The sequence below is a fragment of the Vibrio sp. 10N.286.48.F5 genome (assembly GCF_041469785.1).
GTDB lineage: Bacteria > Pseudomonadota > Gammaproteobacteria > Enterobacterales > Vibrionaceae > Vibrio > Vibrio crassostreae_C.
Genome location: NZ_JBFRLG010000014.1, coordinates 57,672 through 157,913, shown reverse-complemented (window position 1 = coordinate 157,913; position 100,242 = coordinate 57,672). Strand labels below are relative to the sequence as shown.

The window sequence follows — 100,242 nt, the reverse complement described above, 5'->3', positions numbered from 1 at the left end:
CAATTAGGAAACAAAGCCATATCCATGCCATCGGTATCTGGCAGCATTAAATCAAGCAGCATCATATCAACATGGTGAGTTCTGATATGGTTGATGACGTTTGAACCACTCGCGAGATGTGTTGCTTCAAAGCCACTGTTTTGGCAATACGCCACCAGAACTTCTGCGATATGAGCTTCATCCTCGACAATCAAAACTTGAGGTTTCGTCATAGGTTTACTTCCTTAAACAGTGGTAATCGGATGGTCACTTTTAGGCCGCCAAGTGGGGAATTACTAGCAATAACAATGCCTTGATGCGCTTCGGTAATTTGTTTACACAGAGCCAAGCCTAGCCCTGAACCGCCATGTTCGCGGTTTCGAGAGGACTCGACTCTGAAGAAACGATCAAACAATTTGTTGTGCATCTCAACAGGTACGCTTGGCGCCGAGTCTTGTAAGACTAATGTGAGGTCTTGATCTTCAATCTGAGCAATTAGGTTCACTTGCCCTTTAGCATGCGTATATCGGTAGCTGTTTTCCAATAAATTAGTAAATAGCTGCTTCAGGCGGTCACTATCGCCAAGTATCTGACAACGTTCATTGTTTAGCAGGGGGGTTAACGTCGAACAGTTAACAGAAAGTGGCTTTTGATCGAGTTTTGCTTCAAATCCGCTCAACACTTCCAGTAACAATTGTACTGGCTGCACCACCTCTTTTTTATAGGAGAGTCCACCGACATCGGTGATAGAGAGTTGGTACAGGTCGTTAACGATGCGGCTTAATGAATCCACCTGATCCACCATTAGTTGAATGCGCTTTTCATCGGCTTGGAAAACCCCATCTTGAATGGCCATCAGTTGTCCACGCATCACGGTTAATGGTGTCTTAAGCTCGTGCGAAACATCCGACATCCATACCGATCGGTTATTTTGGTTTTGCTCTAAGGTTTGCGCCAGAATATTCACGTTTTCCGCCAGATGAGCAATTTCATCTTTGCTCTGTTTCTCAACGCGAACTTGATAATCGCCTCGAATCATTCGATAGGTACCAGATATAAGGCGACTGATGGGTGAGACAAGATGTCGCGAGAAAACCCATGCAGTAACAAATGACAGAATAACCACAGCAAGTGCGATGGTGTAGTAATTTCTGGTTTGTTTGGCCAGAAACTCATTCTCTGCACTGTAGCTATTAATTTGAGCGGGTATGAATGAGAGGTAGCCCACTAAGTTACCATTATGCAGAATGCGCTGGTTGCGCGCATCGGGGTGAAACTCTTTACGCCCGATCACCACCTCTTTATTGGCATCAAAAAGACTCACTCGTCTCGGTACGTGAAGTAAGCGACCCAAGCTATATTCGCTCTCCGCCTCTTGTGTTGATTGGTCTGCTTTTCGATGAAAGTTAGCAATACTTTTCCACAATGCGTCATCTTGTTTTAACGACTCCCAGCTCTTTTCTTGGTCGTAAAAAAGAGTCAATTGCTCTTGTAGCGCGGCAACATGCTTTAATTCCTCAGCTTCCACGTAATCATTGAAACCCGTAGATAAGTTATGCGTGACCAGCAGCAACATTAATCCCACCGATGTAAAGCTAGTCACACAGAAAGTGAAGAAGAATTTGTAGAGTAGTTTCAATGTTCTGTCCTAGTAAAGGTTCGCCACACACACCATAAGGAATGGGGCGTTTTTGGTTTAATCTCGCGCTAGTGCTTCTACTGGATCGAGTTTGGCGGCATTGCTCGCGGGTAGAAATCCAAAGACAACGCCAATTAAAGTCGAGCAACTGAATGCTGCGATGATAGAACTTGTTGAATAAATCATTCGAATGTCACTACCCATATACCCTAATGCAAAGCCAACAAAGTAAGCCAAGCCTATTCCCATCAAGCCACCTAAAACACAGACTAACACAGCTTCAATCAGAAATTGGCGCAGGATGTCGGTTTGTCTGGCTCCGACGGCCATACGAATGCCTATCTCCCTCGTGCGCTCGGTAACGGACACCAACATAATATTCATTACCCCAATTCCGCCAACAACCAGCGAGATAAAGGCGATGGCTGAGATGAGCATGGTCATGGTTGATGAGGTTTTCTCAATGTTTTGGCGAATAGCGTCTGTATTGACTGTAAAGAAATCCTCGGCACCATGACGCGCTTTGATGAGCGTGATAATCGCCTGTTCAGCCGCTGAACTTGATACCTCGTCATTGAGTCTTACCGTAATGTCGTTAACATAGCTTTGGTTCAGTAATCGGCCCGATACTGTCGAGTAGGGGAGCCAAACATTCAACGTATCGCTGCTGGTAAGGCTATCATCTTGCTCTGCGGTGACACCGATGACGCGCACAGGCAATTGACCAAGAAAGATGACCTTACCAATCGGGTCCTCCCCCTGAAATACATCGGTTACGACATTGGCGTCAATGATCGCCACTTGCTCGAGCGAATCGATACTCTCTTGACTGAAAAACTGCCCTTTATCGAGCTCAAGCCCCTTAACTCGAAAGTAGTCTAAACCCACTCCCTCAACGCTTCCTGTATGCACTTCACTGGCATAACGAATGGCACCATTCGCTCGTACTGTTGGTGTCACGCTATCAACAAATGCAAAGTTTTCGAGCACTTTGGCATCATCCGCAGTAAGCGTTCGGATACGACCCGAGTGTTTATCACCCCTGCCAGTTCCGGGTTTTATCTCTATCGTGTTGGTGCCCATGTTTGCCATGTTCTCAAGGATGGTTTGCTGGGAGCCAGTACCCATTGCCACAACCGATACCACCGAGGCGATACCGATGATGATCCCTAACATGGTCAGAAAGGTTCGTAGACGGTTGTTAGACATCGCAAGCAACGCCATCTTAAACGCCTCTAGATAGCGAAAAATGCTGAGTTGTTTGTTGTGATCTTGGATCGCGTTGTTCTCTTTAGCGACAACGTTTGATTTAGGTTTATCGTGGTTTTGCTGGTCTTGGATGATTTGACCATCTTTGATCTCAATGACTCGATCAGCAAACGCGGCAACCTTAGGGTCGTGAGTAACAAGAATGATGGTATGTCCGTCAGCGTGAAGCTCCTGAATAAGTTGCATCATCTCTTTGCCGCTGTGACTATCGAGCGCACCTGTCGGTTCGTCAGCAAGGATCACATCGCCACCATTGACCAGTGCTCGGGCGACACTCACACGCTGCTGCTGACCACCACTTAATTGATTGGGCTTATGATCAAGGCGCTCCTCTAAACCCAATCGAGTGAGTAGCTGCTCGGCTTTCTCACGGCGTTGCTCTTTGGTTGTATTCGCATACAAAGCAGGGATCTCTGCATTCTCAAGCGCCGTTAAGTCACTCAGTAGATGATAGCGCTGGAAAATAAAGCCGAAGTTTTCTCGTCTTAGTTGTGCAAGCTGATCAGCATCCATATTTGAGACATCCTGACCATCAATCAGATATTGGCCTTGGGATGGTTTATCAAGACAACCAAGAATGTTCATCAATGTAGATTTTCCTGAGCCAGAAGCGCCGATAATCGCCACCATCTCGCCTCGATTTATCGCTAGGTCAATGTTGTTCAGCACAGTGAGTGCTTGATCGCCAGATTGGAACGCTCGGCTCACGCCTTTGATTTCTAGTAGTGGATTATTCATCGCTTACATCCTCATTGGGCCTTGGCCGCGTATGGGCATATCGCTAGACGCGGTTGACGAGGCTTGACCAACCACCACCTCATCTCCCTCTTGAAGGCCAGATGTTATTTCTGCATATATATTATTGTTAAGCCCAACTTCGACCTGTCTTAGCTCCACTTTTCCACCCTGAATAACAGGAACTTGAAAGCCATCTTTGCCAGAGTTTTGTAGTATTTGCGCTGGGATCATCAAAGCATCATCCGCACTATCAAGAACAATCGACACCTGAGCTGTCATGCCAATGCGTAAGAGTCTGTCTGGGTTTTGCACCTCGAAGCGTGCGTTGTAGTAGATCGCATCGCTGTCGCCAATTTCTAGATTGCTATCATCACCGTTCATTAAGGTCGGGCCCGGTTCAATTGAGCGTAATACGCCACTAAAGCGTGTATCTGACTCGCCAAGAATCGAAAAGTAAGCCTGTTGCTCCTCACTGACATGGATAACATCCGCCTCAGAAATTTGAGCACGGACCACCATGGTATCGAGATCGGCAATCTCAACAATGGATGGGGTAGATTGATTGGTGTTGACCGTTTGTCCTTCCTCTACTGAAACGTACACCACAGTGCCACTCATTGGGGCATCAATCGTGGTGTAGCTCAGATTTAGACGAGCAGTATCGACGTTGATTTCGGCTTTCTGTTTTTCTGCAACTAGCTGATCTAATTCAGCTTCGTAGATAGCAAGCTCTGCTTCAGCACTGTCGTAATCCGCTTGTGATGACGCCTTGTTACTTAGCATCGACTTATAGCGCTCAAAGGTGGAGGTTGATTTCTTGATCATGGCTTGCTTAGCACGAATTTGCGCCTCGATAGAGTCGAGAGAAGCAAGCGCTTCTTTTAGCTCATTTTGTTGAGTGAGGCTGTCTATCTGTCCGATCAACTCTCCTTGCTGGACTTCTTGACCTAACTCGACAGCAATTTGTTCAATTTCTCCGGAGACTTGAGCACCGACGTTAACCAATTTATTTGGGTAAAGCACACCATTGCTCAGCACGACATCCTTGATGTTGCCTCTACGCACCATGTCAGTGGTGTACACCATTTCTTGTTGAGCGTTCTGAGCTTGGTAGTAGTATGCGCCGCTACCTATAGAGCCAATCATCAAGCATGTAATAATCGCTTTGGTTAGTTTTTTCATCATATCCCCTGAAAGGTTAAGTCGGCTGAATGAACGTTGCCTTGATTGATGATGAAATAATAACTAACAAAGATAGGGGAAAAATGAAGTGCGGTAATTTTTAAATAACTGAATAGTAAAGGTTAATTTGAATTGTGAAGAGATAATGAAGATTATGGTGTGTGCTATGAGACTATAATAAGTATTCGCTATTGATAACCGAAAGATTAGATGCAGATATCTGCCATTGAATGGAATGGAGCTTTTATTCTAAACCATTTTTGTCCAAAAGTTTGTTACACACATGTCGATTATGTCTGTCGATTATGTCTGCTAGAGGATTAATTGGAGCGTAGTAAATTTACTACGTTGAATCTTAGTCGTTGTTCAAATTTGCAGACTTTCGATGCAATGTTATGCGAACTTATACTGCAAATAGTATTGTAAGTCTTTGATGGTTGGTTCGAGTTATGCTGACTTATCCTGCAAGCATCACTTTAAAAAAGCCGCTCTTCATGAGCGGCTTTTTGCTATCTGCAATTTATGTAACGTTCCCACCCATCTCGTTTGTACTTGGACTTTATTCGATAGATTCAAAGCTTTTATATAGACACTAATTAATAGGCTTGATATTTAAAATAAATATAAATTAATGGTCTATTGATATTCTTAAGATTATATCTCGCGAAATTCTTCAAAGTTTTAGTTAGTAGATTGTCAATTTTCTTAGATCGCGCGAATAAAACCAATATACGACTGAAGGTGCTCTTTAATGGCTATGGTGCATAGTGTACCCTTTACTGAGAGAGAGTTTGATAAAAGTTAAATATGAACATCTATATCTTTAATAAGACTGTAGCGTGTTTACTATACTTCTATGCGGGCAACTCGTAGATTTATGTTTAAGTCACATAAATTGGAGAGAAATTGGCTAATATCAAATGAATACAGTTAACGATATGTCTCGAGGTGTCTTTTTTGTTTATGAATACAAAACAAGCTCTGAAAATTGCAGAAGACGGCTACGCACCATTATTTAAAGCCACAGACTTTTTACTAATAAATCTGTCTTTAGCAGTTATTGTCAATACGGTATTTGTTGATGAAACCGCAATCGATGTGGCAGCGGCGTTTTTTGTCACGACATTCTTTTTGTTATTCGGCGAGTATTGTCATTTATATCGTGTTCATGTACGTCGGCGCCTCGATTCTTCAATTGTTCGAATTGTTGCGACAGCCTTCTTTACTTTGATCGCAATGGAGATCGTAAAATATAACGTAGAAGACTTAGTCGGAAGTCAAATAAGTCACTTTAACAATGGCTTGTATTATATCTGGTTTGCTAGCGCTATGTTATCAACCATTCTAATTCGAGTTATTGCTTTTACGATCTATCGTTCGTGTTTTAAAAAGTACAAAAAGGTAAAGAGAATAGCGATTGTCGGGCTATCACCAGCAGCAATTGCTTTGGAGAAGCAATTGCTGATTTATTATAGGAGCCAGGACATAGAGATTGAACTGTATGACGACCGTAAGGAAGAACGGTTTGGATATATGATTAAATCTCGTTATGTTGGCACTGTAGATATTTTGATAGAACAAGCGCAACACAACCAGATTGATGAGGTTTACATTGCGTTACCTATGATTGCAAAAGAGCGAATCACTCGTTGTCTGACACTTTTATCTGATACTACCGTCGATACTTTTATGGTTCCCGATCTGTATAGCTATAACCTATCAGCATCCCAATTCAAGTCTGTTGGTAATGTACAGACGTTAAGTATCTTTGGTACTCCATTTGATGGGATAGGTGGAGTGATCAAGCGTATCGAAGATATTGTCTTAGCTAGCCTCATTTTGTTGCTTATTACGCCTGTTCTTTGTGCTGTGGCAATCGGAGTCAAACTCAGTTCTAAAGGTCCCATCTTGTTTAAACAAGATCGTTATGGTCTGGGTGGAAAAAAGATCAAGGTATGGAAATTTCGCTCTATGAATGTGATGGAGAACGGGGACGATTTTAAACAAGCAACGCATTCAGACCCAAGAGTGACAAAGTTTGGTGCGTTTATTCGCCGAACATCTTTAGATGAGCTTCCTCAATTCTTTAATGTCTTACAAGGTTCAATGTCTATCGTAGGGCCAAGACCTCATGCAGTTGCTCACAATGAGCAATATCGAAAGATTGTCTCTAACTATATGATTAGACACAAAATCAAGCCAGGTATAACAGGTTGGGCACAAATTAATGGCTATCGTGGAGAGACAGAAACCGTCGATAAAATGAGTAAACGGGTTCAGTATGACATCGTTTACTTACAGAGCTGGTCGCTTTGGTTGGACATTAAAATAGTGTTTCTAACGGTATTTAAAGGGTTTGTTAGTGAAAAGGCGTACTAGCCTACTAAGTATCAGCGCTGTAGTTTTATTTGGTTTTGTTAGCCAAGTTTGTCATGCAGAGCTTACTCCCAAGTCGCATATCTCAGTAGCGGGTATCGATGTCCAGTCAGAAGTTGGCGCTGAGTATGGTCAGGATTCAAATGTGACATACCAAGTTAACCCTATGAACGAGATTGCATCAGCTTACACCAAATTAACACCGTACTTGCGTGCAGTAGGCGAGCGTGGAGAGGACCGCTATGTGTTGGTGTATTCTGGTGATTATTCACGCTACGACAGTGCAAGCGATGATGATTACACCGACCATTTTTTAATGTTTCGATCTTCGTTGAGGTTCGGGCTTAAGCACGGTCTTGATTGGTTTATCCAGCAAGATTGGGGGCATGAAGAACGGGGGACAGAGCTAACGGAAGGTTTCAATCCTACTCAGTTTACGTCTTTTGGAGTGAATACACCGTTACAAAACCGGTTCTTAAATAGTGAGATACGATATAGCTATGGTGCGCCTGAGGGGCGGGGGAAATTAGACCTTGCGTGGCAGGTTAAAGATATAGCGTTTGATGAGTTGGACGAAGTTCAAAGCGCATCCAGTGACTTCTACCATTATATAAAGGAGCAGGAATGGAACGAAAATACTATAACTGCTGAATTGTTCGACCAGTATTCATCGCGGACTCGTTTTCGATACAGTCTAATTAGTAACCTACGAAGCTATGAAGCGAATTCGGCTAAGGATTCGAGTGAACATTATGCGCTTATCGGTTTGAAGTCCCAAAGAACGGGAAAGCTGTTAATAGAGACTGATTTAGCTTGGTTGTACAAGCGTTTTCCGAATAACAGAGAGGCACAATCGTTCAGTGGTTTAAATTGGGACGCCAATATTAACTGGCAACCACTCAAGCATTCGAAGTGGTCTTTATATGGTTGGCGTAGAGTCAAAGACCCAACGGAAGAAGGTGGTTATATTCTTAACACTAAGGTCGGTCTATCATGGGAACATCATTGGTGGGTCGAGAGGTTAAGTACTACGGTTGATTATGGAAGAGAAGTCGATGACTATCGGGTAGAACAGAATGATAGAAAGGATGATCTAGACGTTGCGTCAGTCACGTTAGGATATGATTTTCGGCCTTCTATTAGGCTTGAGTTGAACTATCAGTTCGCCCGCAAACGTTCGAGCGAGGATGAAGTCGTGTTTTTCATCGGAGATAACTCCCAATCCTCGGTGAGTCGTAAACTTGGCTATGACAAAAACACAATTGGATTGGCACTAAAGGTACAGATCTAGAGATGAAAAAAATAAAGCTACTGTTATTAGGTTACTGTGTGTTGATGGGCTGTATTAGTTTTGCTGCAGCCGCAAACACGATAGCACCTGAAAAAGAAGTGAAAAATACTACTTCCATGACTCTTGAAAATAGCCATCATCCGGCTAACAGTGAGACTCGAGAGTACCTTTTGGGGCCAGGGGACCAGATACGAATCTGGGTGTATGGGGAGAAAGAAATGTCGATGTCTTTAAAGATAGGCAAGCGTGGTGATATTAATTTTCCTTATATAGGTCGAGTACAGCTCTCAGGACAAACGACAGACTCGATAGAGCATGATATTGAAACTCGTTTGAAAGCTGGGTTTATTCGTTCGCCAATGGTGACCGTTACTATGGAAGGGTTCCGTAAATTTTACCTTCTTGGGGAAGTTGAAAACCCTAATGGCTACGAATATGAGCCCCAACTTACTGTAGAACAAGCGATTGCTATGGCCGGTGGCTTCACTGATCGGGCTGATAGAGGTGATATTAACATTCGCCCTTCAGGGAAAAAAGAAATGATAAAAAAAGTCGAGATGACACACTCTGTCTATCCCGGCGATGTTGTTATTGTTGAGAAGAGCTTTTTCTAAGGTGATAAAAGTAATGGTAGAACGTGGTAAACCTTTAGAAAGTAACGTTAACTTTGCACCGTTTTTGGCTGCTCTGAAAATTCATGGGCTTAAGCTATTGCTGGTTACAGTAGTTGTAACGGGGTTAAGCCTGCCAGTGATTTGGTCGATGACGGCTAAGTATGTCTCGACTGCGACAGTATTGATTAAAGCGCAATCGGACAATGTCTCTCCGATTGATCCGATCGAAGATTATGACTCTGCTCGCTCACAGTACTATGAAACGCAATTTAACCTAATGCAATCTAGAGTCGTGTTGGTTAAAGCTGTTGAAGCGTTAGAACTGCAACAAAATGAAGAGTTTAATGGTTCAACGTTAACTGGCAATGGCGATTGGACACTGCCTCGAGAGCTACGCATTAACCATGCGGTTAAAGAGTTGAAGCGACACCTAACATTTACTTCAGTCCGCTTAACTCAATTAGTTTATGTGTCTTATGAATCTACGAACGCACAACAAGCTTCAACAATCGCAAATGCAGTGGCACAAGCTTTTATTGATTATACGGTGGAGCAAAAAATTGCTAAAATCCAGCAAGCTAAACGATGGAATACGCAACAGCTAGGTGTACTCAGACAACAAATTAGTCAGCAAAAGAAAGAAATAGACGCATTTTTGCAAAGCGAGGGGTTACTGACCTTCCGAGGTGTTGATGGTTTTGAAACAGAAGAACTTGGGATTATTACCAATAAATTGGCGGATGCAAAAGAGAGGCGCTTAGCTGCTCAAGCTAATTATGAATTGGTGAGCCAATATATGAAAGGTGATACAGGGACTCTCACCTCGTTGCCTGACTTCTCCTCCCACCCTCAGCTACAAGATCTTAGAATTGCACTTATACAAGCAAAACGGAAATTATCAGATCTTAATCGACGATATGGACCTAAACACCTTAAAGTTCTTGAGGCCAATGCTGAAATTGAGGTGATTCACAAGCAAACTGTACGCCTGCTTGATGAGCTAAAATTAGGGCTTCAGCAAAAATATCAAGCAGAACTTATCAAAGAAAATCATTATAAAGCGCTCTTAGCTCTGCATAAAAAAGACTTCTTTGCACTTGCAGATAAGCGTGATCATTATGATGGCTTGATGGCAGATCTTACTCAAAAGCAATCGCTGTATGAGCAGCTTTATCTGCGTACTACTGAGCATACTCTTAATACGACGTATAGAGAGCAAGATGCACGAATTTATGATCCCGCGGTGGCTAGTGAGCGTCCAGCGAAACCCAACAAGCCATTGTTAGTCGTGATGATAAGTATTATGACAATGCTAGTTAGTGCTTTGGTTGTCATTATTCGAGCAGCCACAAAGCAAACAATAACAACTCTTGCACAGCTGGAAGCAAAGCTTGGATTAATTCCACTAACTGACATGCCTTCATTTACAAGTGAACCGATGTCGACATGGATGTTAGGTAAGCAAATTCGTTCCAACCAATATGCCAACGAGATCGGAAATGGCGCTTATACCGCATTATCTTTAGCTCGCCCAAGTAGTCAGTGTGTCGGTGTCGTATCGTCATACCGACAAGAAGGTGCAACGACGACGGCGTTATTATTAGCTGCTGCGGTCAGTGAAGTGAAACCAACTTTACTGCTTGATTTGGATTATCGTGGAGAAGGCGAATTTACAAGAGATATTATTGCGGACAGTCACTGCAGTTCCCCTAAGTTTAACGTACAGGAAGAAATTGCTGGGTTTAGTCATTTGGTGTTTAGCCAATTGAGTTCGGTACAAATAGGTGATGAAAACAAGTCTTCATCATTACAAGAAGCACTACAACTCGATATTGAGCAAGTCATTATGCCAATATCACAGGGATTGTCTTATATCGCCCCTGGTACCCTGGCTGAATCACCATTAACTTTTTTTGCTCGCCCAGAATGTGAATCTGCATTGTTGGCACTTTGTCAGCGTTTTGAATCTGTCATCATAAAGCTTCCAGCTCTGAATGATAGTAAGGATGCACAGCTCCTATTGCGCTTTTTGGATAGCTTGATTGTCGTGGTCAAATCTGATCAACATACGGCGAATGAAATAAAGCATCAACTAAATAAGTTGTCGCCGTTGTTGGACCAGCGAGCTTTTGGAGTACTCAATCAAGTGAGTGATGACCGAGTTGTGGGTGAAGAGTCTCTGCGTTTTATTGCTCAAGGTAGTATGGATTTACTCAATATCGAGGGCTCTTAGTGAGCTTGCTTAAAAGCATTTCCACTATTGCGACATCATCGATATTGTCTCAGTTAATTGGGGCTGGTTCGATATGGTTGATTTCGCATTGGTACGGGATGTCGGAAGTCGGCTCATACGCGTTAACGTACAGTATTGCCTTAATCGGAGCACAAGTTTGTACGTTTGCATCACAGCTGCTATTGCCAAAACAACAGAGTAACGAGCTAGGGCAAAATGTCTCTTTTTGCTTGTTATTTAGTGTTTGTGCGTCGGTCATTTATTCTATGGGCATTGCATGTTTGTTTGACCGTCCTATTCTTCAAACTCTGATGTTAACGTTGGCACATGCATGGGTTTTGATCTCTGAGAATCTACTGCTGAGAGTTCAAAAAATGAAGTCACTAGCTTTACAGCGAACATCGATTTCGATGTTAGTGTTGTTACTTATTGCTGTCAGTGAAGACTTGAGTGCATTCTATTGGGCTTGGGGAGCATCGTTGCTAGTGTGTATGTTGCTATGTATTGGTTACTCTCTACCAAGAAACGTGATGAATCTACAGCAATTCTCGCTTTCATCCTTGTCACTGTTTTTCCGTAAGCACAAACATCATATTGTCAAAGTTGGGAGCGCTGAGATTTTGGCGATGGTGAATAATAATTTACCCGTTATCCTTATTAACGTGTGGTTCAGTCCTGTTGTAGCCGGTTATTACGCCGTAGTTAGCCGATTTTGCTTAGCGCCTATTGTTATCATTGGTAACGCTGTAAGAAACTCTATTTTTTCCACTTGGTCTGTCGACTTTAGACGCAATCAGTTTAATTACGCTGAATTTTCCAAGGTGCGCCGGTTACTCTTTGCTATGGGGACTACGGCGGTGCTTGGAGTTTTCATTTTCTACCCCATAGTGATGCAATTAGGGTTTAGCGCTGAATGGGTCGCTTCAGTGCCAACTTCTCGCTATATGCTACCGTATTTGTTTATGGCGCTAGCGGTGTGCCCATTGACCGTTCTTGAGTTGGTTTATGGCTCTCCCAAGTATTTCCTTCGCATTCAGCTTGAGCAACTTATGGTGGTGGTATTGGCTTTTGGTGCGCTGCCATTTTTTATAAGTGATTATGCATACTCGGTTATTGCCTTCGCCCTACTGTCTTCTATTCGATACCTGTTTATTTATTTTGAAGTGAATAAAACGGCTGTGCGACTTCGTCGAACGATGGAGGTTACTTGAAGATAAATAATGGTCTGTTTTTGCAGGTATACACGTTTGTAACGTTAGTTGCTTGTGGGCTAGTACAGTATCTGACTGGTGTCGGCGCAGTGCTTTGGCTGCCATTTGTTGCTGCCTTTGCGATGGTTTTGTTGCTATTGATGCAAACCAATTATGAAGCGGTTAAGTTAGATAATATAGAAACAGTACTCACATTGTTGTTGATGGGGGCCTATACGTTGATCTTAGCGTCGACAGTTCTACAAAATGGGCTGACGGTGACCATTGTAGGTTGGAAGAACGAACTTGCATTGTCGCTTATTTTTCTATGCTTACTATTGGGGTTTATCCGAGAGTCGCAGCTTTACCGCGTGGTGCAGATGCTATATTGGATTTTCTATCTACAATTCCCAGTTATCTTGTATCAGATTTTAGTTGTTGTCCCACAACGTGTCGCTTTGAAAGGTGAATTTGAAAAGTGGGACTCTGTGGTAGGGACTTTCGGTGGTGACCCTATGGGCGGGGGAAACACGGCAGCATTAGGGTTATTCTGTTTACTTGTCATGCTCCTTAAATTGTCTGAATTTAGGCATGGTGTAGTTAGTCGGCTTAACATGATACTGCATATTGTTGCCGCGTTTATTTTGTGCGTTCTTGGTGAAGTTAAGTTCGTCATTTTGCTTGCTCCTATACTTTTAATATTTGTTTGGCTGTGCCCTAGTTATGTTTACGGCGTTAGGCAAAAGGATATTAAGAAAGTGCTTCTTATGGTTTGTACCATGGGATTGTTAGTTTTATTGGCAATAGTTGTCCTTGCTGCCTCTTACGCAAGCGCTTTTGATACCGACCCTGACCACAGTGCTTTAAAGGTGTTTTGGGATTCTTTAGAGTATATATATGACTCAAATTACATCTTACCAACGGGAGAATTAGGGCGGATGACCACGCTATTTTTCTGGTTGGATAATAGTCAGCTTTATGGATGGTCTAACGTGTGGTTTGGTTATGGGTTAAATGCAACCAACCACGGTAGTTCGGTAGCTCCAGGTTTCTTGAATCAAATATTTAATGTCCTCCTAGATTCTACGTCACTAAGCATGATGTTGTGGGAATTTGGTGTCGTTGGGTTAGTCCTATTTTTATGTCCAATTTTATTGGCGCTAAAGGTGTCAATGCCCAAGGAAGTGCTAAAACGTGAGCAGTTATCGATGCAAGACATTCAATTGCTCTCTTGGCAACCTGCGTTTATTGCATTTAGTTTTGCAGGTTTATTAAGCTTACCTTACAGCCAAATTTTAATGTTGGTGCCTATGTTGCAGTTCCTTTTCTATTTTTCACTTGGCGGAAGTCTAATCATACGCAAGACTGTTATTCAATCGGGGGCAAGGTTATGAGTTCTTTACCTAGAATCACCGTGATTATAAAAACACTCAATGAACAAGGTGGTATTGCTGCAACGATTAAAAGCGTTCAAAGTCAGCTAAAGAATTATCAATATGATGTCATTGTTGCCGATAGCTTATCTGATGATGATACGCAAAAAATTGCGTTAGAGAATGGCGCTAAAGTCGTGACGTTAATCAACGCTAATGATCGTTGCTGCGGCGTAGGCCATCAACTTGGCTATTTATACAGCACTGGTGACTATCTATTGTTATTGGATGGTGACATGCGTTTACAAGACGGGTTCATTGATGCGGCGATAGCATTTCTGGAAAAAGAGCCGGCTTACGCCGCTGTGGCGGGGGCGGTTGAAATGGATGAAGCGAATAGCTACGAATTTAAATCTCGCCAACAAAGGCATCACAAAATATACCCTACTGGTGATTGTAGTCATTTAGCCGGGGGAGGGCTGTATCGGGCGAGTGCAATCAATGATATAGGTTATCTTACACATCGCACATTGCATGCCTATGAAGAGGCCGAGCTTGGTATGAGACTCGAACATGCTGGTTACAAATTGCATCGTTTGGATACCCCGTTTTTCCATCATACTTCTTATGATATGCCGACGTTAACGTTACTGCGCTACCGATGGAATCGTGGTTATTTGTTTGCGTCAGGCGAATTGCTAAAGAGCGCGTTTGGTAAAGCGTACTTTCGAAAAGCTGTGAGTGTGGTGCGTAATGAGTTGATCTTTGCTTGCTATCTTGCTTGGTTAATTTTGGCCTTGCTGGTGGGTAATGTTTCGTTGTTGACCATTAGCCTGTTGCCATTGATGCTTTTCTTTGCTGCTAAAGCGTTTAAAAACCGCTCAATAAAGGACGGTGCGCAGAGCATTATTAATTTGACCGTATTTTCAGCCGGATTGGTAAATGGTTTGTTGTTGCCCATTAAAGACCCAAATCAACCACCGTCACATAAAGTGTTAGAGCGAGATGTGTCATGAAAGTATTGGTGGTGAATAAGTTTTTTTTCTTAAAGGGGGGCGCTGAAACGGTCTTTTTTCAAGAAAGAGAAATGTTGATGGATCGAGGGTTTTCGGTTATCGACTTTTCAATGGCTCACAATGACAACTTGGTATCTGATTACAGTGCTAGTTTCGTCGATAATGTGGATTATCACGCCAATGCTACTTTACTCAGCGCGTTGAAAACGGCAATGCGGTTTGTACATAACGCAGAAGCGTGTGAAAAGCTTTCTGAGTTGATTACTACTGAGCAACCCGATATCGTTCACTTTCACAACATTTATCACCAGCTAACTCCCTCAATTATCAAGGTTGCTAAGCAAGCCGGATGTAAAACGGTACTCACCGCTCATGATACTAAAATAGCCTGTCCTAGCTATACTATGTATCGTGATGGACACACCTGTGAAGCGTGTTTACAAGGAAGTGTTTTTAACGCTTTAAGATATCGCTGCCAACAAGGATCATGGTTTAAAAGTGGCTTGCTTGTTGTGGAGGCGTTGTATCAATCGCTTGCTCAGAACTATCAATCACTGGATGTGATAGTTTCACCTAGTCAGTTTTTAGCCAATATCATTCGTCGTAAGCTCCCTAATAATAGAATTGAGGTCATAGTGAATGGCATTGACGAGAACGTTGATCAGCAAGATGTGGCAGATCATCGATATTTTTTATATTTAGGGCGGTTGAGTCAGGAAAAAGGCGTGGCGACAATGGTAGCGGCTTACGAGTTGTCTAACCAATCTATACCATTAAAAATAGCCGGTACAGGACCACTTGCAGACTCCCTATCAGGGAAACAGAGTAAGGTCGAGTGGCTAGGTTTTAAAACGGGACCGGATTTACATTTACTCATAAAACAAGCTAGTGCAGTTATTGTCCCTTCGGAATGCTATGAAAACTGTTCTATGTCAGTGCTTGAAGCTATGTCGTACGGGAAGCCTATTATCGGTGCAAATATTGGAGGTATCCCTGAGCAAGTTCGAGATGGAAAAGAGGGGCGTTTATTTGAAGCGGGTAATGCCCATGATCTTGCCAATGTGATGGATGAGTTTGCGATACGGCCAGAGCTTACAAAGTATTATGGTGAACAAGCAAGACAACGCTTAGAGTCGCGCTATTCATTGAGAGCACATCATCAGCAGTTGGTCGATTTGTATCAAAATTTATTGGGTGAGCAATCATGAAAGTAACCGTACTAGGGACGCGTGGTATTCCTGATGTATTAGGAGGAGTCGAAACTCACTGTCAGCACCTTTACCCTCTTATTGTTAAGCAAGGATTTGAGGTAGAGGTTATCGCTCGTTCTCCTTATGTCGCTTATAAAACGAGGAGTTATAAAGGGGTCGCGGCCAAAGCACTGTGGGCTCCGAAAAAGACATCGTTAGAAGCTATCGTTCACTCGACTATTGCGGCATTTTCTACCTTAACGGATGGCTCGAATGTGGTGCATGTTCATGCGATCGGCCCTGGGTTAGTCGTGCCACTGTTACGCTTGATTGGAAAGAAAGTGGTATTCACCCATCATGGTCCAGATTATCAGCGTGAGAAATGGGGGAAGCTAGCAAAGATTGTTTTGAAGCTCGGTGAGCGTTTTGCCGTTAAATATGCCAATGAAGTCATTGTCATATCAGAGGTGATTAATGACCTTATTAAGCAATCTTATCAAAGAGATGATGCACATCTTATTTATAATGGAGTTAACCCGGCTAAGTCTCTGCCTGTTGATGTCGTATCATCTATATTGGAGCGCTACCAGTTAAGTGCGCGAGGATATATTGTCGCGGTAGGACGTTTTGTTGAAGAAAAAGGCTTCCATGATCTTCTTCAAGCCTACGCAAAATCCAAGCTTGATATGCCGCTCGTACTGATCGGAGATTCCGATCATGAAAGTGAATACAGTCGCTCATTAAAACAAGCAGCGAAAGACACCCCAGGCGTGATACTGACCGGTTTTCTCAAAGGGGAGGATCTACAAGTTGTATTTTCTCAAGCTAAGCTATTCGTAATGCCTTCTTATCATGAAGGGCTGCCTATTGCACTGCTAGAAGCGATGTCATATTCCTTACCCGTGGTGGTTAGCGATATTGCGCCAAACAGTGAGGTTGGACTTGAATCTGATTGCTATTACCCAGTCAAAAATATAGATGAATTATCACAGGCAATAAATAAAAGGAGTGTGATGCCTCTACAAGACTATCAACACTTTTTAGAACGATATGACTGGCATAAAATCGCTGATCAAACGGTGGATGTTTACAATAACATGTTGGGAAGCAAGCGTGACTAATCGTCTTAATAAAAACAATGATACGGATGAGCCTAATAAGAGCCGGGCAGTGACTCAATTTTACCGAGTTTTACAGCAAGAAACGCAACAAAGCTTGAGTGAAGAACAAAGGCAAGCTATTGAAAAAGCAGTTAATCAAGTTGGCTTAGTCGCAAAACATTCCGTTGATATCCGTAAAAGCTTTCCTTGGTTTGGCAAGCGCTACTATGTCGTGCTGTTGAGTGGGCGTGATCGTCGTACAGCAGAGCGTCAAGGTGAGTCTAAATGGTTAGTCTATGCTACAACGGTATTGCTAACTACCTTTGTCCTTGCGGGGGGGATGCTCGCTCTACTGGCATTGTATTTGTTAAAGTCTGCACTGGGTATCGATCTGTTCGAGAGCTTTTCACTAGGTATATGGGACTGGTTTCAATCACTATAAGGGTTGAACTCGAGTGATAAATGATAGGAAATAAACAAGTGAAAAAAGTCACTAACTGGCAGTGCTCATGGCTATACCTATTATCGTTAGTATTCTTTGTTACCTCATACGCCTATGCTGACGAAGTAGGGGATAAAGTGACGTCAATCACGGCACTCAATACACCTATCTCTAATCCAGGTATGGGGGTTGAAACGTTTCACGACGGGTGGGGTACCGTACTAACTCTTGAGCAATATCCTGTCTCGGGAATGGGATACTACCGGTATTATTGGAGTGAACTTGAGCCAAGCGAAGGTGAATATAACTTTTCTCTCATTGATGACTTGCTTGAACAGAATGCCAAGCAATCAAAGCGAGTAGCTTTGCGTTTTATGACACTTGATGAACCATTCTCAGGAACAAAAATTCCACAATGGCTCATCGATAAAGGTATCGAAGGGCAGTGGGTTGAAAATGGAAAAACTTTCGTAGCCGATCTCGATGACCCAACTTATTTATACTATGTAGAAAAATTACTTAGTGCTTATGGGCAACGTTACGATAATGACTCGCGGCTGGCTCAGATTGACATAGGTATGGTGGGTTCTTGGGGAGAGTGGCATAACAGCAACTTTCCAGAGCTTGAACCACTATTTAGTAGGTATTCAGAACACCAGTTAAATAAGTTCGTTGATCTGCACTTTTCAGCATTCCCAAATACTGCAAAATTAATGCTTATCAACGGGGGGGATTCTTTCGCATACGCAATAGAAAAAGGTGCTGGCTGGCGTGCCGATTGCTGGGGCGATTGGCATAATTTTGGCCCTACTTGGAGTCATATGAATGATGACTACCCGTATCGAATTCAACAAGCAAACTCGCAAACACCAATATTTGATACGGCTTGGCAGCACCAGCCGGTTAGTTTTGAAGTCTGTGGTGACATGCATGGTTGGCTAGCCACACAACATTACACAAGAGCTCAAGTGGCTGCCTCATTAGACTGGGCGATTAATCAGCATGCGAGTAGCCTAAACTTGAAATCGAAGCCAATTCCCGAACAGTACCGCGATTTGTTAGATAATGCGTTGCTAAAAATTGGATATCGCTTTCGAGTCGATACGATTCGTCATTCAGCTTACCTGTCGATGGGGAAAAACCTCTCTCTGGAAGCTCATATTTTTAACGATGGAGTCGCACCAACATACCAACCTTATTATGCGTATTATCGATTAGTAAACAGCAACGGTCAGGTGGTTTCGTTTGCAAAAGATAGTACAAGTAGCGAAGCTTGGCTCCCTGGAGATTATAAATCTATTGCGAACTTCTCATTGCCGACAGATCTAAATGTCGGTCATTATTATATCGAAATAGCAGTGAGTGAAGGTCGTGACAGTAAACCTTTGAATTTGGCAAATATAGGGAAACAGCCTGATGGTTGGTATCGGCTAAGTGAAGTGATCATTGAAGAGTAATGACAATTGTCATTACTCTTCTAATGCATGCTAGATAAGATGGTCTGGTTAGCCCTGATTACTCAATCTAATTCGCAGGCAACACCACTGCTGACGCTTCCTCAGAGTCTTCTTTGCCTTCTACTTGTTCAGTAACCCAATCAATTGTCTTGGTTAAATAAAGCTTATTGGTTTCGGTATCACACCAACGCTTTGACAGACCTCTTCGGTTAAATTCGCTGCCAATAGCGGCCAGTGTTTGATTGCTCGGCCTTCCGTAATACAAGGTGTCGCACAGTTGTAGGTTCGACATCGACTGCGGGTATGAATTAACTGACGAAGAGTTCATGCTTAACGCTTTCGACTGGTTATGAGTGCAACCCGTAAGGCTCAAGAAAAAGATCAATGCTAAGGCTTTCTTCATCATATCTCTGAACAGTTACCAATAATTGGCGGGGATTATGAACATGATTAAGTCGTTGATTTGTCAATTCTTCGCTAACTGCTTAAAGAGCACGATCTTGCTCGCAATTAGAGCACGTTATTGAGCCGTTTAATTCCTAGGTCAAAAAATGTCTTAGCTGCCAAATGCGCAATTTTGTACAAAAGCTGAAAGAGACTATAGGGTAGACTGATAAGTCGCTCGATAATCAACAGGCTTGGGAATTGTTATGGAGAACAATAAACGCTCTAAAGAAAAGGCCGAGTATAAGATAACCGAAGAGCTCGGCGGCCTTGAAATTCTTAATGCTGAATACGAAAAGCAGAACTTCTCGCGCCACAGCCACGAGGGCTATACGCTGGGAGTCATCGAGCAGGGCGCTCAGCGTTTCTATCGAACGGGCGGGCATCATATAGCACCACAAGATGCGATTATTCTGGTCAATGCCGACGAAGTTCATAGCGGTCACTCTGCCACTGAAGGCGGTTGGGCGTATCGAGCCATGTATCCACTCCCAGATCAACTTGCCAAGATCACTCAAGAGCTAAACCTACCCAATTACGGGGCGCCTTACTTCCCAAGAGCGGTTGTTGAAGATCCTGAACTCGCCAATCAATTGAGATTAGTCTTTAACACGATTGATGAATCTGACAATCGCTTGTTAAGAGAGACCTTGATGTACGGGATGTTGGTTAAACTGATTAGCCGACACGGAAAATCGCCGCTTAACCCTCAACTCGACGGAAAAACTCAGCGCCAGCTTGTCTTGGTGAAAGAGTTCTTAGATGATTTTCCACAAGCCGATGTGTCCCTAGAGGAGCTGTCTAAGTTAGCGGCATTGAGTCCGTTTCACTTAGTGCGTTCTTTTCAAAAAGAGTTTGGTCTTCCGCCACATGCGTATCAAATCCAGTCTCGGTTAAGGCTTTCGCGTAAGTTATTGAAACAAGGACATACCATTTCAGATACCGCGCAAGAGTGTGGTTTTCATGATCAAAGCCATTTTCATCGACACTTCAAAAAGGCCAATGGCTACACGCCGGGGCAATACATCAAAATGCTCTAAACTTGCATGGCTAAGGCATGGCCAACTTGTGTTAAGTGCAGTTAAGTGCAGTTAAGTGCAGTTAAGTGCAGTTAAGTACGGTTAAGTGCGGCAAACAGAGGGGCATGAAATCGAGCAAGTTTGTACAATCGAACCGACTCAACTCCTCTTACATTGAATAGCCAATGTGAAGAGAGAAAAGAACTATATGGATAGTGAAACAATGGATAGACGAACACAGTTATGGAAGGGCGTTTTAGCGGGAATGCCGTTGAGCATTGCGGTAATCCCTTGGGGGGTTCTGGCCGGTTCATATGCGATAGATGCCGGATTGAATCAACTTCAAGCGCAAGCGATGTCGGCTATTTTGTTTGCTGGCTCAGCGCAACTTGTCGCCGCGGGTATGTTTAAAGCGGGTATTGGTCTAGGCACCATGTTGTTGACTACCTTATTCATCACGTCTAGACACTTTCTGTATAGCGTATCGATGCGTAACAAAATCAACCATCTTCCTGCGCGTTGGCGTCTATTACTCGGATTTTGGCTCACCGATGAGTTGTTTGCGATTTGTAGTGGGCAGTCTCAGAAAGAATTTAATCGCTGGTACGCTGCGGGTGTAGGCGGCGGTTTTTACCTAGTTTGGAATATTGCGAGCTTTGTTGGCATTGTCGCGGGAAGCCAGATTCCTTCGCTTAATGAAATTGGGCTCGACTTCGCGGTCGCAGCAACCTTTATCGCCATGGTGTTCCCATTAATCCGAACTCTACCCGTCGTGGTGTGTGTGGTTGTTTCACTGGTCACTTCGGTTGCCATGTCGGTTAACAATATTGAGGGCGGGCTAATGATTGCAGCGATTGCCGGTATGTTAGCGGGCTTTATCAGCGAATCGTTCCAAGAGCGAAACAACGGCAACAAGACAATTGTGGAGGGGAAATAGAGATGATTTGGTTAACGATATTCCTTATGACAGCGATTGTTTTCTTTAGTCGGTATCTGTTTCTAGAGCCTGCAATCCCGCTTCGATTAAATCAAACCACGCGTCGACTGTTACGCTATTCAAGCCCCGCTGTGCTTACCGCAATTTGGGGGCCGATTGTATTTGCACCAGAGCAGACATTTTGGCCAAGCTTTGAAAACCCATACTTGATAGGCGCGCTGGTCACAGGTCTGTTGATTTGGAAAACAGGCAATGTGCTACTTACTATCGGCGTCAGCATGGCGGTGTTTTTGTTCTATAACCTCGTTGCGGTTGATTACCTTTTTAACTGATACGTAGCTCAATTGATACGTCGTGTCACGCCATTAGTTATCCTCGTTTCAAGTGTATGACTCATTACTTGAAACGAGTGCTTTTAGGCTCTAGTTCTCTTGTGGTTCTTTATTCAAAAGCGCTCTGTTCCTCTCTTCGCCTTCCTCATATCTGTCCAATAAATTCCTCACATTCAAATGCAATTGATTTTATATTATTTTGTACTGTTTAATTCGTTTTACTTATGGATGAAAAGTGAGTAAATTTGCAAATAATTCAATGTGTTGAGATGTTTGGAAAGATATTTCAGCTGTTTTACAAAGCTAAAGGGACCTCAAAATGTATAGATTTTTCGCAATTTTATTTCTACTCGTACCGCTGCAATTATCAGCGGCACAAGATGATAGGCAAGCTCTGATAAAAGAGCTTCTTCAGATTATGGATGTCGATTCCACATTGGACGCGGTATACGTTCAAATGGATAGCATGATGGCTAATATGTCTAAAGACCTAGGGGTTTCAGAGTCAGAACAAGCTATTTTTGATGATTACTATCAGGGCATGAACGACTTAATGAAAGAGGAGGTTAGCTGGCAAAAGCTAGAGCCAGGAATTGTAACGATTTACAGCAATCAATTCACTGAAGAAGAGCTCAGTGCAATGATCGATTTCTACAAAACAGAACATGGAAAAAGCATTCTGAAAAAAATGCCAACCGTGACAACAGAGTCAATGATCATGACTCAGTCGTTAATGCAACAAGTTCTCCCAAAAGTTAAAAAGTTAACGACCAAACTAAAACAAGACCTTGAAGCACATAGAGGTTCTTGATCAGAAGCCGTTAGGTCTGTGATTAGAAATAACGCTCTATACTTGGTCGATAACGTAGATATTCTTGAAACACACGCTGCATTTCATGCAATGATTTATGTGTTTCAAGCGTAATCAGGCATAATTACTACCCCATAGCTGAATCATTTTAGGTGTGGGTATTGTGTATTTAGGTTTTGGTAAGGAGTTAGTTTGGCTAAGAAATATTATGTGGTTTGGAAAGGTCGCACACCGGGTATTTTTACCACTTGGAACGAGTGTAAAGCGCAAGTCGATGGCTTTGCTGGTGCGAGATATAAATCGTTTCCAACACTAGGCGAGGCTGAGTCTGCTTTCGGTGGTAAAACGTCGTCTGCGTCAGGTTCTACAGCGACAAAGCCAAGCTCTGCGGGTAAGGCGACGAAAGTGAAGGTGCCGCCTCTTTCGGAGCAGCAAATCACAGATATGCCTTTTGATATCAAGATCTTTACCGATGGTGCTTGTGAGCCAAATCCTGGTGAAGCGGGGACGGGTTTAGCGGTATACCAAAACAACCAATTAACAGAATTGTGGTATGGCTTGTATCAGCCTGTTGGTACCAACAATACCGCCGAGTTACATGGGCTTAAGCAAGCGTTTATTCTCGCGAAAGAGAAGTTAAACGCGGGTCTGTCTGTTGCGATTTATTGTGACTCTAAGTACTCAATTGATTGTATTACTAAATGGGCAACGGGCTGGGAGAAAAAGGGCTGGACTAAGTCGGGCGGCGAGATCAAAAACCTCGATATTATTAAGCCTGCGTATGCTCTCTACCAAGAACTGGCTTCAAAAATCACCATCTACCATGTGAACGGACACGTTGGTATTGAAGGTAACGAATTGGCCGATAGAATGTCGATTGTGGCTATTTCATCGAAAGAGCAGGAGCTAGCTCAATATCGTGACATCGAAGATCTTGAGTCTATTTTGGCACTTCGAGCCGGCTAGCTAGGCTTCTTAATGAAAAGCTAATAAAAGTTACTGAAAGCATAAGTTGCTATCATTAAGCAGTGCTTAGTTGAGCGCTACATTTCAAATGGATGTAGCGCTCTTTTGATCTTGTGGTGCTCAGTCGTTTTTGTGAGGCATAGCTGTCTGAGTTAATCCTTATTGAGCTGGGTTCTCTATCCAACGAGATAATTGCTGAGCTTGTTTGATCGAATTAAAACTGTCTTTCACTCTCTCACGTGCCTTTAACCCCATCGATGCTTTATCGTTACTGCTTAGCTGCGCGAAACGCTCAATCGCTTCTCTTAATTCTTCCACGTTCTTTTCGCTAACCACAAAACCTGTCTCTGGTGAGACGATCTCTTTGCATCCCATGATGTTGGTGGTAATGACGGGTGTGCCCACGGCCATCGCTTCTTTTAAAACCAGTGGCCCTGTATCCACACACCCAGTTTCGGAAAAACAGAAGGGCGCGATTAGGCTGTCATAGTTCGATAGTTTCTCTTTCACCCACTCGTGAGGTTTAGCGCCAAGAAAGGTCACGTTTCGAGTGAGCCCTTGCTCTTTGACCTGCAATTTTAACTGTTGCTCTAAATCGCCAGTACCGATGATATCGAGATGAATATCGAGAGGTTCGGCAATCGGCGCTAATGCATCAATAAGATGGTGGATACCTTTTTGCTCCACTAATCGGCCAAGGAAAATAAAGCGAAGTTGCTTCGTTTCGGTTTTTGGGTTGAGTTGGAACTGTTTGGTATTAACTCCGCAATGCAGGAGCTTAATGTTTCCTTTCGCCATGGTATTGAAGTCAGCAAGCATGTCTTTACACACTGCAACCACAAAATCACTCGATGAGATTTTATGTTCAATGTCATAAGCGAACTCGTAAACATCATGACCATGAGCAACGAACGAACAGGTGATATTCAGCAGCTTTGCCGCGACGATGGCGTGAGCTGTGGTGTGCTGACAGAAATGCGCATGTACGTGTTCGACGTCGTTTTCCGCGAGTTGCAGCGCTAATTTAAACCCATAAGCGAACAGTGACTTTTTCGGCATGCTGGTTTGCTTAGAAATAAATGAGACAGCCTTGATGAAACCTATCCAGTTAATGCTGGCGACTTTACCCTTCCGAACATTTTTACCTATTTCGACAATGTCGTAGTCGAACTGTTTTTCACTGTTTTCAATTTTGAACGTCATTACACAAACATCGTGCCCACACGCTTTCACAGAGTCGACTTCTGTTTGAATGAAGGTCTCACTGAGTACTGGGTAGGTTGGCGCCACAAATGCTACTTTCTTCATTCCTTACTCCTCAAATCCATATGACTAAAGCTATCAAGCCAAGGTAATAACCAATAAAGCAAGATACGAACCAAGATCGAATCGTAGCTTTGGAGGGCTTTCTGATTGCTTTTCGAAGGTTACCCCTTAAGAGGTAGCTCGTTTTCTCAAATTGATAATCAAATTGGAGTTGCAGTTTTTTTGAACATCTGTGTTTGGTCGTCATTTTGAGAATGGACGCGTAGGTGACTGATATAGAGGTGATTTTGTAGTAAGACACTCTCGGCATAGAACATGCAACGTCAGCCATATAACGTATAAATCTGAGGGCGTCATTATGGCTAAAGTAAGTGTTGTTATTCCTACCTACAATTGTTTGGATTACCTGCCGAAAGCGATTGGTAGTGTACTAAAGCAGACTCATCAAGATGTTGAGCTGATTGTCATTGACGATAACAGTAACGATGGAACGTCGACGTATCTTGCTTCTATAGACGATGAACGCATTATTACGTTGTCCACATTGGGTGTTGGTGCGCCTCAAGCGAGAAACCTAGGGATTGAAAAGGCGACCGGTGAATACATCGCTTTTTTAGACGCAGACGATTTCTGGTTTCCTGAAAAAATTGAGCGCCAACTCGAATTTCATCAACGTTACCCTGATCTCGCGATGAGCTTTACTAACTACGAGCATCTTACTGAAGATTACCAAGTAATAGTCGACTGCTTTAGTTACTGGTCGCAGTTTCAAGATCAAGATGAGCTGTTCATCAATATCGAGAACCCGTTGGAGTTCATCATAGAAAATAACGTGATTGGAACATCAACGGTCATGGTGAAAGCGGATGTGTTTTCTCAAACAGACAGTTTCAATGCTGACATCAAGTATGGGGAAGATTGGGAACTGTGGCTTCGAATGAGTGAAAACCATCAGATCGGTGTGTTGAACTCGGTGCAGGTTGGCTACTTGATGAGAGCGAGCTCTGTTACCCAAACTGAAAGTCTTAAATTGAGAAATTTGCAGTCTATAGAGACTATTCTTCAACATTACCAAATTGACAGTCAACGATGGAATCTACCCACTTCTAGCTTCAAAATCGCAAAGGCGAGAATACTGGAAGGTTATGCTGACTATTATCGAGGTTTACAACAGAATAGACAGGCTATTGCCTACAGTTTCCGTTCTTTGGTCATGTCACCTCAAAAACGCACATTGCGACACCTAATTGGAGACTGTAAAAGTTTCCTAAAGCCAGCTTGGTAAGGAAAAGGTGACGACTATGGGTTCTTTAAAGCAGTCGGCTTACTACGCCATCGGTATATTAATGATGAAAGGGATTTCATTGGTGATGATCCCGTACATTACGCACAATATGACGTTGGCAGAGTATGGTTCCTTAGAAGCCATTGTCTTGCTGGCAGACATTGGGACGATATTGTTCAGCTTCGGTATTGTCGATGCCATGTATCGTTATGTGGGTGTCGCCGAAGGTGATGAAAAGCAAAAGCTCGTCTCGAACTGCTTCACATTGAGCGTGCTGGTGTGCGTGCTTGGGGGCGCCTTGATTGCCCTCAGTATGCCGTTGTTAATCTTAATGTTGCCAGTTGAATTCCAGCCTTACCAGATACTGCTTCTGCTTATTCCTACCATGCTCGATGGGGCGATTTCTATCCCGCTAACGCTGATGCGTATGAACGCGATGGCGAAACGTTTTTGCATGCTCAATGTGTTGAAAGCCGGTGTTCAAGCCATCATGACTTTTGTTTTGCTTGAGGCTGGATACGGTATAGATGGCGTGTTGATTTCAGCTGCGGTATCCAGTGTATTGCTAATGGTTTGTTTAGTGCGTTATCAATGGCAAGAGATGGGATCTTTTGGTTGCTTCAAATACTCGGCGAAGATCTTAAAATTCGGACTGCCCGTTCTGGTTGGCGGTGCATCAATGTATATGATCATGGGGCTCGACCGCTGGGTAATGGCAAGCTTCGTCGGTGTCGAAGAACTCGCGATTTATGCGGTTAGCGGAAAGTTCGCGTTGATTCTTGGTCTGTTGTTGCAGCCTTACGCGCTTTGGTGGTTTCCAAACCGTGTGGCGATGCTTCAACAGCCGGGTGGCAGTAAGATGTGTGCCGATAGGGCGTTAGTCGGAGTGAACCTCGCCATTGTTTTAGGTTCGTTGATGATTCTAACGGTACCCGGATTTATTTCTCTCATTTTACCGAGCAGTTATCATTACGCGGGGGCCATTGTTGTTGCGCTGCTTGCGATTAGCGTTATCAAAAATGCAGGTGATTATCTTAACCTTGGTTGTTTCAGTGGCGATTCGAGTCAATCTCAAATGTGGATTCAAGGTGGATGTGCGGTCTTGGCGGCCATTGGTTATTTCACAGTGACGCCTATTTATGGCGTGTGGGGTGTTGTCGCGGTTCTTTGTGCAACTTATGTTGTGCGGCTCATGCTTCTGTATGTTGTAAGCCAAGCGATGGAACAATTACCTTATGAACACAGCAAGTGGGTAACCGCAGTTAGCATCGCATTAGTAGCGATAGCGAGTGATCAACTTCTGGGATTGGTGTTGGTTGATGTCCATGACTTTATTCTTGGATCGGCTGTTGGTGTAATCGCGCTGGTGGCCTTTGTTAAATACTCAGTGATCGTTGTCCCGCAAGCTCTGCTCGACAAGTTGATGCTGGGTAAGCAGTCTCACGCAAATTAAAATAAAACACTGTTCATAATGTGTGAGATTCGATAGTATTTATAAATTCAATGAATGCCATCAATGGAAAGATACATGAACAAGTGGATTGTGCTCTCAGCTCTATTCTCAACCTTATCGTACGCTTCGTCTGAATTGTCTAACCACGACGTACTCACTCAGCACTTTGACGTTCCTGAAGCTATCTCCTTAGAAAATCAAAACAGGGTATGTAATAGCCTTGTTTGTAGTTCGGTGTCTGCGCCAAAATCTGTTCCTGCTGTTGGCGACTTCCCAGAGCGAGAATCAAACCCAACGATAGATACAATTGCGAGCGCTATCTATTTCGTCGGTGAGATTGGTGTCGCCGAAAATCTAGCGACACCCGAGTACGAACAGTTTTTTGAGAACTGATTGAAAATTTACTGTATAGATTTGGTGCTTATTTTTTATGCAGTTACAAAAGATATGAAATGCTGTTATAAACGATAAGACCTTGTTTAAGGATTTTATAATCACGGCATTTGGCAATTAGGAAGCACCAATGGAAATCTGGAAGTTACTGCTGTTTATCCCCGCTTGTTTTGCGCTCAACATGACTCCGGGCCCAAACAATTTGTTATCAATGAACAACGCCCGTTGTTACGGATTTCAGGCCGCCTTTGTCGCAGGCCTAGGAAGAATCCTCGCTTTTTCTGGCATGATTGCTTTGGCTGCATCTGGCTTAGCGGTTGTGCTTTATACTTCTGAAACGCTGTTTTTCCTGATCAAACTATTTGGCGCGATGTATCTGTTGTGGATCGCGTTCAACCTATGGCGCTCACAAGCTAGCCCAGTAGCGGACATTGAACGTAATAAGAATTGGTTTGGTCTAGTTAAACAAGAGTTCACCCTTGCAGCTGGTAACCCTAAAGCGATACTCATCTTTACCGCATTTCTGCCTCAATTCGTTGATGTTTCAGCCAATGTAAACACACAGTTCTTCATTCTAGGTGGCACATTCCTAGTGTTAGAGCTGCTCGCGATATCTATCTACGCTGCCTTTGGTTTATACCTCAGAAACTGGTTCTCCAAGCCGCAAATGGCTAAGCGTTTCAACAAAGCGTGCTCGGTTTTTCTTGCGTTATCTGGCGCAAATTTGTTGGTTATTCGACAGTAAAACATAAGTAACCTAATCTACTCCTCAGGCGTTAGTTAAGTGGCATCTTCGTTAAGGTAGTTCGTAAGCCTTTAGGCTGTTGATATATTATTAATAGCACCTTTGAGTTTGCATGTTTAAACTTGAGGTTCGGTTTAAATGAGGTCTATCTATGAATGTTGTTTGTGCGGAAAAACAAGAACTGGCTGATATCTACCAGCTTGAACATGCTTTGTTTGGCGCTCACGCCTATCCGCTGTTTTTCTTTCGTCAGGCCTTTGATTGCTGGGGAAAAGGTTTATTGGTTGCTAAGCAAGACTCAAAGATTGCTGGCTATGCCTTAACGACAACCACAGACAAGCAGAATGAGTTTTGGGTCCTCTCATTGGCTGTAGACCAGAATTATCGTGGCATGGGAGTTGGCCGGAAACTGATGCAACAGGCGGTTGAGCAGTTGCCTCGAGATGCTAGGCTTTTGCTCACTGTAGACCCAAATAACACATCGGCTCGTGCGCTTTATGCATCGATGGGGTTCGTTACCATCAAGCAAGAAGACAACTACTTTGGTGATGATGAGCCGAGGTTAGTGATGAAGCTCATCATCTAGATTGTTGCTAACGGTTTTTAACAAAGGCGCTTAACTAAATCAAAGGCTCACACTTCAAAGACAATCTCGTAGCTCTAGGTTAGCATCACGATACCGTGCATTAACACGACACTAGAGGTCAGCCGAGTCCTCATATCAAAGTAGCCATCAGGACCTTGGCTCTGGTTCTCTTCTCTCATCGTCCTTTCAGCTCGCCAAACCGCAATATAACCAAAGATGAGAATCAGAGTTGTCACTAGCTCTTTTTGTTCGCCAAGCAATACTGCCAGCCAAGCGATGAGCACAATCGCGTTGCTTATTAGCAGTGCTTTGTTACTTGATTGGCTTTCAAAGTTTTCGATGCCATTTGCCCACAAGATCCCTGAAAGAAAACTCAAAATTGCCACGCTGTAGGTGATGAACAGCGTTTCACCGCTTATCCCCATAAATTGGCTGTCGGTGAGCGAAAGGAGAAGACCGAATAAAAACGGAATTAACCCCATGTACCCCAGTTTGGCCATGGTGTTACGGGTTTGAGTTGTTGCCATGTAATCCGCCTTCATAACTGCTGCTCAATCGCGTTTTTGAGTGTGGCACTCACTGGAGATGTGGAGCTAGGGAAGGTGGCGACGACTTTACCTTCTTTACTGATCAAGAATTTGTAAAAGTTCCATTTAGGCGTTACGCCCGCTTGCTGTTGTATCTCTGTAAACACGGGGTTGGCGTTGCTACCAGACAGTGAAGCTCGCGCCATCATTGGGAAGGTCACGCCATAGTCTAGGTAACAAACCTTTGCCGTCTTCTCTTCGCTTCCCTTGTCTTGGCGAAAATCATTACTTGGGAAACCGATAACCGTGAAGCCTTGGTCTTTGTAGGTTTGATGAAGTTGCTCGAGTTGCTCAAACTGCGGAGTGAAGCCACATTGGCTCGCTGTATTTACCACCAATAGAGTTTTGCCTTGAAACTCATCGCACAAGGCGATTTCTTCGGTTGAGTTTAACAAGCGCTGTTTGCCATTAAGTATTTCGGGACAGCTCGCTGCAAAGGCGATGGAACTCGTGAGGCTTGTAATCAGTGCGGTTGAGCAAAGTAGTGAACATTTCATAGGGTTGGCTCATTTTAGTTGGCGTAATGGTTATTACTCTTGAGCACGATGAAATGATCACTTTGCGTATTATTTACTGTCTCATTAACTCGCGCTTTTAGTTGTGCTTTTGCTCTCTGAGATAAGATATGGAGCGACCAAGCGACTGATATTCACTTTTGCACCAAGGCGAGCCGCTAATAGATACATGCCACCAATTTTTCGGTGCAGGAACAGCGCATCGGCGGGCGGCGTATGCCAATACTCTTGTTCCATGCTCAAAATGGTGCCTGCTTCACGAAGCCTTTGTGCCAATCCACTGGCTTTGAAGTCGTACTCTTCGTCAACTAACATCGGCTCACAGGCCATCTTCACTAGATTTAGAATCGCTTGGCGTTGTTCGGGAAGAATTGTCTCGCTAAAGAATCCTATTTGCTCTAAAGCTCGGTTGAGCACTTGCTCATCGTTGTTAATGACAGAGGAAAAGGCCAAGCGATAACCCTCGCTGAAGCGGTCACTGTACTCACGGGTTGCTCCGAAATCTAATAAGCCAATTTGTCGGGTGTTTTCAACATAAAGGTAGTTGGCGAAATTGGGATCGGTTTGCACCATCTTAAAATCGAACAACTCTCTGAACAGAAGCTCCAGTAAGCTGTGCATTACAAAGTCACGTGTGCTTTGGTCGTAACTTTCGATTTGCTCTATCGAGACGCCTTCGATGAAGTCCATGGCCAGCACCGATTCTGAAGAGACTTGCGGATGAATCTTAGGTACGACGAAGTGAGAGTATTCTTTCAATGCATCATGGTAACGAGTTGCGTAATCAGCTTCGCGAGCATAGTCTGCTTCATCGTGGAGCTGTTTCTTTGCCTCTTCTAACAAGCCTTTGTAATCGACAGACTTGGGTATCAACCCAACAATATTGAGCAATGTACCAACGTTGTCCACATCACTGTCGATGCTTTTTCGAATGCCAGGGTATTGGACTTTGACGGCGAGTTTGTCTCCCGCATCGCTATAGGCTTGGTGAACCTGGCCTATAGATGCGCTGGCGATGGGTTTAAAGTTGAAGGAAAGGAATTCGGCTTTCCAATGGCTCCCGAGCGAGCTTTCTAACACTTGATTGAGCTGTTTTGTTGGCAGTGGATCGGCATCGGAGCGCAGGCGAGAGAGAATGTCGGCTAACTCTGGTTCTAAGACATCACCCGCATCCATTGATAGCATCTGTCCTAACTTCATAGCCGCACCGCGCAGGTGTGCGAGTTGATCGGTCAGGCGAGCAATGTTTTGTGGCGTTAACAGTAAGTCTTTTGCTTTGGGCCTGTTGCCTTGTGCAATTTGTTTGGTGCCTTCCGTTAGCACGTTACCCGCGACTCTTGTCGCCAACGAAGCGAACTTACTGAATCTAGAAATTCGATGTGTGGGAAGGTTTCTCTCTTTTGCCGACATAAAGGTTCTCTCTGGGAATCAGGGTTGATACCAATCGTAGTAAATAACTGTTCACCCTAGCTTGTTAAAAATCTCGATAAAGTCGTTAGATTTTTTGATTGTAGAATAACTACTTATCTAAAAAATCCGCCTTGTTCTCAAGCTTTTTTCCTGCGCTATTTCTTGACACTTACCTACTGTGATTGGTATGACTACAAAGTTCTATCAATCATTACACAACCGTATGTTTTGTTGTGCTAACTTGTCGCGTGGAACAGTAAACAGAATTAAAAGGACAAAGCATGAAATTTATTTGGTTGAAAGTGGCCGTTACGGTATTGGTGTTCGCAGCCCTATTTGGCATCGTTTACTACAAAGTCGCCAGCGGCATGTCTTAACTCAACACTATTTTGTGCAGCTGTTACCGTTGCAACGTGATTTTCCGGTTAGCCAAAACGAAATCTTATATCGATTTTTGGCAAACCGTAGATAACACCAATCTGCCATTGGCTTAAAAATCGCCCAACGTAACGGGGCATACAGCCAACCCTTTCCTACTAGCTTCCACGCTTGGTAAGTCACGTCTAAACCGAGCAGCAGCTTTCCGTTTTCGTCCAGTGCATGCAAGATTGTATTGGCTGCCTCGGCATCTATTTGCGGGTAGTTTGAAAACGCTTCACTGTAGATATCGACGGTCTGGATCTGATCTTTGGAATCAGACTTAGTCAGTGCTGCCATCTCTTTTGCACAAAGTGGACAGGTTCCATCGTAAAATATCGTTAATGCAGTCATTGTTTTCCTTACTATTTTCGTCAATTCTCATTGATACGACATCACCATTTAGGTGGATCATTCTGCCCAGTTATCCGACACTGTTATTGTGACAACCAATTTACAGTATCATCTCGAGGTAACATCCGTTCCATGCATTTAAAAAATAAGAGCCTATCTCCAATGACAACAAAGTTAATGAACCGTTTGATTATAGCTGTGACAGCCCTGATGCTCAGTGGTTGTGTTAGCTACAGCATTACCGAGCAAGAAATGACGAAGTACCTTGAAGACTCAGTGATGCTAGAACAAGAGGTTGGTGTACAAAGTGTGATGTACGCACAAGTGGCTGTGGATGATCTAGAAGTGCAAATTGGTCGAGCCGATGCACAACGCGTGTCCGTGTTGGCGAATACCAATGCAAAAGTTCAAGTGTTCAATATGCCTAATATGGGGTTGGATTTAGACTTAGAGTTCAGCGCGATTCCCGAATACGACAAGGAGAGTGGCGAGGTGTATCTAAAGTCGCTGCGACTAGAGCGCTTTGAAGAAAAAGGCAAACAGCTTTCGCCTGAAATAGAGACACTACTCAAACCAGCTGTATCGATGATAGGTTTTGCTTTGTCCCAGTCTCCGGTTTACAAACTCGACAGCAACAAGGTTCAAGAGTCGTTGATTAAGTCATCGGAACCCAATCTAGTGATTAAAGACAATAAATTGGTTATCGAATTGTTTGATTAACCCTCAGTGCATTAGTTTTGACTAAGCTCTCACCCATAATGGCTGCCTACTAGGTAGCCATTTTTGTTTGAGCTCAGTCGGTCATGACTGTTTTTAGTCGGTTTACTCACCTTGTCTATCAGTCTCATTTATTGAATTCGCTGGGTATCTCACCTTTACTTTACTCTTGTGAGCAAGTCATCGCTTCAGTCATCAAATCATAAGAAAGAAAAGGTGAGCGAACTATGAAGAGTCCAGTAATTGCGGATAACAAACCCGTTAAAGTAGAGCTGACGAAGGGAGAGAAGTATTACTTCTGTACCTGTGGGAAGTCGAAAAACCAACCGTTTTGTGACGGTTCTCATGCTGGTACGGGGTTCAAACCGAAAAGCTTTGTCGCCGAAGAGAGCGGAGACGCCTACCTTTGTCGCTGTAAGTATTCCAACAACCTTCCTTTCTGCGATGGCACTCATAAACAGTTTACTGCGGAACAAATTGGGCAAGAAGGCCCTGAAGTTAACATTCAAGCGACAGCCCCTGATTTATCTCCAGCGGCAACCGCAACCAAAGAAGAGCCTACCGTGGAGTTTATTCATCAGTTAGCGCGTGATGGTTTATCTAAGGTTGGGCATCATGGGCCAATGACCTCTATGGGCGTGCCAAGACATCTATTACCTCACTGGGACGATATTCAAGTGATGGTCGCGCAAATGGCGACTAAGCCTTTGCTAGAAAATGTGCCTGTTGGTACCGAACTGATTATTGGCCCCAAAGCGAAGAAGCCGCTTAAATTGGACATCTCTTTGTTTGTGTCTGATATGAGCTTTGGCTCGCTATCTGAAGAAGCAAAAGTCTCATTGGCGAAAGGTGCCGAACTCGCAGGGACGGGTATCTGCTCCGGTGAGGGCGGTATGTTACCCGAAGAGCAAGCGGCGAACTCTCGCTACTTTTATGAATTAGCCAGTGCTCAGTTTGGTTACGATGAAGCTAAGCTCAAAAACGTTCAAGCCTTCCACTTTAAAGGCGGGCAGGGTGCCAAAACCGGAACGGGCGGGCACTTACCGGGCGCGAAGAACATAGGCAAGATCGCGGAGGTGCGTGGCATTGAAGCGGGCACGGCAGCGATTTCTCCACCCACCTTTGTCGACCTAAACACGGTCGAGGATTTTAAAAAGTTCGCCGACCGTGTTCGAGAGGTGACAGGCGGTATCCCGATTGGCTTTAAGTTAAGTGCCAATCACATCGAAGAAGACATTCAGTTCGCGCTTGATGCCAGTGCCGATTACATCATCTTAGATGGGCGTGGTGGCGGTACAGGGGCGGCGCCAGAAATGTTCCGTGACCATATCAGTGTTCCCACTATTCCAGCACTCGCTCGCGCTAGAGCGTATCTCGATAAACAAGGGGTCAGTGACAGAGTCACATTGATCATCACGGGCGGCTTGCGCGTGCCGATGGATTTCGTAAAAGCGATGGCGCTTGGTGCTGATGGTGTCGCTATCTCAAACAGTGCCATGCAGTCGATAGGTTGTGTGGCGGCGAGAATGTGTAACACCAATAATTGCCCTGCTGGTATTGCAACTCAAAAAGCCGATTTACGTCAGCGTTTGAATGTCTCGAAAGCATCGAACCAGCTTAAGAACTTCTTTGAAGCCTCGACAGAATTAATGCAAGTGATGGCGAGGGCATGTGGGCATGATCATTTGAATCAATTTAACCCTCATGATTTGGCAACATGGAATCGCGAAATGGCCGAGCTATCCGGTGTCGCTTACTCTGGTGTCTGTCCATTAAATCACTTTAAGTAAATAATACTTCGATAAAGCACACTCAATGTATTTTGGGTGTGCTGACTTTTTCCTGTGTAATGCCAACCTATGTTAAACCTTTCATAATCAACTGCTTTATAAGTGTTTTTAAACTATTTCCTATATTTTGAAAATATCGCTTTACCTCAAGTTAACTTGAGGTTTTATCATCATCCCCAATCTAAAAACACAATCTATCACCTTGTCGCCTAGTGCAGGTTTTGATGTTATCAAACAGACGTTACGAATCTTCAGTTATGAATTTTGAGCTCCGTAATTGAAGTCATGAGTGCAAAAAGGTGAGAAAAATGAACAAGGATCAACAATGAAAGTATTAGCGATTGGCGCGACCAACAGTACAACATCAATTAATCAACAACTTGCAGCGTACACCGCAGGTTTAGTCGAAGGCGCGCAAGTCGAGGTGCTCGACCTTAATGATTTCGAGATGCCAATTTACAGCGAGAAAAGAGAGCAAGATTCAGGTGTTCATCAACACGCTCAACGCTTTTTTAGCAAGATTGGCGAAGCAGATGCTGTGGTCATCTCTTTTGCAGAGTATAACGGCTCATACACCGCAGCCTTTAAGAATGTGTTTGATTGGACATCACGAATCGACATGAAAGTGTACCAAGGCAAACCTGTTGTGATGCTCTCCACATCACCAGGCCCAGGCGGCGCAAACTCTGTGTTGTCGTCTGCGGTAAATTCGGCACCTTACTTTGATGCAGATGTGAAGGGGTCGATGTCGGTGCCAAGTTTCTACGACAACTTTAATGTAGAAACGGGTGAGATCATCAATGCCGAAATGGCCGAGAGCCTGAAATCGATCATGAGTCAGATTTAGAGAGCGAGAACACCACAATAAAACAAAGCAGCCATGTTCACGATTGCTTTTCATTGCGCCCGTTGTCAAAGTTTAAGGACATTAATTGGTTAAGGTAACAATAGGTCGCTACTCTAAAGTTAAAGTAAGCTTTAAATATTTATGATCTCAAGGATAGTGTCGTAATGAGAAACATCGTATACCTCACCATAGGCCAGTTGGCTGAGCGCAGTGGCGTGGCTCCTTCGGCGTTACGTTTTTACGAAACCAAGGGGTTGATTGCTTCGATTCGTACTAACGGAAATCAGCGCCGTTATCAGTCGGCGATGTTGAGACGAATTGCGTTGATCCAAGTCGCGCAGTCGATAGGCTTCACGCTGGAAGAGATCACCGAAGAATTATCGACACTGCCGATGAACCATACCGCGACTAAGCGAGATTGGGAGCGCGTTGCTAAGAAGTGGCAGGGGCAACTCGACAGTAAAATGGCGCAGATTAAATCGCTACAAGAGAACTTAACCGGCTGTATCGGTTGCGGATGCTTGAGTATGCAAAAGTGCAACTTGCTAAATCCTGATGATATCTTGCATGACCAAGGGCAGGGCGCACAACGAATTGTTGAACAGACTAACTGAGTTCCCGAAAGGCATGGAACAGCGAACTAAGTTTCAGGTGTTTGCTCAATGGGTTAAGCAACAGTTGTGACAGAATAGCGTGCCTAGACAAACACGAATTATAGGTCTAGTTTAGATGGTTCTTTCAATAAAAGAAGAGGTTAGTTATGTTCAGCCATGTTTTTCTCGGTACCGATGATATTGAACGCGCGAAGGCTTTTTATGACCCAATCATGAAAGTGCTTGGTTATAGCGAAGGCTCTGTTGATCCCAAAGGGCGCTGTGTTTACGTTAGCCAAACGGGTGTGTTGGGCTTAACGAAGCCGATTGATGGTCAGCCTGCGACTCACGGCAACGGTATGACGGTGGGTTTTCTTGCGTCTTCTCCTGAAGTTGTAGATGAGTGGCATCGAGTTGGCGTCGAAAATGGCGGTACCAGCATTGAAAATGGCCCCGGAGCGAGAGGTTCTGACGAGCGTCGCTTGTACATGGCTTATTTGCGAGATCCTGATGGAAACAAGATTTGTGCAACGCACTTTATGCCGTAGTTTACGTTATGCCATCGTTCATTTTATGCCACAGTGGCGTATACTTAGATCATATTGATGGTTCGGAGTTGGCTAAGTTGCGGCTCTGGACTTGTTAGCTTCCCGATAACTCAAAATTTTGCAAAGGACTGGCTAGATGAAACCGAACGAACTGTTTTATGAAAGTTTTGAGCGCTGCCGGATTGACCAAGAATTTCTCGAAACGTTTTTGGCGGATTTTTGCGAGCATAATCCAAGATTTTCAGAACGTTTTGAAAAGATAGGATTAGAGCATCAAACCAAGATGCTTAAAGCCTCGATCATTCTTATCTATAACTCTGCTGGTCTACCAAGCGTGCGTAACTCAGTAAAGAAATTGGGTAAAAGGCATAAAGACCTAGGGCTGGATATTTCCGAGATTGAGCTCAACGAGTGGTTCAATTCGTTACTCAATACAGTTAAAAAATATGACCCTCACTACGATGAAAGCGTCGAACAAGCTTGGACAGAAACTCTCGAGGCCGGCTTAACTATCATGAAGAAAGAGTGCGTAGTTCCAAACACTGTGAATAACTAGGTCGTTGATGGGTAGTTTTGCTTGTTCGTTAGTTAAAACCGGCATTAACTCTTGAAAGATTGACATTGTCAGGTAAGCCTAACGATATCAGGCTTACCTCTTATTGTTTGACTAGAAATGAGCAGCCCAACCAATCAGGAACCCTTGCGATGCGGTATCGTATTCAAAGGTCCCCTTGTTTTCGTAATCAACCCAGGTCGATTTGTAGGCAACATTTAAGTCAGACCAACTGTTTATCTGGTATCGCACGCCAGTTAACAGAGATGAGGTAAAGTTGGTGTCACTACCAAGCCCTGCATCAATGGTTGCGTGAAACTTCCAATCCTTATTGATCTGCGTTATCCATCTCACACCTATTTGGTACTGTCCATCACGCGGTCACGTTTGGACGCACCTGTCACCTGAATACGAAGCGATGCTCGGTCAAAACGGTTGGGGACTCCAAGAAGTGGTCATGAAAGATCTTGATGATCACGTCGGTGAGATGATGGCGAAGATGGAAGAACTCGGTATTGCTGACAACACCATCATCATTTTCACTGCCGATAACGGCCCAGAGATCATGACTTGGCCAGATGGCGGTATGACACCTTATCACGGTGAGAAAGGCACAACTTGGGAAGGTGGCGTAAGAGCCCCTGCATTGGTTAGCTGGCCGGGTAAAATCCCAGCGGGTACTGTAGGCAATGGCATCTTTGATGGTATGGACTGGTTACCCACTCTGGTCGCTGCGGCTGGTGGTCCAACGGATCTAAAAGAAAAACTGCTGAAAGGTCACGATGGCTTTAAAGCGCACCTTGATGGTTACAACCAAGTGGATATGCTGACTGAGAAAGGCGAGTCAAACCGTAAAGAGATCTACTACTACGAACGAGACAAGCTGCAAGCGGTTCGTGTTGGTGATTGGAAGGCGCACTTTGTGGTCCAAAATCATGGCTGGAGTGGTCCGAAAGAGGAGCTAAATGCACCATTATTGTTTAACTTACGTCGTGACCCATACGAGCGAGCGGCGGAAGAGTCGGGCATGTACCTAAAATGGATGGGACAAAAAATGTGGGCATTTGGCCCGGCACAAGCTGCTGTCCAACAACACCTAGCAACCTTCCAAGAGTGGCCTCCAGTAACGCCTGATTCTCCGGCAGAGAAGACCGGTGGTGTAGGTAACTAGTTAGATATCATAAAAAATCCCGCTCACACTGAGCGGGATTTTTGTTTGAAAGCGTCTTAACGTTGGTTCTATTTTAGCGTCGTTTTTCGTTCAATGAACTTCACTGGCACCATCAGCTTAACCAAGCTCGTGTCTTGCTCTTGAATCTGGCTAACGACAATTTTCACGGATTCACGTGCAAGGCGTCTGAAATCTTGCTTGAAGGTAGTGAGTTGGTAGTTCAACCATTGAGTCTGTGGGATATCATCAAAACCAATCACTTGAAGATCTTCTGGAATACGCAGGTTAAATTCTAAGCGCGCCACATCCATTACTGCCATCGCGAGGTTATCTGTCGCACAGAAAATCGCTTGAGGATGTGTGGGTTCTGAAAACAGAGTCCGAATGGTATCTAGAGCATCAAGGTAGTCATAGTCAGCTTCAATAACACGAGCTTGCTTGCCTGTTAGATCTTCGAATTCTGAGCAAAAGCCCGATTCACGCTCGCCGTTGGTGTAGGTTGGCACGTTACCTGTCAGGTAAACCGCTGACTTTGTTCCTACGCTATGTAAATGCTGAGCGGCGACTTGGCCAGCGGCGTAGTTGTCACTTATTACATGGCTACTCTTAGTCCCCTCAACTACACGAGCATACTGAACAATGGGGATGTTGAACTCTTCACACTCTTCATAAAGCGACTTATTAAAGGTCGCCGAAGCAGCAATTACGCCATCAACTCGGTATTGGAAGATATTAGGAATCGAGTGGTTGTCGTTTCCATCCACTTGCCAAGGAATCAATACCGCAGAGTAACCCTGCTTTTGTAGCTCAGTAGAGATAAGCTGCAGAGTTTTCATGTGGATAGGGTAGTCGGCATCTGGGAAAACTAAGCCAATCAATTTGGACTCATTTGTCGTCAGACTGCGGGCAAAGGCATTGGGACGATAGTTCAACGATTTTGCTGCATCGAACACTTTTTGCTTGGTCTTTTCAGACACTGAACTGCCCGGGACAAATACACGAGATACAGTTGATTGAGAAACGCCAGCAAGTTTAGCGACATCTTTAGAGGTGACGGTTGGCTTTGACGCCGTGGAGTGTTTTGGAGAGCTCATAGACCATACTTTTGAACCAAATTGATTGTGCATAGAGTAACATAATTAGGTACGTACTCAAAAATACAATATGCCATGATTGGATGAAAAATAAGGGTTAATAGAGAGTGTTGAATATTATTCTGGGTATGACCCAAAAAAGCTCTGCGTAAGAGCAGAGCTTTGTTTAAAGAATTTATGAATCGACTAACTGGGCGTTAGAAGTAGTAACGAATACCTGCAGCGAATTGGTCATCTCTGTTTTCGAATTTATTGCCAACGAGCTGATCTTTACCTAGGTCGAATTGGTATTCAGTCCAAACTAGGAATTTGTTCTTCTGGAAGTGGTATTCAACACCAGGGATAAGCAGGTTACGCTCATAGCCATCTGTTTGGTCATCACGATCTTCCATGTAGTTGTAGTTCAACGTAGGGCGTAGGCCATTGTCGAAGTGGTAGTACGTGTAGATTTCACCACCTAGGGTATCGAACATTACATCCGTACCGCCTTGGCTTACAGCTTCCCAGTTTTCGCCAACATGGAAAGTGGCACCTGCGTAGAAGCCGCCGTTGCTGTAGTTCGCACCCAATAGCATGATGCGCATGTTGTCGCCATTTTCTACGCCAACCACACCTGAGTCTAGGTCTGCAATTTCATTTTGGTGGTAAGCTGCACCTAGTGTTACGCCATCAACCGGTTTGTAAGTGATTGACGCACCCATTCCGTTTTTCAATGAAGCTGTCGCATTACTCGCTAGTGCCACTTCTTCACGTGTCGTTTGGTAAGTGAAGCCGTAGCTTACTTGGTCGTTGATTGAGTTACGGTAAGTAATGGAGTTTTCTGCTCGACCTGTACCAGATGCAATACCCCAGTCAGAAAGGTTGTAAACACCTGAGCCGCGAGTACCGAAGACACGACCTAAGTCGGTGTACCATGCGACGTCATAAAAAGTAGACCACTGCTTAGTACCTGCTGCGATCTTGCCGTATTTGTCGTGCTCTACGCCTGCGTATAGAAGTCGGTCGTAAATATTGTCGCCGTTAGCACCTGAGTTGTAACCCCATTCAGCATGGCCAAAGCCAGTCCAGCCGTTATCGAGTCCCATTTGACCTTTAAGGCCGAAACGAGAGCTACCGCTGTTCCACTCACCGTTGTGGTCGCCGCCCTTATCTTGGTAACGAACGTCGAAACGACCGTCTAAAGTAAGGCTATCGCCCGCGTCATTGGTAAAAGTGTGTGCAGCAAAAGCAGAACCTGAGGTAAGTGCTGTCAGGATCACTGCTGAAAGAATCGACTTTTTCATTGTAATTCTCTTTATTCAGGCCGTAGAAAGCCACCGTGCTTTCAAGCCCGTTATATTGGTAATGGTTTGGCAGGGTGTACCCCATCCATGAGGCACTAGTAGATTCAGTTATTAGTGGAGCAATAATGAATTGGTTGGAGCACTTACTAGGAGCGAGAAGGGTCCCCCAGTAAGCGTGGCAACCTAAATCAGATGTCTATTTAGGTTGCCACTATTTCGTTTCAATCTTTTGGATTAAAGCGTATCGATTACAGTGTTGGGTTCATGATGCTTGAAGTGCGTTCGAACACATCTAGACCTTGCTGTTGTAGCCAGTAAGGAAGGTCGATAAGAACCCAGTTCTCAGACAGTTTGTCACCGTCACGGTAGTAAACGTCAACTACTTGCATGTTTGCACGTACTTCACCGCCAGTCATACCTAGGAAGCCACCTGTTGGTGTGTTTGATAGGTTTGGCCAACCGAAGAAACAAGAGAAGTTACCTTCAGCGAAACGACAAACGTGGCCGTTGAACTTCTTGTCTTTCAGGTTGTTACGGAAAGGAAGTTGGTGCTGTTGTTGGTAGCGAGGAATTGTGTAAGACGCGCCGATACCACATGGGCCGTACCAAATCATGTCTTTTGACCAGCTCTTCGCTAGTACTTCTGGTGGGCAACCCATCGCGCCGCTGTCGTTAAGAGCAGACAGGTCATCAACCATTTTGTTTACTAGAGCAAGTGTCGCAACACCTTCTTCTGGAACCGCGTCTTCGAATAGCAGACCGTCGTGGTTACGTGGGCCAGGGTATACGAAGTGCTTACCAGTTGATGGTGGAAGTGGGTAGCAACCCGCTTGATCCATCATGCCTAGTAGGTCTAGAAACAGGCCTGTCTTAGTGATTTTGCCATCAACAACACAGTTAAATTCTGCGTAGCGAACGTTCATGATCTTGCCAGTTGGGCGCATACCTAGGTATTCAGCGTCGAATAGACCCATGAAGTGACCCATGCTCATTACCCAAATCTCATCTGGGTTAACTTCGTTGTTACCACCGATGAAGATGTCTTGACGACGCTGCATGCGAGTCATTGACTTCATCATTGGTGCCCAGAATACGTCAGCTGCTGCTTGTGCGCCTTCTTGCTCACGGAATGGGTAAACACCGCGCCACAAGTAATCTTCAGAAGTGTGTGCTTTTAAAACTTCAGCAACGTTCTCGTGAGTTGCGTTTTCCATTGCATCGAAGTATTCACGAACAATGCGTTTCGCTTCTTGATATTTAGACATAATAATTTCTCTTTGTGTTGTCGAGTCAACATTCGGAACAGGACTCGATTTGGATTTTGTTACCGGCTGATTTATCAGCCGGCTTTAAACTTTTCGTATTTGAACTTCAGCGTATGAGTGTCGAATTAAGCTTTTGCTGCTTCAGCTTTTTTGCTCTTATCGAAGACGCCACCTTTTAGAGTTTCAGGCAGTGTTAGCCATAGTAGGCCGGCGATAATCCATACGATTGGTGAGCCCCACATTGCTGTTTGTAGGTCGGTACGCTCTTGGATGAAGATAAGAACCATTGGTGCCCACATGCCGATAATACGACCGCCATGGAATAAAGCTGCACCATAGCTACGCAAGCGTGCTGGGAACAATTCAGAGAAGTAACCGCCCCATACTGCAGAAGCAGACAGGCCGAAGTTGTAGATAAGACCTAGAAGAGCCAGCATGTTTAGGCCGCCAATCATCATGTCACCAGGTGCGACAAAGAAGATAGAAACCATGATACCTGCGAGGATGAAGCCGAACGCGTTGATCTTACGACCGTACTTATCTGCTGCCCATCCCCAGAACCAAGCACCGAAGAGTGAACCAAATGCTGAGATAGAGAAGATCAAACCGATGGTTGCACCATCAAACATACGAACATCTTTCAGGTAGGTAGTTACAAAGCCACCGAAGAATTGGAATCCGTAGAAGTTAAGACCAGAAAGAAGTAAACAAGTAATCGTAATTTTGCGGTAAGGCTTGCTTAACATCTCACCCCAAGAACCTTTTTTAGCTTCGGTTACTTCCCCAGCTGTATTGGTTGTTGTTTGTTGATCTTCTTCACCGTAGGCGATCACAGTTTTGTCGCTTGGTAATACAAAGATCATTAACGTTGCTGCTACAAGCGGTGGAATACCACCTACCCACATTAGGCTCTGCCAAGGTGCATCAACACTTGTAATGAAGGCTGCGTAAGCGCCCATTGCCACTAAAGCAACAGAGAACATTGAAGAAGCAAAAGCAGTCAACTTACCGCGAACCGTTGGTGTAAATAGGCCAATCATCAGGCTTACTGCTACCGTGAAGTAACCACCTAAAGATAGTCCAATGATGAAACGCATTGCAGCCCAAGTGGCGTAGTCGGTAAACATCATGTTGATGATGGTTGCACCACCGTTTAATGCCGTAATTGCTATTAGTGTGGACTTCTTGCCGAACTTGGTTGCGAACCATGCACAGCTCAGAGCACCAATCAGAGCACCAACCGACTGCCAAGTGTAGAACTGAGCGGTATCAGAAAGGCTAATACCAGCATATTCTTCCACAATGTATGGGCGTACGTAGTCAATAATTACAAAGTTATAACAATAAAAAAAGTAACCTACTAGAATGGCTAGATATGCGGCTACCCTTTGAATCATAGGAACTTCGCTCATGTGTTTTTTAATGGTCATGACCGATAAACCTTTATTTTATATAGGGTGGTTTTGGTTTTAATTATTGTGTGTTGATTATTTAGCTTCATCACACCGTCTTCATTTCGGGAGAGATAATAGAATTTTTGTGGTTATTAGATCCGTGATCAAAGTCAATTTTAAAATGAGTGCGTACCCATTTTGTGCGTTTTAGTGATCTTGATCTCATTTAACTGGGTTTTGTGCTTTGTGGGGTGGTTTGAGTGTTTAATCGTCTATCTTAGTGATAATAGTCACACTTATTGTGGGTTTTTGAGGGAAAATATCCATTTTTGAGTACTATTGGCAGCGAATTAATTGCGACATACAATAAACGGAATCTAAAAATGGTTACGTACTCAAGTTTTGTGGTTATTGCTCTTTATGTGCTAACTACTTTGTTTATCAGCTACTTAGTTAATAGGCGCTATAGCGTCGGTGGCGACTTTTCGACTGGTGGAAAACAGTTTGGTTGGTTTACGGCAGGTGTGTCGATTCTTGCAACCTACATCAGCGCAATGACGTTCGTTGGCATGCCGGGCTGGGTTTATAGCTCAGGCATGGAAGCGATGAGCGTACATTTGAACTATCCAATAGTGATCTTTTTCACTGTGCTTTTCTTTGTTCCGGTGTTTTACAAGCTCGGCCTAACCTCGATTTACGAATACCTAGAGCACCGCTTTGGCGTTGTTGCTCGCACGATCAATTCCATCGTGTTCATTGTGGTTCAGTGTATTTCGGCAGGGGTTATTCTGTATGCGGTAGCCCTGATCTTAGTGCAAGTGCTGCCAGTGAGTATCTCTGAGGCGATCATCTACATCAGCGTATTTACTGCGTTGTATACCTATGCGGGTGGTATCTCGACTGTAATCTGGACTGACATGCTTCAGTCAGCAGTGTTGATTATCGGCAGCATTGCGATCTTTGTTTTATTGCTGATGAAAATCGATGCGGGCGAGATGTTGTCTCCTGAACATTTGAATATCATCAATCTCGATTTTGACTTAGGCGTCGATACCACATTGTGGGCCGGCGTAGTGGCTGTGAGCTTCTTGCACCTGAGTGTGTACGGCACTAACCAACTGATTATTCAAAGAACATTGGCGACTAAGTGTGTTAAAACAGCGCAAAAATCGATGTTGCTTTGTGGCTACGGCGCATTTTTTGTTTATCTGTTCTTTGCTGTGATGGGGGTGCTGTTAAGTGTCTTTTATCAAGACAGCAGTTTTGAAAACAGCAACGAAGTGATTCTCGATTTTGTGTTTAACCATACCAACCCAATCATTGTTGGTTTGGTGATCTCAGCACTTTCGGCTGCGGCAATGTCGACATTGGATTCCACCTATAACTCAATGGCGACGGTCGCAACGTTCGATTTCTATAAGCGCTTCTTCCGTAAGCAAGCCTCTGACGCGCACTATGAATCAGTGGCTAGAAAAATGAGCCTGGTTGCTGCAGCGTCGGTTGTTGTGCCTGCGTTACTGGCTGTTTCTAATGAATCAGTGCTTAAAACGATTGCGAGCTTAACCTCTATTTTTGTTGGTATTCGCCTTGGCTCTTTCATCTTGGGTTTGTTCTTCAAACAAGCAAACGAGAAAGGCGTAATTGCGGGCAGTATTGGCAGTGTGGCCGTCGTATTCATCGCCAAATACAGCGGAATAGCTTGGCCTTGGTTTGCCTTGATTGGCACTGTGGTTTTCTTAGTGTTAGGTGTTGTTGTGAGCCGCTTCTGGGGAGAGGTAACCGAGCAACAAAATGAATTTATAGAAAAGCAAAAGCATTTGTTTGCAAAGCCTACCGCGAGTCATTATGGCTTGTTGGTGTTCGCTGTTGTGACGATTGCTGCTTGTACTGTTATCCCTGATTGGCTTTATGCCGCTCTTTCTTAATTGACCGATTTTTTACTGGTATATCTATGTTATCGATCTTTGATATATACAAAATTGGTGTTGGGCCATCGAGCTCTCACACCAACGGCCCAATGATTGCGGGTTTCCATTTCACACAATTAATCGCTGATAAAATCGCAGAAGTGACGCGTATTCAGGTGGATTTATACGGTTCTTTGTCATTGACTGGCATAGGTCACCACACCGACAGAGCTACAATATTGGGGCTACTCGGCAATAAACCAGACACCATCAAAATCACCAGCGCAAACCAAGCAATGCGTCATGCCGTAGACAGTGGTGAGATGGATTTAGCGGGCACCAAGCACATTGCCTTCAACTACGAAACCGACATGTTGTTCCACAAAGACAATCTGCCTCTGCATGAAAATGGCATGATGATTACTGCGTTTGACCAGAGTGGCAACGTGATTGTCGATGAAACTTATTATTCGATTGGCGGCGGTTTTATCGCAACTGCTGATGAACTGCAAAATGGTACTCAAACCCAAGCGGTAGAAGTTCCTTTCCCGTTCAAAAACGCCGATGAAATGCTTCAACAAGCTGACAATAGTGGGATGAGCCTCGGTGGTATGATTCTAAAAAATGAAGCGGAGTTCGAAGGCGCTGACATTATTTCAGAGAAAGCGGATCAAATCTGGCGAGTGATGAGTCGTTGTATGGAGCGTGGCTTTGAAACCGAAGGCATTCTTGATGGTGGTTTGAACGTAACTCGTCGTGCGCCTAACCTACTGAAAAAGTTAGAAGCGAATGCGGCGGTTGAAAACGACCCAATGGAAATCATGGATTGGATTAACTTGTTTGCGTTTGCGGTTAGCGAAGAAAATGCGGCTGGTGGCCAAGTGGTAACATCACCAACCAATGGTGCGGCGGGCGTTATTCCTGCTGTGTTGATGTACTACCATCGCTTCATTAAAGAGTTGGATACTAAGCAGTTAAAAGATTTCTTAGCCGTATCGGGCGCGATTGGTATTCTGTACAAAACTAACGCTTCGATCTCTGGTGCGGAAGTGGGATGCCAAGGTGAGGTAGGCGTATCATCCTCTATGGCGGCTGCGGGATTAACGGCACTACGCGGTGGCAGCAATGAGCAGATCTGTATTGCGGCGGAAATCGCGATGGAACACTCATTGGGTATGACTTGTGACCCAATTGGCGGCTTGGTTCAAGTGCCGTGTATCGAGCGAAATGCGATGGGTGCGATGAAGGCAATTAATGCATCTCGCATGGCATTGAAGCGAAACTGCAAGTCTTTGATCTCACTCGATAAGGTCATCGCAACCATGTACCAAACCGGTAAAGACATGAACAAGAAATATCGTGAAACATCACTCGGTGGTTTAGCCTTGATCCATTTAGCTCATCCTTGTGAATAGCTAAGCCAGTTAACCCAGTAAATAATAACGTTAAGCCCAGAGCCTTAGACTTTAGAAATCTATCGCGGCTGGGCTTTTTGTTTTATGTGTTTTAGGGAGCTAATCTGAAAGCGGTAATCGATAGCTGTTTTTCAACTCTTTTACTGAGATGTTCGACTGAATCGCACTCACGCCTTTGACTCGTCTGATCGAGCTAATACGCTCAAAGTACTCTTCCAAATCTTTGGCCAACACTTGCACCATGTAATCGGCGGCGCCTGCAATGCAGTGACACATAGGAATCCAATCGGTTACCGCGACAAATTCTTCGAATGGTTCTGTGTTTTCAACTTCATGGTTACCCAAGGTCACAAGAGTAAAACCAGCCACATGAAAGCCTAATTTCTTACGATTCAGCTTAGCGGCGTAACCATCGATATAGCCAGTTTCCTCCATGCGTTTCCAACGACGCCAGCATGGGGTTTCGCTGAGGTTGACCTTCTCTGCGAGCTTGCTGTTGCTCATGCGTCCGTCTTGCTGGATATGCTCTAAGATGGCGATATCTGTGTCATCCAATACTTCTTTGGTGGATTCTTTCTGCTTCATGGCTATTTTGGAAAATTCTTGCTCAAATTTGGATTAATATTAGCCTATATAGCAATTTAATTCCTAGTCGAATCTGTAAACTCTCTCCCTATAAATACTTTACTTATTAGGAGTGAGAGGAAATGAGCTCTCAATTAATGCTGGCGTTCTTGCTATTTTCAACATCAATTGCAATTACCCCTGGGGCAGGCAATATCGCATTACTTGGGATTTCAAGTCGTTATGGATTTGCTGCGACTTTACCTTTTATCTCTGGGAACGCTGTTGGCATCATCATCGTACTGGCGGGTTCTAGTGTCGGTTTGGTGAGCCTATTTACCCTTTACCCAGAGCTATACAGCATTTTGAAATACGCGGGTGCGGCTTATTTGCTGTTCATGGCGTGGTCGATTGTGAATATGCAAATCGAAGAAAGCACCACCGACAATCGTTCAGGCTTTGTGTCGGGTGTGTTGGTGCAGGTGTTAAATCCTAAAGGTTGGATAGCGTCATTAACCGTGTTTTCGCAGTTCATCACTCCGAATGCAGATTACTTGATTCAAGTCGTGACCATTATCGCGGGTATGGTGATTACCGGTGTACCGTGCATGTTGGTGTGGGCGTATTGCGGCACCATGCTTAAAAAGCTACTGCAATCACCAAAACAGATGATGTTTGTGAACCGTTGCTTGGGCGGAAGCCTCGCACTAGTGGTTGCCTTTATGCTTTATCAACCAGCATAAAAATTACAACGAAAAAAACCACTCCTAAATCCATAGGAGTGGTGTCTAAATATCGACAAAGTCGTTAACAATAATGGGTAAGTTAATAATAACTAATAAGTTAACAAGAACACTTAAGGAATTTTGTTTACAAGATTAAGCGGTTTCAGCCTCTTTAACTGGAGCTGGGTTGCGGATTAGGTGGTCAAATGCGCCTAGACTTGCTTTAGCACCTTCTCCCATCGCAATGATGATCTGTTTGTAAGGTACGGTTGTTACGTCACCTGCTGCAAATACACCTTTCATTGATGTTGCGCCATGAGCGTTAATCTCAATCTCACCGCGTGGTGAAAGCTCAACCTTCGAACCTTTCAACCATTCGCTGTTCGGCATTAGACCGATTTGAACGAAGATACCCGCGAGTTCAATTTGTTTCAGTTCATCCGTGTTACGGTCTTTGTATTCCAGACCGGTTACGCGGTTGCCATCACCCAACACTTGTGTCGTTTGAGCCATTTTGATGATTTCGATGTTTGGTGTTGCGTTCGCTTTATCAATAAGTACTTGGTCAGCGCGTAGCGTGTCTGCAAATTCAAGTACGGTTACGTGTTCCACAATGCCTGCTAGGTCAATAGCGGCTTCAATACCTGAGTTACCACCGCCGATAACGGCTGTTTTCTTGCCTTTGAACAGTGGGCCGTCACAGTGTGGGCAGTAAGCCACGCCTTTGTTGCGGTATTCTTGTTCACCCGGAACGTTCATTTCACGCCAGCGTGCACCTGTACTGGTGATAACAGAGCGAGCTCGTAGTGTTGCGCCACTCTCTAATTCAACATGGATGTAGCCGTCTTTTGTGTCTTCTGCAGCAATGATGTTTGCAGCGCGCTGCTCAGTCATTACTTCAACACCGTACTCTTTTACGTGCTCTTCTAAGCTAGCCACTAGCTTAGGACCTGTTGTTGCTTTCACTGAGATAAAGTTCTCAATTGCCATGGTATCCATTACCTGACCACCAAATCGGTCAGCAACCACACCTGTACGAATGCCTTTACGTGCTGCATAAATTGCTGCTGAAGAACCTGCAGGGCCACCACCCACAACTAACACGTCAAATGGTGCTTGTTGATTTAGGTTTGCTGCTTTCTTTTCCGCTGCACCTGAGTCTACTTTATTAAGGATCTCAGCCAGTGACATACGGCCTTGACCGAATAGTTCACCATTAATGAACACGCTTGGTACTGCCATGATATCGCGAGATTTCACTTCCTCTTGGAATGCTGCGCCATCAATCATGGTGGTCTTAATCAACGGGTTAATCGCTGACATCATGTTGAATGCCTGAACCACTTCTGGACAGTTTTGGCATGAGAGCGAGATAAAAATCTCTACATTAAGCTCTTGATCGAGTTCTTTAATTTGCTCGATTACGTCCGCTTCAAGCTTGATAGGGTGACCACCACTATGAAGCAGTGCTAGAACCAGTGACGTAAATTCGTGACCCATTGGCAAACCGGCAAAACCGATCGCGGTGCCTTTCTCTTGGTTCACGACCTGCATGATAGGGCTGCGAGTGCTTGCGCTGTCATCGCGAGTCACTTCAATTTTATCGGTTAAAGACGAGATGTCATTCGCCAGATCTTGAAGTTTGTTCGCGGTGTCGCTGCCATCCAGGCTAAGCACTAACTGAACATTGGTTTTTAGGTTTTCTAGGTATGCTTTTAGCTGCTGCTTCATTGCTTGATCTAACATAATCGTGCCTGCTCTTAAATTCTGTGTCTTGGTATTGACCAATACCTTCTTGCTGAAAAAGGAAAATAAAAAGGGGGCGCAAGTCGGCAAATATTGTGGTGTTGATGTTTTGAAAGGGTGGCGCGCGACTGCCCTTTAGGAGGGGGACCGAAGCGCGCCTGTAGAACCGTTTAGCTATTCTTGTTAGCTAGGCTTAGATTAAATCTTGCCTACTAGGTCTAGAGATGGAGCTAGAGTCTCTTCGCCTTCTTTCCATTTAGCTGGGCAAACTTCACCTGGGTTAGCGGCTACGTATTGTGCTGCTTTAACCTTGCGTAGTAGGTCTTCTGCGTCACGGCCGATGCCTTCAGCTGTGATTTCCATTGCTTGGATAACGCCTTCAGGGTCGATTAGGAACGTTGCACGGTCTGCAAGGCCTTGACCTTCACGCATAACGTTGAAGTTATTTGTGATGTTGCCAGTTTGGTCGCCTACCATGAAGTATTCGATAGTGCCGATTTTGTCAGAAGTATCGTGCCATGCTTTGTGAGAGAAGTGAGTGTCAGTTGATACTGAGTAAACTTCTACGCCGCGAGATTGAAGCTCTGCGTATTTGTCTTGTAGGTCAACTAGCTCAGTTGGACATACAAACGTGAAGTCTGCTGGGTAGAAGAAGAATACAGCCCACTTGCCTTTAACGTCTTGCTCAGTGATTTCTACGAATTCGCCGTTTTTGAATGCTGTTGCGTTGAATGGTTTGATTTCTGTGTTGATCATGATTTGACTCTCTTTCTAATTTATAGTGTTTAACGCTATCCCGCGTCGATGTAGATATATTGCATTGCCACCGAAAATTAGTGAAATCGGACATTTCTATAGATTCAATAGGCGAATCCTATCTTCGAAAGGAAAGGACTATCGGTAAAAGCTATCAACAAAAACGATTAACAAAAGCCATCAAACATCAGCAACCCCAATTTGAGTAGCTATGCTTTTTAGGTTGTTCTCTACATTGGGCTTATCTCTATTGGTGTGTGTATCTATGTATCTATGTGTCTATGTAGGTAGGGTTCGGTATGGTTTCTTTGCGTGAGTTGAGTTGTTATATCAAACTGTAAATAACAAAAAATTATCATTAATATAAATTATGATAATTTCAGTTAATTAACGCATGTACCTATACTCTCTCCATCGAAACCAGTCTTCGAAACGCACAGAATTAAAAACGAATTTGGAGCAAGTTATGAAAATGAATCACGTAGGCATCATGGTTGGCGACATGGACAAAGCAGTCGAATTTTACACTAAGGCTCTGGGTCTAAGAATCGTAATGAACAACACTAAGGTTTTGGAAGAGCGCGAATCAGCAATCGGCCGTATGTGTATCGCAGTATTTGGCGAAGGCTTCAAAGGCTTCAACATTGCACACCTAGTCACATCTGATGGCATCGGTGTTGAGCTGTTCGAAATGAAAGATCGTCAAGAGCGTCACGAAGTAGACTTCTCTCGTCTAGGTATCTTCCACTTCTGTCTGCAACTTCCAAAAGAGCAGTTTCATTCAGCTATTAAGCGCGTTGAAGAGTTTGGCGGTAAGGTTCGTATGGACATCATGCGTTACCACCCAGAAGACGAACTAAAACAAGCGCAAATGGTTTATCTAGAAGACCCGTTTGGCAACCTATTCGAATTCTACTCGCACACATACGAAGACACGTACGCGACTGATTACGAGTAATAGCGTTACTGCCTTCCATAGGTAGAAAAACCGAAACACCCCCTAAAGAGGATTGGTAGCGATACCAATCCTTTTTTGTGTCTGTAGGGCTAAATTTGGGAACATCGGATAAACTATCGGTTGCACTAAAACAAGCCGACATTGTTGCTCTATAGTGCACGTTGGACTGATTGAAAACTTAACTGATTGATAAGTATGATGTTAAACCATTGGCATATATGTTGCTCTATTGCCTTTATGTAAATTGTATACAATAAAAAATACATAAAGGAAGTCACATGGAACAGAACAGTGAATTGATCTACGGATTAGACGATCGACCATCAGTTAAAGCAGCCAGTTACGCGGCGCTGCAGCATGTATTAGCCAGCTTTGTTGGCATTATCACACCAACGCTCATTATTGGCGGTGTTTTAGGGTTGGGTGAACACATCCCTTATTTGATCAGCATGGCACTGATGGTGTCTGGGGTCGGCACTTTTATACAAGCTAGGAAAATAGGGCCAGTTGGCGCAGGGATGATCTGTGTCCAAGGGACCAGCTTTGCGTTCTTAGGTTCTGTGTTAGGTGCGGGTTTTCTTGTTAAATCAAATGGAGGTGGGCCGGATGAAATGCTCGCCACCATTTTTGGTGTCTGCTTCTTTGGTGCATTTGTCGAAATCGTCCTATCGCGCTTTATCGAAAAACTCAAAGTAGTGATCACGCCCGTTGTTACTGGCATCGTTATCACGACGATTGGTGTCTCTTTGATTAAAGTCGGCGTCACTGATATCGCTGGTGGTGTTGGCGCAGAAGATTTTGGTTCTGGAAGCAATTTGATGTTGGGTGCGATTGTGCTCGGAACCATAGTGGCACTTAACCTAAGCAACAACACCATGGTAAGGCTGTCGTCGATTTTAGTCGGATTGGTTGTAGGGTGGGGCGTTGCTATTCTGATGGGCAAAGCGCCAATGGTTTCTTTTGCATCTCAACCGCTATTGAGTATCCCAGTCCCATTTAAATATGGCTTCGCTTTTGATTGGCAAGCCTTCCTCCCTATTGCTTTTATCTACTTGATTACTGTTATTGAAACGACGGGTGACCTTACCGCCAATAGCATGTTCTCAGGCCAACCAGTTAAGGGTCCAAAATACATCAATCGACTCAAGGCGGGCGTGCTAGGTGACGGTGTGAACTCGCTCATCGCAGCGGTATTCAATACTTTTCCGAACACGACTTTCAGCCAGAACAATGGCGTGATCCATTTTACTGGGATTGCGAGTCGTTACATTGGCTACTTCATTGCGGCAATTCTGTTTCTATTAGGTCTATTTCCCATCTTAGGTGCGGTATTAATGACGATTCCAAAGCCAGTATTAGGCGGAGCGACATTGGTGATGTTTGGTACGGTTGCTGCGGCGGGCATCAAGATTATCGCTAGTGAGAAGCTGGATCGTCGCAGAATCATGACGATTGCCATCTCATTAGGTTTAGGGCTGGGGGTAATGCTGGTACCGGATTTATTGAAAGAAGCCCCCACGCTAGTGCAAAGCATATTTGGCTCGCCAGTCACGATGTCGGGTGTTGCTGCTCTTGTTATTACCGGGTTGATGTCTTTGGTGCCTGAAACTAAAGCCAAATCGATGACGAATTCGGTACAAACCAGTAAAGCGTAACTTATACAGCCGAGAAGAAGCGTAGGTGACTGATTACGGACAATTGCGCTTAAGGCAGAAAAACGAATTACCCCTAAAGAGGATTGGTAGAGATACCAATCCGCTTTTGTATTTGGATGTTTGGCTGAGTGACTTATCTACATGAAGCGATTAAGAAATATACAGATTTAAGACGTTGTTAAAGTTGACGTTTTGACGATAAAACCTTTCATGAATATGACGGAAGAAAGTGTCGTTCATGAAAACATTCCGTCATCATACCGAATGGTAGCCTTGGCTGAGCAGTGACTATACTCAGCATTATATTGCTAACCAACAACAACGAAAATAGAGAAACATGCAGAGATTAGCGCACACAAATTACATGAAAAAATTACATATTATCTTTACCGCTCTTATCCTTATGATATTAGCCGGATGCACCTCAACGTCGGCTGTCGGCAGTTCTAAAACAAAGGAATATGCCAAGTCACATGCTCTTGCTGGTAAAGCTTCTTGGTATGGCGATAAATTCCATGGAAGGCTCACAGCAAGTGGTGAGACGTATAATATGAATGCGACTACTGCGGCTCATAAAACCTTGCCATTCGGGACTATCGTGAGAGTGACCAATACAAACAATAACAAGTCTGTTGATGTGAAAATTAATGATCGAGGCCCTTATGTAAAAGGCCGAGTGATCGACCTGTCGCACAAGGCATTTGCAAAAATCGGCAACGTTAAACAAGGCACCGTGCCTGTTAAAATCGAGATTGTTGATGATAGTAATACCTTTCGATACAAACACTAGAATCCCCTCCTAACCTCCCCTTGGTTTACATCTCCGATCCCTTACCAGTAGTGGGAAAGGGGAGGAACAGAACCTCGATATCGGTGAATCAATAGCTCATTTATGCTTACTCAATAAGGCTGCTTTGTAGCCTTATTTGTGCCTTTCGATAATCCATTTTTAATAAGATTATCTTATTTCTAATATGTGGGTTGATGATGTTATGAGGTAAATAAATCAGTATCTTAGCTTTCTTATTATTAGGGTTCATTGAAATTCATTGTGAAATAATGAAAAGCTGAACTAATCCAAAATTGGTTGTGGCGGGCGTGTAATAGAAAGGGGGAGGTACAATTGATGGGAGAAGAAGACTCTCAAAGAGAGGGAAATTACATTTCGTTACTCACTGAAGTAAATCTGAAATATTAGTGACACGGTTCTGAAATTTTTGGTGTTTAGCTTATGGGCTTCTATATCGCATTCAAATAAGGAAATACCCGTGAAGCTAACCCCTGTCGTTGCAGCCCTAATTATGTCTTTTAGCTCAGCAAGCTATGCTTTCAGTCTTCAACAATCTGCCAATGAAAACAGTGAAGATCTCGTATGGACAGGGCACCTAAGCCCAGACAGCGACACGGTAATGTCTGCGATGCTCGCGGCTCATATCTATGGCGGTACAGCGACAGTACCAGAGCCTATCAATCCAGAATCCACCTTCATTTTGAACTACTGCAATGCTGAATCGCCACGCCTAGAGACAGATTACTCTTCATACCGCGTGGGGCTGGTGGATTTCAATCAGGTCACTCAGCTAGCGCCAACTATCGACCAAGCATCTATTGTTGCTGTGGTTGATCATCACGCGATTGGTGGCTCACCGATTAATACACCACAAATTGTCGAGATGGATATTCGAGGCTGGGGATCGGCTGCCACTATTCTTGCTGACAACGCTGAAAAGCTGGATGTGACCCTACCTAAGCATCTTGCTTGTGTCGGCTTAGGCGCAATCCTTTCTGACACTGTGGTATTCCAATCATCAACCACGACTGAGCATGATCGTGAATATGCTGAAAAACTGGCAAAAGTTGCAGGTATTTCAGATATCGAAGATTTCGGCCAACAGATGCTGATTGCTAAGTCGGATCTCAGTCATCTTTCTTCTGAAACCATTCTGACGCTGGATTACAAAAACTTTAAATACGGTGGCAAACAGGTGGGTATCGGTGTGGCTGAAACGCTAACGGCTCAGCAATTGATTGACCGCAAAGATGAGCTTTTGGCGGCTATGAAAGCCTACAAAGAAGAGAACGGGCTAGACTATCTGTTCTTCTCCATCACAGACACCAAGAACAAAAAAGCAAACTTACTTTGGGTGGATGAAAGTGACTACCAAGTCATCAAATCTGCTTTCAATGCTGAACCAACAAGCGATATGTTGACGCTAGAAGGCGTCACTTCGCGTAAGCGTCAGATTGGCCCTGCGGTTCAAAAGGCAATTGAGAGTTTGTAGAGAGTAAGAGCCGTTACTTTATAAATAAGTAGTGAAGGGATTGGTAGAGATACCAATCCCTTTTTGTTTTTGGGTGTGCTGAATTAGATTTGGATAAAATTGAGTTACGTTTTTTCTAATTTGACAAAGTTTATGGATAACCCGGATCTAACATAGCCCTTTATGACACGAACCCCCAAGGACATTCACGACCAAGCACGTGAAGAGTTGGAGTTGGACTTAGAGTGGTCTTAAACAAGTAACCAATGCTAGTCGCGGATTTCCATTATCGGTAAGTTAGTATTCATAGCTTGAACTAATAATACAGTGTTTTATTGTTTATATTAAATCCCAGACAGAATGACTAACAGGACAATGAAATGACCTCAATCAAAACCATTGGTTTAACAGCTATCGCACTTGCACTTATGACAATTACTGGCTGTACCAGCTTAAAGGTAAAGGCTGCGAACGCCTTCGTGTCTGACCCAATTATCACACACGCAGACCACGACCAACTTACCGAAGCCAGTTCGAAAATCGATGGTATCCGTTATACATCAATGACGACGACGATCATCACGACCAAAGCAGCCAAGCGCACAAATGGAGTTGCTCGCGTAGACATCGAGGCTGATGGAATCGAAGAGGTGCAATCAAAATGGCATGGTAAAGATCAGGTTTGTCAGATGTACCACGATCGCATGAACAATCCAGAAACTGAGGGCCTGTCAGACATCGTCGGCAATGGATTGGCGTTGAACTACCAGATCGCTATTCGTGGTGTTGATGGTCAGTCCTATACTTGTTCTGGGCATGTAGATCCACAATAACAAAAAAATAACACTGCGCTTTACTGGGTCTATTTCAAAATTTGGAAACGAATTTTTTTATCGCTGTTTGGTGAGCAATGTGCCTGTTTTTCACATTAGCTAGTTGTATTACTCGTGCCATACCTAATGAAACGTTTGAGGCACTTTCGAGAAAGGAAGTGCCAAAGGTAAAAATTCATCCTACGAAGCATTTGGACAGAAATGAGCTTCGGAGAACCAAGTATTAGCAAATCACGAATTAGCATAAGTATGGAAAGTCACTAAGCTCACTGTCCAGTATTGTTTTTACACAAATCTGACATTGATGAATGCCATAAGCTATCGATATAAATATCAATATATTGTATTATTATATCCGTATTTATACTTATTAGGATTTTCTATGTTGATTCACGAATTTTCGAATAAGGACGTTACCGCTGAGCATGTAATTTTAGCTCAAGCAATACTAGCAGGGACTGCTCAAGGTGATAAAAGTAAAGCACAGCGCTTTATGATTTTTGTAAATGAGATTCCAGATGCGCCGACTGTGCAAAACCTGATTCCACGCTTTAGTCAATTTATGAAGCGCTTTAAAGCCAGCTGACATTCAGAATACGTTACACAGGGATGTGTAATTAAGATCACCAACTCCCCCCTAACCACTACCTACTTTTAAACTCTATCTGACCCTATGCTCGCTCTATATCTAGCCATTGTTGTCGGAGGACAATAGAGTTTGATCAATTTTAAAAACGTTTCTGGACATAAACGTTTCAGCGTCTTCGCTAAATTAAGAAATTATGGATAACTACAAGTATCGAAAGTTGCTTAGCTTGGTATTCAGCATTAATAGTGCCGAGCAAAAGAAAGTAGTAAAGTAGTGAGACAAAAGAATTTGATTGAAAAAATGGTCACTAAATGCAAAAAATGGATAGCCCTAGGGCGCGAGCATACTTTGATTGATTTATAACCCAAAGAAGACTCGAGCCCGATAATCATCGTTCCAACCAGCTTTCTTCAACTTCACTTTTTGGCTTGGCGCACCACAATCACATTACTTCAGCATGTTCATCACAAAGCGTCTAAACAGCGCTATATCTTCTACTGCACCATCTAACGTTATCCGTGAGCTATCATCTTTAAAAACAACATCTAAAACGTAATGCTGGTTGTTTTCAATACGCCAATGCTGACGAATATGTTAGTAGGGGCTTGAAGCTACTAAAAAACCTTCGGTCTATCTATCGCAGACATACCAATTATCAGGATAATCCCAGATAGTGCTCTCCTTAAAACCTGATGCTGTCCATCCATCGCCGCCCAAGTGGGCAACATGGACTTTGATTTTTTTATCGGTGAAATCCTCGACAAACCCTGTATATTTTCCTTGATAGCTATACTTCGCGTTTTGGCAAATTCTTAGACCACGAGTTGAAAGCATTTGAATTCTATCTGCTTCTTTGCGCTGTTGTTCACGCAACGCTTGTTGCTTTTTCGCAATTTTTTGGGCTTCGAGAGCAGTTTGACGTTGCTTTTCAGCCGTCTCAATTTCAGCAGCAGTTTCAAAGCCATTATTTTTTGCGAGAGCAATCCACTTACTATCGTTTGTGTCTGTATCGTTTATGGGGGCAATAACCTCTGCATAAGAAGAAGTGCCAGTTGAGCACTGCATGTTACTTTGGGCTATATGCATTTTAAAGAGAGGGGTGTCCGAATTGGATTTTACGCACCATTGACCACGTAGTTCACCACCTTTGTTTTGACACAGATCCTTTAAGTCATCTTTAAGGCTGTAAAAGGCCGCTTCTGATACTGCACACCATGACTTTCGATATTTACGGAAATTATTTCCATCATCTCGACCGCCAACGAAAGCTAATGGGTTAAGTAAACCTTTTTCAGAAGCTGCTTGGTACTGTTCAACATAATCAATAGGGTCAGTAACGGAAGCATCAGGCATAGAAGCAAACTGATTTACACAGCCTGTGAGTGCAAGAGGCAAGGTTGTAAGAAGAAGTAATTTGTTCACTATGCATTCCTTGATATGAACGATTAAAATACTTGTAACATAACATGTTGTTTAATACTAAATCTATGAAGTAAATAGAAAAATAAAAATGTTAAACTTTTCTTGTTAACAATATTAAACAGCTTTGGTTCCTTCCTTACTGCTCTTCGGAGGAGCTGACTACATTCAGCCACTGCTATTAGAAAATGTTGGTCATTATGAATTTGTTTATTTTACGAAGAGCATATGCTCTAACAAGAAAAGGGGCAAATCCGTGTTAGCCCAACCTCCCTCGGTAATCACACCAACCTCAAATTCCCTCCTAATCTCCCCTTAATCCGTATTTTCGACCCATTATGATTTCGTGGAAAGGGGAGGAACTGAATGCTGATGGCGACATGCGCATTTTCACATTCAGCGCCAAAGAAGATTCTCCCCCTCGGTCGTCAATCTAGAGAGGGGGATAAACTCAACTTGAGGGGGAGTTAGAGGGGGAGGGTGTTTCAAAATCGACGAATACACGGCAGCCTATCAGCTATTGAAAGCACTGCGATTGAGCCTGATATGAATGGAACGCACATACGTTCCAATTGAAAGGTTTAGCGTTCTAAAACTCACAACGTATAAGCGTTATTCGATTCCAGCCACTCTTTTACCGCTCGGTTAAAAGTGACTAACTTCTGCGGTGTTACTCTTCTTTGAGCATAGATAAGGCTTAGCTTTTGGGCTTTAATCGACCATTCTGGGAACACGTGAATAAGCTCACTTTTTTTGAGCTGCTCTTCAACTTGATAGAACGGCAAGCTGGCGACACCTATCCCTTGCATCGCTAACTCCAAAATTGAACTGTAGGTATTCGAGCTAACGCTTCCGGTTACTTCAACATGGTAGGTTTGTTCGCCATTGATCAACTCCAGCTGATTCCAACGTTCATTTTGACTGTTAAGAATGAAGCTGCATTTATGGATGTCTTTGGTGGTAATGAGTGGGTTAGTCGATGCGTAACCTGCACTGCAAACGAGAACATTGCGGATGTGCCCGAGATCGTTGGCAATCACATCATTAGGGAGTTCATCGTAGGCTCGGAAAGCAATGTCAAAGTCTCCAGACTCTATCTTCTTTTTCATCGGCCCAAAGTCGAGAATCAAATCCACTTTTGGGTACTCTTGCTTGAAAGTAGGGATGATATGACGACAAAGCGCACGCCCAAACTCTATCGGTGCGGTAATTTTTAAATCGCCTGCCACTTCCTGCGTCATGTCTAAGACACGCATTTCCGCTTCGATTGCTAATAGTTGAATTTGCTTCGCTTTCGAATACAACTCTTCACCCACTTCTGTGAGGCTGATAGAACGAGTCGTTCTGTGAAACAGCTTAGAATTCAATGTTTCTTCGAGTCGTTGTACATGCCGAGACACCAAACCTTTCGACACATCCAATACTTCAGCGGCCTTGGTGAAGCTTTGCTCTTCGGCGACAGTCAAGAAGGTCTGCATATAAATCAAATTCATCATTAACACCATTTAGTAAACAGTGAAGTCATTTTGTACTGTTTTTCTCACTCTTTCAAGAAACTAAGATTCAAAACGTAAACAGAAAGGAGAAGAACAATGAACAAATTACTACTTATTAGCGCTGCAATGGCTGCCTCTATGAATGTTTCAGCTGCCTCTGTTGTAGAAAGCAACCCAACACTAGTTGGAGACTCATTCGGCTTTGTTGAAGGCCCAACATGGGATGTGAAACATCAACGTTTCTTGTTTAGCGATATTCCAAATAACACAACCTATTCTTACGATCTTAACGGCAAGTTGAGCGTTTTTGATGACAATTCAGGCTATGCCAATGGTCTCGATATTGATGCGAAAGGCAACCTTTGGGCAGCCCGCCATGATAGAAAGCTGTCGTACCGTGAGGGCAACGGAGAGAAAGTGATTGTCGCTGCAACGTATAACGGCAAACTGCTTAATAGTCCGAACGATTTAACCGTTAACAGTGATGGCAGCGTGTGGTTTACCGATCCTCCGTTTGGTATCCAAGGTTACGGCCCAGCAAAGGCAGAACCAGAGCAACCGGTTAATGGCGTTTATCGTTATTTAGATGGTGATCTAAAGTTGATCACCGGAGAGTTCAAGCTGCCAAACGGCATCGCTTTTTCTTCTGATGAATCTTCTTTATACGTTGCCGACACATCTGATGGCTGGGTATACCGATTTGATGTTGATGGAGAGTCACTCAGCAATAAGACTCAGTTTGCTCAAGTGAAGGCGGAGTCTGGCTCTGAACCTATGGTTGATGGTGTCGCTGTTGATGCCGATGACAACCTATTTGTTGCAGCGCACGGTGGCGTGGGTGTGTTCGATAAAGACGGTAAGCAGATAGACTTCATTGCTATTGATGCGGGCCATATCAGCAACCTAGAAATTGGCGGGAAACAGCAAGACTTACTGATGGTAACGGCATACAACAAAGTGTTGGTGTTCAAGCTTAAGTAACACCTTATACAAACGAAAATAAAAAAGGGACGGGTAGAAATACCGGTCCCTTTTCTCATTTGAATAGGTCGAAAGTGGGTTAGCTCGATGCGCTTTAATGATGCTGCCGACGATTAAGGCTTAGGCTGATTGGCCTCTATATCTAGCGCCGTTTGATTTGACCTGCTGAAGTACTTTTTCCATTTTATTGGCATCATAGGAATGACGATCAGGCTGATGCCGACAAGGGTCAACATGTCTGGAATCTCGTCAAACCACATCACGCCAAATAGGGTCACAAACACCAACCCCGAATATTCTGCGAGAGCTATTTGGTTTGCTGGCGCTTTTTTATAAGCCACCACCACAAGGGCATGGTATCCCAGAACGAATAGGTTGATTGCCATAATCCACCCAACATGACGCCATTCAATCGCCGCCCATGCAGGCAGAGCAAGAGCCAACGCCAGAGGCAGGGTCATTACACTGGTCCAAAATAGCGTCGAGATAATGTGTTGTTCTGCGTGAAGACGTTTAATCAAAATATTGCCGACACCCATAGCGAGCGCACTGCCTAAGCCTGCAATAGCGGCCCAGTGAAATTGCTCTGGACGCAAAACGATTAGCACACCCACGAAACCAATCAATGTCGCGACCACTTTTGATGATGTCGGCTTCTCTTTCAGTAAAACAATAGAAAGCGGGAGCATAAGAATGGGCCCAACATAGAACATCGCATTTGCGGTCGCCAAGGTGAGGTGTGTGATGGCAATCATTGCGCAGCCACTCCCCACTAGGATGAATTGAGCCCGCAAGAAGTTGATGCGACAACCACCTTGCATGCGCGTCTCTTTGGGTAGCTTTAGCCAAAAAGGAAGCAGCAACATCACGCTCAATAGCTGGCGGATAAACACATATTGGAACGTGGGCACTTCACCGTTCAGCACTTTGAGTGAGACGTCTGAAAAGGAGGCGAGCAGGTTGGCGAATACTAAGAGCAAAATCGCGTGGTTGGTGGCTTTGGTCATACAGAAACAGCACTACATATTTGTCATACAATTATGGGCGCACATAATACATGAGAATCGAAAATATGTAAGAACAAAAACCAAGTAAGAACAATGTCGTTCGATGCTTAGTGATATGGGGGCGAGATCTGCTATTACGACCTGAGCTCAGTAGGTGAGTGCCCAGTCCAATTCGGTATTTATCGAATAATCGAATGAATATGCAACAATATCAGCGCATTGGAGATCATCGCTGCTTGAACCTACTTGGCAGAGAGACACTGTCGGGTAGGATCTCGCAGCTCAATAATGGTATTGCCTGTGTCTTTTCGTTTGAAAGCAGAGTCATTAACTTGAGCATTGCTGAAGTCAGTGCGAAACAAGTCGGCACGCAGTAAATCGACGTTGAGCATTTGGGCGTAACTCATGTTGGCGTTACGTAGGTCAGCATCGCGGAAGCTCGTATTGTTGAGGTTCGCGTGGCTGAAATTGGCATAGGTGATGTCAGCCTCATTCATGTTCGCACCCGATAAATCGGCGCCACTAAAATCAGTACGTATCAGGTTGGCGCAACGAAGGTCAACATCTTGAAGCGCTAGATTACTTAGATCGGTATTACCTAATTGTGCTCGTTCGCCGCCTTGGTTTTCCAACCACAATTTATGCTGATCTAAAATAGAATCGAGTTGTTGTCAGAGTTTGTTGGTCGAAAGCGAGATCAGTTTTAGGCGATTCAAAGAAAAGCAAACAACCAAGTTAGTCATCTCGGTTATTTGCTTTAGATTTGTTGCTTTTATGGTGAATGGACGAGCGCTTTTCGAGGTTAAAGCGTGTTTTTGTACACCTTGCCGTCTTTCATGATCAGTTTTTGTGTCTCTGTGTTCGCCACACATGCAACACTTTCCAGTGGGTTGCCATCGATGATCAATAGGTCGGCATACGCGCCTTCAACGATCTGACCTAACTTGCCTTCTTGGTATGGGTGTTGGTAGGTCGACATTTCGAACAAGCGACCACAGTTTGATGTCGCCATGCGAAGCGCGGTGATGGTATCGAATACTTGCTCAATCGCACCAAGTTCATTCAATTGTGTCGCGTGAACGTTGGTTTCACCTACACAGTCAGTGCCAAAAGCGATGTTCTGGATGTCGTATTTCTTAATCAGTTCTGCTGACTTGAACATCGCTTTGCCTACGCGTTCTGTCTTGCGGTATGTCTCTTCATTTGGCAGCGGGATCTTACGCTCTGCAATCAATGAAGAGGTAAAGTAAGAAGGAATCACCCAAATGCCTTTCTCTTTAATGATTTCGGCAATGTCGTCGTCCATGATGGTCGCGTGTTCGAAAGACATCACGCCCGCTTCAGCTGCTCGGCGCATCGCATCAGAGGTGTGGATGTGCGCAGCGACATAAGTGCCGTAATCTGAAGCGGCCTCAACTGCGGCTTTCATCTCGTCTGATGTAAATTGCAATGTGTCTAGCGGGTCGAAGGTTGAAGATGCGCCACCGCCAGCCATGATCTTGATTTGTGATGCGCCCATGAATAGCTGTTCACGCACCGCTTTCAATACTTCTGAACGCCCATCGGCCACTTTCATTGAGCCTTGCTTCATCATTGGTGAGTCTTCATGGCCGTTTGCTAAACGCTCTTGTGCTTGGTTTTGACGGTAATCGGAGTGACCACAGGTTTGTGAGATAGCCGCCATTGAAGGAAGAATGCGTGGGCCAGTCGCATAGCCCTTGTCGATACTGTTTTTAAGGCCAAGCGTATTGCCCGCCACGTCGCGAATGGTAGTAAAGCCGCGCATTAACATCTCTTCTGAAATCTTTGCTGAGCGAATCGCCACTTCTTCACGAGTCATCGTATCAATGACATTAAAAGAGGCAGAGAGCGTGATATGAACGTGCGCATCAATCAGGCCTGGAATGACTGTGCCACCTTGAGCATCAATGATTTCATCCGCTAACGTTGCATCAACCTCGCCAATTTGAGTAATCAAGTTGTCTTCAATAAGAAGTGATACGTTCTCGATTAGGTTGTTATCAACACCGTTAAATACGTTCGCGTTAGTGATTAGCTTTTTCATAGTCTGCACCTTTTGGAAATGAGTGTGTGTCGCTGATGGGGTCATCATATGGGGCGCAGCATTTGAAGAATGGCCATTTGGTGACAAGCAATGACGAGACTTATCTTTTGGTGCTTTTCAATATTTCTAAGTTTTTCCTACTCGAACGTTAAATTGACAATATCTTATAAAATGTTAAATCGGTGTCAGTATTTAGGGGCTCTGACATTGGTCTGAAATTTAAGTTCGTTCTATGAGGCAACATCCTTACATCAAGAAAAATATATGGTTAAGAATTAACTCATGAAAAAACAAAATATCTCGGCAGTCGCCCTTCTAGCACTGATTATTACGGGTTGTGGTGGAGAGAGTTCATCAGGAGGTGACAGCACAACGTCTAATAACGCTAATGTTCCAAGTAATCCAAGTAATCCAAGTAATCCAAGTAATACCGGCTCATCATCTACCTCTCAGCAGCCTGACATTAAAGCTCTTAGCAACAATATGATTTTTGCGATCGAAGGTTTTATCGAAGAAACGGATCCAATCAGAAATTTCTCATCTATTACCGTCAAAAATGAGCTGCCTGCGTTCAAGAGTGGAGATACTCAGGAGGTTGATGTGACTATCGCTGTACCAACAATCGTTATCGATAATGGCAGCAACTTTGTTAACGATTGGCACTGTTACGAAACCACAGGATTAAGCGCGCAAAGGAAGGATCATCAGTTACTTGTGGACGGTACAATTTCTGAATATCGATACGATATGCAAAGTAACTCTTGTTCTAGTGAGCTCTTGGGATCGTATGTGTTTAACGATGCGGTGTTCGACAGTTCGTTGGAATTTAAAACCGTTGGCAGCGTAGTTTCCAAAGATGGGAGCGGGATAGAGTCTAATTTACCTACTTACGATTTTATCGCTCAAGCTTATGGAGAGCAGTCAAAAGAGCGGTTTGGTGATTCGTGGGAATTATTACAGCGCGACAAAATTAACGCAGCAGCTAAGGAGGTTGGGGCCTCGATCTTTGAGTTGAACACTTCATCTGGAAAGATCGATTTGGATCTAGGTCAGCTTAATAGCGACACTCTCATCGATTTCGCTTCACTAGATACAAATCAATTATTGAATGGTGCGATTTGGGGGATGCCCGGTCAAGGCGTTGCCGATGAAAAATGGTGCCGAATTGTGAATATTCCAGAAGATCTAAGTCAGAACAGTATCAAGTACCAATCTGTTATCTCGACAAATTGTGCGAGGTCGACACAACGTTATTGTGATGCCTTTGGTTCATCGTTTTCGAGTGGTAACTACCCACCAGCAGCTCCTATCGCTTGGGACAATAATACGGCGAGTAATGCCCAGTTGAACTCAGATGAGCAGTACCGAAGAGATGCTCAAGGTCACTTTGTTGTGAACAGTTCTGGTCAGAATGCGTTTGTCCTCTCATCCAATTCGGTTGTGATTCCTATTTTCGGTTACACCAGTCCACGAAGTGATGGGCAAATTAACAATGCCGGTCTTAATAGTTGGGCTGGTCACGAAGGTCACTGCCAAAACGTGATGAATAGCCGACACACAAAGATGGGGATTGGATACAAAGCCAGTAAGTCAGATGCATCGAAGATGTCTTATTGGACGCAAGATTTCAATTAACACACTCATTGCTTAAATAAAGGTCATCCATTTAGCGTCGCTATTCTTTCTTTAGTTGGTAGTGGCAGGTTACTTGGTAGTAGCAGATCACTCGAGAGTGCCATTTTACTTTACAGTGATACGTGGGCGATCAGGATTATTGAAGGTGGAGGGGCGAAGACACTATGACGATTCATTTGTGTTGTGAATGATTTTGAGTAGTGTCATGAAATGGTAAGTTTTGCTTCGATTCGAACGCTAAGATGTATTTCAAATCAAGGCTACTTATCAAATTAGAGAGAGACAGAATGATTAAATCAGACAAAGTTTACGGGTTCAACACACCACAACGTCTATTCGTAGGTTACACGTTAGCCGTGCTGGTGGACTTGGTCGTACTTAACTTCTTCGATGAGTACTGGGACTTCGTCAACATTGAGTCTTTCACTATCTCTTTGATTGCGGCGTTGTTGTTGAAGCTCTCTATTGGTTTAGAGCACAAGATTGCCGAGCACTTCAAAAGCAAGCCGGGCACCGCGCCTAAGGTTTACCGAGCAATCACCACTTATATCATCTTGGTGGGCTCAAAATTCGTGATGCTAGAAGCGATTAACCTTCTGTTCGGAGATAAGGTGAGTTTTACAGGCCCTTGGGGCGGTGTTGTCGCGTTCTTCGCGGTGGTATTTACGATTCTGGTTGCTGAAGTGATTGTATCGAAGATCTACTTTGCTCTGGATGACAAACAAGATTCAAATGTGAAAGCGCTTAAAGAGACCAACGCGTAACACAACATAAAATACCTATGTGAATAACAGACGAGCCAGCTGAATAAGCTGGCTCGTTTTCGTTTGAGTTGCGATAACCAATTCGATACGCTAATTGGCTTTATTTTTCGTAAACCACATCCCCGCGTAACACCGTCATCAACACCTGAGTCTTAGCGATTTGTCTTGCTGACACTGTGGTGATGTCGCGTTCGAGAATGGCGAAGTCAGCGGATTTCCCCACCTCAATAGAACCTGTTACGTCTTCAATTCCAAGACTTTTGGCGGCATTGAGTGTGTAAGCATCAATCGCGGTATAAATATCAGTTAGGCCGGTTTTGCCCATGATTAAGCTGTTCGCGATGCCGACCAAAGGGTTGATGTCGTGTACGTTCCAATCACTGCTTAAGGTGATATTCGCGTCGGTCTTGAGTATTGCGTCTAAGTTCATCATAGCTTTAGCTCGGCGAGCACCAAGGAAAGCTTCGGCCCATTGGTGTTGATGCCTTGCAACGTAATCAGAGCCGACTTGGAAATCTGCGGTTACGTCTAATTGGCGAAAGCGTGGCACATCTTCATCATTGATTAATTCGACATGGGTTAGGGTGTAGGGTTTGGTTGAGCCTTGTTTGCGAATACTTTCTATTGCATCAAGAGATTCACGAACCGCGCCATCACCAATGGCATGAATGTGGGCGCTAAACCCTATTTTTTCGAGCGCAGTTAGCCACTCTTTCATTTGTTCTGGCGGAATATAGTTCAAGCCATTAGGAGACAGGGGTAGATAGGTATCTAAGTAGGGTGCGAGCGTTTTGGCGGTGCCATTGATAAAGATGCCGTCGCTGTACATTTTCACCTGATCGACAAGTAACAGACGGCTTTTATCGTCGGAATACATCTTCTCAAAGACTTCTAATTGAGAAGGTATCGCCATCGATGGATACACCCAAGGGCGCAGCGACACACGCGCCGTTAAGTCTTGATTTTGCTCGGCCTCTAACCAAACGTCATACCAACCTCGTTTCCAATACATGCGACCGTCACCAATGGTGGTGATGCCGTGGGCTGCTGCTTCCTCAAGCCCGAACATTAACCCTTGGTAGCTTTGCTCAAACAGTTCGCTTTGGCTGTTCCACGCCATCTCCATCACTTGATCGCCAGCATTGTCTAGCAAGATGCCATTGAGCTTGCTGCTATCAGGATCTTTTAAATAAGCGCCACCTTGTGGATCCGGAGATTGTTGGCTGATTCGGGCGATTTTTAGTGCTTTGGAGTTGACCCACATTGAGTGTGATGTCTGCTCCATGATCACCACAGGGCGATCCGGGAAGATACTGTCGATGATCTCTAGTGGCGTGTAGTCAGAGTCGCTATCGAGCGTCGCTTCTAAAGAAAAACCATAACCCATTAGCCAACCTCTGCCATCGGTATCAGCATTGATCTTACACGCTTCTAAGTAGGGGATTTGCTCTTCTAATGTTGCTTCAGAGTCGAGTTCACAATTGCCACCCAGCTCTGAGGCGGCTTCAAACACATGGTTATGGTTGTCAATGAACCCCGGCAAGACAAAGGCATTGTCTAGATCAATGACATCAGTGCTTTGCCCTTGAAAAGTTTGCGCCTGTGATTGGTTACCGATAAAGATGATCTTGCCTTTGTGGGTAACGATCGAGTCTGACTCGCGATGCCCATATATATCTGCATTGGTAAAAATTTGGTCAGCACTTTGGCTTTTAACAGTTGTTTGCGCTTGAACGGCTGTTTGTGTTTGAACAATAGTGTTGGCTTGTGCAAGCACCGGCGCTACGGCCGATAAGCTTGCGAGTAATGCTATCCATGCAGTGCGTGACAGAGTGAGCTTGTTATTCATTATTATGTCTTCCATGTTCCACTGTTTAGTAAGTATAGAAAGCGAGTGGCCAGAATCATATCGTGAATTTTTAATAATAAAGTGTCCTTGGTTGCTCTCTTGTTTGAATGTAATTCCAGTGCCTTTTGAGGTGGTTGTGGGAATACAGCTCGTCAATAAAGGATTGCGAATCCATTCGCAGACTAAACAATTCACATAAGGTTCTGAATAAATTACAGTTAAGTGAGCTATAAAAATGGATTTAACGTATTACCAAGGATGTAAGTTTATGTTTTCAAGAGACTTACTCGCATTACTAATAAAAACAAGTCGAGGTTAGGATGAAAAAAATATTATTGCTGCTTAGCGTGATCTTATTGGGTGGTTGTGTTGGCATGCCCGAAACGGTAAAGCCTGTTCAACAGTTTGAGTTGGAACGATACCTAGGGAAATGGTACGAAGTGGCTCGTTTGGATCACTCGTTTGAGCGTGGCTTAGACAACATCAGCGCTGAATACAGCCTTCGTGATGATGGCGGCGTGAAGGTGATTAACCGTGGTTATTCGGCGGAAGAAGGTGAGTGGAACGAAGCGGAAGGAAAAGCGTACTTCGTTGAGGGCTCTGAACAAGGCTATTTGAAAGTGTCTTTCTTTGGCCCTTTCTACGGCGCTTATGTGGTGTTTGAATTGGACAAAGAGGGATACCAGTACGCGTTTGTTTCTGGCCCTGACACCGATTACTTATGGCTGCTTTCAAGAACACCAGAAGTTGCGCCAGAGGTGATGGAGAAGTTCAAAAGCATGTCTAAAGAGCGTGGCTTCAACACTGACAAGTTGATTTTTGTAGAGCACACAAAATAACGATTTCTGGCTTCTATTTGTCTTTACCTAACTTTACGTATTTACCCTATAAAACGTAATGATATTAGGCGAAAATAGCATCAAGTTTAGAGACATAAAGTGGTCATTATGAGTAATTCGTTATCGAAAAAGACTGTTGTTTTCCATTGGCTTACCGGTATTTTGTTCCTTGTCGTGTTTGTGATTGGACTTCAATTTGAAGGTATGCCGCGAGGCCCCGAAAAAGGTGAGTTGATGGGGCTACACAAATCGTTGGGTTTGATTGTTTTAGTTGTCGCACTTTCACGCTTGGTATTGCGTTTTAAAGAGGGCGCAATTGAGAGTGTTGCCGTATTGACGAGAGCACAAGAAATCGCAGCGAAAAGTGTTCACCACTTCTTATTGTTGGTGACGTTGGCGATGCCAATTTCTGGTGCTGTGATGAGTGTTGCTGGTGGGCGTGCATTAGACGTGTTCGGTTTCGAGCTTATCGCTGCTGGTGAAAAAGCCGAATGGTTACAGTCTGCGGCTTCTTTTGTTCATGTCAATTCAGTGAACCTGATTATGGTGGCACTTGCTCTGCATGTATTAGGCGCATTGAAGCATCAGTTTGTCGATAAAGATGGCACGCTAAGTCGTATGCTTGGTCGCTCATAGCCTGACGTTAAAGTTAACGATTTAATACGAAAACACTCGGCATATACCGAGTGTTTTTTTGTTTGTGCTATCTGAACTCATTGGTTAAGCTTGCTTGCGAACCTGCAACACGCTCAGTATTGATAGAAACAGGAAGAACGCAGGATCACTCCAGCCAAAGCCAACAAAGATTCCTGTAAACGCCGCATACAATGTGATGATAGCGCCGAGCATATTCGTAACCACCAAACCTTGGATGAGCTTTTTAGCTGACACGCCAGGTTCAATGTCTCTAAGCAACCAGCTTATCGCTGCGATACCACCCAAAAAGATACTGGTGTGTTGAGAGAGAAAGTAAGCGTACTTATCATTAATTTCCACGCCGTACATGGGCCACATTACCGTTGGGATAAAAAACAGTGCGATGGCAAACCCTGCGTAAATAATGCCGTGTAGGCTAAGAAAAGTTTTGTTGTTCATTACGTATCTCTCTATTTATTACTTAGCGACTTAGCGACTTAGCGACTTAGCGACTTAGCTATTCAGTATCTTTGTTGTCATTCAGCGAATGAACAAGTTTGATTAACCGTTGATTGGGCCTTTATTAATGGTAGTTAATGGCTGATTGACGTCAAAAATCACCCCACGTACTTCGTCGACACCCATCTCTTTTAAGCGAGCGCTATGCATCGCTAGGTAAGTCTCTGCACTGAGTTGGTCTTCAAAAAGGTAGACACCACCGCCCAGTTTTTCAGCTTCGTTCTCTGTCCAGATTTTCCAGATCATGCCCGGTTCGTTGTTAATAGACTTTGCTAGGTCAACGAGTGCGTTTGACATCTCTTCACCAAATGGGCCGCTAAATTCAAAATCGACTTGTAATAATTTCATGGTTATTTCTCCAAACAGTTACTTGGTATTGCGCTGAGACTCATGGTCATTTCGCAAAACGTAGGGGGCTTGATTGCCTGTTGGAATAGATATTACCTGTAAAAAACAGACAGAAAAGTTCATAATATAGTTATTAACTGTCAGGATTTTAGACCAATGAGATTGAAAACCACCCTCGACCAATGGCAAACCCTTTACGAGATTGACCGCGCAGGCAGCATTCAGGCGGCGGCAGTGCAATTGAACAAGAGCCACACCACGCTGATTTATGCGCTGAGAAAATTGGAGGACCAATTAGGCGTGACTTTAGTGCAGGTTGAAGGTCGTAGGGCGGTATTGTCGGAGGATGGGAAATCACTGTTGCGCCGTGCAAGCAGTATGTTGGAACAAGCTCGCGAGCTAGAGTTGATCAGTGAACAGCTAGCGAAAGGTGTTGAGTCTGAAATTGTGGTTGCTGTTGATCACTTGTGCTGCCTTGAACGCCTTTATCAACCAATGGCTACATTTTTGACGGAGAACAACACCACATCGATACAAGTGATTGAAACGTCTCTGTCTAAAACAACGGAAATGGTGACTCAAGAACTGGCTGATGTGGCTATCATCAACTTGCCTATTACTAATTACTCAGCCGAAGCCTTTGGTTTTACGATGATGGAGCCAGTAGTTGCTAGCTCACATCCGTTAGCAAGTGCCGTTTCAGTGTCGTTGAATCAACTGTCGTCTTTGCCGCAAATTGTGGTGCGAGATTTAGGTACACGATCTAATCAAGGCACTAAAAGCCAAGGGAACAAACAGGATGTGGGTTGGTTGAAGTCGAGTCAGCGCATTACGGTGGATAATTTCGATCATGCGTTTGGCGCGGTAGAGCAGGGAGTCGGTTATTGTCGACTACCAAAGCACATTGTTGAAAGTCGAGGTAGCGACAAGCTCACTGTGTTGAATGTCGAAAATGGCAGTGGGTATCACGTTCCGCTGCACCTGACTTTACCAAAAGGAGCCAAGACAGGCCCTGCTGCTAAACGTTTCTATGAGTTACTTCTTGAGTCAGCTTCAAATGCGAGCTAACGGTTAAATATTCTAAGATTAACGAGGCTGGTTGCCGTTCAAGAATAGCGCGACACATTCGCGAGTGTAGTGAAGCCTTTCTTCTTCGGATTCTCCGCTATCGTGTCCGAAGAATCCCCAATACGCCGATTTGCCGTGAAACATCAGCAACAGTTGGCGTGCTGCAATGACTGGCGAGCTTGATGTCGACAGTGTGAGATCACCAGAGTCTATTTTCGACTGCAAATAATCAGCAAGTAACTTGGTGGTTTTCTGAGGCCCAGTTTCTAAATAGATAGAGGCGATCTCTGGATGCGTATTCGCTTGGCTAATGGCATTTTGAAAGGTTTGTCTAGATTGTTCATCAAGTAATAAATCCTGAAACTTCACACCAAATTTCACCAACTCATCACCCACCGCAGCATCCATATCAAAGGCAGCAGGACTGAGTTCTCGCTCCGCACACTTGGTTTGCATGCAGGTTTCGAAAAGTTCGTCTTTGTTTTTAAAGTGAGAATAGACCGTTTGCTTAGAAACGTTCGCTGCTTTGGCTATCTGATCCATATTGATCTTGAAGCCATGTTCAGAGAAAAGTTGGCTGGCTGCGGTTAAGATCTGCGATCTCTTCTGTTCACTCTTGATGATTTTAGTCACGTGCTTGCTTCTCGTTACCTAGTTTGTCTCGTTGCGTAGCGCCTGTTGGTGCTCAGTTCTATGTGTCTCGTTTTACGCTAAGCATTATGCTTTTTGTGATGGTTTTATCAATCATTAACGATGAAACTTATTTTTAACACAATCAAACTAGACAGTCTAGTTTGATTTGGTTAGTCTAAAAAAAGAACATAATTGAGTACCGCATAGGAACAGTACGTATGTATAAATTGATGAAGGGAAGCGCAGTGGCAGTGGCGTTGTCGGCTTTTCTTGTTGGATGTGGCGAAAAGGAACAAGCCCAAGAGTCGGTTGATTCAACCTCTGAAACGGCATCGAGCGTCCAAACTATTTTAACCGTGGAAACGATGGCCTTGGCGCTGTCTTCCTCTTATGCAGTACAACGCGAATATGTCGGTGTGGTTAAGGCGGGTCAACAGGCCAATTTAGGTTTCGAGTTGGCCGGAAAAGTAAACGAGATTCTGGTGGATGTCGGTGACACAGTCACAACGGGTCAGCCGTTGATCAGACTGGATACCCAACTTTTGGAAACCGAGTCTAGCCAACTGAAAGCGCAGGCTGAAGAAGTCAAAGCTCAATTGAGTTTGGTGGCAGCGAACCTTAAACGTCAACGTTCATTGAAAGCGAAAGGCTTCAGTGCCGAAGCGGAGATTGATTCTCTCACCAGTGAGCAACGCGTATTGCAGGCGAACTTGTTGCGCATCGATGCATCGGTAAAAGGCAATGAACTGAAATTGGTGAAGTCGACAGTGCTTGCGCCTTATTCTGGAACCATCGCGACGCGCTTTGTTTCGCTCGGAGATGTGGTGAATGTGGGTAATCCAACTCTTACACTGCTCGCTTCTGAGGGCAAAGAGGCCTTCATCGGTATTCCTGCTCACCAAATGCAAAAAGTCACCTCACTTTCTTCGCCTAACATCCGAGTTGGGAGAACAGATTATGCCGTGGAGCTATTGAATCCCGGCGCAATGGTCGACACCCAATCTCGCAGTGTCGGTTTGCGTTACCTATTCCCTGAACAATCATCGGTATTGGAAGGGCAACTTGCCTACCTTAAATTTGATGAGCAGATTGATGACTCAGGTTACTGGGTGCCATTAACGGGTTTGATTGATGGATTGCGCGGTGTGTGGAACATCTTTGTGATTGGTGAAGACAATAAGGTTGAACGTAGAAGTGTTCAGGTGTTGTTTGCCAACAATCAACAAGCGTATGTGAGTGGGGCGATTGAAGACGGTGAACAGGTCATCGCCAGTGGTTTACATCGTTTAGTTCCCGGACAAACCGTGAAGCCAGCAAGCATTACTGCTGAATAGGAAATAGCATGAAAATCATAGAGACTATTTCCAACACTCGACTGCTTATCTTAATGACCGCACTGCTGATGGTGAGTGGTATTTCTGCGTTCATGACGTTACCACGTGCAGAAGATCCAGTAATCATCAACCGTTACGCGAACATTACTACCAGTTTCCCCGGCGCCAGTGCCGAGCGTGTTGAAACCTTAGTTACTGAGGTTATCGAGAACAAGCTGCGTGAGCTGAGTGAAGTTAAACTCGTGAGCTCAACCTCAAGGCCGGGCGTGTCTATTGTCACCTTAGAATTGAATGACACCATCACCGAGCCTGAGCCGGTTTGGTCTCAAGCTCGCGACAAGCTATCTGACATCGAATCCATTTTGCCTGCGGGTGCTCAATCGCCTGATCTCGATAGCGACCATACCTATGCTTTCACGACCATCGCATCTCTAACTTGGTCTGGTGCAGGCGAGCTTGATAGGTTAACGCTGGGCCGTTATGCCAAAGAGCTCGCCAAGCGACTAAGAACTTTGTCGGGTACTGAATTCGTTGATGAATACGGGATGCCGCAAGAAGAGATTCAAATCAGTTTACGTACGGCCGATGCCGCTGCTCTAGGGCGTTCAAGCGCCAATATCGCTGAATCGCTCGAAGGGGCAGACGCCAAGAACTCGGCGGGTGAACTGGTCAGTGCTTATTCTCGCTTTGGCTTAGAAATTAAATCTGAACTGGATTCCATTGAACGCATTAAGCAAGTGCCAATAGCCACTGATAGCAAAGGTCACATCATCCGTATGGAAGACATTGCTTCGGTGAAACGTGGTGAGAAAACCCCACAAGACCAGATTGCTATTGTTGATGGTGAGCCGGGTGTGATTGTCGCGGCAAGAATGCACCCTGATCTGCGAGTTGATAACTGGACGTCGCGAGCTAATGCTCTGATTGGTAAATTTGAGCAAGAGTTACCAAGTAACGTTAAGGTGACCGTGCTCTTTAATCAGCAAGGTTATACCGAGACTCGCTTAGACGATTTAGGCAAAAGCTTGATGATCGGTTTCGGTCTGATTTTGATTGTGCTGTTTGTCACTTTAGGCGTGCGTGCCGCGATCTTAGTCGCCATTTCTCTGCCGTTAACCTCATTATTGACCTTGTCGATCATGAAAATGACCGGTGTGCCGATTAACCAAATGTCGGTGACAGGCCTAATTGTGGCGCTCGGGATCATGGTTGATAACGCGGTGGTGATGGTCGATACCATTCAGGCGTATCGTTTGAAAGGGCAACAGCGCGCTGAAGCGACCATGAATGCATTGAAGCATTTATGGGTGCCGTTATTAGGCTCAACCTTAACTACCGTGTTGGCGTTTGCTCCGATTATCTTGATGCCGGGTGCATCGGGTGAATTTGTCGGTGGTATTGCGATTACCGTTTCTTTCTCATTGATCGGCTCTTACATCATCTCGCACACCTTAATCGCAGGCTTAGCGACCAAGCTATTGCCGAAACAACTCAGTGATGTCGATAAGAAAGGGCAGCACCATTGGTACATGACGGGTTTGAGAATCCCGGCTTTGACGCGCTGGTTCTCATCTTCTGTCCGCTTTGGTGTGACGCATCCAATCATCACGATTGCTTTGGTGTTATTGGTACCGTTTACCGGTTACTGGAGTATGTCTCAGCTGACTGAGCAATTCTTCCCGCCATCAGACCGAGACATGTTTGAGATTCAGGTTTACATGCCGCCGCAAGCGAGCATTTACGCCACCAAAAACACCTCTGAAAAAATCGACGATATCATTCATCGTTACCCTGAAGTGGAACGCATTGATTGGCTAGTGGGCGCAAACTTCCCATCCTTCTATTACAACCTGCAAGCAAGGCAAAATAATGCGCCGTACTTCTCGCAAGCCATGGTGAAAACAGAGAACTTTGACCAAGCCAATGCGCTAATTCCACAGTTGCAAAAGGTGTTGGATGAAGAGGTGCCGGAAGCACAAATCTTGGTACGTAAGCTTAACCAAGGGCCTCCATTTACCGCGCCCGTTGAACTGCGAGTGTATGGTGAAAACCTCGATACGTTGAAAGCGATTGGTGAGGATGTGCGATTGATTTTGGCGGGTGTTCCTCATGTGACGCACACAAGGGAAACGCTGCAACCGGGTACACCTAAGGTGTGGTTGAAGGTCGATGAAGACACCGCAAAGCTGAACGGTATTTCATTGAACCAGTTCGCAGGTATGCTGCAAACTACGCTGACAGGTCGTGAAAGTGGCTCTGTGATTGAAGGCAGTGAGTCGGTACCAATCCGTGTTCGTGTCGCGGATGAAGCGCGTGAAAACCTAGCGCATTTAAGCAATATTCGTTTGCCAATTAGCTCTGAGGTGTACTCAACGGGAATTAATGTTTCGACTCTGGCAGAACTGGAATTGACGACCAGCCGCGGCGCGATTACTCGTCGTAACGGGCAACGAGTGAACACCATTGAGGGCTACATTGAAGCGGGTGTCTTGCCTCAAACCGTGCTCAATGAATTCCAAAAACGCCTAGAAAACTATCAGATGCCATCAGGCTATACGATTGGTTTTGGTGGTGAATCTGCTGAACGAGATAATTCAGTCAACAGCCTCATCTCGAATGTCGCAGTCGTGGTGGTATTGATGGTTTTGGTGGTGGTGATGTCATTCAACTCGTTCCGAATGAGCAGCATCATCTTCATGGTAGCAGGATTGGCGGGTGGGCTAGGGTTGTTGTCGGTTTGGACTTTCGGTTATCCGTTTGGCTTTACGGTGATCATCGCGATGCTCGGCATTGCAGGTTTGGCGATCAACGCGGCCATTGTCATTCTGACCGAATTGAAGCTAGACAAGGAGGCTTCCTCTGGGAATGTTGATGCGGTCGTTGAGGCGGTGATGTCGTGTACTCGACATATCAGCTCGACCACGATTACGACGGTGGGGGGCTTTATGCCGTTGATCATCGCTGGCGGTGGTTTCTGGCCTCCGTTTGCGGTCGCGATTGTGGGCGGTACCGTATTAACCACGCTTATTTCATTCTACTTTGTGCCTGTGGTTTATCATTTGATGACTCGAAATCAGCGAAAATCCATGACTACTCAAGCGGCATAACTGTTTTTCGATTTAACGTCTCTTCAATTTGGCTACTCTTTAATTGCCCATAATCGAGCCGTATCTGGCTCGATTATGGTGTTGTTATTCTCGATAAATTCACCCCAATTCCTACCATTTTGTTGTGCTTTTTACCGCTATTACGCCCTCAATTAGTCAAACTATCCTTTCTGTTAGTCATTATATTCTTTCAATTCGTCACATTAGTGCATCGATGAATGCTTGATTATCTTTTTGGTGAATGGGTGTGGGTTTTGAATAATCTAACCAGTGAATACCTTGTAAATGGTATGTGAATTAACAATTTTGACGGGCGTCACACTTCTATTTATTCGCTCTTTCTAATGTACCTTGAACTTGCCCCGAGCTTTGGTGGTGAGCGAGTGTTTATCTACTTTTTCTAAACCCCTTGTCAGTACTGGCTCCACCTGTGTAGCACGCTATTGGTGTGTGTCTTAATCGCTTACTGCTTCTTAGTTTTCGTCTTCATAAATGGAAGGTTAGTTTCCAAGTTTGTTTGGTGAGCTTTCAATTTCAACTCTTCATAATGCACCAAATGTAACAATGTATTTCAAAGTGTAACAATTAAGTCATGTTTTCTGTGTGGTTTTAACTCAGCAGTAACGAACCTTATTGCATTGCTTTTTGAGATGCGGCGTTTCACATGCTCAACACATAAATATTCTAATGACCATGACAACCAGTACTCGGGCGTTCGTTCTGAGGCTGGATAACCATCGAGAAAGTTAATGGAAGCTTCAAGATATAAACGCATTTTATCGAGGACAAATCTGTCGAGGATTGGTTTGGTGGGAACCGTCCTGATGCTCGAAGGATGTAACTCCGCATTGCTCGACCCAAAAGGTAGCGTTGGCGTTCAGGAAAAGGAGCTGATTATTACTGCTCTGTTGCTGATGCTGATTGTCGTCATCCCCGTGATCCTGATGACCATCTACTTTGCTTACCGATACCGCGAGAGCAATACCACGGAAGAGTATGCACCTGACTGGGCACACTCAACCAAGATTGAAGTGGTGGTATGGACGATTCCAATCATCATCATCGCGATTCTAGCCACCATCACTTGGCGAACAACACACGAATTAGAGCCATCAAAGCCTTTGGTGAGTGACGTTAAGCCTATGGTGATCGAAGTGGTCTCTCTGGACTGGAAATGGCTGTTCATCTATCCGGAGCAAAACATTGCGACGGTTAACTATGTTGCGTTCCCGAAAGATGTACCGGTGACGTTTAAGCTGACTTCAGACAACATCATGAACGCGTTCTTTATCCCGCGTCTTGGTTCGCAGATCTACGCGATGCCGGGAATGGTGACCAAGCTGAACTTGATTGCTAACCATGAAGGTGACTTCAAAGGTTTTGCATCGAATTACAGTGGCAAAGGTTTCTCACATATGAAATTCACTGCATCAGCCATGCCTGATCAAGTGGCATTTCTAAACTGGGTGGAAAAAGTGAAAGCAAGCCCTGATCGCATTGAAGATTGGGAGCAGTTCCGTTCATTGGCTGCGCCAAGTGTGGCTGAACCCGTCACTCTGTTCTCCAGTATCCCACCATTTTTATTCACCGATGTCGTGACCCAGCACCCTGGTTCAATGAACTGTTTGCCGGAAACCCAAGGATAATCGTCATGTTTGGAAGATTAACTCTAGACTCAATTCCCTACCACGAACCCATTATTTTGGTCACGTTAACCATGATCGCTTTAGTGGGCAGCTTAGTGGTGTACGCGGTAACCAAAGCCGGTAAGTGGCAATACCTTTGGAATGAATGGTTTACGTCTGTAGACCACAAAAAATTGGGCTTCATGTACATTGCTGTAGCGATGGTGATGTTAGTTCGTGGCTTTGCTGATGCGGTCATGATGCGTAGCCAGCAATTGCTTTCTGCAGCCGGTGAAACGGGCTATTTGCCGCCACATCACTACGACCAGATCTTCACGGCTCACGGCGTGATCATGATTTTCTTCGTAGCGATGCCTTTGGTTATCGGTTTGATGAACATCATCGTGCCGTTGCAAATCGGTGCTCGTGATGTTGCATTTCCTTATCTGAATAACCTGAGCTTCTGGCTGTTTGTGGTGGGTATTATCCTAACCAACATGTCACTGGGCTTAGGTGAGTTTGGCCGCACGGGTTGGTTGGCGTATCCGCCGCTTTCCGGTATTGAGGCAAGCCCGGGGGTGGGTGTCGATTATTGGATATGGGCGCTGCAAATATCCGGTGTGGGTACTACGCTAACGGGTGTGAACTTCTTTGCGACCATTTTGCGCATGCGTACTCCGTCTATGCCAATGATGAAGATGCCAGTATTCACGTGGGCGTCTCTGTGTGCCAACATCCTGATCATCATCTCTTTCCCAATCCTAACGGTAACCATCGCGTTACTGACTTTGGATAGATACATCGGCACGCACTTTTTCACCAATGACCTTGGTGGCAACGTGATGATGTATGTGAACCTGATTTGGGCATGGGGACACCCTGAGGTGTACATCCTAATTTTGCCTATCTTCGGTGTGTTCTCTGAAGTGACTGCAACCTTCTCTCGCAAAAAACTGTTTGGTTATACCTCACTGGTATGGGCAACAGTGGCGATCACTATTTTAGCGTTTGTGGTTTGGCTGCATCACTTCTTCACCATGGGTTCTGGCGCCAATGTGAATGCCTTCTTTGGCATCGCGACCATGATTATCTCTATCCCAACCGGGGTTAAGATCTTCAACTGGCTATTTACCATGTACAAAGGTCGTATCCGCTTCACCACACCTATGATGTGGACAGTGGGCTTCCTAATCACCTTTACCGTGGGTGGTATGACGGGCGTATTGATGGCAGTTCCGGGGGCAGATTTCATTCTGCATAACTCGGTATTCCTGATTGCTCACTTCCACAACGTAATCATCGGTGGTGTTGTCTTCGGTTGTTTTGCTGCGATTGGTTACTGGTTCCCGAAAGCGACCGGTTTCACTCTGAACGAGCTTTGGGGCAAACGCGCATTCTACTGCTGGATAATCGGTTTCTTGATGGCGTTCTTGCCGCTTTACGCTCTGGGCTTTATGGGCATGACACGTCGTTTGAGCCAAGACATCAACCCTGAGTTCTTCCCTTTACTGGCGGTTGCGGCTGCAGGTACAGGCGTAATTGCGATGGGTGTGGTGTGTCAGTTCGTTCAGATTTACGTAAGTGTTCGTGACCGCGACCAAAACCGAGATCTAACCGGTGACCCGTGGGGCGGACGTACCTTTGAATGGGCAACGTCTTCACCACCGCCGTTCTATAACTTTGCAAAACTGCCTAAGGGCGATGAGATCGATTCGTTCTGGTATCAAAAGCAAAGTGGCGAGTTTGATCCAACTCAGGAAGAAGAATACGAACGTATTCACATGCCGAAGAACACACCGACAGGCATTTATGTGTCTGCATGGGCGTTGGCATTTGGCTTCGCAATGATCTGGTACATCTGGTGGCTAGCGGCTGCAAGCTTAGTAGGCATCGTGGTGACGTGTATTCAACACAGCTACAACGACGATGTGGACTACTACGTGGAAGTTGAAGAGATCAAAGCGATTGAAGCGGCTCGACGTGCACAGCTTGCAGAAGCGAAGAAACAGTCAGTGAAAGGCGACCATTCTGGTCGTGGTAACAGCGCTGACACTGATAACAACGACAAAAAAGATGACTTGGAGACGACGTATGCAAGCTAATACTCCGTCACACACTTATGATCTTGCACACTCGCATGATCATCACCACGAAGCCGCGGGCAACAAGTTGTTTGGTTTCTGGGTTTACTTGATGAGTGACTGTGTCCTGTTTGCCACGCTTTTCGCGACGTATGCCGTGCTTGAGAGTGGCTCAATCGCTGGGCCGACAGGTAAAGACATCTTTGAACTGCCGTTCGTGTTTGTCGAAACCATGATGCTGCTGTTCAGTAGTATCACCTTCGGCTTTGGCATGATTGCGATGAAGCGCAAAGACGTTCTAGGACTCAAGCGATGGATCAAAGTGACTTTCGTATTGGGCTTAGCCTTTATCTGTATGGAAGTGTATGAGTTCCACCACTTGATTGCAGAAGGCTATGGTCCTCAAGAGAGTGCGTTCCTTTCTGCGTTCTTTACCTTGGTTGGTACACACGGTTTGCACGTAACGTTCGGTCTTATCTGGATGGCGGTGGCGTATCACCAACTTTCAACCAAAGGCTTGAACGACAACATGTCGATGCGTTTCCAGTGCTTAAGTTTGTTCTGGCATTTCCTTGATATCGTTTGGATTTGTGTATTTACCATCGTGTACTTAATGGGGGTGATGTAATGGAACAGCATCTAGACAGCGGTGCAACGGATTACGTGAAAGGCTTTATTGCTTCACTAATTCTCACCATTATTCCGTTCTACATTGTGTGGGCACATGCGCTACCAAGTACGGAAACTTACGTGATCTTGTTCGGCTGTGCGCTGGTGCAAATCTTTGTCCACTTTAAGTACTTCTTGCACATGGAAGCGAAATCTCCCGATGGGCGTTGGAACTTGGTGTCATTGATGTTTACCGCCATTGTTGTATTGATTCTTATCGCTGGCTCGGTATGGATCATCTACAACATGAACGTCAACATGAAGTTGTAGGCTAGGTATGCTGAAAAGATATCTGTCTATCACCAAACCGGGCATCATTTTCGGCAACCTGATTTCTGTTGCGGCGGGGTTCTTCCTCGCCGCAAAAACAGAACCAGCCAATGCGATGTTGTTACTGACAACATTAGCGGGTGTGGGACTTGTGATTGCATCAGGTTGTGTGGTGAATAACATATTTGATCGAGACATCGACCAAAAGATGAAGCGCACACAAAATCGAGAATTGGTTCAGGGCAACATCAATACGGACGTCGCGTTCGTTTATGCCTTGGTTTTACTGCTCTCAGGCACAGCGCTTCTGTTTCAGTTCGCTAATCCGATCTCTGCGGTCATGGTGTTGCTTGGCTATGTGTTTTACGTCTTTTTCTACACCATGTGGTACAAGCGTACATCGGTGTACGGCACTTTAGTCGGCAGTATTTCGGGCGCAGTTCCGCCATTGGTGGGTTACTTGGCGGTGACTAATTACATCAGCCTTGAAGCGGTATTGTTGTTTGTGATGTTCTGTTTATGGCAAATGCCACACTCGTACGCGATCGCGATGTTCCGGATACAAGATTATCGAGATGCAGGCATTCCCGTGTTACCGGTGAAAGAGGGCGTCGACAAAGCACATCAGCACATGAAAGCCTATGTGGTGGCGTTTGGCGCAGTATCATTGGCGCTGTTCCTACTCGGGGAAGCAGGTTATGAATACCTCGCGGTGTCGGCAGCAGTCTGTTTTATGTGGACCAAAGTGACATTCCGCAAAGTCGATTGCCTTAACTACATCCAGTGGTCAAAGACGGTCTTCAAGGTCTCTCTGCTGGTGGTGATGAGCATCAGTGGTGTACTGGGGCTGGAGTTGATTCCGTTGCCTACGCTTTTTTGATTTAAGTTTGTCGTTGAACCCTCAATGTTCTGAAGTCCGAGGGTTTGACGACTTTTTATCTGTCCCGCTTTAAGCTATTACCCTTCAAAAATATCACTAAGCCAATCTTCAAGCTGCTCTCGTTTATCTTGTGGGCCATTGATGATCACTAAGCCGTTTAGTGTCGCGTGATCCCAAGATATAGTGCCAGTTGCTAGCGCATCGAACACATCTAATTCAGTAATTAACAGTAGATCTTCTTCAGTAGGCAAAGTGTCTCTACCTGACACATCGACACCCTTCTCAAGTTTCACTTGGCTGTAATGACCTTTGATTGCTTCGAACAAGTTGAACTCAATTTTGCTTGGGTGGGGTTTCGCAAGCGCAGCCTTGATGGCAAAGAGTCGAAAGTGATCTGGCTTATTGAGGTTGTTGAATTCATCGTCTTGTCTGGCTGTAATGACGTTACCAAATACCTCGAGTGAACCGGGCTCTGTCACCAAACTAAATCCGGTATCTTGGTGAAGACCACAGGCAAACGTGAGTGAAGAGGTAAGCGAAAGAATCAAAGCAAATCGTTTTAACATAATGGTTATCGAGACCTGTAAAAGGATTAAGAATCTGACGGTAGCAGCCGAACCTGACGATAAAAAAGGGACCACAAAGGGTCCCTGTATTTGTTTGTCGTCCATGTGAAGCGGTCAGTGCATCGGTTGATAGTGTGTTATTGATTGTTTACTAATACGCTATCGTCGAAGAGCGACCGTTCGAGCTCGCTATTAGCGAACGATGAGCATGATCTCTTCTGGAGTCATTGCCTTATCGAAGTAGCTCATGAATTGACCGAAGCCTTTGATGTCGCCATTCGAGAACGTGAATGCACCAGACTGTAGGTTGGTACCAATCACTTGTTGAGCGTTTGGACCTGCAATCAAGATTTGGTTCAATACTGCACGAGTGGTGAGGATTGGGTGAACATGGTCAGACTCAGCAGTGTAAGCTAGAGAATCGCCTGTTTTAGAAACAACTTGAATACGTTCGCCTTTTCCCCAGAACATGTTTGATTTGTGTTCGAATAGAACCTCGCTCTTGTAGCGAGCATCAAGATCAATGTTTTGGTATTGCGCAGCATTTGCCGTCTGAAGTTCTTGGCCGACTTTCGATGTCGCTTCGACAATCGGTGTTGCAGATGCAAAACCAGAAGCAAGTAGAGTGCTCGCAATAGCAACAGGAAGCGCCATTTTTTTGAATGTATTAGTCATTGTAGTGACCTTATATTTGGATACGGGAATTGGATTTCTTGAGCCAAATGATAGAGGTGGGGGAGGTCGCTATCTACGCGCTAATAATATTTCAATCTATCGTTTTTTCGATGATTTGTTTGATAAACGATTGTATTGGCGATTAATTTTGATCTAAATCAATTAGTAAATGAGCTTGCAACAGATACAAAAATGCCCTGAAATTCAGGGCATTTGTTTTACAATTAGTCGCTAGTTCATGAGTGGCTGTGATACGAGTGAATAACAGCCAAATCATTGAATATTTAATTGCTTATCAAGAGCTAATCGTTTACCAAGCACCTAAGTATGACTTGTAAGATTGTAGGCGAACCGTTGCTGCACCGATTACATCGATGAAGCCCCAGAACGGATGTGGCTTCTCAGCTGAGATCCAAGCCGCGCCAGTTGAACCAATAGGGATGTTGTAACCTTCTGGTTCAATGATCTCAAGTACGATAGTACGACCTAAACCATTGCCGTTTCTTACCACGTGTTGACCGACGCTTTGTGGCCCCTGAAGTGGAGAAATACTCGACTCACCGGTACCGGCATTAAAGCTGTGTACTTTTGCTCGGAACACGTGGCCTGGGTATGCATCAACGAAGAACTCAGCGAAGTCTCCTACTTGAACATAGCCATAAGTTTGGTCTGAAATACGCATCTCAAGAAACTTTTTGCTGGTGTTGTAGAGGTGCATGTTACCCATGACAGAACCTTCAGCAATATTCACTATCGATACCTGACCATCAAACTCAGCTCTAATGGTTTTTTTCTCTTGCGCCCAATTTACTTTTTGTAAATCGGCTTTTAACGACACCAGTTCAGCATGCAGCACTCGAAGATCAGAGTCGTACTTTTCTACGTCACGCATATTGAAAATTTCAGGTGACGTTTCAGCACGCTCTAAGTCGCGATTCATTTGCTTGATCTCTTCTTCTTTCTGAACAATTGAAGATTCGATCTTTGCTTTGTCTGCGGCTGAGTCAATGTCGACGAGTGTGTAAATTACGTCGCCTTCTTTAACCATTTGGTTGTGCTCAACAAGCACTTTGTCGATCTGCTGACCAAAGATAGGTGACATTACCGCGTGTGGTGCTTTCACTGTGGTTGAGTTGGTTAAATCAACCGGTGCCCATAAGCGAGAGATAACCGCTAATACGGCAAGGATTGTTACGCCGCCAATGGCAGCCCACGTGTAGTTTTTGAAGTTCTTCTTCAGTGCACCTGTCGCAAACAGTGACCATACAATTAGGATGTATGGAATCATCATCTCTTTCATTATGCGACCTCTTTTTCTGTAGGGGATGGTTTTGTTGGAACCTGATTTGTTTGAGACGGCTCTGTTACCGATTGTTCAGGTGTTACGTGGACAGCGGCTGTCGCTGCATTAGTCGCATCTTGTTTAGGCTGAACACCACGGCGAATCACATCACTCAGTGATTGACCAATATGTTTCCAGTTCGCCAATGCGATGACCAAGGCGATAACCCAGAATGTTTTGCTGATGAACAGTCCACAAAGTGACAGTGCAAACACGATCTGTACGTGAGCGCTTTTGTGCTCTTTTGCTTTATGCACTCCCAGTTCATGCAATTGCCACATGCCGTAAATACCGGCTAATACGACAGCAATGGTCACTGAGAACAAGTAACCAGAGAAGGACTCCATCTGGAAGAAGTTCATCATCATTTCATTGGGATGATTGTTGAATTGAGACATGTCGATGTCTTTAGAATGGATTGTGCCTAATGGTGCAAGAGCCCATGCTCCCGCAAACATCACTGCCATAAACAGACAGAATTTGACCAAGACCATCACAATGGCCCAGATTTTCTGGAAAACGATTTTTATAAAGTTCATATCTCAACCTAAATAAGGAGAGAGAAAGTGCAGCCTTGGTACAAGACTTTTAGAAGACATCTGAAAGAGGTGTTGAACTCACGTAACCGTATAGACCTACTGAGTCAAAAGTACTAGATGACAATTAAAAATCGCTTTGACCACGTAGACAACGCATTCTCGCGAATAGAGTGTTAAAAACACCTGGCGAAATCATTCTTAAGTAACGTCTACCATTGATAGGTTCGTTTGCTGCATTGGGTTTTAAGGCCGTCTTCCGTGATGTGTGCAACACCATCATCTACACATTTTTAGGTTTTCTGTTTAGGTTAAGAATTGATTTGTTGGCGAAATAATAGGAAGTGTAACTGGTGCTATCTACGCATTATTGCGATATTGAATTATCGTAATTACGATGAATTGAGTGGTTGCTTAAACGTGAGGTGGGTTTATTTGAACAGGCTCAAACTCGGCTTATAAAATATGTCTATTTAATTAGCCTGGATCATAGAAGTGGCTATAAAAGTATCAATAAGGCAGGACGGAAATATTGAATACTCCGACCAGTCTAGGGTGAGTTTGGGTGGATTAAGCGTTACTGGCACAGCGAAGAGATTTAGATTCCAATCTGGCGAATGTGGCAGCTATTCGAAAGAGTGAGTTGTTCTGACATTTTTGCTCTTTACCATATGATGCTTCCTTCTCAGTTTTGTTTTCTCAATGAGCATCCGTTGTTTCATTCTATCGCTTTTACGATAAGATAATTAAATCTATCGCCAAATGAGCACTGAATCATGAGTAATGACATTCCGAATTTTAACTTATTGGCTGTGTTTTCAGCGGTGATGGAGCAGGGCAGTTTGAGTAAGGCTGCCGATCATTTGAATACCAATCAATCGACGATCAGCACTGCGCTCGGCCGACTGAAAAATGAAATTGGCCAAGAGTTGTTTGTGCGCAGTGGGCGAGGGGTTGTGCCTACTGCTTACTCGCAAAGCTTGTATGAGCAAATCAAAGCGCCAATACACGAGCTCAACGGCGTGTTTCAAGGTATGGCTGGGTTTGATGAAGCGAGTACAGAGCGCAGGTTTGTGGCTTCGGTTCCCGAACATTTAAAGTGGATGTTGCTCGATCGATTTTCTCAGTTATCTAACCAAGGCTTATCTCTTGAGGTGTATGACCAACCAGATAGTGATGATCAAGTCCATGAGGATCTATTAACTCAGAAGTTTGATTTGATGATCGACATTGTGTTGCCTGAGCATTCAAGCATGATGAGCGAAAAGCTCTACGACAGTGAGTTTGTGATTGTTTGCCGAAATGGGCACCCTAGGATCAAAGGTGAGATCACCGAGGCGCAATATCTCAGTGAGCAACATGCGGTTTTAGCCAGAACACGTCGCCAAGTAAGAAGTTTGACTCACTACACTTCGTTAGACTTATCCTCGCGTAAAATTGTAATTCACGGCAGCTCTATGGCCAGTAACCTAATGCTGTGTAGCCAGACTGATTACATCACTGTTGTGCCGCTTTCTATGGCGATCCAGTATCAGGAACGTCTTGGGTTACAGTTGTTCAAACCGCCTTTCGATTATCAGCCTATCTCTCATTACCTCATTTGGTTGAAAAAACAGAACACCGATCCGGCACATAAGTGGTTGAGAGAGCAGATCATCAATACGACTAATGACATGTCTAAATCACTAAACAGTTGGCGCTCCGCTTTCTGATCGTCGCCCTATCTTTTGTTTGCCAAATATCTTCTTAACAAATCACTTGTATTAAGTGAGTTATAATAAAAAATTATCACAATGAGAATTTATGATAATTTCATTTATTTGCTGTCAGCTCGTATATTAACCCTAACAAAGAAGTGGGTAACCTCCACTCACGATTATATCGGCTCAGGTTGCTGGGCTAAAAAGGGCGAAATATGAAATTCCTACACACAATGATCCGAGTTACTGATTTAGACAAGTCTATCGAGTTCTACACCAAGGTATTGGGAATGAAGGAACTTGAACGCCACGAAAACAAAGAGTACCGCTACACATTGGTTTTTGTTGGCTATGAGCAAGGCGGCACGACTATCGAGCTAACGTACAACTGGGATACGAATGAGTACGAGATGGGCAGCGCGTTTGGTCATCTGGCATTGGGTGTAGAAGATATTTACGCAGCATGTGACAAAATCAAATCGCTAGGTGGCAACGTCACTCGCGAAGCGGGTCCAGTGAAAGGCGGCTCAACTCATATCGCTTTTATTACTGACCCAGACGGCTACCAAATCGAACTGATTCAACTAGGTTAATCGAGGATATAACAATGACAAACGCACTATTTCAACCAATTCAACTTGGTAATATCGAGCTTAAAAACCGTATTGTTATGCCACCGATGACGCGTTCTCGCGCAACGCAACCTGGTAATTCAGCAAACGATATGATGGCGGCTTACTACGCTCAGCGTGCTTCTGCAGGTTTGATTATTGCTGAAGGCACACAAATTTCACCTATGGGTCAAGGCTATGCTTGGACTCCGGGTATCTATTCTGATGAGCAGATCGCTGGTTGGAAAAAAGTGACTGATGCCGTACATGAAAAAGAGGGCGTTATCTTCGCTCAACTTTGGCATGTAGGCCGTGTAACACACCCAGACAACATTGGTGGTGAACAGCCAATCTCGTCTTCTGCACTTAAAGCACAAAACGTAAAGGTATTCATCGATAACGGTACTGATGAACCGGGCTTTGTTGATGTGGTTGAACCTCGTGAAATGACGAAACAAGACATCAAAGAGGTAGTTGAACAGTATCGCCAAGCGGCTTTGAATGCGGTTGAAGCAGGCTTTGATGGTATCGAACTTCACGCAGCGAATGGTTACTTAATCAACCAATTCATCGATTCTGAAGCAAACAACCGCACTGACGAATACGGTGGTTCAATTGAAAACCGTTTACGTTTCCTAGGCGAAGTGGTTGAAGCTATGGTTGAAGCGATTGGTGCTGACCGTGTTGGTGTACGCCTTGCTCCGTTCACATCGTTGAATGGTACGGTTGACGCTACACCAGTAGAGACTTACACAGCGGCGGCAGCACTACTTAACCTATACAAAATTGTTTACCTACACATTGCAGAAGTTGATTGGGACGATGCACCTGAAACGCCAAAAGCATTTAAAGCAGCAGTTCGTGAAGCCTACGAGGGTGTCCTTATTTATGCGGGTAAATACGATAGCGAGCGTGGCGAAAAAGCCGTTGCTGAAGGCGTAACTGACATGGTTGGTTTTGGTCGTCCATTCGTTGCGAACCCAGATTTACCAGCTCGTATTCAAAATGGTTACCCACTTGCAGCGCACGATCCAAACACATTGTTCGGTGGTGCTGAAAAAGGTTTAACGGATTACCCAGAATACGCAGGCTAAAAACAGCTGCCTGAAGCAGAGTATTGAGATAGTATCTCGATCCTGTTGAATGTTTATAAAAAGCAACCTTGCAGAGTCGGGTTGCTTTTTTTGTTATTGGACTAAGTAAAATGATGAACGTGAAAGCGATGCGCGGAGAGCTTTACCTTCTATTTGCCACCCTGCTAGCTGGGGTGGGATGGATTGCATCTAAGCTGGTGGTATTAGAAATGCCTGGGCCAGTGTTCATTGGTGTGCGATTCCTCGTCGCGAGTCTTATTCTTCTGCCATTTTGTATTCACCATATTCGTAAGCTTTCGTTTAAGCAGATTCTGTCTCTTTGCGGCGTGGGTTTGTTGTTGTCTGCCTCATTGCAGGTATGGGTGTTTGCAGTTTCGGTGACTGAAAGCTTGTCGGAAGGTGCATTCATCATGAGCTTAGCCATGATCATTGCACCGTTTGTGTCTTGGATTTTGTTTCGAGTTAAGCCTAATCGCGCGTTTTGGATGTCTTTCCCGATCGCGATTATTGGCATGCTGTTGCTGACTTTGGGTAACGGCTGGCATGTTGAGCAGAGTCAGATTTATTTCTTACTAGCATCGATGTTGTTGTCTGTTCACTTTGTGATGAACAAGCGTGTGATTACCAATATCAAGCCTATCGCATCAATCTGTGTGCAACTGTTTGTGGTGGGTGTGAGTGGTTTAGCCTTTGCTTCTATGACAGCTCAGCCGGAGTTCGAAATCACCAAAACCTTAGTCTTCTGGTTTATTGTCTCTGCGGTGATCGCAACGTCTATTCGTTACTTGCTACAAACGGTCGGTCAGCACTCCGTGAACATGGAAGTGGCGGCATTGATCATGATTCTTGAGCCTGTGTGGACGCTGCTGTTAAGTGTGAGTGTGCTTGGCGAAAGTGTAGAGATGCAGAAGCTGCTCGGTGGGGCGGTGATCATTGCTTCACTATTTTGCTATATCAAATGGTCGAGACGAAAATAAAACACTCGGCGCAAGGCCGAGTGTGGGTTGTTTTTCAAGTGCTTTTCTGAGCCTTATCAGGCGAGTGTTGAACAAGACTTGTCGAGTGCAGAGCAAGGGTTAAATTCTGCGAATAAGACGTGCAAAGGGTGTCACCGTACTTATCGTTCTCGCTGGTAACTATTCTAACAACGAGCTTTGAATACAGGTGGTAAAGTCGAACCCTTACCACCATAGTCCTATCGCACAGCCTTCTTTTCTTTATGCCATCAATTCGAATGCACTAGGGGCGGGAAAGGACGTGAATGAATTAGTCGCGAATAGTGACTTTTGTAATCACAATATCTTCGCAAGGCACATCTTCGTGTCCCCAGCGAATGGTTGTTGGTGCTTTCGCAATTTTGTTTACCACATCCATACCTGCTGAAACCTTACCGAATACCGCGTAACCCCAGCCAGCATTGGTTGTTGAGGTGTGATCTAGGAAATCGTTGTCATCAAGGTTGATGAAGAACTGCGCCGTTGCAGAATGTGGTGCATCAGTCCGAGCCATTGCCACAGAACCAATCACATTCTTCAAGCCACGGTTTGCTTCGTTGACGATTGGGGCACGAGTTGGTTTTTCTGTCATGTCGATAGTGTGACCACCACCTTGAATCATGAAACCTTCAATAACACGGTGAAATGTCGTGCCTTCGTAGAAACCGTCTTGGCAGTATTTAAGGAAGTTTTTCGACGTTACTGGCGCTTTTTCAAGGTTCAGTTCAATCTCGATATCGCCAAAGTTGGTGGTGAAAGTAATCATAGGGTTACCTAAAGTTGAAGTTTTACTGAGTCGTAATGACGAAAGTGGGTTGCAGTATAGGGAAAATAACAGCGGATACCAGTGATGGTTTTATTGTGGTTGAATTCTCGTCAACCACCAAAATTACGCCTGATATTGTTTAAGGAACATCTCGACACTTGAAGTAATGAGCACTTGCTTGTGTGCAGCATCCGGTGACGGCACATGACCAATGATTTGCGGCCAAAACGCAAAAGACTTAAGCAGACCAATGAACTGCGTGGAGGCGAATTGTGGGTCTAGTTCTACTAAACGACCGTCTGCCAACGCGGCTTTAATCCAGGTTGTAAGTCCACTTTCTGCTTGGGAATATTTTTCCATCGCTTGATGCGCCAGTTCTGCGTTATGGAAATACTCTGAGAACAAAACGCGTGACAGGTCGATGAAGCCTTCAGACTCAAGTAACTCAAGCTCTTGATTGGCTATCGAGGAAAGCTGTTCTTCAAGTGGCAGTTCTGCTTGATATGGGAAATGCGTTGCGGCCAGAGTTTTGCTCCAAATGCTGTCTAGAATCTCATTTAAAAGCAGTTCTTTGCTGGCAAAGTGATTGTATACGGTGCGCTTTGATACTTCTGCGCGACTCGATATTTTATCCATGCTGGTGGCCTTGTAGCCATGCTCAGTAAACTCTGCGATAGCAGCGGCAACGATCGATTCACGTTTTCTTTGGCTCAGCGTTTTTTTTACAGTCATCGGGATACTACTCAATATGTCGCGGTTAGCATTACATACGCTAATTTTACACCAGTAAGTTTACTTTTAGAACACCAATCCGCGTATTGGTAATTCGGTCGAGAGCAACTGAATCGCTTTGCAATGCACGGTGGGTATCATAGAATCGAAAGTGTATTCGAATTTTATTGATATCAACGGAAGAGAATAAACAATCAATGAGTAGTATTTTAGAGTGTATTCGTACAGTTGGACGAGGAGAAAGAGGGCGTAAGCCTTTATCGTTCGAACAAGCCTACCGCATCATGGATGAGTATTTAAGCGGAGAAGTCGGTGACGACCAAATGGCTATGCTACTGATGTTGATTCGTGTGCAGAATGAAACCAATGAAGAGATCGCTGGCTTTGTAAAAGCGTTTCAATCTCGAGTGCCAGATTTAGGCGCTGATATTGATTGGCCGTGTTATGCAGGTAAGCGTAACGATAACGCCAGTGGCAAGCCTTGGAACTTGTTGGCGGCAAAAATCTTAGCTGACAATGGCTATAAAGTGTTAATGCATGGCTATATGGATAAGCCGAGCGGTAGGACGCACGTTGAAAGCCATTTGCAAGATGTCGGTGTGCAAAGTGCTGAGAGCCCTGAACATGCTAAGTCGATTCTTGAACAAGACGGCATTGCTTATTTACCGCTAGCTAACTTTGCGCCCGAAGCACAAACCATGATTGGTTGGAAACACCGCTACGGTTTGAGAACACCAATTAACACGGTAGTTCGAGCATTGAATCCTGGTGGTGGCCGTTTAGGTCTGCGTGGCAGTTTCCATCCTGGCTTTCCACAACTTCATGCGGAAGTTGAGCATGTTATCGGAAATAAATCCCACTCGGTGATTTCATTCAAAGGGATGAACGGTGAGTCGGAATATAATCCTAAAGTTAGCCAAACGGTATGGATGAGCTCTCCTGACAAAGTCGAATCGTTCTACTGGGAAGAGATGATGAACCTAGAGCTGCCACTTCCTAGTCAATGTGTACTTGGCACATCGGCTGAAGATATGGCGCTAATGGCGAATACCGTTGTCGACAGCATGACAGCCATTCTCTTTGCAGAAACGCACGATAAAACTGAGGCATACCAGAAAGCGGTGCGCCTGTGGCATGAGTATTGTGCGCGTTAGATGGTGGTTTGTAATCAATGAGAGAAGGTCAGCGAGCGCTGGCCTTTTTTATGCTTAATTTCTAGTAATGGCTTTTCGTACGTGCCCAAACAATAGAGCTACTTCACTCGCATCAAGCGATGCATTTTGTCTTCGAACTGAATCTCAATCACCTGTGAGATTTTCATCTTATCAACACGATCAAGCATTCTTGCTTGGTAATCACGTTTTTTCATCCACTCTAGCGGTTCTTTAAAGCCATCTTCATTAATCACAAACGACTGATCGGTAATAGAGTCTTCAAAGATATGAACCACCCAAATGCGTGATTGGAAATCCAATAACTCACTAAAGTAGCTTTTTAACTTAGATAAGGAATTCGTTAGATACGTTTTAGGTGGGGTTTGGGAAGACATAGTAAACCGTATTTGGACAATGAAAATCGGCAAGGGCGCCGTCTGATCATTATAGCCTTTACCCGTTAGGCTTGTCAGGTCGAATTCGGCAGCCATTCACGGCTATTGCGCTTGCTAATGCTACTATGGCTGCCAGTTAGAGATTAACCAAATCAGTGTCGGATTCACTATTTAACGAATAGGCCGAAGTCGATCTCTTGTTCTCTTTGATATTTCACCAGCTTCACTTTTAGGTCGTGTTTTGCTGCTAAATCAATGGCTAAGCATGACATGCGTTTTATCTCATCAACGCAGCTTGATATCAGCGGTTTTTCTTGATTGTCGATAGTGGCGATGAGTGTGTTTTCTGTGCCGTCGTTACCTGCGTAAATATACGCGTACATGTTGTTGTCGTGTTGCATAAACTTCCTAAAACGGGATTTCTAATTATTAGTGAGGTGAAGATTACAGGGTTTATTTACGCAGGCTAGCTCGGCTAAGTAAGGTTAAGCAAGGGAAAGTAAGGCTTTGTAAGGGCTCTTTTTTTTCTTTTTTCTGGCGTTCGAAAACGTGCTCAACCCTTTGTTTGTCTCACTTTTTTGTCTTGTTAGGTTTTGCCTATCAATAAAATTGTTGAAATCCATTTAGTAAAATCAAGATTTTAGACAACAATTAACTTAACAAGATAGAAAATATATGACGCAAAGTATTTAGGGAGAACGCAATGCATTCTATTAAAGTGAAAGATTACATGACGCAGCAGGTTGTGACATTTACTCCTGATATGCCGTTAAGTCTAGCGTTAGACAAAGTGATGCGTAGCCACCATATGGGTGGGCCCGTAATCGATGATAACGAACAAGTGATTGGCTTCCTTTCAGAGCAGGATTTACTCGAGAAACTTGTGAAGGTCAGTTACTTCTGCCAAGACACACACCTTGTGGGTGACTGTATGTACCAAGAAGTGCTGTCGGTGTCACCTGACTTATCCATTATTGAATTGGCGGACATGATGCAGGTTGGAAAACCTAAAGCATACCCTGTGATCGATAATCGAAAACTGGTGGGTATTATCACCAGAACTGATGTTTTGAGAGCAATTGGCAAGAACTTGGAAGAATGCTTCAAACATCAGGTATAGTAGCGTGTTAAGAACGATTATTTTTCTCAATACTCTCAATTGAAAAAAGGCGCACTAGCGCCTTTTTTCTGTATAGCGCTTTTCTTGGTCGATCCTTTCTTTTTGGATCCCTAGCCAGTTGAACAGTTGAACAGCTGATTAGGCTTTAGCTCTTGGGTATTCCAACTTTTGGAGGTTTCATGTCAAATCAAACGGCAAAGTTTGTTGAAGGTTCAACGATGCGCCACATATTGGTGATGTCGGGGGCTGGCTCTGTCGGTTTGATGGCGTTATTTGTGGTCGATCTGCTCGACATGCTGTTTATCAGTATGCTCGGACAGGTTGAATTGGCTGCTGCGGTAGGCTTTGCAGGTACGCTGACTTTCTTTTCTACCTCCGTTTCTATCGGTACTTCCATTGCCATGGGCGCATTAGTGTCCAAAGCCATCGGCTCTAAGAATCAAGAGCACGCTCGAAACCTAAGCACCAGTATCATGCTGACTGCGTTTGTTATCAGTTCAACCATAACTGCAATCATGTTCGCTTATATTCCAGAGCTGCTAGCCGCGATAGGCGCCAAAGGCATTGCAGCCGAACGCGCTCAAGCTTACCTACAGATTTTGCTACCTAGTGGTCCATTTTTGGCGTTAGCGATGGCAGCGGGTGCGGGCTTAAGAGCGGCAGGTGATGCTAAGCGTTCGATGTGGGCAACTTTGTCTGGCGGCATTGTTAACGCGATTCTCGATCCTCTGTTTATTTTTGGTTTTGGTTGGAACATCGAAGGGGCGGCTATCGCTTCGGTTGTCGCTCGTTTCTCGGTGCTATTCTTTTCGCTTTATCCTCTTATTCGCAGCCATCAGCTGGTAGCTCCGCCTTCTTTTGTGCAATGGCGCATTAATATTCGACCAATATTGGCGATTGCGCTGCCTGCGATTATCACCAATACCGCAACGCCTATCGGTAATGCGATTGTAACAACGGGTATCGCACAATATGGTGAGGATTTTGTCGCGGGCTTTGCCGTGATAGGTCGTCTGACGCCAGTTTGTTTTGCGGTTATCTTTGCCTTGTCTGGCGCTGTGGGGCCAATCATTGGTCAGAACTTTGGTGCTGAACGCATGGACCGAGTAAAAGAAACACTCAATAACTCATTGCTGGTTACTACGGCATACACCATCGCTGTTTGTATTCTGTTGTACTTCGTTCAAGGTTATGTCATTCAAGGCTTTAGTCTACAAGGTGATGCAGCAATTATTGTGGCAGCTTTCTGTACCTATGTGGCTTTAACCTTCATCTTTAACGGTGCGCTATTTGTTGCCAACACCTCTTTTAATAACCTAGGTAAACCGCTTTACTCGACAGCATTGAATTTGGGTAAAGCGACGTTAGGTACTCTGCCGTTCGTATATCTAGGTTCGCAATGGTATGGCGCTTTGGGTGTTCTCTATGGTCAAGCTTTGGGTAATGTTTTGTTCGGAATTTTAGGTATCTTGGTGCTTCGACATCATATCGCTGAACTGATGCAAGGATCTCAAGTTGATCCAGTGGAAGATGATGTGTCGATTGTCAGCTTGAACACTCAGCCATTCTGTTCACACGATGCGGTTCTTATTGATGATGTATCCGCTAACCGTGAAGAGTGTGCGGAGCTTAAATCTCAGTAAGCCATCGGCGCTGGCATAATATTTTTGTTTTCTTGAAAACTTCTTCTTGACCTTGGAGTAGCCTCCAAGGTTTATACTTTTGATGAACTTAAGGTTCTGTTGCTCGTAAGTTAGCAACAACCTCAAGGCTTTTGAGTATTAAGGAGATACATTATGTGCGCAAAACATGCAGCGTGCCGCTCAGCAAAAGTGGACGTTCAACCTCAAGCGGCAGGAGCAAGTTGCTCTAGCCCTAAAATTTCAAGCATCACAGCAGCAGGCACTTCATCTGGTTGTTGTAGCTCTTCTGCTGCTCCGTCATCGTCTGGAGATGATTGTTGTAGCTCGTCGGACAGTGGAGAAGAAGACAGTCAGTCCTCAACTTTATCTCTCGATGCCAAATTTTCGAAAAGTTGGCTGGTTGCCGGAATGGACTGCCCAGCTTGTGCAAGAAAAATAGAAAACGCGATCAGCAATATTGACGGTGTTATTCAAGCGAAGGTTCTCTTTGCTACCGAAAAGCTGGTTGTGAAATTCGATAATGAAAGCATTGCTGACACCATTGAACAGGTCTCTATCAAAACGGGTTTCCCTCTTACGGAAGTCGGTTCAAAGAAAGAAAAACAACAACCTGAGACTTTTTGGCAAGCTCATATCCAACCTAATTTACAGATTATCGCGATTGCAGCGGCAATGCTGTTTGCAGTGCTTGTGAAAAGCACCTCACCTCAATTAAGTGAAGGCTTGTTTACGGTAACTTGTCTGCTTGGTTTATATCCGGTGGCGAAAAAAGCGGTTCAGTTGGCACGCTCAGGAACACCATTTGCTATTGAAACCTTAATGAGTGTTGCCGCGCTGGGTGCTTTGTACCTTGGCGAAACTGTGGAAGCTGCGATGGTTCTATTGTTGTTCTTGATTGGTGAGCGCTTAGAAGCGTTTGCTTCATCTCGAGCAAGAAGTGGCGTTCAAGCGCTAATGGCATTGGTACCAGAAAACGCGACTAAGATCATCAACGGCGAACGTGTAGAAGTTGCCGTCAGTGAACTGGTTCCAGGTGATGTGATTGAAGTGGCTGCGGGCTCTCGTTTACCTGCTGACGGACAATTGATTACAGACGCGGCAAGCTTTGATGAAAGTGCGTTAACCGGTGAATCTGTTCCTGTTGAACATATCGAAGGTAACAGCATCATGGCTGGCGCTGTGGTGGTCGATAAAGTGGTTCGTATCACCATCACTTCAAAACAGGGTGAGAACGCGATCGATCGCATTCTTCATCTGATTGAAGAAGCAGAGTCTCGTAAAGCACCACTAGAGCGATTCCTCGATAAGTTCAGCCGTTGGTACACACCGTTAATGATGGTAGTGGCTCTGTTGGTCATCATCACACCACCATTGTTGTTTGCGCAGCCATGGGAAACATGGGTTTACCGTGGCCTAGCGCTATTGTTGATTGCTTGTCCGTGTGCCTTGGTTATCTCGACTCCTGCAGCGATTACCTCTGGCTTAGCAGCAGCAGCGAAACGTGGCGCGCTCATTAAAGGCGGCGCAGCGCTAGAGCAGCTTGGTAAAATCCAAACCATCGCCTTCGATAAGACAGGCACACTGACCGAAGGTAAGCCTCAGGTTACGGATATTCAACCTCTATCGGGGTGGCAACAAGACGCGATGCTGCGTGTGGTTGGGGCGATTGAAGTTGGCTCTACTCACCCGTTGGCGCAGTCACTTGTCGCTAAAGTAAAAGACCTGAATATTGAGATTCCTGAATCACACAACAAGAAAGCGTTGATTGGTAGTGGTGTTGAAGGGGATGTTGATGGTGTTAAGTATCAGGTTCTGTCACCGTCTAAAGTCACGTTCGAACTTGGTGCCGATGTGGTTTCTCAGGTAGAAGCATTAGAAGGTGAGGGCAAGACGGTTGTGGTTGCTCTTGAGGTTAAAGATCAAGAAGAATCAACAGAGCAAGCTACGACGGTGATTGGTCTGATTGCTTGGCAAGATACGTTACGTAGTGACGCTAAGCTTGCGATTGAACGACTTAATGAATTAGGTATTCAATCTATCATGTTGACCGGCGATAATCCGCGCAGTGCAGCAGCGATCAGTAGCAAGATTGGTATGCATTACAAGGCAAGCCTATTGCCAAGCGACAAGGTATCTTACGTTGAGGAGTTATCTCAACAGTCGCACGTGGCGATGGTCGGTGATGGCATTAATGATGCACCAGCAATGAAAACGGCGAATGTCGGCATCGCAATGGGTGGTGGTACGGATGTCGCTTTGGAAACGGCGGATTCAGCACTGACTCATAACCGTTTAACTGAGCTGCCAGCGATGATTGAACTGTCGCAAGCGACCATGAACAACATCCGTCAAAACGTAGCCCTTGCGCTTGGTTTGAAGGTCGTATTCTTGGTGACAAGCTTGTTAGGTATTACCGGTTTGTGGGTGGCAGTTTTAGCGGATAGTGGTGCAACTGCATTGGTGACATTGAACGCATTGCGTCTGCTTCGATTTAAATCTAAAGCGGACTAAATCGAGCTCATCGACATAGAGCATTCTTAATATAAAAGCGCCTTTAGCGGTAATACGTTAAAGGCGCTTTTTGTCTCATTAGTATGCAACATAGGCGTGCGGATTGCTTATTTTTGTGATGCCAATCGGTTTTTTGTGAAACTTGAATTATTGTTGCGATCATTCATGTGACATGTGTCACTTCATTTTGTAATGAGCTTGGTTAGAGTGTGTTCGTACCCCACGAATTTACTATGAGCTTAAATAAGGGTAAAAAGCCCAATAAGCCAAAAGGAGCGAACTATGTCTCAAGCTGTTTTCCACTTAGGTGTTACTGAAGCAGATCTTAACGGTGCTACTCTTGCGATCATCCCTGGTGATCCTGCTCGTGTGCAAAAAATTGCAGAAGAGATGGAGAACCCAGTATTCCTTGCTAGTCACCGTGAATACACGCTTTACCGCGCAGAGCTAGACGGCAAACCAGTTGTTGTATGTTCAACAGGTATTGGTGGTCCATCGACTTCTATCGCAGTTGAAGAGCTTGCTCAACTTGGTGTTCGCACTTTCCTACGTGTTGGTACGACTGGTGCTATCCAACCTCACGTAAACGTGGGTGACATGATTGTTTCTACAGGTTCTGTTCGTCTAGACGGCGCTAGCCTACACTTTGCTCCTATGGAGTTCCCAGCAGTGGCTGACTTTGAAGTTGCAACAGCAATGAAAGCGGCAGTTGATGAATCAGGTGCAACAGTTCACATGGGCGTAACGGCATCAAGCGATACGTTCTACCCAGGTCAAGAGCGTTACGACACGTTCTCTGGTCGCGTTGTTAAGCGCTTCCAAGGCTCTATGCAAGAATGGCAAGACATGGGCGTTCTAAACTTCGAGATGGAATCTGCAACACTGCTAACTATGTGTGCAAGTTCTGGTCTGAAAGCAGGTTGTGTTGCTGGTGTAATCATCAACCGTACTCAAAAAGAGACGCCTGATCACGACACTCTAAAAGTAACAGAAGCACGTTCAATCAAAGTGGTTGTAGAAGCCGCTCGTAAAATGCTTTAAGTCTTAAAGTGCTCTGAGTTTTAGAGAGCATTAAGTCTTCAAGTGACATTAAATTTTGAAAATGGCCGCATCGTATGATGCGGCCATTTTTTTGTGCCGTCTGAAAGTAATCAATAGAGAAAACAGACAACAAAAAAGGCGAGTGACTTAATCGTCATTCGCCTTTTTAACAATCTGCTTAAGAGCATTGAGCTCTCATGAGCTTATTGGTTTTTAGTACTCTAGATCTTCATTGCCACCCGCAGCTGTAAACCATGCCGTTAGGTGTGTTTTAAGATCTTTCAATTCGTCAGGGCCAATCAATGCAAGGCCAAGATCTTCAGCTCGTGTGATGTCGTTATGGCGAAGAGGGCGGAAGCTCACTAACATTGCACGTGCTTGTAGGCCACCTAGCAGGTCTCTAAGCGATTCCAGTTTGTACAAGGTGTCATCACCATCATCACGCATGCCTTTGGTCTTACATTCGATGATGTGCAGCTTATTGTTCACCACAGAGGCAACATCAAGCTCGTTACGAACCTCACGTTCACCCAGTTGACGGTATACCTGAACATTCAAAGAACGGTCTTGAATGGTCGGCATGTCATCTTGGATCTGCTTAACTGTGCTGTGAACCAATGTTTCAAGCCATTCACCGTTTGAGAAGCGTCGTGCGTCTTCATTGGCAAAGGTCAAAATACCGTTGTCGTAAGTCGCAATCTTAGCTTCAACCAAATCGCTCAGCAGCATGTTGAGCTCTCGATAGCCTTGTTGCTTCTCAGATAGCCCTACATCAAGTTTTTGTTCTTTACGGCAGGTCGTTGCTAGGTAGTTCAATGTCGCAAGGCCAGGGCCTAGTTCGAGTGCGTTACTAGCCCAACGTT

Annotated in this window: 92 protein-coding genes and 5 pseudogenes (1 of these 97 cut by a window edge); 60 read left to right on the top strand and 37 right to left on the bottom strand. The window is 44.5% G+C overall.

Annotated elements, in window-relative coordinates:
* The 4 genes from AB4185_RS10975 to AB4185_RS10960 form a co-directional block, all read right to left on the bottom strand.
* The coding region (locus tag AB4185_RS10975; protein WP_372135449.1) for a response regulator at window positions 1–212 on the bottom strand (212 nt) is incomplete at its 3' end.
* Window positions 209–1,618, bottom strand: a complete 1,410-nt coding sequence (locus tag AB4185_RS10970; protein ID WP_372107300.1) for an ATP-binding protein — start codon at window positions 1,616–1,618, stop codon at window positions 209–211. The genes AB4185_RS10970 and AB4185_RS10975, both read right to left, overlap by 4 nt.
* Window positions 1,619–1,675: 57 nt before the next feature.
* Window positions 1,676–3,625, bottom strand: coding sequence for a MacB family efflux pump subunit (locus AB4185_RS10965; RefSeq protein WP_102333010.1), 1,950 nt, complete (start codon window positions 3,623–3,625; stop codon window positions 1,676–1,678).
* Between the two features lie 3 nt (window positions 3,626–3,628).
* Window positions 3,629–4,810, bottom strand: a complete 1,182-nt coding sequence (locus AB4185_RS10960; RefSeq protein WP_170967426.1) for an efflux RND transporter periplasmic adaptor subunit — start codon at window positions 4,808–4,810, stop codon at window positions 3,629–3,631.
* A 960-nt stretch (window positions 4,811–5,770) separates the two neighbouring features.
* Here AB4185_RS10960 and AB4185_RS10955 point away from each other — a divergent pair.
* The 11 genes from AB4185_RS10955 to AB4185_RS10905 are packed head-to-tail and all read left to right on the top strand — an operon-like array spanning window position 5,771 to window position 19,089.
* On the top strand, window positions 5,771–7,186 hold the full coding sequence (locus AB4185_RS10955) for an undecaprenyl-phosphate glucose phosphotransferase (protein ID WP_372109999.1): 1,416 nt from the start codon (window positions 5,771–5,773) through the stop codon (window positions 7,184–7,186).
* A complete protein-coding gene (locus tag AB4185_RS10950; RefSeq protein ID WP_102333008.1) occupies window positions 7,170–8,474 on the top strand; it encodes an outer membrane beta-barrel protein in 1,305 nt (434 codons plus the stop codon). The genes AB4185_RS10955 and AB4185_RS10950 overlap by 17 nt, the downstream gene beginning before the upstream one ends.
* Window positions 8,475–8,485: 11 nt before the next feature.
* Complete coding sequence (locus AB4185_RS10945; RefSeq protein ID WP_372050168.1) at window positions 8,486–9,088, top strand: polysaccharide biosynthesis/export family protein; 603 nt, start codon at window positions 8,486–8,488, stop codon at window positions 9,086–9,088.
* A gap of 13 nt (window positions 9,089–9,101) precedes the next feature.
* Window positions 9,102–11,321, top strand: a complete 2,220-nt coding sequence (locus AB4185_RS10940) for an exopolysaccharide transport family protein (protein ID WP_372135448.1) — start codon at window positions 9,102–9,104, stop codon at window positions 11,319–11,321.
* Window positions 11,321–12,532 (top strand): lipopolysaccharide biosynthesis protein, encoded by a 1,212-nt coding sequence (locus AB4185_RS10935; RefSeq protein WP_123301820.1) that lies wholly within the window; start codon window positions 11,321–11,323, stop codon window positions 12,530–12,532. Before AB4185_RS10940 ends, AB4185_RS10935 begins: the two co-directional genes overlap by 1 nt.
* On the top strand, window positions 12,529–13,905 hold the full coding sequence (locus AB4185_RS10930; RefSeq protein ID WP_372099752.1) for a capsular biosynthesis protein: 1,377 nt from the start codon (window positions 12,529–12,531) through the stop codon (window positions 13,903–13,905). Before AB4185_RS10935 ends, AB4185_RS10930 begins: the two co-directional genes overlap by 4 nt.
* Window positions 13,902–14,900 (top strand): glycosyltransferase family 2 protein, encoded by a 999-nt coding sequence (locus tag AB4185_RS10925; RefSeq protein WP_102333004.1) that lies wholly within the window; start codon window positions 13,902–13,904, stop codon window positions 14,898–14,900. Before AB4185_RS10930 ends, AB4185_RS10925 begins: the two co-directional genes overlap by 4 nt.
* Entirely contained in the window at window positions 14,897–16,108 is a 1,212-nt protein-coding gene (locus AB4185_RS10920; protein ID WP_372107296.1) for a glycosyltransferase family 4 protein, read from the top strand. Before AB4185_RS10925 ends, AB4185_RS10920 begins: the two co-directional genes overlap by 4 nt.
* Window positions 16,105–17,211, top strand: a complete 1,107-nt coding sequence (locus AB4185_RS10915) for a glycosyltransferase family 4 protein (RefSeq protein WP_372107294.1) — start codon at window positions 16,105–16,107, stop codon at window positions 17,209–17,211. Before AB4185_RS10920 ends, AB4185_RS10915 begins: the two co-directional genes overlap by 4 nt.
* Before the next feature lie 49 nt (window positions 17,212–17,260).
* The gene (locus AB4185_RS10910; RefSeq protein WP_170964679.1) at window positions 17,261–17,632 is read left to right on the top strand and encodes a hypothetical protein; all 372 of its coding nucleotides are present in this window, start codon (window positions 17,261–17,263) and stop codon (window positions 17,630–17,632) included.
* Window positions 17,633–17,670: 38 nt separating this feature from the next.
* Complete coding sequence (locus tag AB4185_RS10905; RefSeq protein WP_240799481.1) at window positions 17,671–19,089, top strand: DUF4832 domain-containing protein; 1,419 nt, start codon at window positions 17,671–17,673, stop codon at window positions 19,087–19,089.
* A gap of 67 nt (window positions 19,090–19,156) precedes the next feature.
* Here the strand turns inward: AB4185_RS10905 and AB4185_RS10900 are convergent, their stop codons facing one another.
* Window positions 19,157–19,492 (bottom strand): hypothetical protein, encoded by a 336-nt coding sequence (locus tag AB4185_RS10900; RefSeq protein WP_102333000.1) that lies wholly within the window; start codon window positions 19,490–19,492, stop codon window positions 19,157–19,159.
* Between the two features lie 247 nt (window positions 19,493–19,739).
* Here AB4185_RS10900 and AB4185_RS10895 point away from each other — a divergent pair, with 247 nt between their 5' ends.
* From AB4185_RS10895 to AB4185_RS10875, 5 genes are all read left to right on the top strand, one after another.
* The gene (locus AB4185_RS10895) at window positions 19,740–20,573 is read left to right on the top strand and encodes an AraC family transcriptional regulator (RefSeq protein WP_102332999.1); all 834 of its coding nucleotides are present in this window, start codon (window positions 19,740–19,742) and stop codon (window positions 20,571–20,573) included.
* 187 nt (window positions 20,574–20,760) lie between these two features.
* A complete protein-coding gene (locus tag AB4185_RS10890; protein WP_372135447.1) occupies window positions 20,761–21,489 on the top strand; it encodes an AzlC family ABC transporter permease in 729 nt (242 codons plus the stop codon).
* Window positions 21,490–21,491: 2 nt separating this feature from the next.
* Window positions 21,492–21,821: an AzlD domain-containing protein gene (locus AB4185_RS10885; RefSeq protein WP_017078861.1), complete on the top strand. Its 330-nt coding sequence runs from the start codon at window positions 21,492–21,494 to the stop codon at window positions 21,819–21,821.
* 319 nt (window positions 21,822–22,140) lie between these two features.
* Window positions 22,141–22,632 (top strand): DUF2059 domain-containing protein, encoded by a 492-nt coding sequence (locus tag AB4185_RS10880; protein ID WP_017087186.1) that lies wholly within the window; start codon window positions 22,141–22,143, stop codon window positions 22,630–22,632.
* 192 nt (window positions 22,633–22,824) lie between these two features.
* A complete protein-coding gene (locus AB4185_RS10875; RefSeq protein WP_017087185.1) occupies window positions 22,825–23,598 on the top strand; it encodes a viroplasmin family protein in 774 nt (257 codons plus the stop codon).
* A gap of 159 nt (window positions 23,599–23,757) precedes the next feature.
* On the opposite strand, the gene AB4185_RS10870 is transcribed toward AB4185_RS10875, so the two are convergent.
* The gene (locus AB4185_RS10870) at window positions 23,758–24,906 is read right to left on the bottom strand and encodes a glycosyltransferase family 4 protein (RefSeq protein ID WP_017062219.1); all 1,149 of its coding nucleotides are present in this window, start codon (window positions 24,904–24,906) and stop codon (window positions 23,758–23,760) included.
* A 316-nt stretch (window positions 24,907–25,222) separates the two neighbouring features.
* Between AB4185_RS10870 and AB4185_RS10865 the strand changes: the two genes are divergently transcribed.
* The 5 genes from AB4185_RS10865 (at window position 25,223) to AB4185_RS10845 (ending at window position 29,326) form a co-directional block, all read left to right on the top strand.
* On the top strand, window positions 25,223–26,149 hold the full coding sequence (locus AB4185_RS10865) for a glycosyltransferase family 2 protein (RefSeq protein WP_372135446.1): 927 nt from the start codon (window positions 25,223–25,225) through the stop codon (window positions 26,147–26,149).
* 16 nt (window positions 26,150–26,165) lie between these two features.
* On the top strand, window positions 26,166–27,602 hold the full coding sequence (locus AB4185_RS10860; protein WP_017067059.1) for a lipopolysaccharide biosynthesis protein: 1,437 nt from the start codon (window positions 26,166–26,168) through the stop codon (window positions 27,600–27,602).
* A gap of 75 nt (window positions 27,603–27,677) precedes the next feature.
* Window positions 27,678–27,995, top strand: a complete 318-nt coding sequence (locus tag AB4185_RS10855; protein WP_017070274.1) for a hypothetical protein — start codon at window positions 27,678–27,680, stop codon at window positions 27,993–27,995.
* A 130-nt stretch (window positions 27,996–28,125) separates the two neighbouring features.
* The gene (locus AB4185_RS10850) at window positions 28,126–28,740 is read left to right on the top strand and encodes a LysE family translocator (protein WP_136979725.1); all 615 of its coding nucleotides are present in this window, start codon (window positions 28,126–28,128) and stop codon (window positions 28,738–28,740) included.
* Between the two features lie 151 nt (window positions 28,741–28,891).
* On the top strand, window positions 28,892–29,326 hold the full coding sequence (locus tag AB4185_RS10845; RefSeq protein WP_017062214.1) for an N-acetyltransferase: 435 nt from the start codon (window positions 28,892–28,894) through the stop codon (window positions 29,324–29,326).
* A 74-nt stretch (window positions 29,327–29,400) separates the two neighbouring features.
* Here AB4185_RS10845 and AB4185_RS10840 read toward each other — a convergent pair whose 3' ends face one another.
* From AB4185_RS10840 to AB4185_RS10825, 4 genes are all read right to left on the bottom strand, one after another.
* Window positions 29,401–29,868 carry a DUF3429 domain-containing protein gene (locus tag AB4185_RS10840; protein ID WP_017062213.1) on the bottom strand — a complete coding sequence of 156 codons (468 nt, stop codon included), beginning with the start codon at window positions 29,866–29,868 and terminating at the stop codon, window positions 29,401–29,403.
* Window positions 29,865–30,410 (bottom strand): glutathione peroxidase, encoded by a 546-nt coding sequence (locus AB4185_RS10835; protein WP_017062212.1) that lies wholly within the window; start codon window positions 30,408–30,410, stop codon window positions 29,865–29,867. The genes AB4185_RS10840 and AB4185_RS10835 overlap by 4 nt, the downstream gene beginning before the upstream one ends.
* 84 nt (window positions 30,411–30,494) lie before the next feature.
* A complete protein-coding gene (locus AB4185_RS10830) occupies window positions 30,495–31,838 on the bottom strand; it encodes an ABC1 kinase family protein (RefSeq protein ID WP_372135445.1) in 1,344 nt (447 codons plus the stop codon).
* A gap of 384 nt (window positions 31,839–32,222) precedes the next feature.
* Entirely contained in the window at window positions 32,223–32,609 is a 387-nt protein-coding gene (locus AB4185_RS10825) for a thiol-disulfide oxidoreductase DCC family protein (protein ID WP_017062190.1), read from the bottom strand.
* Window positions 32,610–32,771: 162 nt separating this feature from the next.
* On the opposite strand from AB4185_RS10825, the gene AB4185_RS10820 reads away from it, so the two are divergent.
* The 6 genes from AB4185_RS10820 (at window position 32,772) to AB4185_RS10795 (ending at window position 37,660) form a co-directional block, all read left to right on the top strand.
* A complete protein-coding gene (locus AB4185_RS10820; protein ID WP_017065247.1) occupies window positions 32,772–33,329 on the top strand; it encodes a DUF1439 domain-containing protein in 558 nt (185 codons plus the stop codon).
* Between the two features lie 224 nt (window positions 33,330–33,553).
* Window positions 33,554–35,116, top strand: coding sequence for a glutamate synthase-related protein (locus AB4185_RS10815; RefSeq protein WP_372135444.1), 1,563 nt, complete (start codon window positions 33,554–33,556; stop codon window positions 35,114–35,116).
* A gap of 325 nt (window positions 35,117–35,441) precedes the next feature.
* Window positions 35,442–35,963: an NADPH-dependent FMN reductase gene (locus AB4185_RS10810; RefSeq protein WP_017062187.1), complete on the top strand. Its 522-nt coding sequence runs from the start codon at window positions 35,442–35,444 to the stop codon at window positions 35,961–35,963.
* Between the two features lie 164 nt (window positions 35,964–36,127).
* Window positions 36,128–36,577 (top strand): redox-sensitive transcriptional activator SoxR, encoded by a 450-nt coding sequence (gene soxR / locus AB4185_RS10805; RefSeq protein ID WP_017062186.1) that lies wholly within the window; start codon window positions 36,128–36,130, stop codon window positions 36,575–36,577.
* A 146-nt stretch (window positions 36,578–36,723) separates the two neighbouring features.
* Window positions 36,724–37,104 (top strand): VOC family protein, encoded by a 381-nt coding sequence (locus tag AB4185_RS10800; RefSeq protein ID WP_017062185.1) that lies wholly within the window; start codon window positions 36,724–36,726, stop codon window positions 37,102–37,104.
* 136 nt (window positions 37,105–37,240) lie between these two features.
* Complete coding sequence (locus tag AB4185_RS10795; RefSeq protein WP_102320543.1) at window positions 37,241–37,660, top strand: globin; 420 nt, start codon at window positions 37,241–37,243, stop codon at window positions 37,658–37,660.
* 111 nt (window positions 37,661–37,771) lie between these two features.
* On the opposite strand, the pseudogene AB4185_RS10790 reads toward AB4185_RS10795, so the two are convergent.
* Window positions 37,772–38,023 (bottom strand): annotated as a pseudogene (locus AB4185_RS10790) (DUF481 domain-containing protein); the annotation flags it as partial.
* Between AB4185_RS10790 and AB4185_RS10785 the strand changes: the two are divergent.
* Window positions 38,019–38,828: pseudogene (locus AB4185_RS10785) on the top strand (sulfatase-like hydrolase/transferase); the annotation flags it as partial. The pseudogenes AB4185_RS10790 and AB4185_RS10785 overlap by 5 nt on opposite strands.
* A gap of 68 nt (window positions 38,829–38,896) precedes the next feature.
* Here AB4185_RS10785 and AB4185_RS10780 read toward each other — a convergent pair.
* The 4 genes from AB4185_RS10780 to AB4185_RS10765 form a co-directional block, all read right to left on the bottom strand.
* A complete protein-coding gene (locus AB4185_RS10780; protein ID WP_372058608.1) occupies window positions 38,897–39,922 on the bottom strand; it encodes a LacI family DNA-binding transcriptional regulator in 1,026 nt (341 codons plus the stop codon).
* A gap of 197 nt (window positions 39,923–40,119) precedes the next feature.
* Entirely contained in the window at window positions 40,120–41,205 is a 1,086-nt protein-coding gene (locus AB4185_RS10775; protein ID WP_017065839.1) for a porin, read from the bottom strand.
* 248 nt (window positions 41,206–41,453) lie between these two features.
* Complete coding sequence (locus tag AB4185_RS10770; RefSeq protein ID WP_372135443.1) at window positions 41,454–42,470, bottom strand: nuclear transport factor 2 family protein; 1,017 nt, start codon at window positions 42,468–42,470, stop codon at window positions 41,454–41,456.
* Between the two features lie 125 nt (window positions 42,471–42,595).
* Entirely contained in the window at window positions 42,596–43,900 is a 1,305-nt protein-coding gene (locus AB4185_RS10765; protein WP_372135442.1) for an MFS transporter, read from the bottom strand.
* Window positions 43,901–44,247: 347 nt separating this feature from the next.
* Between AB4185_RS10765 and AB4185_RS10760 the strand changes: the two genes are divergently transcribed.
* The gene (locus AB4185_RS10760) at window positions 44,248–45,789 is read left to right on the top strand and encodes a sodium:solute symporter family transporter (RefSeq protein WP_017065256.1); all 1,542 of its coding nucleotides are present in this window, start codon (window positions 44,248–44,250) and stop codon (window positions 45,787–45,789) included.
* Window positions 45,790–45,815: 26 nt separating this feature from the next.
* Entirely contained in the window at window positions 45,816–47,186 is a 1,371-nt protein-coding gene (locus tag AB4185_RS10755) for an L-serine ammonia-lyase (protein WP_136979737.1), read from the top strand.
* A 99-nt stretch (window positions 47,187–47,285) separates the two neighbouring features.
* Here the strand turns inward: AB4185_RS10755 and AB4185_RS10750 are convergent, their stop codons facing one another.
* Window positions 47,286–47,771, bottom strand: coding sequence for an Lrp/AsnC family transcriptional regulator (locus tag AB4185_RS10750; RefSeq protein WP_372058603.1), 486 nt, complete (start codon window positions 47,769–47,771; stop codon window positions 47,286–47,288).
* A 122-nt stretch (window positions 47,772–47,893) separates the two neighbouring features.
* On the opposite strand from AB4185_RS10750, the gene AB4185_RS10745 reads away from it, so the two are divergent.
* Window positions 47,894–48,493 carry a LysE family translocator gene (locus AB4185_RS10745; RefSeq protein WP_372135441.1) on the top strand — a complete coding sequence of 200 codons (600 nt, stop codon included), beginning with the start codon at window positions 47,894–47,896 and terminating at the stop codon, window positions 48,491–48,493.
* A 135-nt stretch (window positions 48,494–48,628) separates the two neighbouring features.
* Here AB4185_RS10745 and ahpF read toward each other — a convergent pair whose 3' ends face one another.
* Window positions 48,629–50,221, bottom strand: coding sequence for an alkyl hydroperoxide reductase subunit F (ahpF, locus tag AB4185_RS10740; RefSeq protein WP_372135440.1), 1,593 nt, complete (start codon window positions 50,219–50,221; stop codon window positions 48,629–48,631).
* 198 nt (window positions 50,222–50,419) lie between these two features.
* Window positions 50,420–50,977 carry an alkyl hydroperoxide reductase subunit C gene (ahpC, locus tag AB4185_RS10735; RefSeq protein ID WP_016798107.1) on the bottom strand — a complete coding sequence of 186 codons (558 nt, stop codon included), beginning with the start codon at window positions 50,975–50,977 and terminating at the stop codon, window positions 50,420–50,422.
* 466 nt (window positions 50,978–51,443) lie between these two features.
* Between ahpC and AB4185_RS10730 the strand changes: the two genes are divergently transcribed.
* From AB4185_RS10730 to AB4185_RS10705, 6 genes are all read left to right on the top strand, one after another.
* Entirely contained in the window at window positions 51,444–51,935 is a 492-nt protein-coding gene (locus tag AB4185_RS10730; protein WP_017065982.1) for a VOC family protein, read from the top strand.
* A gap of 278 nt (window positions 51,936–52,213) precedes the next feature.
* The gene (locus tag AB4185_RS10725; protein ID WP_065584902.1) at window positions 52,214–53,590 is read left to right on the top strand and encodes a uracil-xanthine permease family protein; all 1,377 of its coding nucleotides are present in this window, start codon (window positions 52,214–52,216) and stop codon (window positions 53,588–53,590) included.
* Between the two features lie 337 nt (window positions 53,591–53,927).
* Window positions 53,928–54,380 (top strand): septal ring lytic transglycosylase RlpA family protein, encoded by a 453-nt coding sequence (locus AB4185_RS10720; protein ID WP_372135439.1) that lies wholly within the window; start codon window positions 53,928–53,930, stop codon window positions 54,378–54,380.
* A 478-nt stretch (window positions 54,381–54,858) separates the two neighbouring features.
* Entirely contained in the window at window positions 54,859–55,872 is a 1,014-nt protein-coding gene (locus tag AB4185_RS10715) for a manganese-dependent inorganic pyrophosphatase (RefSeq protein ID WP_372135438.1), read from the top strand.
* A 359-nt stretch (window positions 55,873–56,231) separates the two neighbouring features.
* Entirely contained in the window at window positions 56,232–56,684 is a 453-nt protein-coding gene (locus AB4185_RS10710) for a hypothetical protein (protein ID WP_193840716.1), read from the top strand.
* Window positions 56,685–57,066: 382 nt separating this feature from the next.
* Window positions 57,067–57,270 carry a hypothetical protein gene (locus AB4185_RS10705; RefSeq protein ID WP_004736343.1) on the top strand — a complete coding sequence of 68 codons (204 nt, stop codon included), beginning with the start codon at window positions 57,067–57,069 and terminating at the stop codon, window positions 57,268–57,270.
* A gap of 360 nt (window positions 57,271–57,630) precedes the next feature.
* Here the strand turns inward: AB4185_RS10705 and AB4185_RS10700 are convergent.
* The 3 genes and pseudogenes from AB4185_RS10700 to AB4185_RS10690 form a co-directional block, all read right to left on the bottom strand.
* Window positions 57,631–57,867, bottom strand: a pseudogene (locus AB4185_RS10700) (transposase); the annotation flags it as partial.
* A gap of 36 nt (window positions 57,868–57,903) precedes the next feature.
* A complete protein-coding gene (locus tag AB4185_RS10695; RefSeq protein ID WP_372135437.1) occupies window positions 57,904–58,695 on the bottom strand; it encodes a hypothetical protein in 792 nt (263 codons plus the stop codon).
* A gap of 593 nt (window positions 58,696–59,288) precedes the next feature.
* Window positions 59,289–60,185, bottom strand: coding sequence for a LysR family transcriptional regulator (locus AB4185_RS10690; protein WP_102429128.1), 897 nt, complete (start codon window positions 60,183–60,185; stop codon window positions 59,289–59,291).
* Window positions 60,186–60,284: 99 nt separating this feature from the next.
* Here AB4185_RS10690 and AB4185_RS10685 point away from each other — a divergent pair, with 99 nt between their 5' ends.
* Window positions 60,285–61,169, top strand: a complete 885-nt coding sequence (locus AB4185_RS10685; protein ID WP_372135436.1) for an SMP-30/gluconolactonase/LRE family protein — start codon at window positions 60,285–60,287, stop codon at window positions 61,167–61,169.
* Between the two features lie 113 nt (window positions 61,170–61,282).
* Here AB4185_RS10685 and AB4185_RS10680 read toward each other — a convergent pair whose 3' ends face one another.
* The 3 genes from AB4185_RS10680 to AB4185_RS10670 all read right to left on the bottom strand — a co-directional run bounded on the left by AB4185_RS10680 (window position 61,283) and on the right by AB4185_RS10670 (window position 64,241).
* Window positions 61,283–62,176 carry a DMT family transporter gene (locus AB4185_RS10680; protein ID WP_065607690.1) on the bottom strand — a complete coding sequence of 298 codons (894 nt, stop codon included), beginning with the start codon at window positions 62,174–62,176 and terminating at the stop codon, window positions 61,283–61,285.
* Between the two features lie 242 nt (window positions 62,177–62,418).
* Window positions 62,419–62,814: a pentapeptide repeat-containing protein gene (locus AB4185_RS10675; RefSeq protein ID WP_017060189.1), complete on the bottom strand. Its 396-nt coding sequence runs from the start codon at window positions 62,812–62,814 to the stop codon at window positions 62,419–62,421.
* A 164-nt stretch (window positions 62,815–62,978) separates the two neighbouring features.
* Entirely contained in the window at window positions 62,979–64,241 is a 1,263-nt protein-coding gene (locus AB4185_RS10670; RefSeq protein WP_371724677.1) for an amidohydrolase family protein, read from the bottom strand.
* Window positions 64,242–64,523: 282 nt separating this feature from the next.
* On the opposite strand from AB4185_RS10670, the gene AB4185_RS10665 reads away from it, so the two are divergent.
* A complete protein-coding gene (locus AB4185_RS10665; RefSeq protein WP_372135435.1) occupies window positions 64,524–65,876 on the top strand; it encodes a CAP domain-containing protein in 1,353 nt (450 codons plus the stop codon).
* 287 nt (window positions 65,877–66,163) lie between these two features.
* Window positions 66,164–66,640: a hypothetical protein gene (locus AB4185_RS10660; protein WP_065584369.1), complete on the top strand. Its 477-nt coding sequence runs from the start codon at window positions 66,164–66,166 to the stop codon at window positions 66,638–66,640.
* Between the two features lie 100 nt (window positions 66,641–66,740).
* Here the strand turns inward: AB4185_RS10660 and AB4185_RS10655 are convergent, their stop codons facing one another.
* The gene (locus AB4185_RS10655; RefSeq protein ID WP_372135434.1) at window positions 66,741–68,489 is read right to left on the bottom strand and encodes an amidohydrolase; all 1,749 of its coding nucleotides are present in this window, start codon (window positions 68,487–68,489) and stop codon (window positions 66,741–66,743) included.
* Window positions 68,490–68,809: 320 nt separating this feature from the next.
* Here AB4185_RS10655 and AB4185_RS10650 point away from each other — a divergent pair, with 320 nt between their 5' ends.
* Together AB4185_RS10650 and AB4185_RS10645 are read left to right on the top strand one after the other, a co-directional pair.
* On the top strand, window positions 68,810–69,328 hold the full coding sequence (locus tag AB4185_RS10650) for a lipocalin family protein (RefSeq protein WP_229648058.1): 519 nt from the start codon (window positions 68,810–68,812) through the stop codon (window positions 69,326–69,328).
* A gap of 108 nt (window positions 69,329–69,436) precedes the next feature.
* Window positions 69,437–69,964 carry a cytochrome b gene (locus AB4185_RS10645; protein ID WP_372135433.1) on the top strand — a complete coding sequence of 176 codons (528 nt, stop codon included), beginning with the start codon at window positions 69,437–69,439 and terminating at the stop codon, window positions 69,962–69,964.
* Between the two features lie 84 nt (window positions 69,965–70,048).
* Here AB4185_RS10645 and AB4185_RS10640 read toward each other — a convergent pair whose 3' ends face one another.
* On the bottom strand, window positions 70,049–70,423 hold the full coding sequence (locus tag AB4185_RS10640; protein ID WP_372058585.1) for a hypothetical protein: 375 nt from the start codon (window positions 70,421–70,423) through the stop codon (window positions 70,049–70,051).
* Window positions 70,424–70,525: 102 nt separating this feature from the next.
* Window positions 70,526–70,831 (bottom strand): monooxygenase, encoded by a 306-nt coding sequence (locus AB4185_RS10635; RefSeq protein WP_108086737.1) that lies wholly within the window; start codon window positions 70,829–70,831, stop codon window positions 70,526–70,528.
* A gap of 156 nt (window positions 70,832–70,987) precedes the next feature.
* On the opposite strand from AB4185_RS10635, the gene AB4185_RS10630 reads away from it, so the two are divergent.
* On the top strand, window positions 70,988–71,899 hold the full coding sequence (locus AB4185_RS10630) for a LysR family transcriptional regulator (protein ID WP_372099793.1): 912 nt from the start codon (window positions 70,988–70,990) through the stop codon (window positions 71,897–71,899).
* 18 nt (window positions 71,900–71,917) lie between these two features.
* On the opposite strand, the gene AB4185_RS10625 is transcribed toward AB4185_RS10630, so the two are convergent.
* Window positions 71,918–72,532: a TetR/AcrR family transcriptional regulator gene (locus AB4185_RS10625; protein WP_004736309.1), complete on the bottom strand. Its 615-nt coding sequence runs from the start codon at window positions 72,530–72,532 to the stop codon at window positions 71,918–71,920.
* A 218-nt stretch (window positions 72,533–72,750) separates the two neighbouring features.
* Between AB4185_RS10625 and AB4185_RS10620 the strand changes: the two genes are divergently transcribed.
* From AB4185_RS10620 to cyoE, 7 genes are all read left to right on the top strand, one after another.
* Complete coding sequence (locus AB4185_RS10620) at window positions 72,751–73,866, top strand: efflux RND transporter periplasmic adaptor subunit (protein ID WP_372135432.1); 1,116 nt, start codon at window positions 72,751–72,753, stop codon at window positions 73,864–73,866.
* Between the two features lie 8 nt (window positions 73,867–73,874).
* Window positions 73,875–76,973, top strand: a complete 3,099-nt coding sequence (locus AB4185_RS10615) for an efflux RND transporter permease subunit (protein ID WP_372135431.1) — start codon at window positions 73,875–73,877, stop codon at window positions 76,971–76,973.
* A 749-nt stretch (window positions 76,974–77,722) separates the two neighbouring features.
* On the top strand, window positions 77,723–78,619 hold the full coding sequence (cyoA, locus tag AB4185_RS10610) for a ubiquinol oxidase subunit II (protein ID WP_372135430.1): 897 nt from the start codon (window positions 77,723–77,725) through the stop codon (window positions 78,617–78,619).
* 5 nt (window positions 78,620–78,624) lie between these two features.
* A complete protein-coding gene (gene cyoB / locus AB4185_RS10605; protein WP_229648065.1) occupies window positions 78,625–80,700 on the top strand; it encodes a cytochrome o ubiquinol oxidase subunit I in 2,076 nt (691 codons plus the stop codon).
* Window positions 80,672–81,307 (top strand): cytochrome o ubiquinol oxidase subunit III, encoded by a 636-nt coding sequence (gene cyoC / locus AB4185_RS10600; RefSeq protein ID WP_136982245.1) that lies wholly within the window; start codon window positions 80,672–80,674, stop codon window positions 81,305–81,307. Before cyoB ends, cyoC begins: the two co-directional genes overlap by 29 nt.
* Window positions 81,307–81,618, top strand: a complete 312-nt coding sequence (gene cyoD, locus AB4185_RS10595) for a cytochrome o ubiquinol oxidase subunit IV (protein WP_017066633.1) — start codon at window positions 81,307–81,309, stop codon at window positions 81,616–81,618. The genes cyoC and cyoD overlap by 1 nt, the downstream gene beginning before the upstream one ends.
* A 7-nt stretch (window positions 81,619–81,625) precedes the next feature.
* Window positions 81,626–82,498 (top strand): heme o synthase, encoded by an 873-nt coding sequence (gene cyoE / locus AB4185_RS10590; RefSeq protein ID WP_229648066.1) that lies wholly within the window; start codon window positions 81,626–81,628, stop codon window positions 82,496–82,498.
* 77 nt (window positions 82,499–82,575) lie between these two features.
* Here cyoE and AB4185_RS10585 read toward each other — a convergent pair whose 3' ends face one another.
* The 4 genes and pseudogenes from AB4185_RS10585 to AB4185_RS10570 form a co-directional block, all read right to left on the bottom strand.
* On the bottom strand, window positions 82,576–83,064 hold the full coding sequence (locus AB4185_RS10585) for a hypothetical protein (protein WP_012604429.1): 489 nt from the start codon (window positions 83,062–83,064) through the stop codon (window positions 82,576–82,578).
* Between the two features lie 372 nt (window positions 83,065–83,436).
* A pseudogene (locus AB4185_RS10580) lies at window positions 83,437–83,739 on the bottom strand (MBL fold metallo-hydrolase); the annotation flags it as partial.
* Between the two features lie 310 nt (window positions 83,740–84,049).
* A complete protein-coding gene (locus AB4185_RS10575; RefSeq protein ID WP_372135429.1) occupies window positions 84,050–85,039 on the bottom strand; it encodes an efflux RND transporter periplasmic adaptor subunit in 990 nt (329 codons plus the stop codon).
* Window positions 85,039–85,620 (bottom strand): magnesium transporter, encoded by a 582-nt coding sequence (locus AB4185_RS10570; RefSeq protein WP_372135428.1) that lies wholly within the window; start codon window positions 85,618–85,620, stop codon window positions 85,039–85,041. The genes AB4185_RS10575 and AB4185_RS10570 overlap by 1 nt, the downstream gene beginning before the upstream one ends.
* 773 nt (window positions 85,621–86,393) lie before the next feature.
* Here AB4185_RS10570 and AB4185_RS10565 point away from each other — a divergent pair.
* The 5 genes and pseudogenes from AB4185_RS10565 to AB4185_RS10545 form a co-directional block, all read left to right on the top strand.
* Complete coding sequence (locus AB4185_RS10565; RefSeq protein ID WP_102394217.1) at window positions 86,394–87,329, top strand: LysR family transcriptional regulator; 936 nt, start codon at window positions 86,394–86,396, stop codon at window positions 87,327–87,329.
* 203 nt (window positions 87,330–87,532) lie between these two features.
* Window positions 87,533–87,910 (top strand): lactoylglutathione lyase, encoded by a 378-nt coding sequence (gene gloA / locus AB4185_RS10560; RefSeq protein ID WP_017066787.1) that lies wholly within the window; start codon window positions 87,533–87,535, stop codon window positions 87,908–87,910.
* A 14-nt stretch (window positions 87,911–87,924) separates the two neighbouring features.
* Window positions 87,925–89,022: an alkene reductase gene (locus tag AB4185_RS10555; protein WP_017065285.1), complete on the top strand. Its 1,098-nt coding sequence runs from the start codon at window positions 87,925–87,927 to the stop codon at window positions 89,020–89,022.
* Window positions 89,023–89,132: 110 nt separating this feature from the next.
* On the top strand, window positions 89,133–89,999 hold the full coding sequence (locus AB4185_RS10550) for a DMT family transporter (RefSeq protein WP_017060207.1): 867 nt from the start codon (window positions 89,133–89,135) through the stop codon (window positions 89,997–89,999).
* A 42-nt stretch (window positions 90,000–90,041) separates the two neighbouring features.
* Window positions 90,042–90,158 (top strand): annotated as a pseudogene (locus AB4185_RS10545) (cytochrome c); the annotation flags it as partial.
* 130 nt (window positions 90,159–90,288) lie between these two features.
* Here the strand turns inward: AB4185_RS10545 and AB4185_RS10540 are convergent.
* Together AB4185_RS10540 and AB4185_RS10535 are read right to left on the bottom strand one after the other, a co-directional pair.
* Window positions 90,289–90,783 carry a peptidylprolyl isomerase gene (locus tag AB4185_RS10540; protein ID WP_017060208.1) on the bottom strand — a complete coding sequence of 165 codons (495 nt, stop codon included), beginning with the start codon at window positions 90,781–90,783 and terminating at the stop codon, window positions 90,289–90,291.
* A gap of 123 nt (window positions 90,784–90,906) precedes the next feature.
* On the bottom strand, window positions 90,907–91,515 hold the full coding sequence (locus AB4185_RS10535; protein WP_372135427.1) for a TetR/AcrR family transcriptional regulator: 609 nt from the start codon (window positions 91,513–91,515) through the stop codon (window positions 90,907–90,909).
* Window positions 91,516–91,682: 167 nt separating this feature from the next.
* On the opposite strand from AB4185_RS10535, the gene AB4185_RS10530 reads away from it, so the two are divergent.
* Window positions 91,683–92,669, top strand: coding sequence for a glycosyl transferase family protein (locus AB4185_RS10530; protein WP_081324522.1), 987 nt, complete (start codon window positions 91,683–91,685; stop codon window positions 92,667–92,669).
* A 98-nt stretch (window positions 92,670–92,767) separates the two neighbouring features.
* On the opposite strand, the gene AB4185_RS10525 is transcribed toward AB4185_RS10530, so the two are convergent.
* Together AB4185_RS10525 and AB4185_RS10520 are read right to left on the bottom strand one after the other, a co-directional pair.
* The gene (locus AB4185_RS10525; RefSeq protein ID WP_029235295.1) at window positions 92,768–93,064 is read right to left on the bottom strand and encodes a hypothetical protein; all 297 of its coding nucleotides are present in this window, start codon (window positions 93,062–93,064) and stop codon (window positions 92,768–92,770) included.
* A 167-nt stretch (window positions 93,065–93,231) separates the two neighbouring features.
* Window positions 93,232–93,465: a hypothetical protein gene (locus AB4185_RS10520; protein WP_017060212.1), complete on the bottom strand. Its 234-nt coding sequence runs from the start codon at window positions 93,463–93,465 to the stop codon at window positions 93,232–93,234.
* Between the two features lie 302 nt (window positions 93,466–93,767).
* Here AB4185_RS10520 and AB4185_RS10515 point away from each other — a divergent pair, with 302 nt between their 5' ends.
* From AB4185_RS10515 to udp, 4 genes are all read left to right on the top strand, one after another.
* A complete protein-coding gene (locus AB4185_RS10515) occupies window positions 93,768–94,184 on the top strand; it encodes a CBS domain-containing protein (RefSeq protein ID WP_017060213.1) in 417 nt (138 codons plus the stop codon).
* 179 nt (window positions 94,185–94,363) lie between these two features.
* A complete protein-coding gene (locus AB4185_RS10510; RefSeq protein ID WP_372102292.1) occupies window positions 94,364–95,827 on the top strand; it encodes an MATE family efflux transporter in 1,464 nt (487 codons plus the stop codon).
* A 153-nt stretch (window positions 95,828–95,980) separates the two neighbouring features.
* Window positions 95,981–98,338 carry a zinc/cadmium/mercury/lead-transporting ATPase gene (locus AB4185_RS10505; RefSeq protein ID WP_372102291.1) on the top strand — a complete coding sequence of 786 codons (2,358 nt, stop codon included), beginning with the start codon at window positions 95,981–95,983 and terminating at the stop codon, window positions 98,336–98,338.
* A gap of 282 nt (window positions 98,339–98,620) precedes the next feature.
* Window positions 98,621–99,379, top strand: coding sequence for a uridine phosphorylase (udp, locus tag AB4185_RS10500; protein ID WP_017065292.1), 759 nt, complete (start codon window positions 98,621–98,623; stop codon window positions 99,377–99,379).
* A 213-nt stretch (window positions 99,380–99,592) separates the two neighbouring features.
* Here the strand turns inward: udp and AB4185_RS10495 are convergent, their stop codons facing one another.
* Window positions 99,593–100,242, bottom strand: partial view of a DUF1887 family protein gene (locus tag AB4185_RS10495; protein WP_019822442.1) — the 3' portion only. Its footprint extends 517 nt past the window's final position; the window shows 650 of its 1,167 coding nt (coding positions 518–1,167); its start codon lies off the right edge, out of view; the stop codon is at window positions 99,593–99,595.

What these genes read in the sequence shown, in the direction of transcription:
- AB4185_RS10965 (WP_102333010.1), bottom strand. Translation starts at nt 3,625, where the DNA reads ATGAATAATCCACTACTAGAAATCAAAGGCGTGAGCCGAGCGTTCCAA.
- AB4185_RS10960 (WP_170967426.1), bottom strand. Translation starts at nt 4,810, where the DNA reads ATGATGAAAAAACTAACCAAAGCGATTATTACATGCTTGATGATTGGC.
- AB4185_RS10955 (WP_372109999.1), top strand. Translation starts at nt 5,771, where the DNA reads ATGAATACAAAACAAGCTCTGAAAATTGCAGAAGACGGCTACGCACCA.
- AB4185_RS10940 (WP_372135448.1), top strand. Translation starts at nt 9,102, where the DNA reads ATGGTAGAACGTGGTAAACCTTTAGAAAGTAACGTTAACTTTGCACCG.
- AB4185_RS10925 (WP_102333004.1), top strand. Translation starts at nt 13,902, where the DNA reads ATGAGTTCTTTACCTAGAATCACCGTGATTATAAAAACACTCAATGAA.
- AB4185_RS10920 (WP_372107296.1), top strand. Translation starts at nt 14,897, where the DNA reads ATGAAAGTATTGGTGGTGAATAAGTTTTTTTTCTTAAAGGGGGGCGCT.
- AB4185_RS10915 (WP_372107294.1), top strand. Translation starts at nt 16,105, where the DNA reads ATGAAAGTAACCGTACTAGGGACGCGTGGTATTCCTGATGTATTAGGA.
- AB4185_RS10900 (WP_102333000.1), bottom strand. Translation starts at nt 19,492, where the DNA reads ATGAAGAAAGCCTTAGCATTGATCTTTTTCTTGAGCCTTACGGGTTGC.
- AB4185_RS10895 (WP_102332999.1), top strand. Translation starts at nt 19,740, where the DNA reads ATGGAGAACAATAAACGCTCTAAAGAAAAGGCCGAGTATAAGATAACC.
- AB4185_RS10890 (WP_372135447.1), top strand. Translation starts at nt 20,761, where the DNA reads ATGGATAGTGAAACAATGGATAGACGAACACAGTTATGGAAGGGCGTT.
- AB4185_RS10885 (WP_017078861.1), top strand. Translation starts at nt 21,492, where the DNA reads ATGATTTGGTTAACGATATTCCTTATGACAGCGATTGTTTTCTTTAGT.
- AB4185_RS10880 (WP_017087186.1), top strand. Translation starts at nt 22,141, where the DNA reads ATGTATAGATTTTTCGCAATTTTATTTCTACTCGTACCGCTGCAATTA.
- AB4185_RS10870 (WP_017062219.1), bottom strand. Translation starts at nt 24,906, where the DNA reads ATGAAGAAAGTAGCATTTGTGGCGCCAACCTACCCAGTACTCAGTGAG.
- AB4185_RS10865 (WP_372135446.1), top strand. Translation starts at nt 25,223, where the DNA reads ATGGCTAAAGTAAGTGTTGTTATTCCTACCTACAATTGTTTGGATTAC.
- AB4185_RS10860 (WP_017067059.1), top strand. Translation starts at nt 26,166, where the DNA reads ATGGGTTCTTTAAAGCAGTCGGCTTACTACGCCATCGGTATATTAATG.
- AB4185_RS10855 (WP_017070274.1), top strand. Translation starts at nt 27,678, where the DNA reads ATGAACAAGTGGATTGTGCTCTCAGCTCTATTCTCAACCTTATCGTAC.
- AB4185_RS10850 (WP_136979725.1), top strand. Translation starts at nt 28,126, where the DNA reads ATGGAAATCTGGAAGTTACTGCTGTTTATCCCCGCTTGTTTTGCGCTC.
- AB4185_RS10845 (WP_017062214.1), top strand. Translation starts at nt 28,892, where the DNA reads ATGAATGTTGTTTGTGCGGAAAAACAAGAACTGGCTGATATCTACCAG.
- AB4185_RS10840 (WP_017062213.1), bottom strand. Translation starts at nt 29,868, where the DNA reads ATGAAGGCGGATTACATGGCAACAACTCAAACCCGTAACACCATGGCC.
- AB4185_RS10835 (WP_017062212.1), bottom strand. Translation starts at nt 30,410, where the DNA reads ATGAAATGTTCACTACTTTGCTCAACCGCACTGATTACAAGCCTCACG.
- AB4185_RS10830 (WP_372135445.1), bottom strand. Translation starts at nt 31,838, where the DNA reads ATGTCGGCAAAAGAGAGAAACCTTCCCACACATCGAATTTCTAGATTC.
- AB4185_RS10825 (WP_017062190.1), bottom strand. Translation starts at nt 32,609, where the DNA reads ATGACTGCATTAACGATATTTTACGATGGAACCTGTCCACTTTGTGCA.
- AB4185_RS10820 (WP_017065247.1), top strand. Translation starts at nt 32,772, where the DNA reads ATGACAACAAAGTTAATGAACCGTTTGATTATAGCTGTGACAGCCCTG.
- AB4185_RS10815 (WP_372135444.1), top strand. Translation starts at nt 33,554, where the DNA reads ATGAAGAGTCCAGTAATTGCGGATAACAAACCCGTTAAAGTAGAGCTG.
- AB4185_RS10810 (WP_017062187.1), top strand. Translation starts at nt 35,442, where the DNA reads ATGAAAGTATTAGCGATTGGCGCGACCAACAGTACAACATCAATTAAT.
- soxR (WP_017062186.1), top strand. Translation starts at nt 36,128, where the DNA reads ATGAGAAACATCGTATACCTCACCATAGGCCAGTTGGCTGAGCGCAGT.
- AB4185_RS10800 (WP_017062185.1), top strand. Translation starts at nt 36,724, where the DNA reads ATGTTCAGCCATGTTTTTCTCGGTACCGATGATATTGAACGCGCGAAG.
- AB4185_RS10795 (WP_102320543.1), top strand. Translation starts at nt 37,241, where the DNA reads ATGAAACCGAACGAACTGTTTTATGAAAGTTTTGAGCGCTGCCGGATT.
- AB4185_RS10780 (WP_372058608.1), bottom strand. Translation starts at nt 39,922, where the DNA reads ATGAGCTCTCCAAAACACTCCACGGCGTCAAAGCCAACCGTCACCTCT.
- AB4185_RS10775 (WP_017065839.1), bottom strand. Translation starts at nt 41,205, where the DNA reads ATGAAAAAGTCGATTCTTTCAGCAGTGATCCTGACAGCACTTACCTCA.
- AB4185_RS10770 (WP_372135443.1), bottom strand. Translation starts at nt 42,470, where the DNA reads ATGTCTAAATATCAAGAAGCGAAACGCATTGTTCGTGAATACTTCGAT.
- AB4185_RS10765 (WP_372135442.1), bottom strand. Translation starts at nt 43,900, where the DNA reads ATGACCATTAAAAAACACATGAGCGAAGTTCCTATGATTCAAAGGGTA.
- AB4185_RS10760 (WP_017065256.1), top strand. Translation starts at nt 44,248, where the DNA reads ATGGTTACGTACTCAAGTTTTGTGGTTATTGCTCTTTATGTGCTAACT.
- AB4185_RS10755 (WP_136979737.1), top strand. Translation starts at nt 45,816, where the DNA reads ATGTTATCGATCTTTGATATATACAAAATTGGTGTTGGGCCATCGAGC.
- AB4185_RS10750 (WP_372058603.1), bottom strand. Translation starts at nt 47,771, where the DNA reads ATGAAGCAGAAAGAATCCACCAAAGAAGTATTGGATGACACAGATATC.
- AB4185_RS10745 (WP_372135441.1), top strand. Translation starts at nt 47,894, where the DNA reads ATGAGCTCTCAATTAATGCTGGCGTTCTTGCTATTTTCAACATCAATT.
- ahpF (WP_372135440.1), bottom strand. Translation starts at nt 50,221, where the DNA reads ATGTTAGATCAAGCAATGAAGCAGCAGCTAAAAGCATACCTAGAAAAC.
- ahpC (WP_016798107.1), bottom strand. Translation starts at nt 50,977, where the DNA reads ATGATCAACACAGAAATCAAACCATTCAACGCAACAGCATTCAAAAAC.
- AB4185_RS10730 (WP_017065982.1), top strand. Translation starts at nt 51,444, where the DNA reads ATGAAAATGAATCACGTAGGCATCATGGTTGGCGACATGGACAAAGCA.
- AB4185_RS10725 (WP_065584902.1), top strand. Translation starts at nt 52,214, where the DNA reads ATGGAACAGAACAGTGAATTGATCTACGGATTAGACGATCGACCATCA.
- AB4185_RS10720 (WP_372135439.1), top strand. Translation starts at nt 53,928, where the DNA reads ATGCAGAGATTAGCGCACACAAATTACATGAAAAAATTACATATTATC.
- AB4185_RS10710 (WP_193840716.1), top strand. Translation starts at nt 56,232, where the DNA reads ATGACCTCAATCAAAACCATTGGTTTAACAGCTATCGCACTTGCACTT.
- AB4185_RS10705 (WP_004736343.1), top strand. Translation starts at nt 57,067, where the DNA reads ATGTTGATTCACGAATTTTCGAATAAGGACGTTACCGCTGAGCATGTA.
- AB4185_RS10690 (WP_102429128.1), bottom strand. Translation starts at nt 60,185, where the DNA reads ATGAATTTGATTTATATGCAGACCTTCTTGACTGTCGCCGAAGAGCAA.
- AB4185_RS10685 (WP_372135436.1), top strand. Translation starts at nt 60,285, where the DNA reads ATGAACAAATTACTACTTATTAGCGCTGCAATGGCTGCCTCTATGAAT.
- AB4185_RS10680 (WP_065607690.1), bottom strand. Translation starts at nt 62,176, where the DNA reads ATGACCAAAGCCACCAACCACGCGATTTTGCTCTTAGTATTCGCCAAC.
- AB4185_RS10670 (WP_371724677.1), bottom strand. Translation starts at nt 64,241, where the DNA reads ATGAAAAAGCTAATCACTAACGCGAACGTATTTAACGGTGTTGATAAC.
- AB4185_RS10665 (WP_372135435.1), top strand. Translation starts at nt 64,524, where the DNA reads ATGAAAAAACAAAATATCTCGGCAGTCGCCCTTCTAGCACTGATTATT.
- AB4185_RS10660 (WP_065584369.1), top strand. Translation starts at nt 66,164, where the DNA reads ATGATTAAATCAGACAAAGTTTACGGGTTCAACACACCACAACGTCTA.
- AB4185_RS10655 (WP_372135434.1), bottom strand. Translation starts at nt 68,489, where the DNA reads ATGAATAACAAGCTCACTCTGTCACGCACTGCATGGATAGCATTACTC.
- AB4185_RS10650 (WP_229648058.1), top strand. Translation starts at nt 68,810, where the DNA reads ATGAAAAAAATATTATTGCTGCTTAGCGTGATCTTATTGGGTGGTTGT.
- AB4185_RS10645 (WP_372135433.1), top strand. Translation starts at nt 69,437, where the DNA reads ATGAGTAATTCGTTATCGAAAAAGACTGTTGTTTTCCATTGGCTTACC.
- AB4185_RS10640 (WP_372058585.1), bottom strand. Translation starts at nt 70,423, where the DNA reads ATGAACAACAAAACTTTTCTTAGCCTACACGGCATTATTTACGCAGGG.
- AB4185_RS10635 (WP_108086737.1), bottom strand. Translation starts at nt 70,831, where the DNA reads ATGAAATTATTACAAGTCGATTTTGAATTTAGCGGCCCATTTGGTGAA.
- AB4185_RS10630 (WP_372099793.1), top strand. Translation starts at nt 70,988, where the DNA reads ATGAGATTGAAAACCACCCTCGACCAATGGCAAACCCTTTACGAGATT.
- AB4185_RS10620 (WP_372135432.1), top strand. Translation starts at nt 72,751, where the DNA reads ATGTATAAATTGATGAAGGGAAGCGCAGTGGCAGTGGCGTTGTCGGCT.
- AB4185_RS10615 (WP_372135431.1), top strand. Translation starts at nt 73,875, where the DNA reads ATGAAAATCATAGAGACTATTTCCAACACTCGACTGCTTATCTTAATG.
- cyoA (WP_372135430.1), top strand. Translation starts at nt 77,723, where the DNA reads ATGGAAGCTTCAAGATATAAACGCATTTTATCGAGGACAAATCTGTCG.
- cyoB (WP_229648065.1), top strand. Translation starts at nt 78,625, where the DNA reads ATGTTTGGAAGATTAACTCTAGACTCAATTCCCTACCACGAACCCATT.
- cyoC (WP_136982245.1), top strand. Translation starts at nt 80,672, where the DNA reads ATGACTTGGAGACGACGTATGCAAGCTAATACTCCGTCACACACTTAT.
- cyoD (WP_017066633.1), top strand. Translation starts at nt 81,307, where the DNA reads ATGGAACAGCATCTAGACAGCGGTGCAACGGATTACGTGAAAGGCTTT.
- cyoE (WP_229648066.1), top strand. Translation starts at nt 81,626, where the DNA reads ATGCTGAAAAGATATCTGTCTATCACCAAACCGGGCATCATTTTCGGC.
- AB4185_RS10585 (WP_012604429.1), bottom strand. Translation starts at nt 83,064, where the DNA reads ATGTTAAAACGATTTGCTTTGATTCTTTCGCTTACCTCTTCACTCACG.
- AB4185_RS10575 (WP_372135429.1), bottom strand. Translation starts at nt 85,039, where the DNA reads ATGAAAGAGATGATGATTCCATACATCCTAATTGTATGGTCACTGTTT.
- AB4185_RS10570 (WP_372135428.1), bottom strand. Translation starts at nt 85,620, where the DNA reads ATGAACTTTATAAAAATCGTTTTCCAGAAAATCTGGGCCATTGTGATG.
- AB4185_RS10565 (WP_102394217.1), top strand. Translation starts at nt 86,394, where the DNA reads ATGAGTAATGACATTCCGAATTTTAACTTATTGGCTGTGTTTTCAGCG.
- gloA (WP_017066787.1), top strand. Translation starts at nt 87,533, where the DNA reads ATGAAATTCCTACACACAATGATCCGAGTTACTGATTTAGACAAGTCT.
- AB4185_RS10555 (WP_017065285.1), top strand. Translation starts at nt 87,925, where the DNA reads ATGACAAACGCACTATTTCAACCAATTCAACTTGGTAATATCGAGCTT.
- AB4185_RS10550 (WP_017060207.1), top strand. Translation starts at nt 89,133, where the DNA reads ATGATGAACGTGAAAGCGATGCGCGGAGAGCTTTACCTTCTATTTGCC.
- AB4185_RS10540 (WP_017060208.1), bottom strand. Translation starts at nt 90,783, where the DNA reads ATGATTACTTTCACCACCAACTTTGGCGATATCGAGATTGAACTGAAC.
- AB4185_RS10535 (WP_372135427.1), bottom strand. Translation starts at nt 91,515, where the DNA reads ATGACTGTAAAAAAAACGCTGAGCCAAAGAAAACGTGAATCGATCGTT.
- AB4185_RS10525 (WP_029235295.1), bottom strand. Translation starts at nt 93,064, where the DNA reads ATGTCTTCCCAAACCCCACCTAAAACGTATCTAACGAATTCCTTATCT.
- AB4185_RS10520 (WP_017060212.1), bottom strand. Translation starts at nt 93,465, where the DNA reads ATGCAACACGACAACAACATGTACGCGTATATTTACGCAGGTAACGAC.
- AB4185_RS10515 (WP_017060213.1), top strand. Translation starts at nt 93,768, where the DNA reads ATGCATTCTATTAAAGTGAAAGATTACATGACGCAGCAGGTTGTGACA.
- AB4185_RS10510 (WP_372102292.1), top strand. Translation starts at nt 94,364, where the DNA reads ATGTCAAATCAAACGGCAAAGTTTGTTGAAGGTTCAACGATGCGCCAC.
- AB4185_RS10505 (WP_372102291.1), top strand. Translation starts at nt 95,981, where the DNA reads ATGTGCGCAAAACATGCAGCGTGCCGCTCAGCAAAAGTGGACGTTCAA.
- udp (WP_017065292.1), top strand. Translation starts at nt 98,621, where the DNA reads ATGTCTCAAGCTGTTTTCCACTTAGGTGTTACTGAAGCAGATCTTAAC.